This window comes from Mycobacterium sp. DBP42 (assembly GCF_005924235.1).
GTDB lineage: Bacteria > Actinomycetota > Actinomycetes > Mycobacteriales > Mycobacteriaceae > Mycobacterium > Mycobacterium syngnathidarum.
This window is the reverse complement of the sequence record NZ_VCMY01000019.1, coordinates 1-105,015: the sequence shown is the minus strand read 5'-3', so window position 1 is coordinate 105,015 and position 105,015 is coordinate 1. Positions and strand designations below refer to the sequence as shown.

The following is a 105,015-nucleotide window of genomic DNA, read 5'->3' as shown; positions in this document are numbered from 1 at the left end:
GGGCGGGAGGGGAGGCCCGGTGGATTGCGGCAAGCGCCTGCGCGCACTGAGTGAGCAGCCGTGCCCGGCCGGCATCGTCGAGCGTGCGCTGAATCCGCCGCACGATGGTCTGGCCCCCGATGAAGTCGCAGATCAGGAACGGATCCCCAAGGGCGGCAACGGAATCGTCGGCGACCAGCACGTGCGGGACCGGTGCCCCGGCCAGTGCTGCCGCCCGTTGCGCCTCGGCCTCCAGTTCCATCCCGGCATGCACCTCATCGGGTGCACCGGTGCGCAGGATCAGCGGGCGCCGAGCGGTGCCGGTGATCGCGTCGAAGGACCAGGTGGTGCGGCTGGCCCCGCCGGTCAGCTCGCGCAGGTTCTCCACGGCCACGCCGTCACCGAGCACTCCGGTGAGGACCTGGACCAACTTGGGGGCGAGAAGGGCGGGCTCGGTCACCGCTTGGCCTTGCCGAACCCGAACAACCGCTGCGCCACTCGCCGCATCTGGATCTCCTCGGCCCCCTCGGTGATCCGGTAGCGCCGGTGGTGGCGGTAGATGTGCTCGAAGGGCTCGTGACGGCTGTAGCCGATGCCGCCGTGTACCTGCATGGCCCGGTCGGCGGCCTCACACACCAGACGGTTGGCGCGGTAGTTGGCCATCGAGACCTTGTCGGACACCTCCATGTGGTGGTTCTGGTCCAGTTGAGTTGCCGCATAACGGACAAGCAGCCGGACCATCTGTGCCTCGGTCTGCAGTTCCACCAGCGGCCACTGCACGGCCTGGTTCACCGCCAGCGGCTTGCCGAACACCTTGCGCTCGTTGGCGTAGCCCACGGCGCGGTCGATACAGAACTGAGCGGCGCCCAAACTGCTGGCGGCCTGACGAATTCGGTTCTCGTGAAGGAAGGTCTGGCCGACCTCCAGGCCGCGGTCCACCTCGCCGAGCACCGCATCTGCGGCCACCCGCACATTGTTCAACTCGACCTCGCCGTGATCGGTGGGCATGTTGAACGTCCACCAGTAGAACGGGACGGTGAAGCCCTCCGAATCGGTGGGCACCAGAAACGCGGTGATCCCACGGGCCTGCCCTGGCTCACCCGAGGTCCGGGCAAAGATCAGATCATGCGTGGCCCGGTGTACCCCGGTGTTCCACCGCTTGCGGCCGTTGATGATCCAGCCGTCTCCGTCCGGCATCGCGGTGGTCTCCAGCCAGGTGGCATCCGAGCCGTGGTCGGGCTCGGTCAAGCCGAAGGCCATCGAGCGCTTGCCGGTCAGCATCGCCTCGACCCATTCGGACTTCTGGGCCTCGGTGCCGAACCGGTCCATCATGATCACCTGTGGAAAATTGCCGACGATCGAGGACTCGTCCTGCAGATCGTTGTGCAGGCCGAGGCCCTTGTGCGCCAGATGTTCCCGGATCACTGCCATGTCCAGGTTGCTGCCGTCGCGGCCGCCGAACCGGGCGGGCAGACCGTAGCGCAGCCAGCCGGCGGCATCAGCGCGCCGACGCATCTCGCCGAGCAGGTCTTCCCAGGCCCGGGCGGGTATGCCGCCGTTCTCCCAATCGGTGCGGGCATATTCGCGGCGCTGGTCGAAATACTGCATCTGCTCGCGCTCGAGCGGCTTGATATCGGTCTCGATGAACTCGTCCATGTCGGCGAGGACGGTTGAAAGATGTTCGGGTAAAGCAAAATCCACGATGATCTCTCTTTCTCGGGTCGAAAGCTCGGGTCAGAAGCCGTACAGGGTTCGTTTCCAGATGGTGGACAGGGTGGTGATGGCGTCGGCATCGTTGATCTCGATGCCGAGCCCGGACTGGCCTACGAAGACCGTGGTGAAGTTCTCGAACAACAACGCGATGGCCGCTCCGACATGTTCGGGTTGCAGTCCCTGAGCGTGGCCCTGTCCCTGGGCGTGGTGCACCGATGCGATGACGATGTCGATACCGAACCGCCGGAACTTGTTCTGCACGTCGGCGAATCGCTGCTGCGTGGCCGCCAGCTGGGCGACCGCGATCATGATGCCGATGTTCTGTTTGAAGATGTTCCAATAACCCGTGACCACCGTGGTGAAGAACTCGGTGTCGTCGGGGGAATCCGGCAGGTGCAGGTTCAGTCCGGACGGCTCGACCACATCGTGCAGGAAGGACTCCGCCAGCGCGGCCAGCAGATCTTCTTTGTCGCTGAAGTATCGGTAGAACACCGCCGGGCTCTTACCCGCGGCCGAGGTGATGTCGGCCAGGGTGGTGCCGTGAAAGCCGCGCTCGGCGAACAGTTTCCGTGCGGCCAGCTCAATGGCGGACCGGGTCTGACGGCCCTTGGTGCCCAGCTCGGCGGCGGTCATCGAGGTCTCAGCCCAGTATCCGGTCGCCGGCCCGAAGTAGTGCGCTGGGCAACTCATGGCCCACGGCGTCCTGGGCGATGCGGGCCGCGTCGACGGCCGCGGCCAATTCGACGTCGACGGCGATGTCGCTGTCGCGCAGCAGGTACACCAGGTCCTCGGTGGCGATGTTGCCGCTGGCACCGGGGGCGAACGGGCACCCCCCGAGCCCGCCGACCGACGCGTCCAGCCGGGTGACGCCGGCTTGCACGGCTGCGTAAGCACTGGCCAGTCCGGCCCCGCGGGTGTTGTGGAAGTGCGCGCCCAGTGGCAGGTCCGCGATCAGCGGCCGGACCTTCTCGATCAACGAGCTGACCCGTCGCGGGGTGGTGGTGCCGATGGTGTCGGCGATCGCTATCCGGTTCGCACCGAAACCAGCAGCCGCCGAGGCGATGTCGAGTACCCGCTGCGGATCGGTCGGGCCGTCGAACGGACAGTCCCACGCGGTGGCGATGATCACCTCGACCGAGGTGTCGCTGTCGTGCGCGATGGCCACGATGTCGGCGATCTGTGCGGTGGCCTCGGCCGACGTGCGGCCGACGTTGGCATGGGAATGCGCATCCGATGCGGACACCACGTACTCGATCGACCGCAGGCCCGCGGTTATCGCTCGTTTGGCACCGTTGGGGCTGGCCACCAGCGCGGAGAACTCCACGTCGGGAAACCTGTGCAGTTCTTCGGCGAGCTCGGCCGCGTCGGCCAGCGCCGGCACCTTCGAGGGTGAGACGAAAGCCGTCGCCTCCACCTCCCGCACTCCGGTGGCGACGATGGCTTCGAGGATAGCGACCTTGGCGGACAACGGAATCGGCGTCTCGATCTGGAGGCCGTCGCGTAGGCACACCTCGCGGATGTCGACCTTGTCGGGCAGGTTCATCTCACAGCACCCCCTCGGAGCGCAGGGTTTCCAGGTCTTGTGCACTGCGGCCGAGCAGGTCGCCGTACACCTCGTCGTTGTGCTGACCGGGCCGCGCCGATCCGGCGTTGCGGATGGTGCCGGGCGACTCGGAGAGCACCGGGACGACGCCGGGGCCCTTCACGGTCCGTCCGATCCGCTCATCGTAGTGGTCGGCGATCATGCCGCGGGCCTGCATTTGCCGATCCTGCACCACCTCGGCAACGGTGTTGATCGGCCCGCTGATCACTCCCGCCTCGGACAAGGTCTCGATGATCTCCTCGGGTTGCCGTTTCCCGGCCCATTCCCCGATGATCTTGTCCAGTTCGTCCTGATTGCGGCCGCGGGCAACGTGATTGGCGAATCGGTCGTCGGTCGCCAGCTCGGGGGTGCCCATCGCCGCACACAACCGGCGGAACACGGTGTCCTGGTTGGCCGCGATCACCACCCAGCTGCCGTTGGCGCTCTGGTAGATGTTGGACGGCGCAATGCCCTCCAACCGCGTGCCAGACGGTCCGCGCACCACCCCACCGATGTCGTAGTCGGGGATGGTGGATTCCTGTATCGCCAGACAACTTTCGGTCAGCGCGGTGTCGACGATCTGGCCCTCGCCGGTGACGGTCCGCCGATACAGCGCCGCCAAGGCGCCCTGGGCGGCGAACATGCCGGCCAGGCTGTCGCCGAGGGACAGGGCCAGCCGCGGTGGGGGACCGCCGGGGAAGCCGTTCATGTGGCGCAACCCGCTGGACGCCTCGGCCACCGAGGCGTAGCCGGCTTTGCCGGCGTCGGGCCCGGTCTGCCCGTAGCCGGATACCCGCACCAGGATGATGCCCTTGTTGCGTTCGCGCAGAACGTCGTAACCCAGGTTCCATTTCTCCAGGGTGCCGGGCCGGAAGTTCTCGACGATGATGTCGGATCGCTCCACCAGGTCCAGGAAGAGTTCGCGTCCTTTCTCGGTGCGAAGGTCCAGCGTGACGGCCTTCTTGTTGCGGGCATGCACGGTCCAGAAGAAGTGGTGCCCGTCGAGTTCGGCCTGGCCCCAGGTGCGCAGTGGATCCGGGGTGGCAGGCAGCTCGATCTTGATGACCTCGGCGCCCATGTCGCCGAGCAGGCGGCCGGCGAAGGGGCCGGAGATCAGGGTGCCGAGCTCGATCACCCTGATGCCGTCCAGCGCGCCCGCCGCTGTCACAGCGAAAACCCGTGCCGGTGCAGCCAATCCGTGCAGATCGAGACGGCCTGGCGCAGGGTGTCCCGCTGATCCGGGCCTGAGTAGTAGTGGTTGGCGCCGGGGATCTCGTGCATCTCTTTGTCCTCATGCCCGATGGCCTCGTAGAGGCGACGGGTGTGGCTCGGTGTGCAGGCGTCGTCGGCGAGGTTTCCGATCACCAGAGCGGGCACCGCGATATCCGGTCCGGCCTTGACCGCGTCACCGTTTGCATCGTCGTAGCTCCACTGCGACAACCAGCTGCGCAGGGTGCAGAACCGGGCCAGGCCGACCGGGCTCATGTTGACCACCTGAGGATCGCCGAGATAGCAGGTGCCCGGGGTGCGTTCATTGGGATCGACGGTCGGGTCCAGCCAGCGCGGGTCGGCCATGGTGCCGTGCACGACGAAGGCGAACTCGTCATCGGGACGTCCGGCGGCCTTGAGCTCGGCCAGCTTTTCTTTGACCCACTTGGTGATTCGTCGGTTGCGGGCGATCTGAGCCTGGTGGTAACGCTCGAGGAACTCGGGTGTGTACGGCGGCTGGTTGGGATTGTCCGGGTTGTAGAGGTCGAGCTCGGGATCCCGCTTGGAGGGATCGTTCTCATCCAGGATGGAGGCGTCCATCCATTCGGTCATGGTGCCGTGCCGGCTGATGTGTGCGGCCAGCAGCATGATTCCGTCGGCCGGGATCAACCCCAGTTTGGTCAGATCGGGCCCGTCCCCGGACGGGCTGGCCGTCACGGTCGGGTTTTGCGCCTGCTGTTGGTAGAACACCGACAGTGAACCGCCGCCGCTCCAACCGGCCAGCACCACCTTCTCGTAGCCCAGTCGGTTCTTGGCGTCCTTGATGCACTCGCCGAGATCCTCGACCACCTTCTCCATCAACAGGGCCGAGTCGGTGCCGCGGAACCGGCTGTTGCAGTAGATGACGTGGTGCCCGGCCCGGGCCAGGGCATTGATCATCGGCAGGTAGGCACCGCCGCCGATCGGGTGCATGAACACCAGCACGGTGTCGGACGGTTTCGCTTTTGGCCGCAGCAGGTAGCTCTCCAGCACCACGAGCTCGGCGACCCCGCCGTACACGTCGCGCACCGACGAGTTGTTCTGGTAGGCAACCAGATACGGGATGCGGTCGTACTCGTGCTTTACAGGTGCTTCAACTGTTGTCATTAGTGCTGCCCCAGGTCGTTGGCGAGGATTTCGGCGGACGGGATGAGACGACGACGGGTGTCGATGGCGATCACCGACCAGTCGACCCGGTCGTAGTCGTCGAACTTGCGGCGGGCGCGTTCGCGCGCCTTCTCGGGCGCCCCGTGGTGCACACCCTGCGGTGCATGGGAAACCAGGCCGGGCGGCATCGGGATGCCGTAAAGCGAGCCGCCGTGGAAGAACGCGATCTCGTCGTAGTCGACGTTGCGGTGATACCACGGGGTGCGTTCGGTGCCCGGCACGCTCTCGGCGGGCTTGGGCAGGAAGTTCATCACGTACACGCCGGTGGCCTGCATGAAGAGGTGCACCGTGGGTGGCAGGTGCACGCTTTCGGAGGTGATGACGGTGTAGTCCTCGATGTTGAAGGTGAACGGGAAGTTGTCGCCCCGCCAGCCTTCCACGTCGAGCGGATTGTGTTGGTAGAACAGCGAAGTCGGACCACCTTCATGGACCAACCGGACCTCGTACTCCTCCCGGCCGTCATCGTCGACGGGCTCCGGCTCGGGGATGGTCACCTGCGCCGGGTCGAACGGGAAGTGCCGCCCCAGGGTGCCGGCCGGCGGGACGCGGAAATCGTCGGTGGCTTGGATCATCAGGAAAGTGCTCGCTCCGTCCTCTCCACTGTCGGGCACCTGACGGAACGTGCAGGCTTTCGGGATGTAGACCCAGTCGCCCTCGCGGTAGCGCAGGGGACCGAATTCGGTTTCCAGCAGACCTGCCCCCTTGTGTACGAACAACAGCAGGTCGCCGTCGACGTAGCGGACGAAGAACGGCATTTCCTCACTGCGGCGGCTCAACAGCACCTGGCAGTCGGCGTTGGAGAACATCAGCAGCGGGCCGCCTTGTGCATCGGTGGCATCGCTGGGTTTGAGCTCACTGGACAACACGTCGGTGGGGCGCAGGGGACCAACGGTGCGGTAGGCGGTGGGGTCGTTGCGCCGGTACATGTTGGCGGTGCGGCCGACGAATCCGCCGCGACCGAGCTCGTCGTCCTTGAGGCCGTCGAGGTCGGCATGTACCCGTTTCGGGGTCTTGCCTTTTCGCAGGTGGACGAAGGATTCCATGCTCGACTCCTGAACGGTGTGGGGCGAAAACTGAAAGTGACTTTACTTTTTGTTACCACTGGTGACAAGGGGTGCACGGGACTGAATCACCGGGTTTTGGCCTCGGCGCGCCGGGGTAGCCCTGGAGCGGGCGCCCAGGCTCGCTGCTGCCCGTCGGTGTCAACGGAAAGGACTCTGATGCGAAAGGAATTGGAAGGCCGCAGGGTGGGAATCCTCGCCGCCGACGGTGTGGAGCGCATCGAACTCGAACAACCTCGCGCGGCCGTCGAGAACGCGGGTGGCCACGTCGAGTTGCTGTCGCTCAAGGCCGACGACATCCAGGCCCGCGATCACGATCTCGAACCCGCAGGAACCTTTTCCGTGGACCGCACGGTCGCCGAGGCGAAGGTCGATCAGTTCGACGCGCTGATTCTGCCCGGGGGGACGGTGAACCCGGACAAGTTGAGGCTCGACGAGACCGCGGTGGCGTTCGTCCGCGACTTCGTCCGATCGGGCAAGCCGGTGGCGGCGATATGTCACGGTCCGTGGACCCTGGTGGAGGCCGACGTGGTGCGCGGTCGCACGCTGACCAGCTATCCGAGCATCCGCACGGATCTCGGCAATGCCGGCGCCACCGTGGTGGACCGTGAGGTCTGCATCGACGGCAATCTGATCACCAGCCGGTCGCCACGGGATCTTCCGGCGTTCTGCGAGGCCATCACAGAGGTGCTGGCAAGCAGCCCGGCCCAAACCTGAGTGCCGGCCCTTTGGGCTGTCAGATCATCGAGGTCCGGGGGATCTTCATCCCCAGCGCCAGTGCACCGGCCAACTCGCGGCTGGTGTCGTAGTCGAACACCACATGGCCGGACAGGACGTCGACGTCGCGCTTGAAGCGTTGCAGGGGGCTGGACAGGAAATGGATGCTCGCGCCGCCGGCGCCCAGTAGGTCGGCGATGACGGCCTTCGACTCGCTGACGATGTGCGCCGCCGACAGCCGCGCCTGCGCGCGCACCGGTTTGTCGACCGGGTCGCCGGACGCCACGATCGCTTCGATCTCGCCGACGGTGTCGGCCAGCAGAGCCCGCAACGCGCGCACCCGTACCTGAGCCCCGGCCAGGTGGGCCTGAGCGATCGGCTTGTCCTTCTGTATGACGCCTTCGTAAGGCAGTACGCGTTCGCCCAGGCGCTGCGCGTAGATCTCGGTGACCCGCTCGGCACTGCCCAGTGCCGGCATCGCGGCCAACAGGGCCAGTGCGGGCACCATCGGCCAGCGGTAGGCGGAGCCGTCGTGCAGTCCGGCACCCGGAGCCGTCGTGCAGTCCGGCACCCGGAGCCGTTCCGGAATAGATGTCGAGCACCTTCACCAACCGGTGCTCGGGCACGAAGACGTCGGAGGCGATGGCGTCGTTGGACCCGGTGGCTCGCATGCCGTCGGTGTGCCACACATCGGCCACCGTCACGTCGCGGATCGGCAGCAGCGCCAGCGCCGGGTACAGCCCGTCGTCGGGGCCGCACAACGCCGCGACGATGATCCAGTTCCCGTGCATCACGCCGGTGGCCCAGGACCACCTGCCGGTCAGGCGAATGCCTCCGTCGACCGGTAGTCCCCGCCCGGTCGGCGCCAACGGAGCCGGAGCAAGGAACGGTCTGCTGGCGAACGCCTCCTCCTGGGCCTGCTCACCGAACAGCGACAGCATCCAGTTGTGCAGGGCCAGGAAGCCGATCGTCCAGGCGCTCGAGGTGCAGCCGTGGGCCATCCGGCGTACGGGGTCCAGGATCTGCGGGAAATCTGCCTGCCGACCGCCAAACCGCGCGGGTACCAACAGTTCGGTGAAACCGGAGTCGACAAGCTCGGCCACCGTCGCATCGGGAAGCCGGCGCAACTCCTCGGCCTCAGCGGCCCGCTCGGCCAGGCGGGCGACGAATTCGGCGGTGATGGAGCGGTCGGTGGTGAGGGGGGAGGTCATGTGTCGAAAGTTACCATACTTTTTAGTATGGTCAGGTTTCGGCCCGGTGCGAGGGCGTGTGCAGGCAATTTGGAATACCGGTTGGCGACGATCGGATAACCCTCCGGACACCGGTTGTGAACGGATAAGCATCGGTGTTCATCGAGCGCCGCCGGTGCGGTCCGGGGGAGGAACGCGTTTTTGCAGGTAGATCGCCTTCCGATGGGCACGAGATAAAGCCGAATTCACTTTTCTGAATCCGTAGATATGCAGTTCGTTGGCGCGCCGCGGGTTTTCCCTCGTCGTGGACGCGTGATTTACTCAAGGCGCAACAACTGAATTCTTCGGTCCGCTCATCAGAGGCACCGGCTCGGACGAGCGGGCGTGACAGTGCAACGACGACTCGGTCGTTGCCATGTCGCTTGGCGACGCTGATCGCCGACCGCGCAAATGGCGTAATGACCGGAAGACGGATGGATTCGCAGTATGACCTTCATTGACAAGATTCGTGGCCATTGGGCCCGCCGCATGACGGTGGCGGCCGTGGCAGCTCTGTTGCTGCCTGGCTTGATCGGCGTTGCCGGCGGATCGGCAACCGCTGGGGCCTTCTCCCGCCCGGGCCTGCCGGTTGAGTACCTGATGGTCCCGTCGCCGTCGATGGGCCGCGACATCAAGATTCAGTTCCAGAGCGGTGGGCCGGGTTCGCACGCGGTGTACCTGCTCGACGGCTTGCGCGCTCAGGACGACTTCAACGGCTGGGACATCAACACCAACGCGTTCGAGATGTTCCTCGACAGTGGCCTGTCGGTTGTCATGCCCGTCGGTGGCCAGTCGAGCTTCTACTCCGACTGGTACAACCAAGCCTGCGGTAAGGCCGGTTGCACCACGTACAAGTGGGAGACCTTCCTGACCAGCGAGCTGCCGCAGTGGCTGGCCGCCAACCGCGATGTCGCCGCGACCGGTAACGCCGCGATCGGCCTTTCGATGGCCGGCTCCGCCGCGCTGATTCTGGCGACGTACCACCCTGACCGGTTCATCTACGCCGGTTCGATGTCGGGCTTCCTGAACCCCTCCGAGGGCTGGTGGCCGTTCCTGATCAACATCTCCATGGGTGACGCGGGCGGCTACAAGGCCAACGACATGTGGGGCCCGACCGAGGACCCGAACAGCGCCTGGAAGCGCAACGACCCGATGGTGCAGATCCCCACGCTGGTGGCCAACAACACCCGCCTCTGGATCTACTGCGGCAACGGCCAGCCCAACGAGCTCGGCGGCGGCGATCTGCCCGCCACCTTCCTCGAAGGCCTGACCATCCGCACCAACCGGACGTTCCAGGACAACTACATCGCCGCAGGCGGTACCAACGGTGTGTTCAACTTCCCGGATTCCGGTACCCACAACTGGGCCTACTGGGGTCAGCAGTTGCAGGCCATGGTTCCGGACCTGCAGCGGGTGCTCGGCTAGCCAGCCCCGCGAACAGACACAGAACTGCCCCAAATCTTCGGATTTGGGGCAGTTTTGTATCTGGCGGGAGAAGGTATCTGGCGGGCGAAGTGTCAGAAGCCTCCGGCGACCCTCACCACCGCGCGTCCCGAGTAGCGGCCGGCCCGGACCTCGTCGAGCACCGCGACGACGTCCTTGGCGTCGACCTCGTGGGTGACCTCGTCGAGATGGTGAGGTTTGAGCTGACCGCCCAACTGCTGCCAAAGCTCGCGTCGCGGTCCGATGGGCATCTGTACCGAGTCGATTCCCAGCAGGGATACGCCGCGCAGGATGAACGGCATGACCGTGGTGTTCAGTGCCGTACCGCCGGTCAGCCCGCTGGCCGCCACCGCGCCGCCGTACTGCAGACTGCTCAGCACGTCGGCAAGTGTGGCGCCGCCGACACAGTCCACGGCCCCGGCCCACCGCGTCTTGCCCAGTGGCCGGGGTTTGGCCTCGGGATCGGCCGGGAGGCGGCCGATGACGTCGGATGCGCCCAGGGCACGGAGATGATCGGCCTGATCGGGCTTTCCGGTCGACGCCACCACCTGGTAGCCGGCAGCTGCCAGCAGGTCCACGCCGACCGACCCGACGCCGCCGGTCGCTCCGGTCACCACGACCGGACCGTCCTGGGGTGCGACGCCGTGCCGGGTAAGGGCCTGCACGCTCATCGCAGCGGTGAATCCGGCGGTGCCGATCGCTGCGCCTTCACGCGGTGTCAGCGGGCCCAGTGCCACCACTTGATCGGCCGGTAGCCGGGCGTACTCGGCGTAGCCGCCATGATGACCGGTGCCGATCTGATACCCGTGGGCCAGCACCAGATCGCCGGGCGAGAAGTCGGGGGACGCCGAGGTGACCACCTCGCCGGTGAGGTCGATACCCGGGACGATCGGATAGTCGCGCACCACACCGCCTTTGGGGGTCAGTGCGAGCGCGTCTTTGAAGTTGACGCTGCTGTACTGCACCCGGATGGTGACCTCGCCGTCCGGCAGGTCGGATGCCTGCAGCGTCTCGACCGCCGCCTCGATACGGTCGTCTTCCTGCCGCGCGACGAGCGCTTGGAATGTGTCCATGACGTCACCCTAGTTGGCCGAGCAGACGCAAAACTGCCCAAAACCAGGCGGTTTTGGGCAGTTTGCGGCTGCTCGGCGGAAGCGGAAGCGCTACTTCAGCTCGGCCGAGGACAGGCCCAGCAGGCGGCGGGCTACCACCAGCTGCTGGATTTGCTGCGTGCCCTCGAAGATGTCGAGGATCTTGGAGTCGCGGGCCCACTTCTCCAGCAGGGTCTGCTCGGAATAGCCCACGGTTCCGGCCATTTCGACGGCTTTGAGGGTGATGTCGCTGGCCACCCGGGCGGCCTTGGCCTTACCCATCGAGGCTTCCTTGGAGTTGGGGATGCTGTTGTCGGCCTGCCATGCGGAGCGGACGGTCAACAGGTACCCGGCCTCCCAGTCGGCCTCCATCCGCAGGAACTCCGCGGCGGGGGCACTCTGCGCGTGGGCCGGCTTGTCGTAGGAGATCTCGATGCCGGCGTCGGTGAGAATCGCGCGCAGATCCTCCAAGGCGGCGCGGGCGATGCCGACCGCCATGGCCGCCACGATCGGCCGGGTGTTGTCGAAGGTCTCCATGACCCCGGCAAAACCCTTCTCCACGTGGATCTCTGGATCGCCCAGCAAGTTGTCCTTGGGGATGCGGGCGTTCTCGAAGCGGATGACCGCGGTGTCGGAGGCCTTGATGCCGAGCTTGTGCTCCAGGCGCTCGACGGTCACCCCGGGATGCTCGCGCGGCACGATGAACGACTTGATCGCCGCGCGGCCGAGGGACTTGTCCAGGGTCGCCCACACCACGATGTGGGTGGCCCGCGAACCTGCCGTGACGAAGATCTTCTCGCCGTTGATCACGTACTCGTCGCCGTCGAGCACCGCGGTGGTGGTGACGGCCGCCGAGTCGGAGCCGAACCCGGGCTCGGTGATGGCCATCGCGGCCCACACGTCCTTGCCGAGGCGCTCGAGCTGCTCGGGTGTGGCCACCGAGGAGATGGCGGCGTTGCCCAGGCCCTGCCGCGGCACCGAGAGCAGCAGGGCGACATCGCCCCAGCTGATCTCCAGAGCGTTGAGCAGCGCAGACATGTTGGCGCCGTTGACGGTGACCTTCTCGCCCTTGGTGTTGGCGTCGTCACGGAACGCCTCGGCGCCGGCGAACGAGATGGTCTTGGCGCTCGAGATGCCTTCGAACAGCGTGGCCAGGGTGTCCAGCTCGACCGGATAGGCGTGCTCGGCGAGGTCGTACTTGCGCGAGATCGGGCGAAGCATCTCGGCGGCGCCCTGGTGGCCCTTCTCGATGACCGCCTGGAGCTTGCGGGGCATTTCCAGATTGATTGCCATGATTAGTCTTTCGGTTCAAATACGCGGAACGATGGCTGGACTAAATCACCACGACACCCTCGGCGACGCCGATGGCCCGCAGATCGCGGTACCAGCGCTCGACCGGATGTTCCTTGGTGTAACCGTGACCGCCCAGCAGCTGCACGCCGTCCAGACCGATCTGCATGCCCTTGTCGGTGCCGAGCTTGCGGGCCAATGCCGCCTCGCGCGCGAATGACAGGCCCTGCTCGGCGCGGGCGGCACCGCGCCAGGTGATCAGCCGCAGGCCGTCGAGCTCGATGGCGATGTTGGCCGTCATGAACGCCACCGACTGGCGGTGGGCGATCGGCTCGCCGAAGGCCTGGCGTTCCTTGATGTAGGGGATGACGTAGTCGAGCACCGCGTGCGAGGTGCCGACGGCCAGCGCGGCCCAGCCCAGCCGGGACAGCGCGATCGCCTCGCTGTAGTCCTGGTCGGTGGCACCGTCCTCACCCAGGAGGTTGCTCAGCGGCACGGCCACGTTGTCGAGTTCGACCTGGCCCAGTGCCGCGGCACGGATACCCATGCTCGGATCGGCCTTGACCGTGAGGCCCGGTGACGCGGCCTCGACGATGAACAATGCCGGCTTGCCGTTCAATTGTGCTGCCACGATGAAGATTTCGGCATCGGCGGCCGCCGGTACCAGAGACTTGACGCCGGACAGGCGGTAGCCGCTGGGGGTGCGCACCGCGGTCGTCTTGAGTGCGGTGGGGTCGAACAGGGCGTGCGGTTCGGCGATCGCGACGCAGGCTTGCGGCACGTTCTCGCCGGCGAACTCTTTGAGATAGGTGGCCTGCTGATCGGCGCTACCCCAGTGGGTCAGCGCCGCGGCGACACCGCCGGGTGCCAGGATCGGCAGGGCCAGGCCCATGTCGCCGTAGGCCAGGGCCTCGGCGACGAGCGCGTTGGTCACGGTGCTGCGGTGCTCGGCGATGCCGTCGAAGTCCTCGGGCACATTCACGGCGGTGATGCCCAGTTCGGCGGCCTTGGCGATCAGATCCGCGGGGTAGGTCGCTGCCTCGTCGGCGTCATGCGCGGCCGGACGCAGGATCTCCTCGGCGAACTCCCGGACCGTCTCGACGATCATCTGCTGGTCTTCGTCGGGCGTCAGGTCGAAGTAATCGGCGCCGCTGGCCTTGAGTCGGGTGGGCGCCTTACCCAGGCCCTGGATGCGCTGAAACTGGCGGGTGGCTGCACCGGCGGTCGAAAAGACCTGCTTCACACCGTATTTCAGGCTGCGGTTGAGCGGATCGCGCAGGCCGTATCGGTCCAGGAACTCCTGGCCGACGATGGGCGTGATCAGCGCCAACCCGATGTCGGTCGCTGTCCGCTTGTGCTTGTGCAGTCCGACCGCGCTTTGCCGGCCGGAGCTGGAGGGACGGGAGGGGGTGCCGTTCTTGGACGGCAGGGTGTTGGTCATGTCAGCTGCCTCTGTTGGTCGTGGCGACGCATCTGACCGTATCTTACTCCGGAGTAAGGTAGGGCATCTGTTACCAACTTCACACCGTCTGCGGTCCGGCTTCCGCGGCCGAGAGCTGGTCGTGCCGCGCGCGGTTCGAGTGCACCTCGTCCATGTGGGCCTCGGCCCAGGATTTGATTCCGATCATCAGACGGTGCAGGGAAAGGCCCAGTTCAGTCAGCTCGTAGGTGACCGTGACAGGAACGGTCGGCGTCACGGTCCGGGTGAGTAATCCATCGCGTTCGAGGGATCGCAGGGTCTGGGTGAGCATCTTCTGGCTTACCCCGGCCAGGCGGCGGGACAGCTCGGAGTAGCGCATCGGACGCGGTTGGCCCGCATCGCCGATTCCGGGCTGCGGGCCGTCGCCCCCGAGTGCGGCCAGGATCAGCGCGACCCACTTGTCGCTGATCCGGTCGAGCAGTTGGCGGCTGGGGCAGTTCGCCAGGAAGGCGTCGTATTCCAGCTTTGCTCGCGCCCGTTTCTGGGCCGCGGTCGTCGTCGGCATGTCGGGATCCGTTCGTCCGTGGTGAGTTACGCACCTTGAAGTGCCTACTTCCCATTAGAGAGCTACCACTCCATCGTGGAGTACGTAAGCATTCCGCCACAAGATGTTCAGGAGTGAATTTTCATGTCTGTCCCCACGTTTCGCGCCGCCGTCGTCCGCACGCCCAGCGGACCCGACTCGATCGAGATCGTCGACGTACCGGTGGCTGAGCCAGGCCCCGGCCAGGTCCGGGTGGCGATCGCGGCCGCGGCGGTCAATCCGGTCGACCTCGGTGTGGCCGCCGGTGTGTTCCACGATCTCGAACTGGTCGACCAGCCACATTGGACGGGGCTCGGCTGGGATTTTGCGGGCACAGTGGAGGCCACGGGCCCCGGCGTGGACCTCGTCGTGGGTTCCCGGGTCGCCGGGGTGGTCGACGGATTCGACCGCGACTACGGCACCTATGCCGAGCGTTTGCTCGTGCCCGCCGCCGATGTTGCTGTCGTGCCCGACGGGCTGGACTTGATCGCGGCAGCGACGGTGCCGCTCAACGGATTAGCCGCAGCACAGATCCTCGATCTTCTCGGCGACGCCCCCGCCGACGGGCGCCGGCTCCTGGTCACCGGCGCCGCCGGAGCGGTCGGGGGTTATCTCCTGGTGCTGGGCCAGGAGCGCGGCTGGCAGGTGACCGGTCTGGCCCGCGAACAGGACGAGGAGTTCGTCCGCGGGCTCGGAGCCGACTTCACGACCCACGCCGAATCGGGGTGGGACGCGGTCGCCGATGCCGGTGCGATGCAGCTGGCAGCGCTGGCGCTGGTCCGCGACGGCGGGCTGTTCGTCGGGGTGCAACCCAGCGCCCAGCCACCGAGTGAACGCGGCATCACCGTCGCCGCCGTGGTGGCCCACCCCGACGGTGTACGGCTGGCCGACCTTCTCGCCCGCACGGTGTCCGGGCAGTTGCCGGCCCGGGTGCATGCCGTGCTGCCGTTGGATCAGGTGGCCGATGCACACCGGGGGCTTGCCAAAGGCGGGATACGTGGCCGGTACGTGCTCCGCCCGTGAACTACGTGAACTACCGGCCGCCGAGCCGGGTCAGCACCGCGTCGTGCAGCAAGCCGTTGGTGGCCAGCGCGCTACCTCCATGCGCCCCTGGGGCGCCGTCGATGCTGGTGAACCTTCCGCCGGCCTCACGGATGAGGATGTCGAGGGGAGCGATGTCCCACAGCTTCACCTCGGGTTCGCAGGCGATGTCGACGGCCCCTTCGGCGACCATGCAGTACGACCAGAAATCACCGTAGGCGCGCACCCGCCAGACCGCGTCGGTGAGTTCGACGAACCGGCTGCGTCGGTCCTCCCACCCGGTCGTCAGGTCCGAGTACGACAGGCTGGCCGACTCGAGCTCGGCAACCCCCGACACCGAAAGTTTGCGAGTCGCACCCGCGAACGAGCCGAATGCCCCCTGGCCCAGCCCGGCCCACCAACGGCGCGCCAACGCCGGTGCGCTGACCACGCCGACGGTCGGGACGCCGTCTTCGAGCAACGCGATCAACGTGCACCACACCGGCACGCCGCGGACGAAGTTCTTGGTCCCGTCTATCGGATCGATCACCCATTGTCGGCCGGTCAATGTCGTTGTGCCACCGAACTCTTCACCGAACACCGTGTCGGCCGGGCGGGCCGCGGCCAGTGCGGCCCGCAACGATTCCTCGGCGCCGCGATCAGCGTCGGTGACCGGAGTCAGGTCTGGCTTGGTCTCGATGCGCAGATCCAGGGCGCCGAAGCGGTCCATGGTCAAGGAGTCGGCCTTGTCGGCCAACTCAAGGGCCAGCGTCAAGTCATCTGCGACGGTGCTCATGCCTGAAGTCCTACCATGGCCTGGTGTGGGAAATCGGCATGCTCCTGTTGATCGTGGGCGCACTCGTGGTGCTGGTGGCGCCGTGGATCATGCGGCGGCGGGGGATTCGGGGTGAACTGGCGCACGGCACGTTGCTCGTGACCGGGGTGAGCCCGCGGCCCGATGTCGAGGGCGAGCAGTACGTCACGATCACCGGCGTCATCACCGGACCCACCGTCACCGAACATGTCGTGTATCAGCGCATGGCCGTCGACGTGAACGAGTGGCCGACCATGGGCGCGCTCCTACCGGTCGTCTACTCGCCGGGAAACCCGGACAAGTGGGCCTTCGCGCCTGCGGAGCCGCCGCCGGCCTGATCAGAGGGTGCTGATCAGGTGTGGGCGATGCGAAGCAGTTCGGCCACGCTGGCCAGCTTCACCCGTGGCCGTCCCAACGGCTCACCGGCGGCGCGCTCATGCGCGTCGATCAGCTGCCAGTGTTCACCGGTGACGAGCTCGGGCTGGTGTTCCAGCAGCCATTCGGCGAGGGCGGTTGCGTAATCCGCACCGCGCTCATCGACGCCGCGCGCACGTAGGTCGTCGAGCAGGGTGTCCACGGTGTCCTGCGAGTCTTTCTTGTTGCTGCCGATCACACCGGACGGTCCCCGCTTGATCCAGCCCACGACATATTCGTTGCGGCTGCCGTCGATACGTCCCGCGGTATGCGGAATCGTGCCCGAGCGTTCGTCGAACGGCAGTCCTGGTGTCGCCACGCCCCGGTAGCCGACCGCACGCACCACCAGCTGGACGGGCAGTTCTTCGCGATCGCCGGTGTCCTTGGCCACCACCCGGCCGTCGGCGTCGCGGACGAGTTCGTTGCGGCCCAGCACAATCGACTCGACACGATCCTCGCCGTGCAATTCGATGGGGGAGGTGCAGAAGCGGAAAATAATGCGGCGCTTGGTTTCTCGCGGTTGCTGGTCGATGTACTTGCGCAACACCTTGATGTTCTGTTTGACGGTTTTGCCCGCCGCCTCCAGATCTTCGTCGGTGATGCCGTCGAAATCGGCGGGATCGAGGATGACGTCCACGTCACCCAGCGCCTCAAGATCGCCCAGCTCGCGCAATTCCAGTGTGGTGAACGTGGCCTGCAACGGTCCGCGACGCCCGATCACGACGACCTCTTCGACTCCGCGGGTGTCCAGCGAGGCCAGGGCGTGGTCGGCGATATCGGTGTTGGCGAGGGCCTGGGGGTCGCTGACCAGGATGCGGGCCACGTCCAGTGCGACGTTGCCATTGCCGACCACCACCGCGCGGCCACCCGCCAAATCGGGTGCCATGCCGTCGAAATGGGGATGGGCGTTGTACCAGCCGACGAAATCCACTGCGGCCACGCTGCCCGGCAACTCTTCGCCGGGAATGTGCAGGGCGCGGTCGGATTGCGCGCCGATGGCATAGACCACCGCGTCATAGCGTTCCGCCAACTCGGCAGGCGTGATGTGTTCGCCGACCTTGATGTTGCCGAAGAACCGGAACCGGGCGTCGGCCGCGGTCTTGTCGAACTGCGCGCTGATCGACTTGATCTTCGGATGGTCCGGCGCCACTCCCGAACGCACCAGCCCCCACGGGGTGGGCAGCATCTCGAGCATGTCGACGCGGACGTCGCGATCGGAGTCGGGCGAATCGGCGAACTTCAGCAACGATGCGGCAGCAAAGAATCCCGAGGGGCCGGAGCCGACGATCGCTACGTGATATGGGCGCATACCCTGCCTTCTTACGAGCGGAAAAGCCGTTACAGCCCGGCTCTTGGTGTGCTGGGCCGGGTACCAACCGACTCTAAACACAGATCGTCGGCGCTGCCGCGAGTCGGAGAGAACTGCCGCCGAAATGCCGCCGGGTACCCTGAATATCCGTGGATCCAGACCGTCAAGCCGCCGTAGCCTCACTCGACACCACCCTGACGACCGTGGAGCGGGTGCTCGACATCGATGGCCTGCGTCAGCGGATCGACATGCTCGAACAGCAGGCCTCCGATCCGAACCTCTGGGACGACCAGTCGCGGGCGCAGAAGGTCACCAGTGAGCTCTCGCACGCGCAGAACGAGCTGCGCCGGGTGCAGGAGCTGCGGCAGCGCGTCGACGACCTGCCGGTGCTGTTCGAACTCGCGTTTGAGGAAGCCGGGGCAGAGGCTGACGATGCGGTCGCCGAGGCCGATGCCGAGCTCGCCAACCTTCGCGAAGACATCGAGACCCTCGAGGTCCGCACCCTGCTCTCGGGTGAGTACGACGAGCGCGAAGCCGTGGTGACGATCCGCTCCGGTGCCGGCGGCGTCGACGCCGCGGACTGGGCCGAGATGCTGCTGCGGATGTACACCCGGTGGGCCGAGAAGCACGACTACCCGGTCGAGGTGTTCGACACCTCCTACGCCGAGGAGGCGGGGATCAAGAGCGCCACGTTCGCCGTGCACGCCCCCTTCGCCTACGGCACCCTCTCGGTGGAACAAGGCACCCACCGGTTGGTGCGCATCAGCCCGTTCGACAACCAGAGCCGCCGTCAGACGTCGTTCGCCGATGTCGAGGTGCTGCCGGTGGTGGAGACGACCGACCACATCGAGATCCCGGAAGGGGACCTGCGCGTGGACGTGTACCGCTCCAGCGGGCCCGGCGGGCAATCGGTGAACACCACCGACTCCGCGGTCCGGCTCACCCACATCCCGACCGGAATCGTGGTGACCTGTCAGAACGAGAAGTCCCAGCTGCAGAACAAGGTCGCGGCGATGCGGGTTCTGCAGGCCCGGCTGCTGGAACGCAAACGCCTGGAGGAGCGCGCCGAGATGGATGCGCTCAAGGGGGACGGCGGCAGCTCGTGGGGCAACCAGATGCGGTCCTATGTTTTGCACCCCTACCAGATGGTGAAAGACCTGCGCACGGAGTACGAGGTCGGCAATCCGGCCACGGTGCTGGACGGAGACATCGACGGATTCCTGGAAGCGGGTATCAGATGGCGCAACAGAAAAGATGAAGACGACTAACACGCTGATGGCCCTGTCACTCGCCGACCGCTGGCACGATTTTTGGCACGGCGAGATGGGCGTGTGGATCCTCACCACGGGCCTGCGGATCGCACTGCTGCTCATCGGCGGTCTGCTCGCGGCCCGCTTCATCAACTGGGCCGCGCAACGCGTGGTGCGCCGCATCGATGCGGAATATCAGGAAAGCGACGCACTGGTGCGCTCGGAGAGTGCCAAGCACCGGCAGGCGGTCGCCTCGGTGATCTCGTGGGTCTCGGTGGCGCTGTTGTTCGTCATCGTGCTCGTCGAGGTCACTGATGCGCTCGAGGTGCCGATCGCCTCCCTGGTCGCCCCGGCGGCGGTGCTCGGTGCCGCCGTGGGTTTCGGTGCGCAGCGCATCGTGCAGGACCTGTTGGCCGGCTTCTTCATCATCACCGAAAAGCAGTACGGCTTCGGGGATCTGGTCCGACTGACCATCGGTGCCAGCAACGAGGCCGAGGGCACGGTCGAGGACGTGACGTTGCGGGTCACCAAGCTGAGGTCTTCCGAAGGCGAGATGTACACGGTGCCCAACGGGCAGATCGTCAAGGCGCTGAACCTGTCGAAGGACTGGGCACGCGCGGTCGTCGACATCCCGGTGCCGGTGAGTGCTGACCTCAACCTCGTCAACGATGTACTCAACGAGGTCGCCGAGAAGGCGGCCGAAGATGGCGAGCTGTCGAAGCTGCTACTGGACAAGCCGCAGCTGATGGGCGTGGAGAGCATCGGCCTGGACACCGTGAACCTGCGGATGGTCGCACGCACTTTGCCGGGCAAACAGTTCGACGTGGGCAGGCGGCTGCGGGTACGGGTGGTGCGAGCGCTGCGTCGTGCCGGCGTGGTGACGTCGTCGGATGCCTCGGTCGCAGCGGCCGGAGACATCATTCACCCGACAGCGGTCGCCGAAACACAGGCCACGACGTCGAGCGGGGCACCGGCCGGCTCGGCACAGGAGCAGAAGAAGTGAAGCTGGACTTCACCCGGGTGACCGACGCCGCCGCCCGACTGTGGCGCAGCCGAGTGGGCCGGCTTCGTACCTCGACGGTGGTGTTGATCGCGGTGTTCATCGCGCTGGCGTGGGTGCAACAGGAGTACGCGCCCAAACACACCGCGCCGCAGATGCCTGACACCCAGGTCGTGCCGCCCGGGTTCGTACCCGATCCCGAGTACACCTGGGTGCCGCGCACCAAGGTGCAGCCTCCGCGGACCACGACACCGACCGAGACGCCGGAGACCACCGAAACCACAGTCCCGACCACCACGACGCCGACCGAGACTCCGGAGACCACCGGTACCGCCCCGCCGGGTGCGCCGACGAGTTCGACCACGCCGCCGCCTGGGGCGCCGAGTACGACGGTGTTTGATCCTGACGGTCCGGGGCTGCTGCCTCCCGTCACGTTGCCGGTGTCGCCCGGCCAGGCCCCGAGCCCCGCGCCCGAGCAGCCGCAACCCGGTCAGGAGTCGGTGGCGCCGACATTGCCGCGATAGCCTGACCTGCCGAATGCTTGCGCACCGCTACACTGGCGTGCCGTGATGATCACCCTCGACCACGTGACGAAGCACTACAAGTCTTCGGCGCGCCCAGCGCTCGACGACGTCTCGTTGAGAATCGACAAGGGTGAGTTCGTCTTCCTGATCGGCCCGTCGGGTTCGGGCAAGTCGACGTTCATGCGGCTGCTGTTGGCGGCCGAGACGCCCACGTCGGGCGACATCCGTGTGTCCAAGTTTCACGTCAACAAGCTGGCGGACCGCCACGTCCCGAACTTGCGCCAGGTCATCGGCTGCGTATTCCAGGACTTCCGGCTGCTGCAGCAGAAGACCGTGTTCGAGAACGTGGCGTTCGCCCTTGAGGTGATCGGCAAGCGCGGCGAGGTGATCAACCGGGTCGTCCCGGACGTTCTGGAGATGGTCGGCCTGTCCGGCAAGGCCAACCGGCTGCCGAGCGAGCTGTCCGGTGGCGAGCAGCAGCGCGTCGCCATCGCGCGGGCTTTCGTCAACCGGCCGTTGGTGCTGATCGCCGACGAGCCCACCGGAAACCTGGATCCCGAGACCAGCAAGGACATCATGGATCTGCTGGAACGGATCAACCGCACCGGAACCACGGTGCTGATGGCCACCCACGACCATCACATCGTCGACTCCATGCGCCAGCGGGTCGTCGAACTCGAACTCGGCCGGCTGATCCGTGATGAGCAGCGCGGCGTCTACGGAATGGATCGCTAAGTGCGCTTCGGCTTTCTTGTCAATGAAGTCCTGACCGGGCTTCGTCGTAACGTCACGATGACCGTGGCGATGATTCTCACCACAGCCATCTCGATCGGGTTGTTCGGTGGCGGTCTGCTGGTGGTGCGGTTGGCCGACCAGTCTCGCGACATCTACCTGGACCGTGTCGAGAGCCAGGTGTTCTTGACCGACGACATCTCGGCCAACGATCCCAGCTGCGACGGCGACGCGTGTAAGGCGCTGTACCGCATGATCGACGACCGCGACGACGTGCGCTCGCTGAGCTTCCTCAACCGAGAGCAGGCCTACGACGACGCGATCAAGAAGTTCCCGCAGTACAAGGATGTGGCGGGCAAGGACGCGTTCCCGGCGTCGTTCATCGTCAAGCTCAACGACCCTGAGCAACACGAGGCGTTCGACAAGGCGATGCAGGGCCAGCCCGGTGTGCTCAACGTGCTCAACCAGAAGGACCTGATCGACCGCTTGTTCGCGGTGCTCGACGGCCTCAGCAGCGTTGCTTTCGCGGTGGCGCTGGTGCAGGCGATCGGTGCGGTGCTGCTGATCGCGAACATGGTCCAGGTGGCCGCCTACACGCGCCGTACCGAGATCGGCATCATGCGTCTGGTCGGCGCGACCCGCTGGTATACCCAGTTGCCGTTCCTCGTGGAGGCGATGATCGCGGCGCTGATCGGTGTGGTGATCGCGATCGTCGGGCTGATCGTGGTGCGCGCGGTGTTCCTGGAGAAGGCGCTCGACCAGTTTTATCAGTCGAATTTGATTGCCCGGGTCGACTACGCTGACGTGCTCTACTTCAGCGCACCGTGGATGCTGTTCCTCGGCCTGGCGATGTCCGGCATCACCGCGTATGTGACGCTGCGGCTCTACATACGAAGGTAGTCGTGAACTAGTGGCGACCAAGAAGTCCAGCCCCGCCGGCAATAAGCAGATTGTGGCCAGCAATCGCAAGGCGCGGCACAACTACATGATTCTCGATACCTATGAGGCGGGTATCGCGCTGATGGGCACCGAGGTCAAGAGCCTGCGCGAAGGCCAGGCCTCACTGGCTGACGCGTTCGCCACCGTCGACGACGGCGAGATCTGGCTGCGCAACGTCCACATCGCCGAGTACCACCACGGCACGTGGACCAACCATGCGCCGCGGCGCAACCGCAAATTGCTGTTGCACCGCAAAGAAATCGACAACCTGATCGGCAAGGTTCGCGACGGAAACCTGACCCTGGTGCCGCTGTCGATGTACTTCTCCGACGGCAAGGTCAAGGTGGAACTGGCTCTGGCTCGGGGTAAGCAGGCCCACGACAAACGTCAGGATCTGGCCAAGCGGGATGCCGACCGGGAGATCATCCGCGAGCTGGGCCGCCGCGCCAAGGGCATGTAGCTCTCCGTTGCACCGCGTGCAACCGACGCACTACGTTCGGCCGGGTGAGCAGCTCTGCGCGCCCGGTCACCCGACTCGACAAAACCGACGTTCTCGACGGCCTGTTCGGTGAATGGGGTGTGCTCGACGGGCTCGTCGAGGGGCTGTCCGACGAGCAGTGGCACGCCCAGACTCCGTTGCCCGGTTGGACCGTGCGCGATGTGCTGGCGCACGTCATCGGAACCGAGGCCATGCTGCACGGGGCGACCGCCCCGGATGCCGATACCGACGTGTCGTCACCGGCGCATGTGCGCAACGACATCGGGGCACTGAACGAACTCTGGGTGCGGCAGTTGAGCACGGTCGGCACGGCCGAGCTGCTCGAGAAATTCCGGGAGGTCACCGCTGCCCGGCGCAACGAACTGGAGCAGGTCAGCGACACCGACTGGGAAGCCGTCACGGCCACCCCGGTCGGTCCGGACAGCTACGGCCGGTTCATGCGGGTACGAATCTTCGATTGCTGGATGCACGAGCACGACATCCGGGATGCGCTGCGGCGCCCGGCGCAGAATCCGGCCGGTGTTCCCGCGCGACTGGCGCTGGACGAGCTGCTGTCGAGCATGGGATTCGTGGTCGGCAAGCTCGGGGGAGCTCCCGACGGATCGCGGGTCCGCATCGAGCTGACCGGGCCACTACAACGCACCGTCAACGTCGCCGTCGACGGGCGCGGCCGTCTGGTCCAGAGCTTCGACACCGAGCCGACCGTGACGATCACCCTCGACGGGCTGTTGTTCACCCGGCTCGCCGGCGGTCGAACCACCCCGGACCGGCATGCCGCAGAGGTGAGCTACCGCGGCGAGGAGGCGGTCGGACGGCGCATCGTCGACCATCTGAACTTTGTGATCTGAACCGTGACCCGCCCCGGAATAATCACTTGGCGTTCGCCGTTGGTAGTCGCGTACCATTGATTGTCCTGCCGAAAGTCGGCAGGGGTGCGAGGGGCTGATCGGTTTCGACTTCGCGCATCGAATCAAGGGAAGCGTGCCGGTGCAGGCAAGAGACCACCGTAAGCGTCGTTGCAACCAATTAAGCGCCGATTCCAATCAGCGCGACTACGCACTCGCTGCCTAAGCGACTGCGTGTCTGTCAGACCGGGAGCGCCCTCGGCCCGGACCCTGGCATCAGCTAGAGGGACCCACCCACGGGTTCGGTCGCGGGACCCGTGGGGACATCAAACAGCGACTGGGATCGTCATCTCGGCTTGTTCGCGTGACTGAGAGATCCGAGTAGAGGCACAGCGAACTGCGCACGGAGAAGCCTCGAGGACATGCCGTAGGACCCGGGTTCAATTCCCGGCAGCTCCACCGAGAAGATGCAGGTCAGGGATATGATCCCTGGCCTGTTTTCTTTTGCCGTCACCACGTTGGCGCGGCGGGGCACCCGCATTCGACCAGGCGACGGTGGTGATCCACCTGGGATACGGGTTAGGTTGAGACATGTTTTCTCGCCGCATAGCTACCCCTCGCAAGGGCAGTGCGCGGTCAGGTGGTCGCTGGGTCGGGCTTGGCGCTGCTGCACTTCTCACCTCCGGTTTTCCGCTCGTCGCGGTGACCGCGCCGCCGGTGGCGGCCGCCGACGACTGCGCCGATGCGGAGGTCGTCTTCGCCCGCGGTACCGATGAGCCGCCCGGTATGGGCCGGGTCGGCGATGCCTTCGTCGACTCGCTGCGTAAGCAGACCGCCGGCCTGACCATCAACACCTACGCGGTCGACTACAAGGCCAGCAAGCTGCAGTTGCATGGTGGTGACGGTGCCAAGGACGCGATTTCCCACATCAAGTCCACGCTGTCCTCGTGCCCCGACACCCAGATCGTGCTCGGCGGCTATTCGCAGGGTGCGAGCGTGATCAACATCGTGGCCGGCAATCCGCTGGGTGGCATCAAGTGGGGCGATTCGCTCCCGTCCGAATACGCGGACAACGTCGCGGCGATCACCACCTTCGGCGACGTAGGCACCCGCACCAAGCAAACGATCTCAACCCAGAGCGCACTGTTCGGGTCAAAGGCGATCGACCTCTGTAACCCGATGGACCCGATCTGTCACGAAGGCCAGGGCAACGAATGGAGCGGACACACCGAGGGGTATGTCCCGGTGTACACCACCCAGGCGGCGGCTTTCGCCGCCGCCAAGCTGCTGGCCGGTTCCGGCCAATCGGTACCCGGGTACGGCCCGGCGCTGCCGGACTACGGCTATGGGCCGGGGTATGGACCGGGGTATGGACCGGACTCATCGATGTCCGGCCCGACGTCACCCGGCTACGCCCCGGCGCCGGGTTATGCGCCGGCGCCCGGGTATGACCCTGACACATCCCTGCACGGTCCGTCGCCGGCCTACGGCCCGGACACGCCCGGTTACGGGCAGCAGCCAGGTCCCTCGACTCCCGCGCCCACGGCGACGTCGCCGATCGGATGGGTCTGAGCGCTTTCAGACCGCTGCCTGCGATGGCAGCGAGATCGCGATCTCGGTACCGCGGGTGTCATGGACGTCCAACATGCCGCCGAGGGCCAATACCTTGGCCCGTATCGACGCGAAGCCGATGTGACCGGCTTCGACGCTCAGCGCGAGGCGCTCCGGTTCTATGCCCACGCCGTCGTCGGCGACGCACAGTGTGGCGCGCCCGTTCGACCGCCCCAGGGTGAACCTCAGGTTGTCGGCCTTGGCGTGTTTGATCGCGTTCGTCGAAAACTCGCGCGCCGCACTGTAGAGCAAATGATCGGCGTCGGTTCGCAGATCGTCGGGCCAGTCGTGGAAGTCGACGTGGACGGCAAGGCTGGTGCGTGCGGCGATGCTGTCGGCCAGAGACGTGACGGCGGCCCGCAGCCCGGCTCGTGCCAGCACCTCGGGGTGTAGTTCACGGACCACGTCGCGCAGCAGTCGGGAGCATTCGCCGAGCGCCACATCGACGCGGTCCATGGATTCGGTGGACCCTTCGCGCACCTCTTCCATCTCGCGTCGTGAGGCCAGGACATACTGCAGTGCTCCGTCGTGCAGCCGTTCGGACAGGGTTTGTCTCTCCCGCTTTTCGAGCGTGACGATTTCTTCGAGCAGGTGACTGCGTTCTTGGGCCAACCGCGCGATCGTTCGCTCTTTCGACTGCTGGATCCACGACAGCGCGACCGAACCCGCGGCCAACCCGAACAACAAGCCGGTGGTGGTGAGAATCGAGCCCCACGGTTCGTCGCCGTTGGCCGCCTGATTGACCCAGAGCACGACGACGTATGCGGCGACGGTAGGGACGGCGATGACCGAGCTCACGAAAGGATCGAGCTGGGCCGCCGCGATCAGCGGGATCAGGAACAGCCCGTAGTGCAGCACATCGGAGGTCCAGGTGTTCGGCGAGCTGAGCCCGGACTGCACTGAAAGTATCGACACCACAGCGACATCCGCGCACAGCATCAGCAGGGCAACCCAGCGCCTGGCCCCGATCCCGGCGTCGTTGGCGGGCCGCAGCGCCCAGAAACCCCAGCAGGCGATCGTTGCCAGGTAGCCGATCAAGAGCAGGCCGTAGACCAGGCGGTAACTTTCGGGCGGTTGCAGGAACAACGCGAAGAAGATGAACGCCACCAACAGAACCCGCAGCGCGAGTTGCAGCAGCAGCCCGCGAAAAGCTGCGCTCCGCGAGTGATACCCCAAAGCCGTTGCCGCCGCGCGCCTGACCATTCTCGACTCCCGCCAACCGCAAGGTTGGCAGGAGTATAGGGCGACTCGATCGCGTGCTGAGGCGGGTTGACGAGTTTTTCCGGCTTCTGGCGCCGGTGGAACTTCGCCTGCGATCATGGATGACGGTCCCTGCGTGCGACGAAACGGGGAGTTGATCGAATGTTCTCTGCGCAGCGCGAGTTTGCGGCGTACGGGCCGTCGCACTTGATCGTGCTCGCGGTGTTCGTGACGGGCGCGGTGCTTCTGGTGACGATCGGCCGTCGGCAGTCCGAGTCGCAGGCCCGCACCCTGAGCCGTGCCCTGGCGGTAGTCCTTGTCGCGGCTTTCGGTGTGGCACTGGCCTACAAGCTCGCCGACCCCACGATCGACACCTCGGTGCCGCTGCAGTTGTGTGACCTCGCCGAACTGGCGGCGGCGTATGCGCTGTGGTCACAACGGCATTGGGCCTTCGTCCTCACCTACTACTGGGGCCTCGTGCTGAGCTCGCAGGCATTGCTCACCCCGGATATCGGGACGCCGAAGGAGGGCGCTCCCGACTTTCCGCACCACCTCTTCGTCACGTTCTTCACCCTTCACGTTCTCGTCGTGTGGGCGGCCATCTATCTGACGTGGGGCAGAAGGATGCGGCCGCGCTGGCGCGACTATCGGTTCGCGGTGATCGCAACCTCGGGGTGGGTGGCATTCACCCTTGCCTTCAACACGGTCATGGGAACCAATTACGGCTACCTGAACCGCAAGCCTCCGACCGCGTCCGTGCTCGACATATTGGGTCCGTGGCCGGTGTATCTGCTGGCCGAGGTCGCGATCGTCCTCGTCGTGTGGGCGCTGATGACCTGGCCGTGGGAGCGGGCGCGGCAACGTGAGGCCACGGTTGCCGACAAGCTGTGAAATTGCTGTCAGTTGACGTGCCAAGTGATTGTTGACACCGACACTTTGACAGGCTAGGTATATTACGCGCGTTCGCGAATGTGTATCGCTCGCGACCTGTCCCACCCGGGCGACAGTGGCCTGATCGAAGGGGCGGGTTGTGCAGACCACAGCACCACATACGGGTATCGCCCGGGTGATCCGCACGCTGGCGGTGCCCATCTTGCTCGGCTGGATCGTGCTGACCGTCCTGACCAACGTGTTCGTTCCGTCGCTGGAAAAGGTCGGCGAGGAGAACACCGTCGGGTTGAGCGCACAAGACGCACCCGCGATGATCGCCATGCGCAAGATCGGCAGCGACTTCCAGGAATTCGATTCCGACAGCAACGCCATGGTGGTGCTCGAGGGTGAGCAGCCCCTGGGCGATGACGCTCACCATTACTACGACGGGATCGTCGACCAGCTCGAGGCCGACACCGCCCACGTGCAGCACGTGGCCGATTTCTGGGGCGACCCGCTGACGGCCTCGGGAGCGCAGAGCAACGACGGCAAGTCGGCCTACGTCCAGGTCTATCTGCGCGGCAACCAGGGCGAGACGTTGGCCAACGAATCGGTGGCCGCCGTCCGCGACATCATCAACCAGTCGTCGCCTCCGGCCGGCATCAAGGTGTATGTCACGGGCGGTGCGCCTCTGGTCTCCGATCAGCACCATGCCGGTGACAAGAGCGTTGCCCGGGTTACGGCCATCACGCTCGTCGTGATCGCGGTGATGCTGCTGATCGTCTACCGGTCGATCGCCACCATGATTCTGGTTCTGGTCACGGTGTTCGTGGAGCTCGGCGCGGCGCGCGGCATCGTGGCGTTCCTGGCCCACACCGGGGTGATCGGCTTGTCGACCTTTGCGGTCAACCTCCTGACGTTGATGGTCATCGCGGCCGGCACCGATTACGCGATTTTCGCGATCGGTCGTTATCAGGAGGCGCGTGGCGCCGGGGAAGATCGAGAAACCGCGTATTACACGATGTTCGGCGGCACCGCTCACGTGATCCTCGGGTCCGGGATGACGATCGCCGGCGCGATGCTGTGTCTGAGCTTCACCCGCTTGCCGTACTTCCAGACCATGGGGGTGCCCTGCGCGGTGGGCACATTCGTCGCGGTCATCGCTGCGCTGACGATGGGTCCGGCAGTAGTCGTGATCGGCAGCAGGTTCGGGCGTTTCGAGCCCAAGCGCAGCATCCGGTCGCGGGGCTGGCGCCGCGTCGGTATCGCGGTGGTGCGGTGGCCCGGGCCGATCCTGGCCGCCACGTTGGGCCTGGCGCTCATCGGCCTGCTCACCCTTCCGGGGTACAAGACCAATTACGACGCCCGCAAGTACCTACCCGCCGATCTGCCGGCGAATGTCGGATATGCCGCTGCCGAACGGCATTTCAGCGCCGCGCGGATGAACCCCGAACTGCTGATGATCGAGACCGACCGCGACCTGCGGAATCCCGCGGACTTCTTGGTCATCGACAAGATCGCCAAGGGGATCGTCAGGGTTCCCGGCGTGTCGCGGGTGCAGGCGATCACCCGGCCCAATGGCCGTCCGATCGAGCACACCAGTATCCCGTTCCTGCTCAGCAGGCAGGGCACGACCAACACGATGAACCGGAAGTATCAGCAGGACCGGATGGCCGACATGCTGGTGCAGGCAGACGAGATGCAGAAGACCATCGACACGATGGAGCGGATGTCGCGGCTGACCCAGCAGATGGCTGATATCACCCATTCGATGGTGGCCAAGACCAAGGTGATGACCCTTGACATCGCCGAAATGCGGGAAAACATCGGCAATTTCGATGATTGGCTGCGTCCGCTGCGCAATTACTTCTACTGGGAGCCGCACTGTGCCGACATCCCGGTGTGCTGGTCGTTGCGGTCGATCTTCGACACCCTCGACGGGATCGACGCCCTCACCGACGACGTGCAGGAGCTGGTACCCGAGCTGGAGCGGCTGGATTCGTTGATGCCGCAGTTGGTCGGGCTGATGCCCCAGCAGATCGAATCCATGAAGACCATGAAGACGATGATGCTGACGCAGCGGTCCACGCAGGCCGGTCAGCAGGATCAGATGGCCGCCATGCAGGAGAATTCGACGGCCATGGGCAAGGCCTTCGACGATGCCCGCAATGACGACACGTTCTACTTGCCGCCGGAAGCCTTTGACAACAAGGACTTCAAGCGTGGCATGAAGAACTTCATCTCGCCCGATGGAAAGTCGGTGCGGTTCATCATCAGCCACGAGGGGGACCCCGCGACGCCGGAAGGCGTCAGCCATGTGGACCCGATCAAGTTGGCGGCCAAAGAAGCGCTCAAGGGCACGCCGCTGGAAGGTTCCAAGATCTATCTGGCCGGTACTGCGGCGACGTACAAGGACATGAAGGACGGGTCGTTCTACGATCTGCTGATTGCCGGAATCGCGGCGGTATCGCTGATTTTCATCATCATGTTGCTCATTACGCGCAGCGTGGTGGCTGCGGCGGTGATCGTTGGCACGGTGCTCTTGTCCCTCGGCGCGTCGTTCGGATTGTCTGTGCTCGTCTGGCAGCACCTCCTCGGTCTGGAACTGCATTGGATGGTGCTGGCCATGTCGGTCATCTTGTTGCTGGCGGTCGGTTCCGACTACAACCTGCTGCTGGTGTCCCGGTTCAAGGAAGAACTGGCCGGTGGTTTGAAGACCGGCATCATCCGGGCGATGGCCGGAACCGGTTCGGTGGTGACGTCGGCGGGATTGGTCTTCGCTTTCACCATGGCGTCGTTCGCGTTCAGCGATCTCAAGGTGATGGCACAGGTGGGCACCACCATCGCGCTCGGTCTGCTGTTCGACACTCTTATCGTGCGGTCGTTCATGACCCCGGCGATCGCGGCGATGCTGGGCCGGTGGTTCTGGTGGCCGCAGGTCGTGCAGTCGGCGGCGTCCAAGCGGCGGCTGGCAGCGATCCGGCGCGAGCGCACATTCAACGCCGGGATATGAAGCTGCCCGTGTGGGAGCTGAAAACGCTCGCACACGGGCAGTTTCGTTTGACTACTTCTTGTTGCCCCCAGGCCGCGGAGGTGGCGGCGGCTTGGCTTTCGTGGTCGGCTCGAACTTGCCGCCCTTCTTCGGATCGAAGCTTCCTGCCACGGTGATCCCTCTCGTTCGGTTCGATCGTTCCACCGGCTCCCACCGTAGCCGCAACACGCCGCGCATGGTTGCGACACGGTCACGGGACGGTACCTATCAATGCATCGGTAGCCACATCGGCAACATTGATCACTAACGTCACATCAGCCAACTGTGACGTCATGTCGACGTCCCTGCATTGGGAAGGTGTGACATGTCGCGACGTCCTCGAGGTGCTTCGACGATGGCTGCGGCGGCCGCAATCGGGCTTGTCGTGGCCGTCGGGGTGGCGCCCGCGGCATCGGCCGAGCCCTGCGAAGGTGCCGCTGCGGCCGCGCAACCCCTGCCGCATCAGGCCTTTCAGATCCCCAAGCCGTCCCGGCTCGCGCCGCTCAACCGTCCGATCGGGCACAAGCCGGTCGGGGCCAACGACCAGGCGCCCTTGCCGAGACTCGGGCAGTTGCCGTTGGCCCTTCTCAAGGCGCTGATCCCCAACACCGGGCAGGTCAGGCAGAAGGCCGCCGTCGTGCCGGCGCCCAATCCCGGTGGTGCCCAGCCTGTCCCGAATGCGGCGCAGCCCGCTCCAGCCCCGGCAGCGGCGGCTCCCGCCCCGGCAGCGGCGGCTCCCGCCCCGGCGCCCGCAGCACAACCCGCGCCGGGCGCGCCTCCGGGCACGTCGATCGTCGGGTGGGTCACTGGTCCCGACAGCCCCAACCAGACGATCAAGCGGTTCGCCATCACCGGAACCGACCTCGGAATCATGTGGGACAACGGTGATCCGGTGAACCGCCAGGTGTTGATGGCCTTCGGCGACACCAATGGGTACTGCGGCATTCCCGGCAAGCAGTGGCGGTACAACGCGCTGTTCCGCAGCCAGGACGGTTCGCTGTCTCGCACCATCGCCGTGCCCGACGGCGTGGTGGCCAACAAGTACTCCGGTTCGCCCGTCTGGCGTCAAGGGATTTCGAAACAGATCATCAACAGCATCGGCCGGGCGCCGGAGGAGACCGGGATCATCCCGACCGCGGGAATCGCGGTCGGACGCAATCAGTATCTGAACTTCATGTCGATCCGGAACTGGGACAGCCCGGGTGCGTGGTCGACCAATTTCTCCGCGATCGCGATGTCACCGGACAACGGTGAGAACTGGGGTGTCTATCCGGGCACCATTCGTACGCCCGGTGGGGGCAACGAAAACTTCCAGATGGGGGCTTTTCTCAAGCCGGGCCCGGGCGATCCCTACATCTACACGTTCGGCACCCCGAACGGGCGTGGCGGTTCTGCCTACATCGCCCGGGTGTCGCCGGCCTTCATCCCCGACCTCACGAAATACGAGTACTTCAACGCCGACCGTAACGCCTGGGTGCCGGGCAACCCGGCCGCGGCGACACCGGTCATCCCCGGCCCGGTGAGCGAAATGTCGGCCCAGTACAACACGTATCTCAAGCAGTACCTGGTGCTGTACGGCAACGGGGCCAACGACGTCGTGATGCGCACCGCACCGGCACCGCAGGGCCCTTGGGGCCCCGAGCAGTTGATCGCGCCCTCGTCGCAGATCCCTGGCGGCATCTACGCGCCGTACCTACACCCGTGGTCGACGGGCAAGGAGCTGTACTACAACCTGTCGCTGTGGTCGGCCTACAACGTCATGTTGATGAAGACCGTGTTGCCTTGACCCGACCGTTGACGTGCCGCAGCGCAGCCACCGGAGCCAACATCGCCTCGAGGCCGTACTCGAACACCGCGTCGTAGTCGGTGGGCGACTGCAGGGCCGCGACGAGCGCCTGATCCGGCCAGTCGGCGGTCCACAAGGAGGGGTCCTCCTCGTCGTGCGCCGGCCCGCGCACGGCTGAGAACAACATCACCGCAGAGGCGGTCACGTGCACCTGCACGGCCCGGAGCACCAGCGCGGCGTGCGCCCCGGTCACCCCGGCCTTGGCAAGCTCGGCGGCAAGCTTCTGCTGGACCGGCAGGAACAGCGTCGGGGTGCGGTCCCGCTCATGGGCGATGGCCAGCAGGTGCTGGCGGCGGATCAGCAGACCGCGCTGGTTGCGGGCCAGCGAGGCAATCCGATCCACGGGAGCGTCGCCTTCCATCGGCAATCCGGCCATCTCAGCGATCAGACGGTCGACCAGGCTGTCGAAGAGCGCGTCACGGCCGCCGACGTGCCAGTAGATCGAGGTGACGGCCACGCCGATCCGCTCGGCGAGCGCGCGCATCGAGAAGGCCTCCACCCCATCGGATTCGATGAGGGTAGCTGCCGCGTCGAGGATGACGTCGGCGTCGATCGGCTTTGCCTTCGGACTCATCCGCGGGGTTCCGCCTCGCAGATGCGCTCAGGCTCGGGCAGGTCGAGGTAGCGCTCGAGATTGCGGTGCATGTTGATGATTCTGCGCTCCTCCGCGGAGAGCACCAGATGGGTGAACCCGGGCTGGTGCAAACCGCGCTGCAGGCCGGTCAGTACGGCGATGTCCTGGCTCATCACCACGCCGGGATGCGCGTCCTCGGCGCTCATCCGGACATCCGTCGGACTGACCCGCGGCGCTTGCGCGGGCATCCGGGTCATCAGTGTCATCACGAGTTGGCCGCGGTCGGGGTCAGGCCCGGGCAACGAGGTCATCACGGTCAGATGATCGGCGCTGGCCAACAGTGTCAGGTTGGGGAAGATGTTGTACTGGTGCAGGCACATCACCTGGTCGGTGCTGGCCCAGCCGATGTCTACGCCGCGTCCGGCGGCGAATTCCTTGATCTGCGTGGCGATCACGTCGGCCACGGTTTGCCCGGCGGTCTGCCGTTCACGCGGAAATGGCGTGTCTTCGGCGACACCCATCAGGGGGCCCTGGGTGTAGACGTAGGCGTCCCAGACCTCCTCGTCGCTCAGTGCGCCTGCCAGTCGCGGACTCGGAACTCCGTAGAGGGATTCGGATTTGCCCGTGTGTCCCCAGATCTGCTGGGGCGCGTACACGTCGTCCATGCACCGGTGCAGTTCGGGATGCAGGGTCTGGACATGGTAGGTCTCGCTGTAGCCGTCGGCGATGGTCTTCCAGTTGGCGCCGACGTCGATGGTCATCGTTGCGTAGCAACGGAAGTCGCCGAGCCCGCACCAGGCGATGTCGCCGGGGACCGCCTCCAGGTAGTCGGCCAGTGGAATGGACTCGGGGTCGAGGTTGACGAAGACCAACCGTTCCCAGGTGTCGACCTGTACCGGGGACAGCGGGAACTCCGACATGTGCACCGTCCCGAAACCCTTGCGGTTCGGGATCCGTTTGAGCGTGCCGGCCAGGTCCCAGGTCCATCCGTGATAGCCGCATTTCAGTTCTCGCAGCGACGAACCCGTGCCGCTGCACAGGGCGTTGCCCCGATGGCGGCAGGCATTCTGGAAGGCGCGTAGCTCGCCGTCTTCGCCGCGGACGATGAGAACCGAGTACGGGCCGCACCGGTATTCGAAGTAGTCGCCTGGCTCGGCAACGTGGTCGACGGTGCATGCCTGTTGCCACACCCGGGGCCACATCCGTTCGACTTCGAGGCGGGCGAACGAGGGGGAGATGTAGCGGTCGGCCGGCACCAGCGTCGGGCGCGCCGGCGGGTCGCCGATCGCATCCGCGCGTCGCGGACTGTCGGTGCAGGTGTGGGTTGAGCTGTGGGTCATGGGACACCTCCCGCTGAGAAGGAGAATCTCGGGACGTCGCAATGTAACGGTGTTACATTGCGACCGTAGCGGCCTGAACGCCTCAAGGGAGCAAAAACGTGTTCGATCTCAAAATCACCGGCGGCACCGTGGTCGACGGGACCGGCGCCGACCGGTTCACCGCCGACGTCGCGATCAAGGACGGTCAGATCGTCGAGGTGCACCGCCGGGGCCCGAATGACCCGGCGCTGGCCGGCGACGCAGCCGAAACCATCGATGCCACAGGCAAGATCGTCGCCCCGGGGTTCGTCGACATCCACACGCACTACGACGGCCAGGTCTCCTGGGACGCTGTGCTCGAACCGTCCAGCAATCACGGCGTCACCACCGTGGTGGCGGGAAACTGCGGAGTGGGCTTCGCGCCCGTCCGGCCCGGCCAGGAAGACTGGCTGATCAAGTTGATGGAGGGTGTCGAGGACATCCCTGGCACGGCGCTGACCGAGGGCATCACGTGGGGCTGGGAAACCTTCGGCGAATACCTCGACGTGATCGGAAAGCGCGAGTTGGCTGTCGACATGGGCACCCAGGTCGCCCACGGCGCCGTGCGGGCCTATGCGATGGGCGAACGCGGAGCCCGCAACGAACCGGCCACTGCCGATGACATCAAGGCCATGGCCGAGTTGGTGCAGGAGGCCATCGAGGCCGGTGCGCTCGGCTTTTCGTCTTCGCGGACGCTGGCGCACCGCGCCATGGACGGTGAGCCGGTGCCCGGCACGTTCGCCGCAGAGGACGAGCTGTTCGCCCTGGGCCGGGCCACCGCGGCCGGCGGCGCGGCGGTGTTCGAGCTGGCTCCACAGGGTGCAGCCGGCGAAGACATCGTTGCACCCAAGACGGAACTCGAATGGATGCGCAGGCTCGGCGAGGAGGTCGATTGTGCGCTGAGCTTCGCCCTGATCCAGGTCGACGCCGATCCCAATCTCTGGCGTGAACAGCTCGATCTGTCGGCTGCCGCGCATCAGGCCGGGAGTCGGTTGTTCCCGCAGGTGGCCGCGCGACCGTTCGGCATGCTGCTCGGTTTCCCCGGCCATCACGCCTTCACCCACCGCCCGACCTACCGGCGCCTGCAAGCCGAATGCACCCGCGAGGAACTCGCCGAGCGGCTCGCGGACCCCAAGGTGCGTGCGGCGATCCTGGCCGAGGAAGATCTGCCGATCGACCCGAACAAGTTGTTCGACGGGATGTTCATGTTGGCGCAGAATGCGGCAAACCGGCTGTACCACATCGGGGAACCGCCAGACTACGAGCCGACCGACGAGCGCACGGTCGCGGCGATCGCCCAGCAGCGCGGGGTGGACCCGTTGGCCGCGATGTACGACCTGATGCTCGAGTCCGATGCCGGTGCCATGCTGATGTACCCGATGTTCAACTATTCCGACGGCAACCACGACGCGATCCGCGAGATGCTCACCCATCCGGCCGGCGTGCTCGGCCTGTCCGACGGTGGCGCGCACTGCAGCATGATCTGTGACGCCTCCTATCCGACGTTCCTGCTGACGCACTGGGCCCGCGACCGCCACCGCGGCGACAAGCTGCCGTTGGAGTACGTGATCCGTAAGCAGTCGCACGACACCGCGCAGCTCTACGGCATGTCCGACCGCGGCGTGATCAGCGTGGGCAAGAAGGCGGACGTCAACGTCATCGACCTGGATGCGCTGACCCTGCACGCCCCGAGGATGGCGTATGACCTGCCCGCCGGCGGAAAGCGGTTGGTGCAAGGTGCAAGTGGCTACGACGCGACGATTGTCAGCGGCGCGGTGACCCGCCGTCACGGTGTCGACACCGGGGCTCGACCGGGCCGTCTGGTGCGCGGGACTCGTTGATCTGTAGGGTCTTTCGCCATGGCGGATTTCCGTTACGACCCGCGTCAGCGGCCCGCGCAGCCTCCGGCACCGGCCGCTGACGCGTTCACCATCCACTCTGCGGTTGTCGCTGAAGGGGTTTCGCTGGCGTTCGTCCGCGAGGGCGTCGGCGGCGTGCCACTTCTGCTGGTACACGGCTATCCCGAGACGAAGCGGATCTGGTGGCGCAACATCGAGGCCCTGGCGGCGGCCGGCTTCGAGGTCATCGTGCCCGACCTGCGCGGGATGGGGGACAGTTCGATCCCGTCCGACGATCAACACGACATCGTCACCTACTCGCGGGATCTGTATGCGCTGGTTCATGACGAGCTGGGCCACGACTCCTGCCTGATCGCGGCGAGCGACGTCGGGGCGGTGGTGAGTACCGACCTGATCCACCGGTTCCCCGGGTTCGTCACGGGTTTCTGTGTTTTCAACACCGTGCCGCCCATGGGGGTCGACTATTCGGGGATCGGCACCCGGCATCCGGGGTTCGTCGGCGGCGCGGCCGACCCGACCGGCGACTACCGCTGGATGCAGGGCGCCTTCCCCGACGAGCTCGCCGCGATGCTGCCCACGCCGGAGGCGCGTCGGCAGTGGGTGGCCGCGATGTACACCAATCGGCTGTGGGGCTCGGCCTATGCGTTCGCCCAGCCCGACGTGGATTTCATGACCGAGCCGTTCGCCGACGAAGCACGGCTACGGGCCGGCTGGGCGTCCTACCAACTCGCCTACGGCCGCGCCATGTCCGAGATCCCGCTGATGGATGCCGTGCAGGTGCCCACCCTGGTGCTCTACGGTCCCGACGACCATGTGGTCGGCGAGGATTTCGTTCCCCGCGCCGAGCGAGCGTTTCTCGATCGCATTGGGCCGCTGGTGATTCCGGGGGCCGGTCACTTCCTGCAATGGGAACGTGCGGACATCTTCAACCGGTTGCTACCTGCGGTGTTCGGTGATGTCATCGCTGCTCATCGACCGGTTGGGCCAGAATCGATCCACCCAGCCACCGTCTGACGAAGCCCCGTAACTCGTCGCGGCCGCGGGCGGGATCGTTGGGCGCGACGAAGAACGAGAGCATCATGCGGAGCGTGAATTCCACCAGCTCACGCAGGGCGCCCTCGTCGTATCCGTACTTCTCCCAGTCGACATCGAAGCGGGTGATCATCCGCATGCCGAACGCCTGACCTTGGTCAGAGGCGACGTTCACTGAGCTGGTTGCGGCCTGCGGCCCCGACAGCATGATGCGCAGATGCGGTACGCGGGCGACCTCTTCCAGCGTGAACATGACGCCTTCGGTCATCGCCTCGGCCGGGTCGGTGATGCCGCGCACGCTCTCGGCGAGCCGGTCGAGAAACCCGTCGACCGTGGCGATGGCCGCGGCGTGCATCAGCGATTCGGCGGTGGGGAAGTAGCGATAGACGGTCTGGCGGATGACGCCGAGCGATGCGGCCACGTCGGCGATGCTGATCCCGGTGCCGGTCTCGGCGATCAACTGCACCGCGGCGGCCACGATGCGTTCGGAGGCCTCTTCGTCGCTGCCGGGCGGTCGCCCGTCCCATCCGCGTCTACGCGCCATCGTCGGGATTCTCGGCCGGCAACATATCTGCAGGATATCGCCACCCGTCGTTGACGGGCCGCGGCCGCGTGTAGTAATCATACAACTGAGGCGTTATTTGTATGATTGCTCGGACAAGCGAGGTGGCACCGATGACGGATCTGATCGTGCGGAAGATGAGGTTCGCTTTCGCGGACCACCGCGTCCCGTTCCTGTGGAACGAGACCAACCCGGCGTTCTCGTCGATGGCCAACGCGGTGTCGTTCCTGGCCATCGCCTTCGAGAAGATGATCGGCCACATGATCACCGAGGCCATGCCGTTCATCACCGACCCCGAGGTGGCCGAGGAAGCCCAGGCCTTCGTGCGGCAGGAAGGCCAGCACGCGATGGCCCACCGTCAGCACGCCAAGGGCTTGATCAAGACCTATCCGGGTCTCAAGGAGACCCTCGACGAGGTGGTCAAGGCGTTCGACGATCTGACCGCCGAGACACCACTGAAGTACCGGTTGGCCTACACCGCCGATCTGGAGGCGACGTTCACCCCGGTGTTCAAATTGATGCTCGACCATGACGACACGCTGTTCGCGCCGGGGGACGACCGGGTGGCGTCACTGTTCCTGTGGCACTTCGTCGAAGAGGTCGAGCATCGCAGCTCGGCGCTGATCATCTACGACGCGGTGGCCGACGATCCGTGGTACCGGATGCGGGTCGCGCCGTCGATCTTCAAACACGTGTGGGCGGTGCTCAAGGTGGCCTGCGACGGCTTCAACAAGCACGTGCCACTGGAGGAACGCAAGATCGACGCGATGTCGATGTTCGGTATGCAGGCGCGGAAAAAGACCCTGCTGCAAAAGCTTCCGTTCACCAAGACTCCGTATGACGGACCGGTGGAGAACGCGTTCGCGCATCTGCCGGTACGCGAGATGCTGACCGCACTGGCCGGCGTCGTGCGCAGCCAGGTACCCGGCCACAATCCGGCCCACGAGAAACTGCCGGCATTGGCCGACGAGTGGTTCCGGCGCTACGAGGACGGTTACGAGGTCACGCAGTGGTACACCGCCGGTGAGGCGACCGAGAAGAAGGCGAGCGCGGCCAATGTCTGACCTGTGTACCCCGACGTTCTCGGGACTGGCGGAGCGCCTGGGCTTTTCCTGTGACACGGCCGGTGGGCTGGTCGAGTTCCGCAACCCGTTCGGGCTGGAGAACTGGACGCTTCCGGTGCTGGAAGCCACCGTGATCGTGGGTGCGGTGCTGGCCCTGGTGTATGCGATCGTGCGGCTGCGCCGGCACAACGACCCGACCAACCTGGTGCTGTGGTTCGGTGCCATCGCCTATCTGCTGATCATCGAACCGCCGCTGTATTTCCCCGGCGCGTTCGGGATCGCCGACCACGTCGACACGATGTTCGCGCACAACGTGTTCACCGTCGACTTCCTGTGGGGCCGGCTGCCGCTCTACATCGTCGCGATCTACCCGATGATGGCGACGGTCGCGTACGAGATCGTCCGGATCCTCGGTGTTTTCCGTCGCCGCGGTGTGTTGATCGGCGCCATCTGCGTCGGGTTCGTCCACCATGCGTTCTACGAGATCTTCGACCACCTCGGGCCCCAGCTGCGGTGGTGGGAGTGGACTCTGGACCACCCGATGAACCAGCCGTTCTTCGATTCGGTGCCTTTGCCCAGCGTGGTGGTGTTCGCTGCGCTGTGGCCGATGTCCCTGGCCTTCTGCGTGCAGCTCTTCGTCGGGCGCCACGTCCAGGACGGTAAGACCTTCACCGGGCTGCAGATCCTGGGCCGCACGATCGTCGTCGGCGTCTTGGCGTCCATCGGCACCGCGGTGCTGCCCCTGCCCGCCACCCTTGCCGCATCGATCTCGGGCAGTACGACGGTGGGCGGGGTGGTCTATGCCGCCGAACTCGTCGTGCTCACCGTGGTCGCGATCCCGGTGCTGTTCCGTCAATGGTCGAGCCTGCGCAAGGACAGCGACACGGCCACCGTGCGCTACTCGAACCCGCTGATCCTGCGTTATGCCGTGGTGTATCTGGCGGTCATGACGGTCCTGTGGTTGACGGCGCTGCCGGCCTACTTCGGCGCAGTCGACGGTTGGACCGCCTCCGGCGACCCGATCGGCAGCCTCGGCTACACCGTCATCTGCCTGGTGATCGCCGGTCTGTCGATCGCTGCGGCAGCTACCGTAAATCCCGCCGGCCTGCAACAACAGCCTGACGCGGTGCCGTCGGTCACGGCCGGCAACCCGGAATGAGCAGCGAACCCACAGGCGCGGCACGCAACTGACGCGCCGGAGGATGCGGCAGAATTGCGGAGGTGCCGACACCGCCGCAATACCCTGGCGACCCCGGCCGGCGAGGCAGGGGTCCCGTGCCGCCGCCCGACCCGGTCACCCGGCGGCTGCCCCGTTCACGACGGGGCGAGGCGCCGACCGAACAGATCCGGGCCCGCCCTCAGCCGCCTGAGGCCGCCACCGAGAAGATCATGCGTAGGCGTCCGCCGGTGGCTCCTCGGCCGGCGGGACCACCGCCACCGCCGCCACAACCGTCTGTTGCCGGTCGTGGCGAACCCGAATCGACGAAGCCGTCGTCTCGGTGGCGCAGCCCGCAGGGGATGATCCTGACCGCGGTCATCGTCGTCGCACTCGTGGTGATCGGGCTGACCGGTGCCGAACTGTACGCCCGGCACAAGGCGGGCTCGGTACTCGTCGCGGTGGCCGAGTGCGTGGTGGAGGACAACGCCTCGGTCTCTTTCGGTGTCAAACCGCCGTTCCTGTGGCAGCACATCAACGGTCACTACACCAACATCTCGGTGCAGACCGCGGGTAAGCAGGTGCAGGCCGCCAAGGGGATGACTGCCGATGTGGCGTTGTCCGACATCCGGTTGCAGGGCACCGAGGATTCCAAGGGCACCATCGGATCGTTGAGCGCCACCCTGAGTTGGACCTCGGCCGGTATCAAGGACACGGTGGCCGAGAATCTGCCGGGGGTCGGCGCACTGGTCTCCGACGTCAGCACGGACCCGGCGGCGGGCACCATCACGCTGCAGGCCGTGGGGAACACCAAGGTGACAGCGAAGCCGGTGGTGACCAACGGCAACCTCGATCTGCAGGTCACCGATGTCAGCGGTCCGTTCGAGAAGGACACTGTGCAGGCCGCTCTCGACGGCCTCACGACGAAGCTGAACGACGCCTACCCGCTGGGTATTCACGCCGACAGCGTCGCGGTGACCGATACCGGGGTGGTGGGCAAGTTCTCCAGCCAGAACGCGTCCATTCCCGGCGATGAAGCCGACGACGCCTGCTTCGCCAAGCTCTGATGCGTACCCGGATCACGGTGGCCACTGCACTGACGCTCGCGGCGCTGTGTGCACCTCTGGCCCGGGCCCAGGATCCCAGCCCGCTGCTCCCGCTGGTCGACACCGCTGCCCAACGCCTGCAGACAGCAGACCCGGTGGCGGCCAGCAAGTTCCGCACCGGTGGGACGATCGAAGACCCGCGCCGCGAGCAGCAGGTGATCGACGCGACCGCTGCCGAGGCCGTCGGCCGTCACCTCGACCCGGCCTACGTGGGCCGGGTGTTCCGGGATCAGATCGACGCGACCGTGGCCGTGGAGTACGGGCTGTTCTCGCAGTGGAAGCTGGATCCGGCCGCTGCTCCGGTGAGCGCCCCCGACCTGGCCGCGTCGAGAACCACCATCGACGGGCTCAACCACACGATGGTGAACGAGATCGCCAGCCAGTGGCCGACCCTGCACTCACCGTCGTGCCCGGCCGACCTGGCGAGCGCGGTCGATGGTGTGGCCGCGGCGCGACATCTGGATCCGCTGTATCGGCGGGCGCTGGAGCACGCCACTCGGTCCTATTGCCGCTGACCAGCCACCACATCCGGGTATTGACGTTTCTGTCGACATCAGGCGGGTATCCATGGCCGCAGGAGGTCAGGAAATGCCTACATGGAGTTGGATCGTCATCGTCTTCGTTGCCGTGATCATCGTGCTCGCGGTGGTCGTGGTCGCCGCGATGATGCGTCAGAAGCGCAGTGAACGACTCAAAGAACAGTTCGGGCCGGAGTACGAGCACGCGGTCGAATCGGCAGGCGGTCAACGTGCCGCGGAGCGGGAATTGCTTGCCCGCGAACGGAAACACAACAAGCTCAAGATCAATGAGTTGACGCCGGAATCCCGGGCGCGCTACGTCGAAGCGTGGGGCCAGACCCAAGCCGGATTCGTCGACGATCCGTCGAAGTCGGTCAGCGAAGCGGATCGCCTGGTGACCGAGGTCTTGCGGGAACGCGGATATCCGGTCGACGATTTCGAGCAACGCGCGGCCGACGTCTCGGTGGACCATCCCAAGGTGGTCGAGCATTACCGCGCCGCCCACATCCTGCGCCTTGCCCAGGATCAGGGCGAGATCGGTACCGAGGCGCAACGTGAGGCGATCGTGCACTATCGCGCGCTGTTCGAGCAGCTGGTCGGTGCGGTCCCCGGAACCCATCCGGCCACCGACACCCGGGCCGAACACGCCACTCCTGTCCAGCGTGAGGCGGGAAAGCACGAGCGAGAGGCGCGAGCATGACCTCTGGGGGGCCGACCAGTCGGCGGTTTCCCGGGCCGGTGAGGCGCGGACGCCGACCGATGACAACACCCTGTTGTTCGCCGACGAGCATCGGTCGGGACTGCACTCGCGCTGGAATGACGTTCAGGCCGCTTTCGTCGACGATCCGAAAGAGTCTGTGCAGAAAGCGGACAACTTGGTGGCCGAAGTCGTCGAGGAGCTCACCGCGAGTTTCGCCGACACCCGGTCTCGACTCGAGGCGCAATGGTCGCGAGGCGAGGACGCGTCGACCGAAGACCTACGCGTGGCTCTCACGCGCTACCGCGATTTCTTCCAGCGCCTGCTGTCGGTGTGAGCCTGACGTCTACAAGCTGTCGACGATGGCGTTCTTCAGCGCCTCGGAGCTGGTGCCGAACACCGCTTGAACACTGTTGCCCACTTCGATGACACCTGCGGCACCGAGGGCCTTCAGTCGGTCCTGGTCGACCTTGCTCGTGTCGGCGACCTCCATACGGAGCCGGGTGATGCAGGCGTCGACGTTGACGAGGTTCTCCCGTCCGCCGAACGCGGCGATGAGCTGCTCCACCTGCGTGTCGGGCCGCGCAGGTGCGGTGAGGGTGCCGGTGCCGCCGGCGGTGATGGCGGTCGTGGCCTCGGCGTCCTGGCCGAGGTTGGCTTGCTCCTCGGCCTCGAACTCGGCTTCGGGTTCACGTCCGGGTGTGCGCATGTTCCATCTCGTGATCGCGACGTAGAACAACACGAAGTAGATGACGGCGAACACCGCTCCCACCGCGATCAGGAGCCAGATGTTGTGCGCAGCGGGCGCACCGCCGTAGAGCAGCAGGTCGAGGAGGCCGGCCGAGAACGAGAATCCCAGGTGGATGTCGAGCAGGTAAGCGATCGCCAGGGACAGCCCCGTCAAGAGCGCATGGATGACATAGAGCGGGAACGCCACGAACATGAAGGCGAACTCCAGCGGTTCGGTGACACCGGTCAGGAATGCCGTCAGCGCGGCCGCCGAGAGGATTCCGAACGCAACCTTGCGTTGCTTCTTTTTGGCGGCGAGGATCATCGCCAGCGCCGCGGCAGGCAATCCGAACATCAGAATGGGGTAGAACCCCGAGGTGAGGATGCCCGCGGACGGGTCGCCTGCCGCGAACCGGGTGAGTTCGCCGGTGACCACGTTGCCGTCGGCGGTCTGATAGTCGCCGTAGATGAACCACACGTATGAGTTCGGGATGTGGTGCAGGCCCAGGGGAATCAGCATGCGGTTGGCGAACCCGTAGACGAATGCGCCCAGTGCGCCACTGCCGCCGATGAACCGGCCCAGCCCGGTCAGCCCGGCATCGAAGATCGGATAGAAGTAGCTCATCAGGAAGGCGATGAACAAACTCGCCAGCGACACCACGATCGGCACGAATCGGCGCCCTCCGAAAAAGCCGAGATAGGAGGGTAATTGGATGGTGTGGTACCGGTCGAACAACCACGCTGTCACCAGACCCACCACGATGCCGGCGAACACGCTGTAGTTGATCTGTGCCTGGTCGCCGGCCTTGTCCACCTCGCCGGCCAGCACGATGGGAGACATCGTCTTGAACACCGCGGACATCACCAGGTAGCCGACCACCGCGGCCAGGGCCGTCGAGCCGTCGGCCTTGCGGGCGAAGCCGATCGCGACGCCGACCGCGAAGAGCAGGGGCAGATTGGTGAACAGGGCGTCGCCGGCCGCGCTCATCGCCTGGAAGAACGGGCCGATGACGGGGGAGTCGATCCGGCCCAGCAGGTCGGGTTGGCCCAGCCGCAGCAGGATGCCCGCGGCGGGCAACACTGCGATGGGCAGCATGAGGCTCTTGCCGAGCCGTTGCAGTTGCGCGAAAGCGGGTATGTTCAGACCGGACTTTTCCTGTGTACCTTCAGTTTTCGTCGTACCGCTCATCGCCCACCGTCCTCCTGGCCACCCGGGGTGAACCGCCGTAAAGCTGTGCGGAAGCTTAGACGAGAACCTGTGAACTCGCGGCCGTCTTCCGGTCACACTCGTATTGTTGGGGAGACGAACGCCCCGCGCCGATAAGGAGCCAGCACAGTGAGCAGCACCCGAGTTCTCGCCCCCGTTGCCGGGCGCGCGGTGGCACTGCAGGATGTGCCGGATCCGGTGTTCTCGGCCGGCATGGTGGGGTACGGCGCCGCCGTGGACCCGCCGCGTGGCGTGATCGACGCGATCGCCCCGGTCAGCGGCAAGTTGTTGAAGCTGATGCCGCACGCGTACGTCATCTTGACGGCCGACGGCGTGGGCGTGCTGGTTCACCTCGGGTTGGATACCGTCGCGCTCAATGGTGACGGATTCACCACGCACGTCAGTCAGGGAGATCAGGTCGATGCCGGCCAGGTGGTGATCACCTACGATGTGTCGGCCGTCGAGGCCAAGGGGCTCAATCCGATTGTGCCGGTGGTGGTCATGGACGAGCGTGAGCCCGATAACGTTGCCGTAGCCGCCGCGGTTGTCTCCGGAGTCGACATCGATTCGGGCGCAGAGCTTTTCACGGCGAGCACTTGAATGGAAGTCGTTATCCTGCCCGACGCGGCCACCATCGGCGGCACGGCCGCCGACGCCGTCGCCGCGCTGCTCGACCGTAAACCCGATGCGGTCCTCGGTCTGGCCACCGGCTCGTCGCCGCTGGCGATCTACGATGAGCTGGCTGCGCGATGTGCCGCCGGGCGGATTTCCTTCCGGCAGGCCAGGGCGTTCACGCTCGACGAATACGTCGGCCTGCCCGCCGATCACCCTGAGCGCTACCGCAATGTGATCGACACCGTCTTCGTTTCCCGCGTCGATTTCGGCCCGGACACCGTGTTGGGTCCCGACGGCCTGGCGACCGACATTCCAGCGGCGTGTGCGGCATACGAGGACGCCATTCGGGCCGCCGGCGGTGTCGATCTGCAGATCGTCGGCATCGGCACCGACGGGCACATCGCGTTCAACGAGCCGGGGTCCTCACTGGCATCACGCACCCGCATCAAGACGCTGACGCGGCAGACCCGCCTCGACAACGCCAGGTTCTTCGGGGACGACCTCGACGCGGTGCCGACGCACTGCCTGACCCAGGGTTTGGCCACCATCATGGCGGCCCGGCACGTGATCCTGGTGGCACTCGGCCGCAGCAAGGCCGAAGCTGTGCACCACCTCGTGGAGGGTGCCGTGAGCGCCATGTGGCCTGCGACCATCCTGCAGCACCACCCTCATGTCACTGTGCTGCTCGACGACGCTGCGGCACAACGACTTCAACTCATCGACTACTACCGTGAGACTTACCGGTCAAAACCGGATTGGCAGGGCTTCTGAATGCTGCTGACCGCGGATTCGGTGTGCCCCGGCGCCGATCTGTTGCAGCCCGGGTGGATTGACGTGTCAGGCGGTCTGGTGCGGGCCATGGGCGCGGGCCCGCCGCCCCGGCCCGCTGATCGTGATCTCGGTCCGGTGACGGTAGTGCCGGGTTTCGTCGACACCCATACGCATGGTGGCGGCGGTGGAAGCTTCTCGGCCGCATCGGAGGCCGACACAGCGGCCGCGGTGGCGCTACACCGTGGGCACGGCACCACCAGCATGATCGCCTCCCTGGTCACCGCGAGCCCCGACGATCTGTTGCGTCAGGTCGGCGCACTTGCCGAGGCGGTTCGGGCCGGCCACCTCGACGGCATTCACCTCGAGGGCCCGTGGTTGTCGACCGTACGGTGCGGGGCACATCAACCTGCGCTCATGCGCGACCCGGATCCGGCAGAGATCGAGCGGTTGCTCACCGCCGCTGCGGGAACGATCCGGATGGTGACGATCGCACCCGAACGTCGTGGTGCGCCGGCCGCGATCCGTCAGTTGGTGGACGCCGGTGTGGTGGTTGCGGTCGGGCATACCGAGGCGACCTATGATCAGACCCGCGCCGCGATCGCGGCCGGGGCCACGGTGGGCACCCACCTGTTCAACGCCATGCGCCCGATCGACCGGCGTGAGCCGGGCCCGGCGATCGCGCTGCTCGAAGATCCCTCTGTCACTGTCGAACTCATCACCGACGGGGTCCATATCGATCCGGCCATCTACCGGCATGTCACGCGTTCGGTCGGCCCGGATCGCGTCTCGCTGATCACCGACGCGATGGCGGCCACCGGAATATCCGACGGGCGCTATCACCTGGGGCCGGTGCAGGTCGACGTGGTGGACGGAGTCGCGCTCGTCGGAGGCACCGACACCATCGCGGGGAGCACGGCGACCATGGACCGCGTGGTCCGGTTTGCTGTGGCCCATTGCGGTTTGCCCCGCGAGGAGGCGCTGCCGCTGGTCGTTCGTCAGGCCTCGCTCAACCCGGCGCGTGCGCTGGGTTTTCCCGGTGGCGGCCTGATCCCAGGTGCCGCAGCCGATCTCGTGGTGTTGGACGCGGATCTGGCGGTCACCGCTGTGATGCGCCGAGGTGTGTGGGAGCCGCGATCGGAGGCCTAGGCCGTCCTGCGCCGCCGGTGTCCGAGAAGTGTTTTCTGACGCAACAATTCGTGTCGCGGCGGCGAGAATCGACCGTTACCAATTCTTGCACCGGCGTACCGTCAACCGGGTAAGCCCACAGAGTATCCGGGGGTCGTTCTTGTCGGACTGGCCGTTCGTCGCACGGAACGTGGAACTGCACGAAGCCGCGCAAGCGCTGCGGGTCGGTTCCCGCGGGGTGGTTCTGGCCGGCCAGACCGGAGTGGGCAAGTCGGCGCTGGCCCGGGTGCTGGCAGAGGGCCTGGAGTCAGAGGGTTGCCCGGTGCGGTTCGTCCTCGGAACCGAGACCGCTCAGGCGGTGCCGCTCGGCGCGTTTCGGCATGCGCTCACCCTCGCCGATGCGCGTGACCCCACGGTGATGCTCGGCGCGGCGCATGAGATGTTGGCCGCCGATCCCGACGTGGTCATCGTGGTGGACGACGCGCAGCATCTCGATCCGTTGTCGGCGCTGTTGATCCAGCAATTGGCGGTGCACGGCTCACCGCGACTGATCGTCACCATCGGCAACGGCGCAGTCGCCTCCGATGCGGTGACGGCGCTGTGGAAAGAACAGCTGCTTTTACGGTTGGACCTCGAACCCTTCACCCGGGAGCAGACGGCCGAGTTGGCAGCCGCGGTGTTGAGCGGTGCGGTCGACGATCGCGCGGTCGCAGAACTGCACCGGTTCTCCTCGGGTAGTCCGCTCTACCTCCGCGGTGCGCTCAACGCGGCCCTGGGCGATGCCGTGTTGGTCTGCGATCAGGGGCGATGGCGGCTGCGCGGCCGGCTGCGGGCCAGTGCCGATCTGCATGCATTGATCGGGTCCAGGTTCGACACCCTGACGCCGGATGAGCTCGATGTCGTCGAGGTGGTCTCCACAGCGGAGGTCATCGACTGGGACGTGCTGGTGGCAGCCTGCGACCTCGACGCGATTGGCCGGGTCGAGCGCCGGGGCGCGATCCAGGTGCTCAACGATGCGGCCTGCACCCTCGTGCAGCCCGGCCATCCCATCATCGGGGAGGTGGCTCGCAGCCGATGCTCGAAAACCCGTTCCCGGCAGATCAATACGCAATTGGCCGTGCTGTTGGGAGAGCACCTGGCCTCGCCGAACAACGGCGGGCCGGCTGACGTGCGGGGGCGAATCCAGTTGGCTCGGTTCATGGCGGGAGGCGATGGTCCGGCGGATGCGGGCGTGATCGCCGATGCCGCGGCCAGTGCGGTCACGATGTCCAATCTGGCGCTGGGAGAGGAGCTCGCGCGATACGCCGTGAACCACGGGGCCGGGGCGCCTGCGGCGATCGTGCTGGCTGAGGCGATGAGCTGGCAGGGTCGTGGCGAGCAGGCCGAGGACCTGCTGGCCCGGACGGTGCCGCCGGAGGAGGACGAACCGACGCTCGCGCGCTGGGGTTGCCTGCGGGCCTCCAACCTGTTCTTCGGGTGTGCGCGTCCTGATGCCGCGCGTTCCGTACTTGCGATGGTCCGCAGGCAGCTGCACTGCCGCCAGACGGTGAGCCTGGTCGCGGCGATGGAGGCGGTGTTCGCGTTCTTCCTCGGCGAGACCGGAGAGGCGATCGCACTGAGCACCGAGATGCTCGGCACGGACCTGTCGTCGTCGAATGCGGCGACGGCGAAAGTGTGGGCCGCCCTGGCCTCCTCGAGCGCTTTGGCTTTGTCCGGACGCTGGGAGGAAGCCGCTGCCGTCGCGCAGACGGGCGAACGGGTTGCCGAGGATTGCGAGTCGGGTCCGCTGCGTTACTGGCTGGCCTTCGCACAGGTGTCGGCGGCCGCGGCAGCGGGAGAGCTGGCCCGGGCGCAGCGGGTGTGTGACCGCTATACCGTGCCGGCCGGGAGTTCCGCGCAGGCCGAGGCCGTCGTCACCGCGCTGAGTGGACGGGTGGCATTGGCCCGCGGCCACCTGTCATCGGCGTGTGAAGCGCTGCAGGCCGCGGTATGGGCGACACCTCCGGGACTCCCGCCCGGGTGGCTCATGGTGGTCGCGGCGTGGCTGGCCCAGGCCGAGGGGATGAGGGCGGACGGCCCCGCTGCGGGCGCCGCTCTGCGGCGCGCCGAGGCCGCCGCTGTCGGGTCCCTCGAGGTGTTCCGGTCAGAACTGGAGTTGGCGAGAGCCTGGACGGCGGCAGCCAACGGCGACACGAAGGCGGGGGTCGGCCACGCTGCGTGGGCGGCAGCCTCTGCCAAGGCGCACGGGATGGACGCGGTCGAGCTCACGGCCCTGCACACCGCGCTGCGGTTCGGGAAAACTTCAGGTCACGGCAGAATCCGGCAATTGACGCGATGCCTCGGGGGCCCGATGGCCGAGGCCATCGCCGCGCAGAGCATCGGTCTGGCCCGACATGATCCCGATGAACTCGTCGCGGCCACCGACCGGTTCGAGGCGATCGGGGCGCTGGCGTTGGCGGCCGATGCGGCCGCCCATGCGGCCCGCCAGTTTGCCCAGAGTGGTTGCCGTGGTGGCGAATTGGAGGCCGCCGCCCGGGCGCTGTGGTTGGCGGGTCGCAGTGGCGCGCGGACGCCGGCCTTGCGCTGCGCCGGCGATCCACTGCCGCTGACCGAGCGCGAGTGGGAGATCGCGAACCTCGTCGGGGTCGGGATGAGCAACCGCGCGATCGCCGACAAGCTGTGCCTGTCGGTGCGCACCGTCGACGGGCATCTCTACCGCATGTTCGCCAAACTCGACGTGGACGACCGTGATCATCTGGCCCGGCTGGCCCGCTTCGGCCCGGCGACTTGATCAGCCGAGGTGTGGTGGGTCCTCGCTGGAGCTGCGGGGACCCACGAAATCGAGCAGGCGCGGATCGGTAGAGGTGAACCGGTCGACCTCCTCGCCGCCGTCGCAGCGCAGTAACGCGATCGTGAGGCTGTCCGTGGTGCGGGTGAGCACGCGCCAGTGTGCGCCGGAATCCTCCCAGCGCTGCAAATCTGCCACCCGATCCACGCCCATGCCTCCTACCATGACATGTGATGGCCGAGAAACACCGCGTGCGGCTGGCCCGGGTGTACACCGAACCCGAATCCGGCGAGGGGCAGCGAGTCCTCGTCGACCGACTCTGGCCCAGGGGCGTGAAGAAGACCGACCCGCGGGTCGGGCAGTGGCTGCCCGCGGTTGCCCCGTCGACTGAGTTGCGGCACTGGTACGACCACAAGCCGGAACGCTACGACCAGTTCGCCGCGCGCTACACCCAGGAATTGCAGTCCGGGGAGGAGGCTGCGGCCCTCGATGAACTGCGGTCCTTGGTCGATGAGGGCCCGGTCACCCTGGTGACTGCCACTCGTGACGTCGAACTCAGCCACCTGACCGTCTTGGCCGCCCTGCTGACCTGAGTTCGTACGGCGGGAGGAAGGTAAACCTACCCTCACTCGCTACGGTAGGCTCGGCGCTCAAATGAGCGATATCGATACCGACGTGACCGAACTGCCCATACTCAAGCGTGAGCTGACCGACATCACCGATGCGGTCCGCGCCGTCGACGCTCCGCCCACCCCGATCCTGGCCGAGCCATACGACATCCGGGTGGCCGATGCCGGTGCTGACGCCGAGTTGGTGTCGGAGTGGATGAACCGCCCACATCTGGTGGAAGCCTGGGAGTACGACTGGGAGCCCGAGCGCTGGCGGCGCTACCTGCAGGCTCAGCTCGATGGTGAGTATTCACGGCCGTTCATCGCGAGCTTCCGCGGCAAGCCCGTCGCCTACATCGAGCTGTACCGGGCGGCCAAGGATTCCATCGCACCGCGCTACGCCGCCGAACCGCACGACATCGGCATGCACGCCGCGATCGCCGATCTGAGATTCGTCAACCGGGGCATGGGCCCGATCCTGCTGCCGCGCATCGTGGCCAACGTGTTCGAACTCGAACCGAACTGCCGGCGGATCATGTTCGATCCCGACCATCGCAACACCGGCGCCCGTCGGGTGTGTGAATGGGCGGGATGCGAATTCCTGGGCGAACACCAGATGTCCAACCGGAAGATGGCGCTCTACGCGCTGCCGCGCACACCCGGCGACGCCTTCGGCGCCGCCGGGTAACCGGTTCAGGCTCCGGCGAATTCGGCGTAGCCGTCGTAGTCGGGCTTCATGGCCGCGGCCACCAACTCCCACAGCACTTCGTCGGTGCCGCCACCGACGCGGGCCAGCTTCATGTCGCGCCACCACTTGCCCAGCGGCGTCTCGTCGACGAGGTAGCCGGAGCCGCCGAAGATGTGCATGCACTCCGATGCCACTTCTTCGCCCAGGCGCGCGGCGGTCACCTTGAAGGCCGCGGCGGCCCGGAGATCGAGCTTGCCCGCAGCGGCCGCCCCGGCCAGCGCATAGCGCAGCAGATCGACGCGGGCCTGCAGGTCGGCGATCCGCATCCGCAGCGCCTGGTGCTCATAGAGGGTGTGGCCGAACTGGCGGCGTTTCATCATGCGCGCCAACGTGATCCCGAGGATTCGTTGGGATCCGGAGGCCACCTGTCCGGCGATCGACATCCGCTCGTGGGCCAGGCCCCAGGAGATCGCCGCCAGCCCGGTGCCGGCGCGAGCGACGAGATGATCGGCGGGGACCCAGGTGTCGATGTGCACCGCGGCGGTGGCCAGGGGCCCGTTGCCGACCTTGCGGTAGGGCGTCTGGATCTCGACTTGGGAGGTCGGGACAGCGACGACGACGACGTTGCCGTGCCTGCTGTTCGGGTCGTGGTCGACGTTGCGGGCCACCACCATGATGTGATCGGCGATCGGCGACAGCGAAACGAACTTCTTGACGCCCTTGATCTCGAATCCGTCTCGGGCGGTGCGGACTTCGGTCTCCACGATCTGCAGGTCCGAACCGCCGGATTCCTCGGAGGCCGCGATGCACAGTACGGCGTCGCCGTGGACGGCCTGTTCGCAGATGGTGCGCAGATGGTCGGACTTGCCGAAGCGGCGCAACAGGGCGATCGCCGAATCGTGCAGGCTGACACCCACTCCGATGCCCGACGAGCCGGTCCGGCCCAGCGCGAAGGCCAGCTCTACCAGCTTGGCCACATCGGGTTGCTGCCCGTCGCCCCACTTCTCGCTGAACACCCCGTTGCGGCCGAGGTGCTCGATGAGCTGACGCGGAAAGCTCTCGGTCGCCTCGGCTTCGGCGGTCCATGCCTTGACCTGGTCGTCGAACACCCGATCCAGCAGGTCGCGGTACTCGTCGATCGTGGTGGTTGCCGGCGCCGGGGTAGGGGTGAGCGCGGTCATGATTTCGCTGTCTCCAATTGTTGTTTGACCTCCAGTCGGCGCAGCTTGCCCGACGAGGTGCGGGGGAGCGATCCCGGTGCCAAGAACACCACGTCGGCGGGCACGATGCCGCACTCGGATGCCACCTGCTGGATCACTTGGCTGCGGGCGTCGGCCTCGTCGGCGCCACGGAACTCGGCCGCGATCACCAGGCCGGCGCGGACCGACTTCTCGCCGGCACCCACGGCCACGACGGCGCCCTCACGAACACCCTTGACCTGAGCGGCAACCCGCTCGATCTCGGTCGGGAAGATGTTGCGACCGGCCACCGTGATCAGTTCCTTGGTGCGCCCGCAGACCACCAGCCCACCGTCGACGAAATAGCCGAGATCGCCGGTGGCGAACCAGTCGCCGGGCTCCAGAGGTGTCTGGCCCAGGTAGCCCGACATCATCGAGGTGCCGCGGATCTCCAACTCGCCCACCTCGCGGCCCACGATGCCCGCGTTGTCTTCGCTGGGCCGCAGGCGCACTTCCATCCCGGGGATGGCGTCGCCGAGCACCGCCAACTGCTGGCGGTTGGACCCAGCGTCGGTGGTGACGGTGATCTCGTCGAGAACCACACCGAGTCCCGGAACCGGAACGGTTACCGCGCACGATGATTCGGCCATGCCGTACGACGGTGAGAGCGCGCCGGGGTTGAAGCCGAACCGGGACAGCTCGGTGCCGAACCGGCTCGTGGCCTCGCAATCCACCGGCTCGCCTCCGTTGAGCGCGAACCGAACGGCCGACAGGTCCAGATCGGTGAGGCGTTTGGAGTACTTGCCGATCAGGCCGTAGGCCATGTTCGGGGCGGCGGTCAGGCTGGCGCGGCTCTCGGTGAGCCAGCGCACCCAGCTGAACGGTGAGGCGGCGAACGCCATGGTCGAGGCCTGCCACACCTCGATACCGCCGAGCGCTCCGGCCAGCAGGAAGGTCAGTCCCATGTCGTGGTACAGCGGCAGCCACGAGCATCCGATGTCACTGGGCGACAGGCTGATTCGCTCGCTGAGTCCACGCAGATTGGCCAGCACTGCGCCCGGCGTCAGCTGTGCGGTGCGGGGCGTGCCGGTTGAACCGGCGGTGCCTTGCAGTACGGCGAACTGGCCGGTTCCCAGCGGCAGGGTGGTGGAGCGTTGAGGGTGGGCGACGATGGCGTCGTCGTGGATCTTGAGGTCGGTCTGGACCGTGCGCAGCAGGTCCAGGTAGCCGCCGTTGCTGAACACCGTGCCGACGCCGATGCCGGAGAACCGGTTCACGGTGGATTGTGCCCAGGTATCGGCGTCCGCACCTCGGATCGGGCCGGGTAGAACGGACAGTGCCGCGCCGGCCAGCAGGGCGCCGAGGACCGTCGCGATGCTCTCCACGGTGGGCTCACCGACCACGCCCACCGCTGTCGAAGCGTCCTGGCCGATCTGCTCGGCGACGTTCTCGGCGCGCGCGTACACCTGCCCCCACGGATGGCGGGTCCAGGTGCCGGTCCCGGGGTCGTACACCACGAGGTCGGCGTCGGTGGTGGTCAGTGACGCCGACAGCGCCGTGGCCAGCACGCTCACTGGCTGCTCTGCGCGGCAGGTACTTTCGCCAGGATGGCCGCCTCGAGGTCGCCGACGGTGTCACAACTGAGCAGGTCTTCCTCGGACAGGGCGACACCGAGCTTGTCCTCGATCGCCACCATGCCGACTGCGAACGCCACCGAGTCCAGTCCGACGTCGTCGATGAGTCGTGACTCACTGGTCACCCGGCGGACATCGACGTTCATGTCGTCGCGAAGGATCTCGGTGAGGGCGGCACTGACCGCTTCGGGTGTAGTCGACTGCATGGGGTGGCACGGTACACGGCGGAGGAAAGATAGGCTAGCCTTACCCAGCCGGCTGTGAGGTCAGTAACTGAAGCGGGCCAGATCGGTACCGCCGTGCCGGTGCCCGGCCTCGACCACGGTTGCCGAAGGCACCAGCTCGGCGCTGACCACGCCGTGCTCCCGGGTGATCTCGTCGACGATTTCGAAGGACGCCGCGATGCGTTCAGGGGTGTCCACCACGATGGTGGTCACCGGGACGTGCCTGCCGAGCTGGAACAGCCTGTCCCCGTGTGGTTTTTGCCCGTCGCTGTAGCCCCAGACCCCGCGCAGCACGGTGGCACCGCCTGCCGCGCCGGTCTGCATCAGCCTGCGCACGATGGCCCGGTGAATGGGCACCCCGTCGTGCTGTGCGGTCTCGGAGGTGTGGACCATCAGCTTCTGCCACAGCGGGCGGCCCTGGCCGTCGGTGCCGGGCAGCTCGGCCGGCCGGGTCAGCAGTTGGCCGCCCAGCTTGCACAGCTGCGCCCGCTCGACGGTGAGCAGGGGGTTGTTCGCCAGCAATTCGGTGAGTTCCGCGCGGACGGCATTCAGCTGGGCTCCGGTCCCGAGCCCGACGATCATCAGCGGTACCTCGGTGTTTCGGCTGAAGAACGCGGCGCGGCGACGCTGGCCATGCGCGGTGCCGTCCACGCCGAGGAACACCGTCGTCGCGGCGAAGCCACGCCGGTGCAGCAGGTCGCACACCGCACGGTAGGCCGGGACGCCGCTCACCCGGTGGTGGCGGCCGACGTACACGGTGAGCTTGCAGACGTCGGTGACGGTTGGCTCCGGCGACTGGCGGCGGATCAGCTGGGCCCGCTCCAGGGTGATCAGGCCACGGGGAACCAGCTCGACAGTGTGTCGGGCCAGCGCGGAAATCTTGTCGGCCGCATCGACGGCCGCGATGGTGATCGGGGGGTCCTCCGACGCGGTCAGTGTCTCGTCGGTGCGCAGGTGATGGCGCGGGCCGAAGCTGGAGATCCCGCGCAGCATCACGCTGATCGCGATGTCGCTGCCGCCGTAGAGATCCAGGAGCGCATCGGCGACGAAACGTTGGTCGTGGCGCAGTCTCTCGGCGAAGTACGCGGTCAGCTTGAGGTAGTCGGTGGTAGTCACAGCCGGCTCCCGACCGTCATGCCCAGCCACGCCGCGATCAGCCCGAGCGCCACGCTGACGACGATGTTGCCCACCGCGGGCCAGATCCGGCGTTCCTCGCCGAGACGCTGGGTTTCCAGCATCCAGGTGGAGAACGTGGTGTACGAGCCGACGAACGCGGTGCCGGCCAGCAGCGCGGCGTGACGGTCCAGGGCCAGGCCGCCGAGGAAGCCCAGCAGAAACGCGCCGCTGAGGTTGACCGCCAGCGTGCCGAACGGGAAGCCACGGGTGTGGCGGGCGGACACCGCGCGGTCGAGGAGGAACCGGCAGACCGCCCCGATGCCGCCGAGCAGCATCACACCGGTCCACACCAGGGCGGTCATCGGCGCGCTCATCGGCGCACCGCGGCCCGTCGGACCAGCCCGGTCGCGATCGCGACCGCGACCACGCCTGCGGCGATGCTGGCCGCGGTGTAGCCGGCGGCCAGCGCCCAGTGACCGTGCTCGATCATGGTGATCGTCTCGACCTGCATTGTGGAGAAGGTGGTCAGCCCGCCGCACAACCCGGTACCCCACAGCGGACGGCGGTAATTGGAGACCGGCAGCCGTTCCAGCAGTCGCGTGGTGAAGTACCCCAGCAGGAAGGCGCCGACGACGTTCACGATGAACGTCGGCCAAGGCCATTGATGCGGATTGTGGGCCCCGAGCACCGCCAGACCGGCGCGCGCCAGCGTGCCGAGGGCGCCGCCGACGAATACTGCGGCCAATTCTCGGGGGTCATGGCCAAACATGAAGTAAAAGTATGGCGTCTGGCGGGCGAGTGCCGGGCACCGACATCCGATCGGGAGCACAATCGGATCCATGGCTGCCAATCCCCGCGCCGGGCAACCGGCTCAACCCGAGGATCTGATCGACATCGCCGAGGTGGTGACCGCTTACTACACCGGCCGGCCCGATCCCGATGACATTGCGCAGCAGGTGGTGTTCGGTACCTCCGGGCACCGGGGTTCCAGCCTGGACACCGCGTTCAACGAGGGCCACATCCTGGCCACCACGCAGGCCATCGTCGAATACCGCGCCGCGCAGGGCACCACCGGTCCGCTGTTCCTCGGCCGTGACACCCATGCCTTGTCCGAACCGGCCTGGACATCAGCGCTCGAGGTGCTGGCCGCCAATGATGTTGTGGCGATGATCGATTCAGCCGACCGCTACACCCCGACGCCCGCGGTGAGCCACGCCATCCTGACCTTCAACCAGGGCCGGGATGCGGACCTGGCCGACGGTATCGTCGTCACCCCGTCGCACAACCCGCCGCGCGACGGTGGTTTCAAGTACAACCCGCCCAACGGCGGCCCGGCCGACACCGACGCCACCGGGTGGATTGCCAAGCGCGCCAACGAGATTTTGCGTGACGGGTTCAGGGACGTGAAACGCATGCCGCTGTCCCGGGCGCTGCAGACGGCGCAGCGTCACGATTACCTCGACGCCTATGTCTGCGATCTGGCCAATGTGGTGGACCTGCACGCGATCCGGGCCGAGGGCATCCGCATCGGTGCCGATCCGCTCGGCGGGGCCAGCGTGGACTACTGGGGCGCGATCGCCGAGCGCTACAACCTGGATCTCACCGTGGTGAATCCGCTGGTGGATGCGACGTGGCGGTTCATGACGCTGGATACCGACGGCAAGATCCGGATGGACTGCAGCTCGCCGAATGCGATGGCCTCGCTGATTGCCAATCGCGACGAGTACCAGATCGCGACCGGCAACGACGCCGACTCGGACCGGCACGGCATCGTCACCCCGGACGGCGGGCTGATGAATCCCAATCACTATCTGGCCGTGGCCATCGACTACCTCTACACCCACCGGCCGAACTGGCCGGCGGCCACCGCGGTCGGCAAGACCGCGGTGAGCAGTTCGATCATCGACCGGGTGGTGGCCGGGCTGGATCGCAAGCTGGTCGAGGTGCCGGTCGGGTTCAAGTGGTTCGTCGACGGGCTGATCGGTGGCGGCATCGGTTTCGGTGGCGAGGAGAGCGCGGGGGCGTCGTTCCTGCGCACCGACGGATCGACCTGGACCACTGACAAGGACGGCATCATCCTGGCGCTGCTGGCCTCGGAGATCCTGGCGGTCACCGGGACGACGCCGTCGCAGCGGTATGCCGAACTGGCAGAACGCTACGGCTCGCCCACCTATGCGCGCATCGACGCCCCGGCCGATCGCGAGCAGAAATCCCGACTGGCCAAACTGTCGCCCGAGCAGGTCAGCGCCACCGAACTGGCCGGTGAGCCCATCACCGCCAAACTGACCTCCGCACCGGGCAACGGCGCCGCGTTGGGCGGGCTCAAGGTCACGACGGAGAACGCCTGGTTTGCCGCACGGCCGTCGGGCACCGAGGACGTCTACAAGATCTACGCCGAGTCTTTCCTCGGCGCCGATCATCTGGCGGAGGTGCAGGAGGCCGCCAAGGATGTGGTGAATACAGTCATCGGGTGACTGTCAAGACCACGCAGAGCCTGCCCCGCGAGGTCTGGCTGCTGGTTTGCGCGAACGTGGTGGTCGCACTCGGGTACGGCGTCGTAGCGCCGGTACTTCCGAATTACGCCCGCCATTTCGGGGTCAGTATCGCCGCGGCCACTTTCGTGATCACCGCTTTCGCGGCGATGCGTCTGGTGGGCGCGCCGCCCGCAGGGGGCCTGGTGCAACGGCTGGGGGAGCGGCGGGTCTACATCAGTGGGCTGCTGATCGTCGCGGTGTCCACCGGGGCCTGCGCGTTCGCCCAGACCTACATACAACTCTTGCTGTTCCGCTCGCTGGGCGGACTGGGCTCGGCGATGTTCACCGTGTCCTCACTGGGCCTGATGATCCGGATCTCGCCGCCGGACGCCCGCGGCCGCGTTGCCGGGCTGTTCGCCTCCGGATTTCTGGTCGGCTCGGTCGGCGGTCCGGTACTGGGCAGCTTGACCGCCGGCTTCGGACTGTCGGCACCGTTCTTGATCTACGGCGCGGCGCTGATGGTGGCGGCCGCGGTGGTGTTCGTCAGCCTGCGGCACTCGGAGTTGGCCGCCCCGGCCGTCGACGAGTTGCCCAAGGTGTCGATGCGGGCGGTGCTGCGGCATCGTGCCTATCGTGCGGCGCTGTTCTCCAACTTCGCCTCCGGTTGGTCCTCGGTCGGACTGCGCATCGCATTGGTACCGCTGTTCGTGGTCGACGTGCTGGGGCGCAGCGCGGGTGCGGCGGGCCTGGCGCTGGCGACATTTGCGATCGGCAACGTCTCGGCGGTGGTGCCCAGCGGCTACCTCTCCGACCGGGTCGGGCGGCGGATGTTGGTGATCGTGGGGCTGACGGTCTCGGCTGCGGCGACGGTGGCGGTCGGCTTCAGCAACTCGCTGCCGCTGTTTCTGGTGTGCGCCTATGTGACCGGTGCGGCGACGGGGATGTTCGTCTCGCCCCAGCAGGCCGCGGTGGCCGACGTCGTCGGCAACAAGGCGCGGGGCGGGACGGCGGTCGCCACCTTCCAGATGATGTCGGACCTGGGCGCGATCGTCGGGTCCTTCGCCGTGGGCCAGATCGCGCTGCACGTCAGCTTCGCGGTCGCGTTCGTCACCACGGGGGTCATCATGTTGGCCGCGGCGGTCGGGTGGGTCTTCGCCCCGGAGACCCGGCCGACGGCGTCAGACGAGCACACCCCGGCCCGTCCGCTCGGTCCGGACTCCGCAGATGAGCTGCCCTGACCAGCGATTTTGAACCAGGGGTAGCCGTGGTGTAACTTCGTGGGGCACGACAAACGGGGCTATGGCGCAGTTGGTAGCGCACCACACTGGCAGTGTGGGGGTCAGGGGTTCGAATCCCCTTAGCTCCACGTTTGAGAAACTCGCTCTGACCATAGGTTGGGGCGAGTTTTTTGTTTGCGGATCAGCCAATGCTGAGCAGATGCACAGCAAATCGGTGACGTAGCCGTCATTGTCCGGTAGCTTGCCCTGCATGCCCTTGGAGCTGGCCTCGTTCTTTCGGACAACTCTGCCGCTTGATCTCAGCGGGCTGGGCGCCCTCGATGATGGCCGCTACCACTCCCTTTGGCTGCCCGATCACCTCGTGAGTTTCTGGCCGGACTCGATCTGGACGGCCGAGTTCACCGACCTCGCGGAGCTGTCGCCGTCACCACACCGGTACCTGGACACTCTCAGTCTCGCCGGTGCCGTCGCGGCACGTACCACCCGCACTCGGCTTGCCACCAGCGTTCTCGACACCGTCCGACGCCACCCGGTGATGCTGGCCCAGTCGGCACTGACCCTCAGCCATATCTCGGACGGCCGGTTCATCCTGGGGCTGGGCGCCGGCGAGCGCGAGAACCTGGCGCCGTACGGCTTCGACCACCCGTGCGCGGTGAGTCGATTCGCCGAGGCACTCCGGCTGATCCGGCTGCTGTGGAACACCGACGGACCGATCGACTTCGCCGGGCAGTACTTCACGCTGGAGCACGCCCGGCTGGACACCGAGCTGCACCACACCGGCGCGCCACCCATCTGGATCGGGGCCAACGGCCCCCGCATGCTGCGGCTGGTGGGGGAATTCGGCGACGGTTGGTGGCCGACGGGCAGCGCCGGGCCGGAGAGCTATGCCAACCAGCTGGCCAGTATCCGGGAGGCGGCCGAACAGGCCGGGCGCGACCCGGAGGCGATCACGCCCGCGAAGATGGTGGTCTGCCTCATCGGTGAGCCCGACGAACTGAGCGTGATCGTGCATCTCCCGCTCGTGAAGTCGCTGGTGCTGCAACTGACGGCCGACGCGCTGCGAACCACCGGGCACCGCCATCCGATGGGGGAGCACTGGCGCGGCATCCAGGACATCGACCCGCGCGTGCTGACCCGCGACAGACTGCTCCGGCTCTTCGAACAGGTCGACCCGGCCGCGATCCTGTCCGTCGTTCCGCACGGGACGCCGAAGCAGGTCGCCACGCAGATCGCCGAATTCGCCGAGGCGGGTGCCCAAGTCGTCTCGGTGCTCGACTACAGCGGAATGGCCGGGCAGGCCTACGCCGCCGAGTCGGCACGCAAAGTTCGCGAGGTCGAAGACGAATTGCTGAAGCTCACGGGAAGCACACGATGACAACCTTGGACACCGACGTCCTCATCGCCGCCACGCAGAAATCGACCGGGCTCACCGACTTCGGCGACGAGACCCTGCCCGCCCGCGTGGCACTGGTCGTCGACAGGCTGAACAGCGCCCAACTCGATGAAACCGGCTCGCGGGCAGCTGCATTGACGATCGTCGGACTGCTCACGAGCCGGCTGCGGTTCATCGCAGACCATGCCCGCCTGCCGCTGCAGGCAGAACCAATCACAGCCCCGCTCTTCGCCACCGGCGAGCCTCGGTCGGGAACGACGCTGCTGCATGCCCTGCTCGCCGAGGACGAGGACTCCCGCGCGCTGCGCTTCTGGGAGGTGATGTACCCCTCGCCACCACCCGGCCCGGCCGGCGTCGACGACCCGCGCCGCGCGCAGGCCGATGCCGACTGGCGGGAAATCCTCGACCGCATCCCGCCGTGGATCGTCAGCCACCCATACAACGATCTGCTCGGTGCCGGGCTGCCCGAGTGTGAACGTACGTGGGCCTTCGACTTCCGTGCGACCAACCCGAGCGCCTGGTGGCGGGTCCCGCTCACGATCCAGAACTTCGGCCAAGACCATCGCGCGCAATACGCGCTGCACCGCATGATGCTGCAACACATACAACACTCGCGCCCGCCGAAACGCTGGGTGCTCAAGGGGTTTCACGGTCGACGCCTGCGCGCGCTCTTCGACACTTACCCCGACGCCCGCATCGTCTGGGTACACCGTGACCCGGTGCAGGTGCTCGCCTCCCAGATCGTGGCCTTCGGGCAGATCAACGAGAGCCTTGCCGGGGCACTGGATTGGACGCAGTACGCCAAGGACACCATCGAGGGGTCGCGGGCGAACTTCCACGCTTACCTCACCGACCCGCTGGTGGACGACCCGCGTATCCACCACGTCCGCTACCGCGACTTCGTCGCCGACCCGGTCGCCGCGATCGGGGGTTTCTACGACTTCGCCGGACTTTCGTTGACCGCCGTCGCCGAAAAGGCGATGCGCGACTACCTCGTCACCAACCGCAGCGACCGCTACGGCAAGTTCACCTACTCCACCGACGTCCTACCGGTCCCCGTACAGCAGCTGCACGACGAATTCGCCGGATACCGTGAGCGATTCGGCATCGACATCGAGACGAGGCACTGATGGCGTTCGGCGACACCGCGGACGACGCGGCGCTGCGTGCGGCGTGGCACGACTTCTGCGACCGGCTCAAGGCCGCCGGAGATCTGGCGTTCAAGGACACCTCACCGCCGAATGCGCTGCAGCGCGCCGACGCTCTCCGGTATCTCACCCAGAATCTCGGGCAGGCTTACGATCTCGCCCTGGAGACCAAGAACACCCGCTATCCGATGATCCATCCGTTCTGCGGACCGAGCCGCAAGCTCGGCGGCGACAACGCCGACTTCGTGTATCTGCAGGCCTGGATCGATGGCGCATCGACGTATCGCATCGAAGGTGACCGGGGTACCGCGCGTTTCATCAACTTCACCGTGCAGGGGCCGAGGCCGGACAAGGACGTTTACTACGGCGCCGATCACCCCAATCTGCATGAGCCGTTCGGGGATACCCCTGAGGCGAACATCACCGGTGATGAGCTTGCCACCGAGCCCGACGGCAGCTTCGTGCTCTACGTCGGAGGGGAACGGCGAGAACCGAATTGGCTTCCCACCACAGCGGGTTCACGCAAGCTCTTCATGCGGCAGGGCTTCGACTCCTGGGCGGAGCGCTCGGCGCAATTCAGCATCGAACGCATCGACATGGACGAGCCACGTCCCGTTCCGACCCCGCAGGACCTCATCGCGTCGATGCAGTGGGCCGGGGACTTCCTCACCGGGGCGATGACGGACTGGCCCGATCGTGAACTGCAGATCGGCTCGCTGTTCGGCGAGCCCGAGCCAAACGTCTTTCCCGGCGCGCGCTTCGCCGGCACGGCCGAGCAACGCGATGCGCGCCGCGGCCGGCTCATCGTCACCATGCCATGGCGCCTCGGGCCGGACGAAGCGCTGATCTTCGAGTTCGCCGACGATGGGGAGTTCTGGATGCTGACCAACATGGGGGCATTCTGGAACAGCATGGACTACCTGTACCGGCCGGTGAGCTACACCCCGAGCAGATCGGCCATCGACTCCGACGGCCGCGTACGAATGGTGCTGGCCCACAACGATCCCGGCGCGCACAACTGGATCGATACCCAACGTTTCAGTGCGGGCTATCTCACCATGCGGGTCATCGGCAGCCGACAGGTCCCCGATGTCAGCACCACCGTCGTGCCGTTGACCGAGCTGGACACCCTGCTGCCGGCCGAAACCCGGCGCGTCACGGCCGACGAACGCGCGACGCAACTGCACGCCCGCTTCGACGCCATCCGCCGCAGGTACAGGATCTGAGATGGACCCCAGACTCGAGACGCTCGCTGCGTCGGCCTTCGACAACGTCTACCACGTGGGCCACCTCGTACCCGATCTGGCGACAGCCATGGACTCTGTGTCGGCAGCCATGCAGATCACCTGGGCGCCACCGTTCGAGATGCGCAGCGGCTTCACCCGGCCCGACGGGTCCGCAGACGACCAGACCGTACGCATCGCGTTCTCCGTGTCCGGCCCGCCGTACCTGGAACTGATCGAGGTTGTCGCTGACAAAGATTCGATCTTCGCCGAACCGAAGCTCGGCGGTATGCACCACGTCGGCTACTACGCGGAGCGCTGGCGCGACGACGTCGCCCGGCTGCAGGCCGACGGTTGGGAGTTGGAGCGCACCGGTGCCGGGGTGGCGTTCCTGCGCGATCGGCGCAGCGGGCTGCGGGTCGAGGTGGTGAGCTTCAAGGGCCGCGACTTTCTGGCCCGGATACTCGACGGTGAGATGGCGCAGAACTATCCGCTGACCGAGCGCCCGTGACCGCCGTCGCGTACACCTCGTACGGAGCGCTGCGTGGCGACGCGCGCGGCGACGTCATCGTCTTCCGCGGTGTGCCGTACGCCGCGGTTCCGACGGGTGAACGTCGTTGGCGACCAACACAACCCGTACCCTGCTGGGACGGCGTACGGATGGCGACAGCGTTCGGCGCGATCGCCCCGCAGGACATCGCGCCCGAACGGTTGGCCAAGCGCGGCCTGACCATGAGCGAGGACTGTCTCACGCTCAACATCTGGACACCGGCGGTCGACGACAACCGGCGGCCCGTGCTGGTCTTCCTGCACGGCGGCGGGCAGGCACAGGGCCACGGTTCTGCACCGCTGCTCGACGGTGCGCGACTGGCCCGGCGCGGCGACATCGTGGTGGTGACAGTGAATTTCCGGCTCGGGGTGCTGGGCTCGCTCTATGCGCCGGACTGGCACGGGGCCGACTCCACCAACCTCACACTGCGCGACCAGCGGCACGCGCTGCGGTGGGTGCGCGAGCAGATCGGCGCTTTCGGCGGCGACCCCGACGCCGTCACGGTGGCGGGGCAGTCCTCGGGCGCGATCGCGATATCGGCCTTGCTCGCCGGCGGGTGCCGCCTCTTCGACCGCGCGATTCTGCAAAGTGGCGGTCTGGAACGCGTCCGCTCGACCGCAGCCGCCGCGGCCGTGGCTGAGAAAGTAATCTCATCCGTCGGCCGAGAACCGGACGTAGAGCAGATCCTTGCCGCGCAGCGTCGCATCGACACCGGATTCGTGCCGCCGCAGGGCCCGTTCCATCCCTGCATCGACGGCGACGTCATCGCCGAGCACCCGTTGGTGGTCGCGCGCACCCGCGCCATGCCGGCGACCCCCATCCTCGCCGGAACGACGCGCGACGAATGGCGGATCTTCGACGCGGCGCTGGATGAGGGCGTCTTCACTGAGCAGTACGTGCACCACAGGGCTCGGGCACTCGCCGGAGACCGTCACGACCCGGGCGCGGTGGTGGCTACCTACCGCGCCGACCAGCCCACGCTTCGCGATGTCGCCAGCGCGATGGTCACCGACTACCACTTCACCGCGCCTACCGAGCAGTTCGTCAGGGCCCACGCTGAGCGCGGCAACCCGGTGTTTTGCTACGAACTGCAGTGGCCGTCTCCGCGTGCCGGGTTCGGGGCTTGCCACGATTCGTGTCTGCCCTTGCTGTTCGGCACCCTGGACGCCGCGCCCGCCCTGGCCGGTGCCGACGAGGCGGCCCGCCAGATGTCGGATGCAGTCCAGCAACTGTGGCTGGAGTTCGTTCGTGGAGGAGTGCCATGGGAGCACTACGACGGGGTCGGCGGGCCCACGATGCTGCTGGGCCCCGAGACCCGAATCGTCCGCCGGCACCGCGCGGAGCAACTCGCGATCTGGGAAAATCGCTATCCTGCCTACGGGTAGGCGACTTTGATCGGACGCTCCGGGCCTGCGTGTTACTCCAAGTCAGACAAAACCTTTCGGGCCGCTTCGAGCTCGGCTTCCAGCGCGGCGACCTTGGCGGCCTGCTGGGAGCGCGCCTCTTCGATCACCTCATCGATCGGAGTGGAGAGGTCCTCGTGAAGTTCCTTGGCCGCACGAGAGACGGCAGCGGCCGCGACGGCGACGTTGCGAGCCAGGTAGGTGGTGCCCTGTTTGAGCTCGGCGTGCCACTCGCCGTCGGCAGTGCCGGTGACGGTGAGGGTGAGCTCGATGGTCTTGGCCTTCTTGCCGGGGGCTTTCTTGGCCGGCGCCTTCTTGGGCTTCTCGTCGGCAGAGGCTTCGGGGGTGGCAGTGGTGCTCTCAGGTGAGGTGGCCACATCGTCGGGGGCGTCGGAGTTGATGGTCAGCGTTTCTGGTGCCTGAGCGTCTACAGTCATCGTCACGGAAAACTCCTTTTGAACATCGCTTGCACTGAGCGGGCTGGCGGTCGGAGACATTAGAACACACGTTCGACGCCTGTGGTCAAGTCGACGCGCTGTGTCGGGCTTACGTCGTCGGGTGGTCGTCCGCGTGGAGGTGAGCGCCGATGAGGGTGGTGGGCAACCGGCGTAGCAGGTCGAGCGGATCGTCGAAAACGGCTTGCGCGCCGGCTTTTTCGAGTTCGCAGTCCGCGACTCCGCCACATCGCAGACCGATGAAGGGCACTCCGACGCGGGTGGCGGCTTCCCCGTCCCACACCGCGTCGCCGACGAAGACGGCCCGATCGGCAGCCACGCCGGCCCGCTTGAGCGCCACCTCGACGATCCCGGGGTCGGGCTTGGCCGTGTCGACGTCCTTCGATGATGTCGCTGCCGTGATGGCGTCGTCGCTGTCGAGAACCTTTCGGGTGATGGCGAGTTCGTCTTCCGGTGCGGAGCTGGCAAGCACCACCCGCGCCCCGTTCTCGGCGAGGTGGTGTAGCAGTTCGCGCGCGCCTGGCAGACGCACGATCAGGTCTGCGCCGTCCTTGTAGAGGTCGCTGTGACGGTCCTTGAGTCGTTGTTGCACAGCATCACTCGCGTCCCCTGACAGGTTGGCCACCAGGCTGCTGCCGTCCATCCCGATGCTGCGGTGTATGCGCCAGGAGGCGACGTCGATGTTCTCCTCGCGGAACGCACGCGCCCAGGCATGCACGTGCAGATAGTTCGTATCGACGAGTGTCCCGTCCACGTCGAACAGAACCGCGGTAGCTCTCGACATAGGCATGCGCCCGGTATACCCGCCTGCCTGCGGGTGAAACGGCCGAGGTCAGCTGCGGTAGCGCGCGAGTTGCTCGGTCAATTCCTGCGCATAGGCCAACTGACGGGTCAGTTTGACGCAGGCTTCTTGTGCGCGGGTGTGGCATTCGGCCAGATACTCGGCCGCCTCGGCGCGCTGGGCGGCGGAGGCCCCGGGGGAGTCGAGCGTGTCGAGAGCATCGAGCAGCTCGCGCATTTCGTCGAGGCTGAAGCCCGACGGTTTCATGCGGCGGATCGCCAGTAGCCGGTTGACGTCATCGGCGGTGTAGAGCCGGAAACCGCCGGCAGACCGTGCTGACGGGGTGACCAGCCCAACTTCGTCGTAGTGGCGGATCGTCTTGATGGACAGCTCGGTTCGGGCCGCGACCTCGCCGATCTGCAGATGATCCTGTTGGCTCAACGGTTCCCCCTGTGACGGTTCAGTGTGCCGCGGCCAGCTGACCGCTGAGCCGAGCATGACGCGCCGCGCTGTTCTCGTTCATCCCGACGATGCTGACGGTCTTGCCCTTGGCAGCGTATTTGGTGGTGATGGCGTCCAGGGTGGATACGGTCGACGCGTCCCACACGTGGGCGTCGCTCATGTCGATGATCACGTTGTCGGGGTCACCGGCGTAGTCGAACTGGTAGACCAGATCATTGCTGGAGGCGAAGAACAGCTCGCCGCGAACCGCGTACACGCGAGTGTCGTCGTCGGGGTGGTCGATGTCGACCACCTCGGTGAAGTGAGCAACGCGTCGCGCGAACAGCACCATGGCCGTCAACGTGCCGACAGCGACGCCATATGCCAGGTTGCTGGTCGCCACGGTGACCGCGACAGTGCCCAACATGACGGCGGTTTCGCTCTTGGGCATGCGCCGCAACGTTTTCGGGTTGATGCTGTGCCAGTCGAGGGTTCCGACGGACACCATGATCATCACGGCCACCAGTGCGGCCATGGGGATTTGGGCCACGATGTCGCCGAGGCCGACGACCAGTCCGAGCAGGAACAGGCCGGCCAGGAACGTCGAGATCCGGGTGCGGGCACCGCACGACTTCACGTTGATCATGGTCTGGCCGATCATGGCGCAGCCACCCATGCCGCCGAAGAATCCGGTCACGACGTTGGCCACCCCCTGGCCGAGTGCCTCACGGGACTTGTCGGAGTGGGTGTCGGTGATGTCGTCGACAAGCTTGGCCGTCATCAGCGATTCCAGCAGGCCCACGACCGCCATGGCCAGCGCGTACGGCGCGATCACTCCAAGGGTGTGCAGGGTGAACGGGACGTTGGGGATCAGCGGGGAAGGCAGGCTCGACGGCAGCTGCCCTTCATCCCCGACGTTGGGGATCGACCATCCGAATACGACCGTGGCAGCGGTGAGTACCACGATGGCCACCAGCGGAGCGGGGATCGCAGTGCTCAGTTTCGGCAACGCCACGATGACCGCGATGGCGACCGCGACCAGCGGGTAGACCAGCCACGGCACGCCGAGCAGGTGAGGCAGCTGGGCCAGGAAGATCAGGATCGCCAACGCGTTCACGAATCCGACCATCACGCTGCGCGGCACGAACCGCATCAGCTTGGCGACGCCGAGGCCGCCCAGGACCAACTGCAGCACACCCGCCAGGATGACCGTGGCGATCAGGTAGTCCAGGCCGTGGCTGCGTACCAGCGGGGCGATCACGAGTGCGACAGCTCCGGTCGCCGCGGAGATCATTGCCGGGCGCCCGCCGACGAGCGCGATCGTCACCGCCATCGTGAACGACGCGAACAGGCCGACCCGCGGATCCACGCCGGCGATAATCGAGAACGAGATCGCTTCAGGGATCAGGGCCAGCGCCACCACGAGACCGGCGAGCGCCTCGGTGCGTAGCCGGCGTGGCGAACGCAGCGCGGCAAGCACCGATTGCTGTTCGTGCGGTGTCGCCGCATCGGTCGACAGTTTCAACGCAACTCCGTTTCGGCGCCGTTCAGCGCGGCGAGGGCACATGTGGGCACAGTCGATACACGCGTCGTTGCGTGAAAAGTATTGCCAGAACATGGAATCGGTCGCCATCGCAGGCTGGCGAGTCGGGGCGTGCAGGCCGCCATGCTCGGCTTCGTTGGGCAACTCTACCCCGAGGGGAGGGTTGCGTTCCAAATCGACAAGCGCGGATGTGCGCGACGCCACAACCGCAGCGGTCAGTCCTCGAGTCCGTATTCGTCGAACCAGTAGGCGAGTTTGCCGCGGCGGCTCACCGCGCGCAGGCGGGCCTCGGCCGCGGTGCGCGTCTTGCTTGTCGTGACGATGAGCAGCTCGTCGCCGACGGCGAGGCGGGTGTCCGGCAGCGGAACGAAGGTGCGGCCGTTGCGGATGATCAGCGTGATGACCGCCGGATCGGGAAGCCGCAGTTCCAGGATCGTGACGTTGTGCAGCCGGGAATGGGGCTGAACGGTCGTGGTCAGCAGCTCGGCGTCGAGGACGTCCAGTGGGGCGGCTTCGACCTGGATCTCGCGGGTGACGTCGCGGGTGGCCAACCGCAGCGCGTTGGCGACGAACCGGATGCTGGGTGCCTGCACCAGGGTGAAGATGACCACGAGGACGAACACGATGTTGAGCAACCGGTAGCTGTCGGGCACCCCGGCGACGATCGGGAACGTGGCCAGAACGATCGGCACCGCACCGCGGAGCCCGGCCCAGGACAGAAAAAGCTGTTCGCGCAACGAGATCCGGAACCCGGTCAGCGACAGCACCACCGACACCGGCCGGGCGATCAACAGCAGCACCAGCCCGATGGCGATCGCCGGGATGATGTCACTGGCCAGGTCGTGTGGGTTCACCAGCAACCCGAGCAGGACGAACAGCCCGATCTGGGCCAGCCAGCCCACCCCCTCGGCAAAGGAGCGGGTGGCCGACTTGTGCGGCAGGCCGGAGTTCGCCAGTACCACTGCGGACAAGTACGCGGCGATGAAACCGCTCGCATGGGCACTACCGGCGGCGGCGAATGCGATGAAACCCAGCCCGAAGGTGGCTATGGGATACAGACCCGAGGCCGGCAGCGCGATGCGGCGTAGGGCAAATGCACCGGCGAACCCGACGGCCAGGCCCAGCAGGGCGCCGGTGACCAGCTCGTAGACCAGGTCGGTGATGGCGCCTCCGGGGTGGAACACGAACGGCACCACGCTGAACGTGAGCACGAGGATGACGGCAGGCGCGTCGTTGAAACCCGATTCCGCCTCCAGTAGGCCGGCCAGCCGACGGGGCAGCGGCAGGATCCTCAGTACCGAGAACACCGCGGCCGCGTCCGTGGAGGAGACGATGGCGCCGAGCAGAAGTGCAAGTTGCCAGTCCATGCCCAGCAGGAGGTGCGCACCGACGGCGGTGACGGCGGTGCTGACCACCACACCCAGGGTGGCCAGCGCCGAGGCAGGCGCCAGCACCCCGCGGATATCGGAGAACCGTGTGGTCAGACCGCCTTCCACCAGCACGATCGCCAGCGCCGCGGTGCACACGTTGCGGGCCAGTTCGACATTGTCGAAGTCCAGCCCGATCCCGTCGACCCCGAGCACCATGCCGACCAGCAGGAAGAACAACAGGCTGGGGAACCCGATCCGGCTCGCCACGCGGGTGCCGATGATGCTCGCCAGCAGCACGATGCCGCCGGTGAGCAAGGTCAGGTACAGCTGGTGCAGGCTCATCGGGAATCAGTTAATCAGGACGAAGGGCCGCGAGTGTGCGGTGCGAATAGGCGAAAATGACTGAGTGGCGGAACGGAATATGCGCGTAGTGGTTGCCGGTGCGGGCAATGTCGGTCGTTCCGTTGCGTCCGAGTTGCTTGACAACGGCCACAAGGTGTTGCTGATCGAGCGGCTGTACCGCCGATACGAGCCGAGCACGGTGCCGGGCGCCGACTGGTTGCTGGCGGACGCTTGCGAACTGTCCGCCATGGAGGAGGCCGGGATCGAAACCGGCGACGTGCTGATCGCAGCGACGGGTGACGACAAGTCCAACCTCGTGGTCGGGTTGCTGGCCAAGTCGGAGTTCGGAGTGCCGCGGGTGGTGGCGCGCATCAACGACATCCGCAACCAGTGGTTGTTCGGTCAGGAGTGGGGCATCGATGTCGCGGTGTCGACACCCGGTTCCTTGGTGGCCGGCATCGAGGGCGCCATCGACGTCGGGCACATGGTGCGTTTGATGACGCTACGTGGGGGTCGGGTGGAGCTGACCAAACTGACCTTGCCGGAAGACAACCCGGTGGTCGGTCAGCGGGTGGACCGGCTGGATCTTCCCGTGGACACGGCGCTTGTCACCGTCGTCCGGGGCAAAGAGGTGCGGTTTCCCAAGCCCGACGACGTGCTCGAAGCCGGCGACGAGTTGCTGTTCACCGCCAATCGCACCTCGGAGAATTCGCTGCTGGCCGCCATCCACGGCGGGGAGTTCTTGCGGGAAGTGGTTTCCGACGACCCGTGACGCGTGCCGATCTCGCGGAGGCGGCCGCTGGGTTGGGCGGCTTGTGGTGGGGGTTCGGTGATGGTGATGCCGCCCTGGTGGTGCGCCCGGTGGTGATAGGGGCAGACCAGCACCAGGTTGTCCAGGTCGGTGCGGCCGCCGTCTTCCCAATGCCCGATGTGGTGGGCGCGGGTGGCGCCGCAGCCGGGCACCACACAGCAGCGGTCTCGGTGCTCCAATGCCCGACGCAGCCGGCGGCTGATGGTGAGAGTGGCGGACCGACGCTGATGGGTTGGCCCTGGCGTTCAAGCCACACCTCACAGGTGGCATCGCACAACACGTATCGGCGTTGCTCATCGGTCAGCGGCGAAAGAAGACTCCTCCGAAGACATACCACCATCATCCCAAAGCGGTACGACAAGTTCCGGACCTCGCGCAACCCGGCGGCGGGGAAGCCCGTTGAACGAAGCTTTAGGCTCGTGCGCATGGAGGCCGAAGAAGCCGAGGGGACCGGAGCGCCGGAACGTCGGCTGGTGATCAGGGTCAACTCGAACGCCAAGATGTCGCGCGGCAAGGCCGCGGCGCATGCCGTGCATGCCGCGCTCAAGCTTTATGGCATCGAGTACGAGCACCCGGTCGTCGTGATCGGTGGCAAGCCCGACGAGATCCTGGCGCAGACAGTGCATGTCCGTGACGCCGGACGCACAGAGTTGGAGCCCGGTACGTTGACCGCGGGGGCGAGTTGGGAATACAAGCAGCGCGCCGAACCTGACGTGCCAGAGTAGGTCTATCTTGTTGCGGCCGTGCGTTCTTCCGCCAAGTGACGAAGTTCCCGCACACCTCAAGCGTCCCGAGCTGGGTGCCGAACGCGCGCGTCTCGGTCGCCGGCGTACGGGGGAACCCAGGCGGTAGGACGGGGAATCCACCGCGGCACGTTCCGCCGGAACTCGTGGTACTCGGTGCCGAAACGCCGGCGGAGGTGAGGTTCCTCGAAGACCGGGATGGCGATCAGGGTCAGGGTGTAGAACAGCACAAACCAGCCGAACAACCAGGGTGAGGCCATGGCGACGGCGGTGCCGAGCTGAATGCAGAACACTGCGGTCATCATCGGATTACGGACGTGCCGGTACGGGCCCTCCGCCACCAGGTTGACCGGAGATCCGATGGCCAGGGCGCCTCTGCCGATGCGGTCGAACAGGATCACCGTCCACACCAGGAACCACAGGCCGAACGCGATCAGTGCTGCGCTCGGGGTCTCATGCAAGGCGAATTGGTGAGTTTGTCGTACCAGCGCATCGCCCAGCGGGCATCGGCCAGAGCAGTATGGCGTTGGGCTTCACTCGGCGGTTTCACGCCGCATTGCCTTGACAGCGTTGTGAAATCAGGATCGGGCTGCAGCCCCTTCGATTCCACAGCGGCTTTCGCAAGTGCGATCACGTCCACAGGCCTGGTTTGCCATTGCGGTTCGAGGCCGTGACGACCCAGCATCCCGGCCAGGCACTCGGTGTCGAATCTCGGCACCACCCCTACTATCGTCGCGTCCGCCGTCCACTTTTCGACCAGCATCGCTGCCTCATCCGCACGATAGACACGCGGATAATGTCTGGGGCCGAGCCGAACTTGCGGGTGGCGTCTGTGAAATCCACTGATTTTCAAGCCGACAGGGTCTGCATGTGGCAGGTCCAGATCGTCGACGTCCACGCACAGCAACAGGCGCGTTGACACATCTCCCTCGCGACGGATGATGGCAATCTCCCATGGGCGCCGAAGCCTGTGCAGTCCCGTGGTTTCCGTGTCGAGAAACGCCAATGGGTGCTCTGCGTAGGACGATTCGGTCACCATGTCGAGAACGTCGAGGTCGACGCCAGGTAGTCGAGTTTGCGCCGGACCCCGGTGAGTTCACGGCCGATGCTGCGCAGCGCGGTGCGGTCCTGCGGGGAGAGGGCCGAGAGTTCGATGTGTTCGTCGCCGACGGAGGCGGAGCTGGCAGGGTCCCAGCGCGCCGCTCGCACCCGCCATCGGATGCTGGACCCGATGGCGTGGCATTTCGCCAGCACTCGGGCGTCATCGGGGTCGAGGTAGCGGGTGCCCGCGGCCGCGCCGATCCGCTCGGTGGTGAGCAGCGCGTCGGACCCACAACTGAGTGCGGCCCAGCGGGCGATCCGAACCACCGGGTCGACGGCGGCGTGCTTGATGTCGACGCGGGCATCGCCGGAAGTCAGGGCCCGTAGCCGGGACGGAATGTAGGCGCGCGCGTACGTGGCGTCCTGCAGCATCGCAGCCAGTGCCCGTGGCTGGGCCCGCGCGGCGATACCGGCCTGATCGCGTAGGTCGGGTCCGCCCCCGACGGGGAGCGCGTCAGCCAGCAGGCCGACCATCACCACGCCCCGATCGTTCGCCGGGTCCGCAGCCCACTTACCAATGCCGACCGCCCACTCCTGGGCCGTCCGGTTGAACCGCACGCGGGAGGCGACCGCGCCGTTGTCATCGGCCCGGAAACCGCAGCAGGCCAGCAGTTCGTGGACGTGCGCTGCCTGGGCCAGGGCCGACTCCGAGGTGACGTCGACGCCGCGTACGGCCAGGGTTTCCAGGTCGGATCCGGGCAGTGCGTCGCCACGGCCGACGCTGCCCGAGGCATACCAGTGGATGCCAGGCGCCACCAGGCGCGCCGCGGTCGACACCGCGGCGCGGACGACCGCCGACCATGCCTCCGCCAACGACGCGGCTCCGGTCCGGGTGTCGATCACCGTATGCACCGCGTCGTGGGCTGCCGCGGTCGCGGTCACCAGATCGCTCTCGCTGGCCGCCGACGCAATGCGCCGGTGAGCATCGTCCAATGCAGCCACAGCCATGTCGGCGATTGTGACAGCAGATGGCTTCGGTGAGGATTCGGCAACCCAATGCTTACCGCCGGCTACATGAACGAAACATGCGGGTGACAGCTCGGACACGCCGACACGCTTATCTATCAAGTGACAGTTAAGGAGCTGGCGGCATCGCCCCGAGCCTGAGAGAAACGCCTATGACCAGCAGCGCTACCGAGAGCCAGCACGACGTGGCCGACCGTTTTGGTGACCACGACGACCTGGCGGAGTTCGGCTATGACCAGCAGTTGCACCGTCGGCTCGGCAAGTTCGAATCATTCGCCGCCGGTTTCTCGTTCGTGTCCATTCTGACCACGATCTTCCAGCTGTTCGGTCTTGGGTTCGGCTTCGGCGGCCCCGCTTTCTTCTGGACCTGGCCCGCGGTGTTCCTCGGCCAATTCCTGGTGGCGCTCTGCTTCGCCGAATTGGCGGCGCGCTATCCGATCTCGGGGGCCATCTATCAATGGTCCCGCCGGATGGGCGGAGAGGTGGTCGGCTGGTTCGGCGGCTGGTTCATGATCTTGGCCCAGATCGTCACGGCCTCGGCCGCGGCGATCGCCCTGCAGGTGGTGCTGCCGTCGATCTGGTCCGGATTCCAGGTGATCGGGGACGATCCGGCGCTGACCTCGTCGAGTGGGGCGGCCAATGCGGTACTGCTCGGCACCGTCCTGCTGGTGCTCACCACCACGATCAATTGTCTTGGCGTCAAATGGATGTCACGGGTCAACAGCGCCGGCGTGATCTGTGAGATCGTCGGTGTCATCGCCGTCATCGGTGTGTTCTTCACCCACGCCCAGCGCGGTCCCCAGGTGGTGTTCGACACCGGCCACGCCGGTGGTCAACCCGGTTATGTCTGGGCTTGGATCATGTCAGGTCTGATGGCCGCCTACGTCATGGTCGGATTCGGTTCGGCCGGTGAGCTCGCCGAGGAGACCCGCAATCCGCGGCGCGTCGCGCCCCGCACCATCCGCCTGGCGCTCTCGGTCTCCGCACTCGGCGGCGGGCTGATGATCCTGGGTGCCCTGATGGCGGCCCCGAGCCTTACAGATGGACGCCTGGCCACCGAGGGCCTGCCGTACGTACTCGACACCGTCTTGTCCTCGCCGTGGGGCACGGTGCTGCTGGTCGACGTCTCGATCGCGATCACCATCTGCACCTTGGCAATCCAGACCGCCGCGTCCCGGCTGATGTTCTCGATGGCCCGCGACGGGCGGCTGCCGGCCTCGTCGGTCTTGTCTCGGGTCAACTCTCACACCGGAACCCCGATCTGGCCTTCGGTACTGATCGGCCTGCTGTGCATCGGAGTGCTTCTCGTCAACGTCGGCAACTCGGCCATCTTCGCCACCTTGGCCAGCGTCTGCATCATCCTGATCTATCTGGCCTACCTCCTGGTCACCGCGCCGCTGCTGTACCGCCGGCTCAAAGGCTGGCCCACTCAACGCAACCAGGTCGACGCCGAAGGCTTGCCGCTGTTCTCACTCGGCAAGTTCGGCATCGCGATCAACGTCCTGGCCGTCCTCTACGGTGCCGTGATGATCGTCAACCTCGGCTGGCCGCGGGCCGAGATCTTCAACCCCACAGGTGAATTGCCCATCCTGCAGTGGGCCGGACCGCTGAGCATCGCTGCCGCCGTCGTGCTCGGCGCACTGTGCTTCCCCCGCGGCAAGACCCATCCCAACCCCGTCACGATCGGAGCCTGAGCATGACCACCGCGACAACTGCCGGCGCCCGCGACCACGCCCGGGCCCAGGCCACCGCGTTCACCGACTCGATGCCGGTCGTACCTGCATCAGCTTGGCCGACCCCGCCGCAAGGCATTGCGCCCGAGCGGTTGACGTGGGCCGAGACGGTTCCCGGCGGCCGCTACACCAGCAAGGTACTGGCCCGCGGCACCCGGCTGCGCCTGCGGGATCTGGACGGCTCCGCGTGTGCCCACCTGTTGCTCTGGCGGGCCGACGCCTCCTGGGAGCGGCTCAATGTCGCCGACACGGTGAAAGTCCCCTGGCAGGCGTATCTCTCGACCGGGCACCCACTGCTCAGCGACCAGGGCCGGGTGCTGGCCACCCTGGTATCGGACACCTCGAGGCATCACGACGCCCTGTGTGGCACTACCACCCTGGCCGGAAACACCGCCAAATACGGTGCGGGCGAGCCGGAATCGTCGAGTCCCGCAGGCCGCGAACTGCTTGCGCTCGCCGCGTTGAAGAACGGACTGACCCGACGTGACGTGGCGCCGAGCCTGTCGTTCTTCCACGGCGTGCGGGTGGAAGCAGACGGCACGTTGGTCTCCACCGGATCGGCCGGTGCCGGCACCATCGTCGAACTGGTCACCCATCTGCCGCTGATCGTGGCGGTCGCCAATACCGCCCACCCACTCGACCCGGCACCACAGTTCGCCGTCGGCCCGCTCGAGGTCCTGGCCTGGTCGGCGCCCGGCGACCTGGCCGAGATCGGCGCCACGGTCAATGAGCGGGACCCCGAATACCAACGTGCCTACCTGAATTCCGAAGATGTCTGGAGTGCCCGATGACGACCATCACCGCTACCCACACCGTTGTCGATGAAATCGTCGCGCCCCGCGCCCCGTGGTCGAAGGTCGTACCTGCCGGGGACGTGCTCACCATCGTCGACCTGCACGGCAACCAGGCCGTGGACACCCTGTTCTACGGCGCGAACGACCACACCGTGCGCTACAGCGCCCCGGCCACGATCGCGGCGCAGGGCAACATCTTCCTGACCACCGGATCGGTGCTGCGCGACAGTGACGGTGCGCCGATGTTGACCATCGTCGACGACGAGGTCGGCAACCACGACACCCTCGGTGGGGCCTGCTCGCAGGAATCGAACACCTTGCGGTACGGACACCACACCAAACACCAGCACGCCTGCGTCGAGAACTTCATCGGCGAGGGCGCCCGCTGGGGGCTGACCAAAGCCGACATCGTCAGCAACATCAACTTCTTCATGAACGTGCCGGTGGATCCCGATGGCGCGCTGGGCATCGTCGACGGCCTGTCGGCTCCGGGCAAGACAGTGTCGCTGCGCGCCGAGATCGACACTCTGGTGCTGGTGTCGAACTGCCCGCAGATCAACAACCCCTGCAACGGTTTCGACCCCACGGCGGTGCGAATGATCGTGACCCGCCCATGACCAGCTTGGAGATCGTTCGGCCCGGCATGGCCACCACCGTGCAGGACTGGCCGGGACGGACCGGTTACTGGCAGATCGGGGTGCCCCCGTCTGGGCCGATGGACGACGTGTCCTTCCGGCTGGCCAACCTCGCGGTCGGCAATCCGGAGGGCGCGCCCGGGCTGGAGGCCACCATGGGTGGGCCGGCGCTGCGGTTCGACACCGACACCTGGGTGTGTGTCACCGGTGCGCCCGCGCCGGTGACCGTCGACGGTACACGAGTCCCGCAGTGGGTGCCGATCCTCGTGGAGGCCGGCCAGCTCCTGGATGTCGGGATGATCGAGGGGCCAGGGCTCCGGATGTACATCGCGATGGCGGGCGGGCTGCTGGCCGACGAATACCTGGACAGCGCATCGACATTCACCCTCGGCCGGTTCGGCGGACACGAGGGTCGGGCACTGGCCGTGGGGGACAAGCTGGAAACCCTGGACGCGGTGACCGGTGCACCACGACGGATCCTGTTCGAAGAACAGCCGGCCATCAGCAACCATTGGTGCATCGCGGTGACCGTGGGCCCGCACTCCGCGCCGGAGTTCTTCACCCGCAACGACATCGACACGCTTCTCAACCACGACTACGAGGTGCACTTCAACTCCGACCGCACCGGGGTCCGGTTGATCGGGCCGAAGCCGGAATGGGCCCGGCCCGATGGCGGGGAGGCCGGGCTGCACCCGTCGAACATCCACGACAATGCCTATTCCGTGGGTTCGCTCGACTTCACCGGGGACACCCCGATCCTGCTCGGCCCGGATGGACCGAGTCTCGGCGGTTTCGTCTGCCCGGTCACCGTCACCGCCGCCGACCGCTGGAAACTGGGGCAACTCGCCCCCGGCGCCACGGTCCGGTTCGTCCCGGTGAAGGCTTCGGCGGCACCCGCACCAGCGACCGTCGGCCCGGCGCGACGCGCCGCCATTGCGGCGGTGTTCTCCGCCGGCGGCGACGAGGACAACGGAATCATCGCCGGCACAACCTCATCGGACGGCACCACTGCCGTCACCTACCGCCGGATCGGCGACGACAACGTTCTGGTCGAGTACGGGGACATGAGACTGGACCTGGCGTTACGTGCCCGCGCGCATGCGCTGCACCACGCCTTGGAGCAGCACCGGCCGGACGGACTCATCGACCTCACGCCAGGGATCCGTTCGTTGCAGGTCAAGGTGGACCCGGCCCGTCTTCCGCAGTCGAAGCTGGTCCCGTTGCTCGCCGAGCTCGAGGCCTCGCTTCCTGCCGCCCAGGAGTTGGTGGTGCCCAGCCGCACCGTGCGGTTGCCACTGAGCTGGGATGACCCGTCGACGCGAGAGGCGATCGAGCGCTACATGCATGGCGTGCGCGCCGACGCGCCATGGTGCCCCTGGAACATCGAGTTCATCCGCAGAATGAACGGTCTGGACTCGGTCGAGGATGTGCACCGGATCGTCTATGACGCTGAGTATCTGGTGCTCGGTCTCGGCGATGTGTACCTGGGCGCCCCGGTCGCGACACCGCTGGATCCGCGGCATCGCCTCGTCACCACGAAATACAACCCGGCGCGCACCTGGACACCGGAGAACGCGGTCGGCATCGGCGGGGCATACCTGTGCATCTACGGGATGGAGGGGCCGGGCGGATATCAGTTCGTCGGCCGCACCACACAGATCTGGAACCACCGGCACCCGCTGGTCGCGCAGGGATTCGATCCTGAACATCCCTGGCTGCTCCGGTTTTTCGACCGCATCCGGTGGTATCCGGTGTCCGCCGAGGAACTGCTGGACCTGAGGGCCGACATGGCTGCCGGGCGAGGCCGGGTCGATATCGCGGACGGAACTTTCTCACTGGCTGAACACGAGCAGTTCCTGACCGCCAACGCCGACGACATCGCCGCGACCCGCACGGCGATGGAGGTGGCGCGCTCTGAGGAGCGTGAGCGTTGGTCGGCGGCAGGAGAATTCGCCCGAAAGGAGTCCGCGTGACGCGCATTGCCGAGATCTACCGCACGATCGCCGAAGCCGGTCGCGACGAGGTATTCATCCACCTGCGCCCACAGGAACAGGTCGAGGCCGATCACCGTGCGGCGGTGGCCGGCGACGGGCCGCTGGCCGGCCTGGTGCTCGCCGTCAAGGACAACGTCGACGTCGCCGGGATACCGACCACTGCGGCATGCCCAGAATTCAGTTATATTCCCGATGCCGACGCACCGGCGGTGTCCGCTCTCAAGGCCGCCGGTGCTGTCGTCATCGGGAAGACCAACCTCGACCAGTTCGCCACCGGACTGGTAGGGACCCGCAGTCCCTATGGCGCGGTGCGAGATTCCCGCCGTCCCGACTACATCTCGGGCGGCTCGAGTTCAGGGTCCGCGGTGGCTGTCGCGCTCGGCTTCGCCGATATCGCTATCGGTACCGACACCGCCGGGTCCGGCCGCGTGCCGGCCGGACTGCAGGGCATCGTCGGAATCAAGGCCACAGTCGGCCTCGTCTCCACCGAGGGTGTCGTTCCGGCATGTGCGAGCTATGACTGTGTGACGATCTTCGCCGCTGACCTGGCCACTGCCCAGTCGGCGATGGCCGTCATGAGTGCCGGCGCGCCACAACGGGAATGGCGTTCCGATGTTCGTCTCGCCGCGCCGGTGACGCCGAGAATCGCAGTACCGGACACATTGGCCGGGCTCGACACCCATTGGCAGGCCGCGTTCGACGCTGCCGTGCGCCAGGCAAAGGCCGTCGGATTCGACGTCGTACCGGTTCCGATGGATGACTTCTTCGCCGCGGCCGACCTGCTTTACAACGGTGCGTTGGTTTCCGAAAGGTGGGATGCGGTAGGGGAGTTCGTCAGCGCCGCAGGTACTGAGGCGAAGCTGGATCCGACCGTGGCGGCCATCATCACCGCGGCCGCGTCACATTCGGCGGCAGACCTGTTGCGTGACCGGCGGCGCGTCGAGGCGCTACGTACCAAAGCGCTCGCTCGGCTCGACGGCTGTCATGCGCTCATGGTGCCGACGGCTCCCGAGCATCCGCTCATCGAGGAGGTCGCGGCCGACCCGGTCGCGGTGAACTCCCGGATGGGCCGGTATACCAACTTCTGCAACCTCTTCGACATGTGCGCCATTGCCGTGCCCGCGGGGATTGTGTCCGACGGCGCGCAGTTCGGAATCACCCTGCTGGCACCGGGATTTCACGATGGCGTCATCGCCGATCTGGCGAGTCGCTTTCTCGACGTCCCGTCGGTCGGCACCTGGCCCGAGTCGGGTGGTGCGCCGGTGACCGAACTCGCGGTGTTCGGTGCACATCTGCGCGGTCAGCCGCTGGAGCATCAGCTCACCGGACGTGGTGCGCGATGGGCCGGTCCGATCACCACCGCGCCCCACTACCGGCTGTACGCCCTCGAGACGGTTCCGCCCAAGCCGGGCCTGACCCGCGTGGACGAGGGAGGGGCCCCGATTGTGGGCGAGCGCTGGCTGTTGTCCCCGGCCGCACTAGGCGAGTTCCTGGCCGAGCTACCCGCGCCGATGATGCTGGGAAAAGTGGAACTCGACGACGGCCGCTGGATCACCGGATTCGGTTGTGACCACACCGCGCCCGGACAAGGCCGCGACATCACCGAGTACCGGGGTTGGTTGGCCGCGATGGCATGAGTTGAGCATTCGTTGGAGTCAGCCTCCGGGCACGATCAACGACACCATGGTCTCCAATTGCCGGGCCATCTGCCGGTAACTCATCGCGCCGGTTTGTGCCTGCAGCAGTGCGCCCCAAAACACCGCCTCCAGGGTGGCGAGCACCTCCGGCCAGGCCCCGGCACCCAACGCAGTCGAAATCCGGCGGTTGACCTCGGCGGCGATCCGGGAGCGGACGTCCTCGACGACTGCGTCGTCGGTGCTCATCAGTGCCTGAGTGCAGGCTCGGGCCAGTCGCGGCTCATCGGCCATCAGCAGCGTGAGCGCGGTGAGCTGCTCGGTGACCCGGCTGGTCGTACTGGCCGCGGGATCGATGGCCAGGGGCAGCTGTATCACGCGGTCCAGGTACAGCTCGGCGAATACCACCTCGATGGACGGGAAATGCGCGTAGAGCGCTGCGGGCGCCATCTTGGCGCGCGCGGCCAGCGCCGGCACCGAGACGACGTTGTGCGCATCGAGAAGTTGCGTGGCCGCCCCGAAGACGCGGCGCTGCGTGCGCATGCGCTGAGCCTGGGCGTCGTGTAGGCGAGTGACCGTAGCCACCACTGGCCTGGACATGTGTCCAAAATAGTGGCGTAGGTCGCGATTGGCAATCGTCCAGTGAAATTGCCTGTATAAACCCGTTCTCTGCCGTGAAGTCGGTGCGGTTTGGCTGGCGGCGGGTGCGCAGGTGCGACGATCGAGTCGATAAACCGGACAGGTGTCCAGTACGATCTGGATAGATTTGAAAGGGGAGGCTCATGGCTTACGTGATCACGCAGAACTGCTGCAAGGACGCCAGCTGTGTTCCGGTGTGCCCGGTGGATTGCATCCGCCCGGCCGAGGGTGGGCTGGAATCGGCGTCGGCCGAGATGCTCTACATCGATCCGGAATCCTGCATCGACTGCGGAGCCTGCTTCGAGGAGTGCCCGGTCGGTGCGATCCACTACGAAGAGGACCTACCCGGCGACCTACAGCGGTTCAAGGAACTCAATGCGACCTATTTCGAGCGCCATCCGCTTGAGCCGGCGTCCATCCCGGCGGCCGCCTCCCGCGCGCGCGTCGAACCGGGATCCCTGCGGGTCGCGATCGTCGGATCCGGGCCGGCGGCGTGCTATGCCGCCGCCGAGCTCATCGATGTCGACGGGGTGGAGATCAACCTGTTCGAGCGGCTGCCGACGCCGTTCGGATTGATCCGGGCCGGGGTGGCGCCCGATCACCAGCACACCAAATCGGTCGTCGACATTTTCGAGAGGGCGTTCACCAATCCGCGGTTCGCCAGCCATTTCAACGTCGAGGTCGGCCGCACCATCAACCACGATGAGCTTTTGGCCCATCATCACGCGGTGATCTACGCGGTGGGTGCGGCCACCAGCCGGCGCCTGGGAATCGAGGGCGAAGACCTCACGGGGCACCACGCCGCAGCCGAGTTCGTCGGCTGGTACAACGGTCACCCCGACCACGCCGCGCATCAGTTCGACCTGTCCGGCGAGCGGGCGGTCATCGTCGGCAATGGCAATGTCGCCCTCGATGTGGCCCGGGTGCTGTTGATGGACCGCGCCACGCTGGCTGCCACCGATATCGCTCAGCACACCCTGGATGCGTTGGCCGACAGTGCAATCCGGGAGGTGGTGATCCTGGCCCGCCGCGATATCGGGCACGCCGCGTTCTCGGCGGGGGAGTTCCTGGCCCTCGGGCACCTCGACGGGGTCGACGTGGTCGTCGACCCTGCGGATCTTCCTGCCGATGACGAGCACGACGACGTCGAAACCTCGTTCAAGCTCGCCATCGCCCGTGAATACGCGCAGCGCAGCCCGACTCCCGGATACAAGCGCGTGGTGTTCCGCTTCGGCACTACCCCGGTCGCTTTCCACGGAACCGGCCGGGCCGAAGGGCTCGAGATCAGCAGCGACGTCCGCGGTACCGAAGTGATCGCGACGTCTCTGATCCTGCGGTCCATCGGCTATCGAGGCCTACCTGTCTCAGGGTTGCCCTACGACGAGGACACCGGGACCGTGCCCAACGACTCGGGCCGGGTCGTGCCCGGTACCTACGTGACCGGTTGGATCAAACGCGGACCGCGTGGGGTGATCGGCACGAACCGGTTGTGTGCCGAGCAGACAGTGGCCCAGTTGTGGGCGGATTTCGACGCCGGCCTGTTGGCTCGTGACGTCGACGGCCGGGAGTCGCTCGATGCGCTGTTGGCCAGTCGGGGAGCCGAGCCCGTCGGCTGGCCGGGGTGGCGTGCGATCGACGCCGCCGAGCGTGACCGCGGCGTGCAGGCGGCGCGGCCTCGGGTGAAGTTCGTGTCGATCGAGGAGATGCTCAGCGCGGGCCGGCGCGGCTGACTTCGGCTTCGAGGTCCGGCTCGGGATCCCGCGAGGTCTGGGTCGCCAGAATCGATCCGGCGAGGATCAGCGCCAGCCCGGCGACGTTGTACACGGTCAGCGGTTCACCGAGCACAACGACCCCGGCGGCCAGGGCAACGGCCGGGTTGACGTAGGTGAACACCAGCGCCCGCGCGCCCCCGACTTCGCGGATCAGCGCGAAGAACACCACGAAGGCCAGCGCGGTGCAGATCACGGCCAGTGCTGTGAGCGCGAGCAGTACGTTCCGCGAAGGCATCTGGTCCGGCCAGGTCAGCAACGCCGGTGCGGTGTAGATCAGCGCCGCCAGCGACAGACACGCAGCGGTCAGCGGAAGGGTGGGCACCTCACCCAGATAGCGGGCGGCGATCAGCGGTGCGATGGCGTAACAGGTTGCCACCAGCAGCACTTCGGCGATCGGCCAGCCATGCCCTCCAGTGAGCCCGGGCCCGGCCAGCACGGCCACGCCGGACAGGCCGATCCCCAGTCCGGTGATCCGCTTGGCGCTCAACCGTTCTCCACCGGTGAGCCGGTCGAGAACGGCGGCGATGATCGGGGCGGTGGCGATCAGCAGGCCGGTCAACGAGCTGCTCAGGCGCCGCTCGGCATCCGTGAGCAGGAACCACGCCGCGATGATCTCGAAGAACGCGAACGCCAGCACGGGCCGCCAGTGCCGCAACACCGGCGCCCACGCCGCGCGGGACATCACCAGCGGCAGCAGCACGGCTGCGCCGACCGCCGTGCGGGCCAGCACCAGCACGGGCACCGAGACGCCTTCGACGGCAATCTTGATCAGCAGGTACGGGATGCCCCAGATGATGCTCATGGCGCCCAGCAGCAGCCAGCCCCGCACACTCACCCGATCCAGACTACGGATCGCGCGACACCGGTGTCCCGAACCGCCTTATGGCGCGGTCAGATCGAGGGCGATGTCGACGAGCATGTCCTCCTGGCCACCGACCATGCCGCGGCGACCGGCCTCTTCGAGCAGCGTGCGTGCGTCGAGGCCGTAGAGCTCGGCTGCGGCCTCGGCGTGGCGCAGAAAGCTCGAGTACACCCCGGCGTATCCGAGGGTGAGCGTTTCGCGGTCCACCCGGACCGGCCGGTCCTGCAAGGGGCGCACGATGTCGTCGGCAGCGTCTTCCAGAGCATGCAGGTCGCAGCCGGGACTCCAGCCCAGTTTGTCGGCGGCCGCGACGAACACCTCAAGCGGTGCGTTGCCGGCTCCGGCGCCCATGCCCGTCAGCGACGCGTCCACCCGGTTGGCTCCGTGCTCGACCGCGACGATCGAATTGGCCACGCCCAGCGACAGATTGTGGTGGGCGTGAATGCCGATCTCGGTGGCGGGGGAGAGGACCTCGCGGAGCGCGTCGACCCGGTCGGCGACGTCACGCATGGTCATGGCGCCACCGGAGTCGACGACGTAAACACATGTGGCTCCGTAGCTTTCCATGAGTTCGGCCTGACCGGCGAGCTTCGCCGGCGTGGCCATGTGGCTCATCATCAGGAAGCCGACGGTGTCCATACCGAGATCCCGTGCGGCGGCGATGTGCTGGGCCGAGATGTCGGCTTCAGTGCAGTGGGTGGCCACGCGCACCACGGAGGCGCCGGCGCGGTGGGCGTCCTTGAGGTTGTGCACGCTGCCGATGCCGGGCAACAGCAGCGTCGCGACCCGCGCGTTGCGTACGACCGCGGCGACCGCTTCGATCCACTCCAGGTCGGTGTGCGCCCCGAATCCATAGATGCAGCTCGATCCTCCGAGACCGTCGCCGTGGGCGACCTCGATGGAATCGACGCCGGCGGCGTCAAGTGCCGCGGCGATGGTGGTCACCTGGTCGAGGCTGTATTGGTGACGCACTGCGTGCATGCCGTCACGCAGGGTGACGTCGCTGACGTACAAGTCGTGAATCATGATCGTGTGATGGCGCTTTCGGAGGCGGCGATGCGTTCGGCGGTTGCTTTGGCTGCCGAGGTCATGATGTCGAGATTGCCTGCATAGGCGGGCAGGTAATGCGCGGCGCCGGTGACTTCGAGCATCACGGTCACCCGGGTCCCGCTGAACTTTCCGGTCTCCGGGATGTACAGAGGCCGTGCGGCACTGAATGTCTCGAACTGGACCCGTTGTTTAAGCCGGTAACCGGGCACGTAGCTGCTGACCCTGTCGGCCATGGTCGCGACGGCGTTCTCGATGGCGTGCCGATCGGCGTCACCGTCGACGAGGCAGTACACCGTGTTGCGCATCAGGACCGGCGGGTCGGCCGGGTTGAGGATCATCACCGCCTTGCTCCGCCGTGCGCCGCCGACGATGTGCAGTGCCGCAGACGTGGTTTCGGTGAACTCGTCGATGTTGGCGCGAGTTCCGGGGCCCGCCGACCGCGACGAGATGGACGAGATGATCTCGGCGTAGGACACGATGCCTGATTGCGCGACGGCAGCCACGATCGGCACAGTGGCCTGCCCGCCGCAGGTCACCATGTTGAGGTTGGGCGCGTCGAGGTGCTCCTCGATGTTCACCACCGGCACGCAATAGGGGCCGACGGCGGCCGGGGTGAGATCGATCATCCGGACGCCGTGATCGCCCAGCCGGGCCCAGTTGTCGCGGTGAGCGGCTGCTGAGGTGGCGTCGAAAACCAGTTTGACGCCAGCGAATTCGGGCATGGCGAGCAGTCCGTCGACGCCGTCGGCTGTGGTGGGCACCCCGAGTCGGGTGGCGCGCGCCAGACCGTCGGACTGCGGGTCGATGCCGGCCATGGCGGCGACGGCCAGCGGCCCGTCGCCGCGCAGGATCTTGATCATCAGGTCCGTGCCGATGTTGCCCGAGCCGACGATCGCGACCGGATAGCGGCTCATCGACTGTTTCGGTTGTTGACCAGCCGACGGGCCGCCTCGATGAGATTCAGCGCGTGCAGCTCGAAAAGGGCCACCAGGTCCACGGAATCGCCGTCGATCTCCTTGGCGATGAAGAGCCCGTCGGCGCCGGCCAGCGCATAGGTGGCGAGTTGGTCGACGTCGGCGTCGCTGAGTTCGGGTGTCCAGTCCCGAATCGTGTCGGACATCTGACGGAACGCCTCCGCGCGCGCCTGGAGGAACATCGCCCTCGCGCGGGGTTCGACCGGACGTCGCTCAAGGGCCAGCATCAGGCCCAGCCGGATGAAGTCAGGGGAGTCCAGCAGCGCCTTCGCGACCTGCGTCCCCACGCTCACCGCGCGATCGTCGGTGGTCCCGTCGGTCGGCACCTGCCAGGCCGCCAGCCAGGTCCCGAAGCTGCGCTCGATCACCGCCGCGATCAGGTCGTCCTTGTCCTTGAAATGCCAGTAGATCGAGCTGGCGGGTAATCCGCACTTTTTGCTGACCAGCGCGATGCTGGTGCCTTCATAACCGCGCTCGGCGGCGATCTCGGTGGCGGCGTCGAGGATCCGTTCCCGCGACTGCTCGCCATCGAGGCGGCGACGGCGTGGCTTGGGCTGCTCATCAGCGGGCATCAGGGACTCCCGTTCATCTTCCTTCTTGACTCTGTAGTGATCGCTACATTACCGTATCGATCACTACAGGACAACCCTCGATGACGAGAGAGGCCCCCGTGACTGCAGACCTCTACGACGTGGCGGTGATCGGCTATGGGCCCACCGGCGCCACCGCGGCCAATCTGTTGGGCCGACAGGGATTGAAAGTGCTGGTCATCGAGCGTGATCCAGACGTGTACGGCAGGGCCCGGGCGATCAGTACCGATGAAGAGGTGCTGCGCATCTGGCAGTCGGTCGGCCTGGCGGACCGGCTGCAGCAGGACATGCTGCCCGACCGGCCCGCGGCGTTCGTCGACGCCGATGGCGTGCCTTTCATCGAGACGACCATCTTCGCGCGAGGTTCGGGCCACCCGCCGCAGCAGTTCATCTACCAGCCCGCGGTCGACCATGTACTGCGCGAGGGGGTGGAGCGCTTCGACACCGTCGAGGTGCTGCTCGAACACGAGTGTCTGCGCGCGCTGGCCCAATCGGACCACGTCGAGCTGATGCTTGCGGACCTTCGCACCGACACGTTCAAGAGGGTGCGGGCTTCCTACGTCATCGCCGCCGACGGCGGATCGTCCCCGACGCGTGGGCAATTCGGCATCGGGTACTCGGGCAACACCTACGCCGAACGATGGGTCGTCATCGACACCAAGGTGCTATCCGAGTGGGATGCCCACGACCGGCTCCGATTCCACTGCAACCCGGAGCGTCCCACCGTCGACTGCCCGACACCGCTGGGGCACCACCGCTGGGAGTACCCGGCCCGGGCCGGTGAGGACGAGCGGAAACTGGTCAGCGAGGCCGAGATCTGGATGGTGCTGGAGGATCAGGGCATCACTCGCGAGAATGTCGAGATCCTTCGGGCCGTGGTCTACAGCCACCATGTCCGGGTTGCCGACCGCTGGCGGGTGGGCCGCATCTTCCTGGCCGGCGACGCTGCGCACGCCATGCCGCCGTGGATCGGCCAGGGGATGTCGGCCGGCGTGCGCGATGCTGCCAACCTGTGCTGGAAGCTCGCCGCGGTGCTGGCCGGCCGGGCGCCCGATTCCCTGCTGGATTCCTATGAGGCAGAACGCAAACCACACGTCGTCGAAGTCACCCGCCGCGCCTGTCTCGTCGGCCGCGTGATCACCGAGCGCAACCGGGTGATTGCCGCTGTCCGCAACCACGCCCTCCGGGCGCTGACCAAGCTGCCCGGGGTGCTGCGCGGCGGTCAGAAGCTCTATTGGATCCCGGACGCGCGCTACGACGAGGGATTCTTCACCCGGCCCGGAAGTGACGCGGCCGGCTGGCAGATCCCACAACCGTGGGTCATCGACGACGCGGGCGCGACGGTCCGCTTGGACGACGTCTTGGCCGGGCGATGGACGGTGCTGCACACCGGAGTCGCCCCGGCGGGCGTTCAGTCCTGGACGGACCTCGGCGTGCCCGCGATCGCGCTGGGTGGCCCTCGGGACAAGTCTGGGCCCAGAGCGATCCGCGACGTCGACGGCACGCTCATCGCCTGGCTGTACCAAAAGAAGGCGGCAGCCGTGGTGCTGCGCCCCGACGGATTCATCTACGCCACAGCTAAATCAGGGCAGCGGCTCCCCGCACCGCCGGCCGGCTATGAGCTGGCGCCGACCAGAACTGGAGCTCACTCATGAACACGACCGCACTCACCGAACACACCGTGACAGTCGCGGGCGGGGCCATCTTCTACGCCGAGGCTGGCACCGGACCCGCGGTGGTGATGCTGCACGGTGGCGGTCCCGGTGCCTCGGGGGTGTCCAACTACGGCCGCAACATCGAGGCTCTCGCCGCGCATTTCCGGGTCATCGTGCCGGATATGCCCGGCTATGGGCGCTCGGCCAAGGGGATCGACAAGGCCGATCCGTTCGGGTTCCTCGCCGACATGACCCGTGGTCTGCTCGACGAACTGGGTGTCGAGACAGCGCATCTTATCGGCAACTCATACGGTGGCGCGGCAGCGTTGCGGTTGGCGCTGGACACCCCGCACCGCGTCGGCAAGCTGGTGCTCATGGGCCCCGGCGGTATCGGCACCACGCGCGCCTTGCCCACTGCGGGCCTCAACAACCTGCTGGCCTACTACACCGGTGACGGACCGAGCCGCGAGAAACTGGACACCTTCATCCGCAATTACCTGGTGTACGACGGCAGTTCGGTGCCCGAAGAGCTGATCGACTTGCGATACCGCGCGTCCATCGACCCCGAGGTGATCGCCGACCCACCGTTGACCCGGCCGTCGGGACCGAAGGCCTTGCGCACGCTGTGGCGCATGGACCTCACCCGCGACAGCCGGCTCAAGAACCTGCAGACCCCCACGCTGATCTTGTGGGGCCGCGACGACAAGGTGAACCGGCCGGCCGGCGGCCCGATGCTACTCAACACCATGCCGAACGCCGAACTGGTGATGACCTCGCGCACCGGCCACTGGATGCAGTGGGAACGCTCCGAGTTCTTCAACGACCTCGTCACCGAGTTCCTCGGCCAGAACTCGAAGCTTGCTCATGCCTAGCGTATTCGGCAATGTCCGCCTCGGCTACGTCGTCATCGACACCGAGAAGTTCGGTGATTGGCGGCGTTTCGGCCGCGACGGCGTCGGCCTGCACGTCGACGACGCTTTGCCCGATGTCCTGCGGTTCCGGCTCGACGACCACCAATGTCGCTTTCTGCTGCAGCGCGGACCGTCCGAGGACGTCACGGCGCTCGGGTGGCAGCTCGACGATCACGACACGTTCGACGACATAGTCGGACGTGTCGTGCGGCACGGTGTGCCGGTCAGCGAGGGCAGCGCAGAAGAGGCTGCCCTGCGAGGGGTCGAGAGGCTCGTGCGGTTCCCCGGTCCCAACGGGTTGACGCAGGAGATCATCACCCGCGCCCGTCCCGCCGTCACACCACTGCGGATGACCGTGCGCGGCGGATTCGTGACCGGCGACTGCGGAATCGGGCACGTGGCGATCACCACGAAGAAGCCGCAGCAGATGCGGGGCTACTACAACACCGTGTTCGATGCCCGGCTGTCCGATTTCATCGACGAGACCATCAGCGGCGTCAAGATCAAAATCCGGTTCCTGCGGGTCAATCAGCGCCACCACTCGGTGGCCATCGCCTCGGTGAACCGCCTGCCCGTCAACCCGATCCGCACCCGCGTCCAGCACCTCAACGTCCAGGTCGCCGACCTCGACGACATGACCACGTCCTACCAGCGGATCAAGGAACTCGGTTTCGACATGGCGTTGGGAGTCGGGCAGCACACCAACGACCGGGAACTGTCCTATTACGCGATGACCCCATCGGGGTTTGAATGGGAGGTGGGATGGAACCCGCTGGTCATCGACGAGACGACCTGGGAGCCCACCACCCACCAGGGCATCAGCATCTGGGGCCACACCCCGGAAGGACAGACGATCATCGACAAGCTCGCCCAGTTCAGGACCGGCGCCCGCTCCGTGCTGCGGCGCGAGGACAGCGTCGCAGCCCTGGCCGGTGCCGGCATCGCCGACAGCCAGGGAGGAAGATCATGAACCGAATCGATACTCATCACCATATGATTCCGCCGGCCTACCGAAAGGCGTTGCAGAAGGCGGGGATCGACGAGGCAGGCGGACGCGCCTTGCCGGATTGGAGCCCGGAGGCCTCGTTGCAGACCATGGCTGAACTCGACGTTGCCACCGCGGTGCTGTCGGTCTCGACCCCGGGCACCACCTTCCTGCCGAATGCGTCCGACGCCACGGCGCTGGCCATCGATCTCAACGACTATGCAGCCGACGTGTTCGCCTCGCAGTCCGATCGATTCGGCTTCTTCGCCACGCTTCCCATGCCGCACGTCGAAGCCGCGACAACAGAGGCCATCCGCGCGCTCGACACACTCGGTGCCGATGGAGTTGTACTGCTGGCCAACAACGGGGGGACATATCTCGGGCAACGGGGACAGGACGATTTGTGGGCTGCGCTCGAGGCCCGGTCCGCCGTGGTGTTCATCCATCCGGCCGAGTTGCCCGGGCCCGTGGTGCCCGGCGTGGTGCCGTTCGCCGCCGACTTCCTGCTCGACACCACTCGGGCGGCCTATCTGCTGGTACGCAACGGGATACGGCGCAAGTACCCGACCATCAAGTTCGTTCTCAGCCACGCTGGCGGGTTTGTTCCGTATGCCTCGCACCGCATGGCAGTGGCCATCATGGGGGACACCGGCCGTAGCCCGGCCGACACCCTCGACGACTTCGCGAGTTTCTACTTCGACACCGCGTTGTCATCGAGTGCCGCCGCGCTACCCACCCTGCTCGCGTTCGCCAAACCCGGTCACATCACGTTCGGTTCCGATTGGCCGTTCGCCCCGCTGCCCGCGAGCCGGCTGTTCGCCGCGGGCCTGGACACGTACGACGGGCTCGATGCCGCTGCCCGCCAGGCGATCAACCGCGACAACGCGCTGGCGTTGTTCCCGCGGCTCGGCGGTGCGCCGACGGCTACGGCGCAGTCACCGCTGGATCAGGTGCGGCATCAGGCCACCCGGGCGGTGATGCGCGGAGTCGCCCGCCTCATCAACACCAATTGAGCCGCGGCCCTCAGGCCCGGGTCAGCTCCGCATAGCGGCTGACGTGGTAGTCGGTCGAGCCGAACTCGTACTGCACCGCGGTGAGACGTTTGAAGTAGTGACCGATTGCCAGCTCCTCGGTCATGCCCATGCCGCCGTGCAATTGCACCGCGTTCTGTCCGACAAAGCGCGCGGCCCGTCCGATGGTGGCCTTGGCCGCTGAAACCGCCTTGGCGCGCTGCGCGGGTTCGGCATCGAGGTTCAGCACGGCCAGATAGACGGCGGCCGAAGCCTGTTCGACCTCCATGTGCATATCCACCATCCGGTGCTGCAACGCCTGGAAGCTACCGATGGGCAGGCCGAACTGCTGTCGCTGCTTGCAGTACTCGACCGTGTCGGCCAGCACCTTTCGCATTCCCCCCACGGCCTCGGCGCATACCGCCGCCGCCCCCTCGTCACGGGCCAGCTCCAGCGACGGCCAGGCCTGCCCCTCGATCCCCAACAACGCCCCGGCCGGCAACCGGACATCGGAGAATGTCAGGTCCGACGCCCTGCGGTCGTCCACCGTGCGGTACGGGTGCGCGGTGAATCCCGTTGTCAACGAGGCGATGTCGACCAGGAACAGGGAGATCCCGTCGGCGTCGGCGCGTTCCCCCGAGGTACGCGCTGTCACCAGCAGGTGGGTGGCCAGCGGTGCGTCGACGGCCATCACCTTGGAGCCGTCGAGCACCCATGCGTCGCCGTCTCGGCGCGCGGAGGTGGATACGTCGCGCCAGTTGTCCCCGGAGGTCGGCTCGGTGGCCGCCAAAGCGACGATGGCCGAACCCGCCACGATGTCCTCCAGCAGGGCAGCGGCTGCCGCGTCGCCGGACCGGTGCAGCAGTCCGCCTGCGACCACCACGGTGTCCACGAAGGGCTCGATCACCAGGGCGTGGCCCAGAGCCTCGGCGATGACCATGGTTTCGACCGGCCCGCCACCGATGCCACCGGCCTCCTCGGGCAGGGTGGCGCCCAAGATTCCCAGCTCCTCGGCGAAGCCCCGCCAGATCTCGGGTTGCCAGCCGGGGCCGGTCTTGGCCGCGGCACGGCTCGATGCCAGGTCGTAGCGGCTGGCCAGGAACTTGGTCAGCCCGTCGCGCAGCAGTTCCTGTTCGTTGGTCAGGTTGAAGTCCATCTAGAGCCCCAGTTCTGCCTTGGCGAGGATGTTTCGCTGAATTTCGTTGCTGCCGGCGTAGATCGAGCCGGCCCGATCATTGAAGTAGCGCAACGGTGCAACCGCCTGCCATGGTGCGCCGCTGTGATAGCCGTCGGCTGGCGGTTCGTAGTCGGCTACCGGACCGCCCGGGAAGGTGGCGTGCGGTTGGTAGGCGCGAGCGAGCGGGCCTGCGGCCTCCATCGAGAGTTCGGTGAGCGTCTGGCTCAGTTCCGTGCTCAAGACCTTGAGCATCGACGATGCGGTACCCGGATGGCCACCACCGGCCAGCGCGGACAACACCCGGTACTCCAGGATCTCCAGCACATCGGTGCGCAGCCGAGCATCGGCGAGCCTGCGGCTGAAGCCCGGATCGTCGATCAGGAGGCCGCCGTTCGGTCCTGGCATCCGGGTTGCGGCCGTGGCGATTTCCTCGCCCAAGACCTGCAGCGCCGGCGCGGTGGCACCGCCACCGCGCTCGAACTCCAGCAGATACTTGGCTACGGTCCAGCCGTCGTCGATCTTGCCGATCACGTTGGACTTCGGTACCCGGACCTCGTCGAAGAAGACCTGATTCTGCACCTCTTCACCGGAAGTCATGACCAGCGGGCGGATTTCGATACCGGGGGAGGTCATGTCGATCAGCACGAACGTGATGCCCTGCTGCTTCTTGGCGCCGCGGGTGGTGCGGACCAGCGCGAACATCCAGTTGGCTTCCTGGGCGTGGGTGGTCCAGATCTTGCTGCCGGTGCAGATAAGGTCGCCAGCCGCTTGATCCAAGACCGCGGCCATCGACAGCGCGGCCAGGTCGGAGCCGGCCTCGGGCTCGGAGTAGCCCTGGCAGAAGAACACCTCACCGGTCAGGATGCCGGGAAGGAAGTAGTCCTTCTGCGCCTGCGTACCGAATTTGATGATCGCGTGGGCCACCATGCGGATGCCCATCGGCGACAGCGACGGGGCGCCGGCCAATGTCGATTCGCGGCTGAAGATGTAGTGCTGGGTGAGGCTCCAGTCGCAGCCGCCGTGTTCCACCGGCCATGCCGGCGCGGCCCAGCCCCGCTCGTGGAGGATCTTCTGCCAGGCCATGCTGGCGTCGTGGTCGGCATACACGCTGGTCATCAGCTGGCCCGCGCGCCGAAGTTCGGGAGTCAGATTCTTGGCGAGGAAGTCGCGCACCTCGTCGCGGAATTCCTGGTCGCTCGTCGACCACTTCAGGTCCATGCCTGCCCCTTCTGCTGGTGTCGCTCCACAGAGTAAACCTAGTTAGTCAAGTGGCGTAGACCACCCCGGCATCTGCGCGGAGAACCGGCGGCGCCGCTTCGGCGCGGCGCGTTGCTGGACGCTGGTGGCACCCCTACGGGGCCGCGGGCGATAATCGGAGTCGTGGAGCGTCGCCAAAGCGGTCATGACCCCCAGTCCCCGATGGCACTACTGCAGAACCTTCCTGCGCTGGTGGTGCTGGAGCGGTTTCCGGTGCCGGTGTTGGCAATCGCCGAGGACGGAACGATCCTCTTCGCCAACACCGCCTTCGGTGAGATGGTCGGCCGCGGCACCGACGCGGTCAAGAACATGCGGTTTGCTGAGGTGTTCCACTCGCTACCGGCTGACGAGTCGGCGGTCTCGGTGATGCGCGCTCACGCCGGCCTGTTGGTCGACCTCGTCCACGACGACGGTTCGATTGTGCGGGCCCGGATGAGCAAGTCGGCGCTGCTGCGCGGCGACGATCCGGTGGCGCTGGCGACGTTCCAGGACCTCACCGAACGGTTGTGGGCCGAAGAACTCTAGGGCTATCCGGCGGCCTGCGCGCGCCGCAGTGATTCGCGGGCCAGGAACTCACGGAAGTAGTCCAGAGATTCCCTGCTGACGATCGAAGGAAGCAGCAGGTCCCACGTATGGGCTACCCGTTCACGCAAGTCGGTGCCCGTCGCGTTGGCGCGGGAGAGCGCCTCTGCGCCCAGCATCGACCCCAGGATCACCTCGGCGGCACCGGCGACGTCGAGGTTGTCCCGCAGGTCGCCTTCGTTCGCTGCTTGATTCAACTGCGCCCGCAGCTCATCGAGCCAACTCGTATATACGCGGGTGGCTGCCACGTTGATGCCGCTGAACGTGCGGAGCAACTGCATGCCGATCTGTGCCACCTTGTCCGAGCGGGCGAAATCGGCCACCACGAACAACCCGTGGATCGTGTTTTCCAAAGCCGGCGACGAGGATTCGGCGATCGTGCGGAAGGTGGCCAGCATCGCGCTGCCGCCGTCACTGATGATCGCCTCGGCCAGCGATTCTTTCGAGTCGAAGTGATAGTAGAGCGCGCCCTTGGTCATCTCGGCCCGCGCGATGATGTCGCCGAGCCCGGTCGCCGGATAGCCCTGCTCGCTGAAAAGGTCGACGGCGGCGGTGATGATCTTCTGCCGGGTCAGTTCGGATCGAGCCTGGCGTGCCATGTCAGCCTCGCTCGACGTTGGTGTCCGCGGCATTGCCGGCGGTGTGGGGCCGCAAGGGCACCACCTTCTTGACTCCTACCGCGGTGCGTCGCCGGATGAACTGTTTGAGGTAGCCGAGCCGTTCGGGCTCGACGAATCCAGGCAGCGCCAGTCGCCAGCTGTGCTCGAGATCGGTGAGGAATCGAGGGGGATCGTCGAGGTCGCTGGTCTGGCGCGCCCCGAGGTAGATCGACACCAACAACCGCGCGACCGTCTCCGGGTCCGAGTCCGCGGTGAAATCACCTTCACCGATGGCCCGTTTGGCGATGCCGGCGAAACCTTGCACCCATTCGTCGAGCACCCGTGGCCCCAGGCCGTCGGTCCGGCCGATGGATTCGACCAGATTCAGGCAGGCCCGGGCCATCGGGTCTCCGATGTCCTCGGCTGCAACCAGACACGAGAGGTCGATCAACGTCTCGGCTCCGGACAGGTTGCGGGCCAGCACTTCCTCGACCGATTTGTTGGCCCGTGCGGTGCGGTGCTCGACGATCGACACCGCCAGCGCGTGTTTGGACCGGAAATGGAAATACAACGCACCCTTCGTGACCGTGGCATCGGCGAGTATGTCGTCGAGGCTGACCAGGCTGTAGGGCGTGTGGGCGAACTGGCGCGCCGCCGCCTGCAGGATCTGGAGACGGGTCAGCTCTGCTCGCCGGTCGAGCTGCTCAGTCACCTCGGGGCCTTTCTGACTCTGATCGGCCGGCGGCCAGGTGTCTGATCTCGCCGTCGTCACCAGCAGACTCAAAGTCTTCGCCGTACGTGCATAACATTCTAAAGGTATGTATCGTGCTTAGCGTGATAACTCTTGGTTCGTCGCGGGTTGCCCGCCCGGCGGTGGCGCACGCCACGGCTGCGGGCACTGTGGCGAGCGCCACCATTTGGCTGTCGGCGGTAGCCAAGGGCTATCCTGGAAGCGTTGCCATGGCCTGCACCGGCAATCCCCCTCGAATCCCGGTGCGGGCCATGGCGACCTCAATTTCTCGTGCTTCCCAATATGATTCGATCTTGATGACGCCCCTCGCGGTCCTCTCGGAGTGTCCGTAGCCAATGTGGGATGACGAAGTCGACGTCGTTTGCTGTGGCCCCGGCTTCGGAGCGTTGGCGGCGGCCGTAGCGGCGGCAGACGTCGAGCTGGACGTGCGTATCGTTCGCCCCGGGAGTGCGAGCACTAGCTCGGTGGCGCCCGGTCTTGGGACACCATGGCTGGGTGCTGGGATCGACGATCCCGAGACCCGCGAATATCTCGATGCGTTGTCGGCGGACCTGCCGCCGGCCGACGATGCCGAATACGACACCGCCGTGACGGTTCGGCCGGTCAGCGACTGGACCCCGGTAACCGGGCGCGGGCGGATCGCGCCGTTCTACGGCGCCCGGCTGCAGGCCTGGGCGCAGCACTGCCTGACGTCTCCCTACGGCGTGCTCTACACCCGGCTGGCGGACCGGGGTACGACTTCGATGAAGACCCGCGCCGGCGAAGAGATCCAGGTCAAGGTGCTCGGGAGCGTGGATGTCGAGGGCGGCTCCGCCGTATCGGTGCTCGGTGACTGGCTCTCGGCGCGGATCGTCGACAAGCAGATCGACGTCGACACCGGCGCGCTGCAACGCCTCGTGTTCGAGGAGGGCGAGGTTCTCGGGGCGGTGATCGACACGGCCGATGGTCCGCTGGCACTGCGGGCCCGCCACGGCGTTGCGCTGTCGACCGATCCCCGTGGTGCCGGTGTGGGTGCGGCGTCCGATCAGCTCATCGAGCCCGGCAAGCCCCTACAGGTGGGTCTGGTCGGCTACAGCGCCAGCAGATTCGGTCGCGTCGAGCTCCTGGACCACCAGCCCGACACCGCACGGTCGGACTACTGCCGATCCGGAGCAGTGCACGACTCGCCACGTGAGTCCGGTCGGTCACGTGCGCGGCGCGGCTGAGAAATGCACGGGCACACGCCCTTTGGCCAGTAGCGCGGCCATCTCGTGTCCGAGGATCGGCTTGGACAGCAGGAAGCCCTGGGCGCGGTAGCATCCGTGCCGCAACAACGTCAAAGCGGCCCGTTCCGTCTCCACGCCTTCGGCCACGAGCTGTAGACCGAACGCACCCGCCAACGCGATCACTGCCCGCACGATCGGCAGGTCGCCCGGGTCTGACCCGAGTCCGGCGACAAAGCTGCGGTCGATCTTGAGGGTGTCCACCGGGAGTGACTTCAACAGCGACAGCGCACTGTACCCGGTGCCGAAGTCGTCGATCGCGACCTGCACGCCGACCTTGTGCAGTCCGGTCAGTGTCGAGCGGGTGGTTTCGATGTCCTGAACGACGATGCTCTCGGTGATCTCCAGGCATACCGATCCGCGGGGAAGGTGGAACTCCTTCATGATGCCGGCCACCGACGCCACGAATCCGTCGGTCACCAATTGCACCGGCGACACGTTGATCCGCAGCACGATGTTGCGGCCGACGCCGTTGGACCGCCACCGGGCGAACTCGGCGCACGCGGTCCGCAGCACCCAACGGCCCAACTCGCCTGCCAGGTTGATGGATTCGGCTACGCCGATGAACGAGTCAGGGGACAGCAGGCCCCGTGTCGGATGTTGCCAGCGCACCAGCGCCTCGGCCGCCAGCACCTCGCCGGTCCGCATGTCGATCTCGGGAAGGTAGTGCAGCACCAGCGCGCCGCTCTCGATCACACTCTGCAGGTGCAGCTCGATGTCGTTGCGGAAATCGATCTCCATGGCCATCGCATCGGAGAACACCGTGACCTGGTTGCCCCCGGAGTTCTTCGCCGTGAGTACCGCGTGGTCGGCCCGGTTGAGGAGATCAGATGTGGAGTCACGCCCCGGAATGCCTTGGGCCAGACCGATACTGACAGTGCGGGTGAGCATCTCGCCGTCGATGGTTACCCGTTCGCGCAGTACCGACTGGAGTCGGTAGGCCAGCGCCGTGGCCGCTTCGGCTGTCATCGCCGCCGCGGGCACCACGACGAACTCGTCACCGCCGAGCCGGGCGATGAGCTTGGGCGAGTCGTCTCCGCGTTGCAACCGGTCGGCCAGGATGCTGATGAAGGCATCGCCGGCGGTATGCCCCAGATAGTCGTTGATCGCCTTGAGCCGGTCCAGATCGAAGAACATCACCACAACCGGGCCGGGCTGCCCCGGTGCCAGCCGGGCCTGGAGGTGCGCCATCAGCGCCCTTCGGTTGTGCAGGCCGGTGAGGTGGTCGTGATCGGCCAGGTAGCGCAGCCGGTCCTCGGCTTCGATGCGGGCTTGCACCTGGGCGAACAATGAAGCAATCGCCTTGAGCGCGTTGAGCTCTGCGGGTAGCCACTCGCGATCGCCGAACTTGACGAACCCCAGGACACCGGTGGTGACGTCGCCGGACAGCAGCGGCACGCAGGCCATCGACGTACTCGCGATGTGCCGGCCCGCCTCGATCGTGCGCTGATAGTCGTCGGTGGACGGCTCCGGACGAAACACCGCCGGCTCCTTGAGGTGCTCGGCCATCGCGAACACCGGGTCGGCATCGGCGAAATGGATGACCGCGATCGGGTCGGTGTGAGCGTCGGGCGGGCGCGGCGGCCACTCGGCCACCAACCGTGTCGCGTGAGCCTCGTGGTCGTTGTGACGCAGGAAGCTCACGTCGACGTCGAAGAACGAGACCAGCTCGGCGAGGACCTGCTGGCTCACCGTGACCGAAGTCGCGGCGTCCACCGCCATCAGTTGGGTGGCAACCGATGTGACGAGCAGTTCGAGACTGCCTGGCACCAGATACCTCCGCCTATCCCTCAGCACGCGCCTCAGCCGTACTGCGTCGTCGAACCCGCCCGGGCTCGGCGCCTGCTGCGTACGGTCGGACGCGGCGCGTCGGACAACCTGAGCACCAGCGCTTGTGATTCGTCGCGCTCGGTGCTGGTCAACCTGCGAAAAGCGTACTGCAGGTCGCGCAGCGCGTCGGCGTGACCAGGTGAGAGCTCGTCGCGTTCTCGATCGTTGTGGGCGTAGAGGAACACCGGCGACACCGGTTGAACCGCCAGGCCGCGGCGCTGGGCATCGACCCAGACGGCCTCGACCGCAGATCCGGCGGCGGCGTAGTCCGTCAGCCGACGACCCCGGATTGAGACGACCGCCAGTGCCGAGCTCGACGTCACCCGCTCGTAGGTGTCGTCGCCGAGTGCCGTGCCGGTGTCCCAGCCGGCCAACTGCTCCATCACCTCGGGCCGGCGCAGGATGTCGAGGATCACCAGGTCCGCCGGGTCCAAGCCGAGCGTCGTCACGTCGAGACCGGTATCGGGGTCCGGATCGCCGGGCCAGCGCAGCTCCGACATCATCTCGCGGTGCAGGGCCGGTGTCAGATAGCGGATCCGGTCCGCCGCGGCGAGTAGGCGTGCGGCGGCTTCGATCTTGTCCCGATCATCGAGGATCGTGAGTTTGGCGCCCTCGTTGCGTGCGGCGGCCTGCAGCCCGTCGATCACCTCGCCGGCGATCGGCGCTGCCGTGCCCCGGAGTCGGTTGGTCTCCCGGGCCAGCATCGGTTCGTAGAGTTCGGCCAGCTCCGGTGCGCTACCGACGGAAAATTCCGCGCTCCCGTACAACGGTGTGCCTTCGTCGCCGCGGGACCACTGCACGTCTCCGGTGAGTCCGTGTGCGGCCGCGGCCACCCGCGCATTGAACGCCGCGGCGCCCAGCGCCACCGCGCTCCCGCGATACCCGACGTCCATTGTCGTGGTGTATTTCGTCGCCAGCCGGAGGCTGATCCGGTCGTCGGTCGCCTCGATGTGCCACGGCTGGACATTGCCACCCGAGGGTGCGCGCGTCGCCGCCTCGGCCAGGATGTCGGCCATCCCGGCCGGTTGGCGATACGCGTCAGGCGGGTGGGATACGGGCGCGGGTCTGAAGTCGAGGGGATCGTCGATGCGGTCCAGCGCGTCGGCGACATCGACACGAACCCGGCCCGAGGGCATCGGCTCGCCCAGACCGATGCGCCGTACGGCATTGGCCACGACGGTCGCCCCGAGAACCACCTCGGAAGCGAGTTGGGGCCACGTGCTCAGCGTCTTGCCGACCTCGACCAACGAAGCCGCCATGCGGGGGGAGAGTTGAGGTGCGTCCAGGATGCGCAGGACGTGCGGCACCTTGTCCTTGCTGCTGAGCCCGGCCAGGTCTTGTGCGGCGACGTCGCCGAGCAGACCGTGCAGGACGGGCCGCGCGGGTTCCAGGTCGAACCGCTCGACGTCGAGCAGGCCGCGGTCGCCCGTGGTCATCAGCACCGGTAATCGGCGGGCTCGGGCAGCTTCCCGGACAAGGACTTTCGCGTCCAGCGAGTCGCATTCCTCGACGACGACGTCGAGCCCGCGCAGGAAGGCGTCGATGGACTCGGGTGCGGCACCGTTGCGATCGATGTGGACCGTGATGTACGGGTCGATCTCGGCAATCCGCCGGGCGGCCACCACGGCTTTGTTCAACCCCAGGTCGAACACCGTGCCCGGGACCCGGTTGAGGTTCGCCAACTCGAGTTCGTCGAAATCGGTCAGGCGGATCTCGCCGCACAGGCCCTCGGTGGCGAGGTTGTGGGCGATGGCATGGCCGACACTCAGCCCGATCACACCGATCCTCAATCGCGACAGTTGTCGTTGTTCGTCGGCGGTGACGAGGTTGCGGTTGCGGTCCAGCCGTAGCCGATTGAAAGCGGCCGGCCCGAGGATGTGGACCAGGCTCCGACGCCACGAGTAGTACGCCCATCGCGTCGGCTCATCGAGCAATTCCGGGCCAACCGCCGGGACAAGAGTGCGCAATGCAGCCTGCTGCTCGCCGCATTCATCGACAATTGCGATCCGCGGGTCCCGGCGGAGCTGGTCGAGGGTGAATTCGTCGTCGATGAAGATTGCACGGTGTTGACCAGAGTCGTCGACTTCGCTCGATGCGCATTTCCCGACGGCTGCGTGGCTGTTTTCGTCGGTCATCGTCCCGCTGCGGTCCGGGTGTGGTCACCGAAGCCGGCGGTGGCCGGGTGCGGCCCGATTCGCTGGGCCTCGGCGAAGTAGCGCGACAGCTGTCCCGCATCGGCGTGTTTGGCGAATGTCCTGCTATCCCACCACATCATCTTCGTCTGGTATCGCGCGTCGGGATAGGGAGTCGCCGGAATCCTGGCGGCGAGCACCCCACCCGATGACAACCAGCGTTTGAGCACATAGGCCGCTGCGGTGGCCATGGCAAACTGAATGTCCAACAGCGTCATGGCATGCAGCGGCATACGCGCCAGCGTATCGGTGAGTGCGCGGCTCTGCTCCGGGTCGTCGCCCACCCACGCGGTTTTCATCTCGACCACACCGAACGGCAGCCGGTCGGCGATCATCTTGCGTACCGAGCCGAGCGCGGGTTGTCCGCTCCATTCGACTACGGCGTGGCTGTCCTCGACGCGCTGGTGGGGGCCCTTGGCCCGCAGACCACCGACGACGTCGCCCGCGCTATTGATCCCGACGCAGAAAAGCGCCGTATCTTCACCTGTCCGTAGTGTTTTCGGGTCCAGTGCACGTTCCACTCCGTGTTTGCGGTAGTTGGAGTGGGCGCCGCGGACGTACTCCTTCCACAGCCGGCGCTCCGCCGCCGGCCGTGCCACGACGATCGTGCACTCGCTGTCGGGGTCCCACCAGGTTGGGCTTTCGTCCAATGTCACGTTGCGGCGGGCTGCCGAATCGAGTTGGGGAGCGGTCATGTGGAATCCATTTCGTCGGTCAGCCGTGCCTTCCGACTCGGCCGGCTGATTTTGGTGTGCAGCACGGTTGTACGAATACGTGTGACGAGTATTGCGCCGCCTCGTGGTGGAATTCCAGCGAGCCGCGAAATCTTGTCCAGGCGCGGGGTGAATTCTTCCCGGGCACCCTCGATTTACTCACGGGTACGTGCAATTTTGGCAAATTCTGCTGACGCTATTCATGCCGTATATGTGCGTCTCGGGTGAGCATGGCAAAAATTGCCAATTGACGTCGCTGTCGAATGGGTGGTGTGAGGAGGGTGGGGAAACCTTTTGCTGCGGCGGCCCTCAGCCAGCCGTTCGGCGATAGCGCATCGGGGTGAATGGCGATCGACTTGGCGTTCGCCATGTCCTTTCGGGCCGGTGTTTCATTGGCGGGTAGTGCCTCGGCCCGCGCACCCAGGATGAGATTCTTGAGGGGATGACACAGGAGTATCCGAAAGCGACCACCCTGCCGGTCCAAGATGTCGGCAGGCTGCTGTTGCGGTGCGCGGACCGGCCCGGGTTGGTCGCGGCGATCAGCGGCTTCCTCACCGGCGCCGGGGCCAACATCATCTCGTTGGATCAGCACTCCACCGAACAGTCTGGCGGCACCTTCATGCAGCGCACGATTTTCCACCTACCTGGGCTGGCGGCGGTGCGCGACGAAATCGAGCGGGACTTCCGGCGGCAGGTGGCAGAGCCGTTCGAGATGGACTTCCGGCTGACGGAGGCGGCCAAGCCGAAACGGGTGGCGCTGATGGCTTCCCGCGAGGACCACTGCCTGCTGGATCTGTTGTGGCGCAACCGACGCGGTGAACTCGACATGTCGGTGGTGATGGTCATCTCCAACCATCCCGATCTTGCCGATCAAGTGCGCGCGTTCGGTGTGCCGTTCCTCTATGTGCCCGCGACCCGCGAGAACCGGCCCGAGGCCGAGCAACGCATCCTGGAGTTGTTGCGCGGCAACGTCGATCTTGTGGTGCTGGCCCGGTACATGCAGATCCTGACGCCCGAGTTCCTGGACGCTGTGGGATGCCCTCTGATCAACATTCACCATTCCTTTCTTCCGGCGTTCATCGGTGCCGCGCCGTACCGCAGGGCCAAGGAGCGCGGGGTCAAGTTGGTCGGCGCGACAGCGCATTACGTCACGGGCGACCTCGACGAGGGGCCCATCATCGAACAGGACGTGGTCCGGGTGGACCACCGTCACTCGGTCGGTGACCTGGTGCGATTGGGTGCGGACGTGGAGCGGCTGGTGTTGTCCCGTGCGGTGCTGTGGCACTGTGAGGACCGCGTAATCCGGTTCGGGAATCAGACCGTAGTCTTCTGACCACGGTTCGAGAGGAGTGAGCGTGAAAGTCTTCAATGGTCTTGACGAGTTCGTGGCGGCGAAGGGCAGCGAGCTGGGTCCCACCGAGTGGATGGAGATCACCCAGGAACGGGTGAACCTGTTCGCCGATGCCACCGACGACCATCAATGGATCCACGTTGATCCCGAAAAGGCGGCAGGCGGACCGTTCGGCGGGACCATCGCGCACGGGCTGCTCACTCTGTCGCTGCTGCCGCATTTCACTCATCAGCTGTATCGCGTCGACAACGTCAAGTTGGCGGTCAACTACGGATACAACAAGGTTCGGTTCATCACGCCGGTTCGCGTCGGTGCCAATCTTCGTGCGCGTGCGGCGGTCACCGATGTCGCGCAGCTCGACGGCGCGGTTCAGGCGACCATGACGGTGACCGTCGAGATCGAGGGTTCGGACAAGCCCGCGGCGGTCGCCGAGTCGATCGTCCGCTTCATCGGCTGATCAGGGCCCGTTCCCCTTCAGCTTTTCGCGTGAGCAGTCCCCGCAACGGGCTGCTCACGCGCATTCTGACAGTTGTCAGAATTCATTGACGGCCGTCAAAGCCCGCTGCTAGTGTTCTGCATCACAACGTGAAGGAGCACTGGGTTGCAGCGTTCACTGCCTCGGACCGCGATCATCGGCGCGGGTATCAGCGGGCTCACCGCCGGGAAGATGCTCAAGGATTACCGGGTGCCCTACACGACGTTCGAGACGTCGGACCGTATCGGCGGAAACTGGGCCTTCGGCAATCCAAACGGCCACAGCAGCGCGTACCGCTCCCTTCACATCGACACCAGCAAACATCGGTTGTCGTTCAAGGACTTTCCCATCCCGGAGCGGTTCCCGTCGTTCCCGCACCACTCCGACATCAAGTCCTATCTGGACTCGTACGCGAACGCGTTCGGGTTGTCGGAGAACATCGAGTTCAACAACGGTGTGGTGCATGCGGCCCGGATCGAAGGGGGCGGTTGGGAGATCGAGGATCAGGCCGGCGCGCGGCGCGTGTTCGATCTACTCGTCGTCGCCAACGGGCATCACTGGGATCCGCGATTGCCGGAGTTTCCCGGCACTTTCACCGGTGAAGAGATCCACTCGCACCATTACATCGACCCGAAGGAACCTCTTGAGCTGACCGGCAAGCGAATTCTGGTGGTCGGCATCGGGAACAGCGCGGCCGACATCACCGTGGAGTTGTCGTCCAAGTCGCTGCAGAACCAGGTCACGCTGTCCACGCGCTCCAGTGCCTGGATTGTGCCGAAATACATTGCGGGACAACCGGGGGACAAATACTTCCGCACCAATCCGTACCTGCCGTTGTCGTGGCAGCGCAAGATGGTCCAGCTGATCGGTCCGATACTGGGCACCGATCCGACGATGTACGGGCTCCCTGCGCCGAACCACAAGCTCTTCGAGGCGCATCCGACGCAGTCGGTGGAGTTGCCGCTGAGGTTGGGCTCCGGCGACGTCATTCCGAAGCCGAACGTGTCCCGGTTGGACGGTGCCACCGTGCATTTCGAGGACGGATCCAGCGACGATTTCGACGTGATCGTCTATGCGACGGGGTACAACATCACCTTCCCGTTCTTCGATCTGGACGTCGTCAGTGCGCCCGGCAACCACATCCGGCTCTACAAGCGGATGTTCAAGCCCGGGATGGATGATCTGGTGTTCATGGGATTCGCGCAGGCGATCCCGACGCTGTTCCCGTTCGTGGAGTGCCAGTCCCGGCTGTTGGCGGCGTATGCGGTCGGGCGCTACGCCCTGCCTGCGGTGGCGGAGATGGAGCGGGTGATCGATGCCGATCAGCAGCTGCACGCCGGGCATTGCACCGACCGGCCCCGACACACCCAGCAGGTGGACTACTTCTACTACGAGCACGACATCCGCACGCGCGAGTTGCCCGCAGGGGCGAAACGGGCAGCCGGCCGCGTCAGCGCGACCGCCGGAGTGACGGCATGACCTACACCGAGCTCGCGTTCTACTCGGCCGGAGACCGCTGCAGTGGATGGCATTTCCCCGCGGAAGGTGACGGATTCGCCGCGCCTGCGGGACGGCCGGTAGTGGTGATGGCACACGGGTTCGGCGGTACGAAGGACTCCGGTCTGCAGCCGTTCGCGGAACGGTTCAGCGCGGCCGGTCTGGACGTGGTGGCCTTTGACTACCGCGGCTTCGGAGCTTCCGACGGGCAACCGCGGCAGAGTGTTTCGGTCGAGCGCCAGATGGCGGATTACGGTGCGGCGGTTGCCGCGGCCCAACAATTGCCGGGGGTGGACCGTCGGCAGGTGGTGTTGTGGGGATCGTCGTTCTCGGGCAGCCATGTCCTGCGGGTGGCCGCTCAGTGCGCCGACGTGGCTGCGGTGATCGGGATGACGCCGCTGACCAGCGGGCTGGCTGCCAGTCGCGCGGCCGCGGCACACCGTGATGTGGCCTCGGCGCTGCGCTGGACATTGGCGGGTCTGAAGAGTCGCGTGGCGGTGGCGGCGGGTCGGGCACCGACGCTGATGCCGCTGGCGGCCAAGCCGGGAGAGCCTGGCGCGTTGGCTCTCGACGGCGCATACGACAGCTACAGTGCGATCGCCGGGCCGACGTGGCGCAACGAAGTGGATTCGGCGATCGGGATGGAGCTGGTGCAGATCCGCACGAGTGCCGCGGCCAAAGCGCTGAAATGTCCTGTGCTGATTCAGGTTGCCGACTTCGACCGGTTCGTGCCGGCCAATTCGGTGATGAAGACGGCGGTGCAGGCCCATGCTCAGGTCCACCACTATCCCTGCGATCACTTCGACGTGTGGCCGGGCCATGACTGGTTCGACACCGCTGTCGAGGATCAGGTGAAGTTCCTGGCCCGGACGTTGGGCACTGCTTGACTTAGGCTGGCGAGCAGACGCATATGTACCCGACACGCCGACGATTCGGGTACATATGTGTCTCAGTGTCAGTCTGGCTTTTGCCGCGTTGCGGTGGTTGGGTCTGGATCATCTGGTGTCTGGCTCGATTTGTGTCTGTCGCCCGTTGTGGGTTGGCATTTGAGCAGTAGTGCCGGCACCAGGTGT

At 66.4% G+C, this 105,015-nt stretch carries 99 protein-coding genes, 1 tRNA gene, 1 other RNA gene and 2 pseudogenes; 56 read left to right on the top strand and 47 right to left on the bottom strand.

Going from position 1 to position 105,015, the window contains the following annotated elements; genetic code table 11:
• The 7 genes from E0T84_RS18255 to E0T84_RS18225 all read right to left on the bottom strand — a co-directional run.
• A partial coding sequence (locus tag E0T84_RS18255; protein ID WP_171055073.1) for a phosphotransferase occupies window positions 1-439 on the bottom strand: 439 nt, incomplete at its 3' end.
• On the bottom strand, window positions 436-1,680 hold the full coding sequence (locus tag E0T84_RS18250) for an acyl-CoA dehydrogenase family protein (protein ID WP_138745131.1): 1,245 nt from the start codon (window positions 1,678-1,680) through the stop codon (window positions 436-438). The genes E0T84_RS18250 and E0T84_RS18255, both read right to left, overlap by 4 nt.
• A gap of 33 nt (window positions 1,681-1,713) precedes the next feature.
• A complete protein-coding gene (locus tag E0T84_RS18245) occupies window positions 1,714-2,325 on the bottom strand; it encodes a TetR/AcrR family transcriptional regulator (protein WP_070184633.1) in 612 nt (203 codons plus the stop codon).
• Between the two features lie 7 nt (window positions 2,326-2,332).
• On the bottom strand, window positions 2,333-3,235 hold the full coding sequence (locus E0T84_RS18240) for a hydroxymethylglutaryl-CoA lyase (RefSeq protein WP_138745130.1): 903 nt from the start codon (window positions 3,233-3,235) through the stop codon (window positions 2,333-2,335).
• A gap of 1 nt (window position 3,236) precedes the next feature.
• Window positions 3,237-4,442, bottom strand: a complete 1,206-nt coding sequence (locus E0T84_RS18235; protein ID WP_070184635.1) for a CaiB/BaiF CoA-transferase family protein — start codon at window positions 4,440-4,442, stop codon at window positions 3,237-3,239.
• A complete protein-coding gene (locus E0T84_RS18230) occupies window positions 4,439-5,629 on the bottom strand; it encodes a S9 family peptidase (protein WP_138745129.1) in 1,191 nt (396 codons plus the stop codon). Before E0T84_RS18230 ends, E0T84_RS18235 begins: the two co-directional genes overlap by 4 nt.
• Complete coding sequence (locus E0T84_RS18225) at window positions 5,629-6,732, bottom strand: homogentisate 1,2-dioxygenase (protein ID WP_075909368.1); 1,104 nt, start codon at window positions 6,730-6,732, stop codon at window positions 5,629-5,631. Before E0T84_RS18225 ends, E0T84_RS18230 begins: the two co-directional genes overlap by 1 nt.
• A 177-nt stretch (window positions 6,733-6,909) precedes the next feature.
• On the opposite strand from E0T84_RS18225, the gene E0T84_RS18220 reads away from it, so the two are divergent.
• Entirely contained in the window at window positions 6,910-7,467 is a 558-nt protein-coding gene (locus tag E0T84_RS18220; RefSeq protein WP_070184638.1) for a type 1 glutamine amidotransferase domain-containing protein, read from the top strand.
• A gap of 19 nt (window positions 7,468-7,486) precedes the next feature.
• Here the strand turns inward: E0T84_RS18220 and E0T84_RS18215 are convergent.
• A pseudogene (locus tag E0T84_RS18215) lies at window positions 7,487-8,678 on the bottom strand (acyl-CoA dehydrogenase family protein).
• A 465-nt stretch (window positions 8,679-9,143) separates the two neighbouring features.
• Here E0T84_RS18215 and E0T84_RS18210 point away from each other — a divergent pair.
• On the top strand, window positions 9,144-10,121 hold the full coding sequence (locus E0T84_RS18210; RefSeq protein WP_070184640.1) for an esterase family protein: 978 nt from the start codon (window positions 9,144-9,146) through the stop codon (window positions 10,119-10,121).
• A gap of 92 nt (window positions 10,122-10,213) precedes the next feature.
• Here the strand turns inward: E0T84_RS18210 and E0T84_RS18205 are convergent, their stop codons facing one another.
• From E0T84_RS18205 to E0T84_RS18190, 4 genes are all read right to left on the bottom strand, one after another.
• Window positions 10,214-11,212 (bottom strand): oxidoreductase, encoded by a 999-nt coding sequence (locus E0T84_RS18205; protein ID WP_138745128.1) that lies wholly within the window; start codon window positions 11,210-11,212, stop codon window positions 10,214-10,216.
• A 90-nt stretch (window positions 11,213-11,302) separates the two neighbouring features.
• On the bottom strand, window positions 11,303-12,523 hold the full coding sequence (locus tag E0T84_RS18200) for an acyl-CoA dehydrogenase family protein (RefSeq protein WP_070184642.1): 1,221 nt from the start codon (window positions 12,521-12,523) through the stop codon (window positions 11,303-11,305).
• 40 nt (window positions 12,524-12,563) lie between these two features.
• Entirely contained in the window at window positions 12,564-13,961 is a 1,398-nt protein-coding gene (locus E0T84_RS18195) for an acyl-CoA dehydrogenase family protein (RefSeq protein ID WP_070184643.1), read from the bottom strand.
• A gap of 79 nt (window positions 13,962-14,040) precedes the next feature.
• Entirely contained in the window at window positions 14,041-14,505 is a 465-nt protein-coding gene (locus tag E0T84_RS18190) for a helix-turn-helix domain-containing protein (RefSeq protein ID WP_070184644.1), read from the bottom strand.
• 123 nt (window positions 14,506-14,628) lie between these two features.
• On the opposite strand from E0T84_RS18190, the gene E0T84_RS18185 reads away from it, so the two are divergent.
• A complete protein-coding gene (locus E0T84_RS18185; RefSeq protein WP_138745127.1) occupies window positions 14,629-15,546 on the top strand; it encodes an NADP-dependent oxidoreductase in 918 nt (305 codons plus the stop codon).
• Window positions 15,547-15,556: 10 nt separating this feature from the next.
• On the opposite strand, the gene hisN is transcribed toward E0T84_RS18185, so the two are convergent.
• Window positions 15,557-16,339: a histidinol-phosphatase gene (hisN, locus tag E0T84_RS18180; protein ID WP_070184646.1), complete on the bottom strand. Its 783-nt coding sequence runs from the start codon at window positions 16,337-16,339 to the stop codon at window positions 15,557-15,559.
• A gap of 38 nt (window positions 16,340-16,377) precedes the next feature.
• On the opposite strand from hisN, the gene E0T84_RS18175 reads away from it, so the two are divergent.
• Entirely contained in the window at window positions 16,378-16,695 is a 318-nt protein-coding gene (locus E0T84_RS18175; RefSeq protein WP_371726057.1) for a hypothetical protein, read from the top strand.
• A gap of 14 nt (window positions 16,696-16,709) precedes the next feature.
• Here the strand turns inward: E0T84_RS18175 and E0T84_RS18170 are convergent, their stop codons facing one another.
• Window positions 16,710-18,080 (bottom strand): FAD-dependent oxidoreductase, encoded by a 1,371-nt coding sequence (locus E0T84_RS18170; protein ID WP_070944460.1) that lies wholly within the window; start codon window positions 18,078-18,080, stop codon window positions 16,710-16,712.
• A gap of 149 nt (window positions 18,081-18,229) precedes the next feature.
• On the opposite strand from E0T84_RS18170, the gene prfB reads away from it, so the two are divergent.
• The 9 genes from prfB to E0T84_RS18125 all read left to right on the top strand — a co-directional run bounded on the left by prfB (window position 18,230) and on the right by E0T84_RS18125 (window position 25,441).
• Entirely contained in the window at window positions 18,230-19,348 is a 1,119-nt protein-coding gene (prfB, locus tag E0T84_RS18165) for a peptide chain release factor 2 (protein ID WP_070184649.1), read from the top strand.
• Window positions 19,335-20,333: a mechanosensitive ion channel family protein gene (locus E0T84_RS18160; RefSeq protein ID WP_138745126.1), complete on the top strand. Its 999-nt coding sequence runs from the start codon at window positions 19,335-19,337 to the stop codon at window positions 20,331-20,333. The genes prfB and E0T84_RS18160 overlap by 14 nt, the downstream gene beginning before the upstream one ends.
• A complete protein-coding gene (locus E0T84_RS18155) occupies window positions 20,330-20,854 on the top strand; it encodes a hypothetical protein (protein ID WP_070944458.1) in 525 nt (174 codons plus the stop codon). Before E0T84_RS18160 ends, E0T84_RS18155 begins: the two co-directional genes overlap by 4 nt.
• Before the next feature lie 45 nt (window positions 20,855-20,899).
• Window positions 20,900-21,589: a cell division ATP-binding protein FtsE gene (gene ftsE / locus E0T84_RS18150; RefSeq protein WP_070184652.1), complete on the top strand. Its 690-nt coding sequence runs from the start codon at window positions 20,900-20,902 to the stop codon at window positions 21,587-21,589.
• On the top strand, window positions 21,590-22,486 hold the full coding sequence (gene ftsX, locus E0T84_RS18145) for a permease-like cell division protein FtsX (RefSeq protein WP_070184653.1): 897 nt from the start codon (window positions 21,590-21,592) through the stop codon (window positions 22,484-22,486).
• Between the two features lie 10 nt (window positions 22,487-22,496).
• Window positions 22,497-22,985, top strand: coding sequence for an SsrA-binding protein SmpB (gene smpB, locus E0T84_RS18140; RefSeq protein ID WP_070184654.1), 489 nt, complete (start codon window positions 22,497-22,499; stop codon window positions 22,983-22,985).
• Window positions 22,986-23,029: 44 nt separating this feature from the next.
• Entirely contained in the window at window positions 23,030-23,872 is an 843-nt protein-coding gene (locus E0T84_RS18135) for a maleylpyruvate isomerase family mycothiol-dependent enzyme (protein WP_070184655.1), read from the top strand.
• A 90-nt stretch (window positions 23,873-23,962) separates the two neighbouring features.
• Window positions 23,963-24,331, top strand: a transfer-messenger RNA (tmRNA) gene (ssrA, locus tag E0T84_RS18130).
• A 129-nt stretch (window positions 24,332-24,460) separates the two neighbouring features.
• On the top strand, window positions 24,461-25,441 hold the full coding sequence (locus E0T84_RS18125; protein WP_070184656.1) for a cutinase family protein: 981 nt from the start codon (window positions 24,461-24,463) through the stop codon (window positions 25,439-25,441).
• Window positions 25,442-25,447: 6 nt separating this feature from the next.
• On the opposite strand, the gene E0T84_RS18120 is transcribed toward E0T84_RS18125, so the two are convergent.
• On the bottom strand, window positions 25,448-26,683 hold the full coding sequence (locus E0T84_RS18120; protein ID WP_070944438.1) for a sensor histidine kinase: 1,236 nt from the start codon (window positions 26,681-26,683) through the stop codon (window positions 25,448-25,450).
• A 159-nt stretch (window positions 26,684-26,842) separates the two neighbouring features.
• On the opposite strand from E0T84_RS18120, the gene E0T84_RS18115 reads away from it, so the two are divergent.
• The 3 genes from E0T84_RS18115 (at window position 26,843) to E0T84_RS18105 (ending at window position 32,367) form a co-directional block, all read left to right on the top strand.
• Complete coding sequence (locus E0T84_RS18115; RefSeq protein ID WP_070184658.1) at window positions 26,843-27,571, top strand: TIGR02206 family membrane protein; 729 nt, start codon at window positions 26,843-26,845, stop codon at window positions 27,569-27,571.
• A 139-nt stretch (window positions 27,572-27,710) separates the two neighbouring features.
• Window positions 27,711-30,563, top strand: a complete 2,853-nt coding sequence (locus tag E0T84_RS18110) for an RND family transporter (protein ID WP_138745125.1) — start codon at window positions 27,711-27,713, stop codon at window positions 30,561-30,563.
• A gap of 373 nt (window positions 30,564-30,936) precedes the next feature.
• The gene (locus E0T84_RS18105) at window positions 30,937-32,367 is read left to right on the top strand and encodes a DUF4185 domain-containing protein (RefSeq protein ID WP_138745124.1); all 1,431 of its coding nucleotides are present in this window, start codon (window positions 30,937-30,939) and stop codon (window positions 32,365-32,367) included.
• On the opposite strand, the gene E0T84_RS18100 is transcribed toward E0T84_RS18105, so the two are convergent.
• Window positions 32,339-33,001, bottom strand: a complete 663-nt coding sequence (locus E0T84_RS18100) for a TetR/AcrR family transcriptional regulator (RefSeq protein WP_070184661.1) — start codon at window positions 32,999-33,001, stop codon at window positions 32,339-32,341. The two genes, E0T84_RS18105 and E0T84_RS18100, sit on opposite strands and share 29 nt — an antisense overlap.
• Window positions 32,998-34,341: an aromatic ring-hydroxylating dioxygenase subunit alpha gene (locus E0T84_RS18095; protein ID WP_070944435.1), complete on the bottom strand. Its 1,344-nt coding sequence runs from the start codon at window positions 34,339-34,341 to the stop codon at window positions 32,998-33,000. The genes E0T84_RS18100 and E0T84_RS18095 overlap by 4 nt, the downstream gene beginning before the upstream one ends.
• A gap of 98 nt (window positions 34,342-34,439) precedes the next feature.
• On the opposite strand from E0T84_RS18095, the gene E0T84_RS18090 reads away from it, so the two are divergent.
• Together E0T84_RS18090 and E0T84_RS18085 are read left to right on the top strand one after the other, a co-directional pair.
• Window positions 34,440-36,200 (top strand): amidohydrolase family protein, encoded by a 1,761-nt coding sequence (locus tag E0T84_RS18090; protein ID WP_070184663.1) that lies wholly within the window; start codon window positions 34,440-34,442, stop codon window positions 36,198-36,200.
• A gap of 18 nt (window positions 36,201-36,218) precedes the next feature.
• On the top strand, window positions 36,219-37,232 hold the full coding sequence (locus E0T84_RS18085; RefSeq protein ID WP_070184664.1) for an alpha/beta fold hydrolase: 1,014 nt from the start codon (window positions 36,219-36,221) through the stop codon (window positions 37,230-37,232).
• Here E0T84_RS18085 and E0T84_RS18080 read toward each other — a convergent pair.
• The gene (locus E0T84_RS18080; RefSeq protein WP_138745123.1) at window positions 37,177-37,794 is read right to left on the bottom strand and encodes a TetR/AcrR family transcriptional regulator; all 618 of its coding nucleotides are present in this window, start codon (window positions 37,792-37,794) and stop codon (window positions 37,177-37,179) included. The two genes, E0T84_RS18085 and E0T84_RS18080, sit on opposite strands and share 56 nt — an antisense overlap.
• 131 nt (window positions 37,795-37,925) lie before the next feature.
• Here E0T84_RS18080 and E0T84_RS18075 point away from each other — a divergent pair, with 131 nt between their 5' ends.
• The 6 genes from E0T84_RS18075 to E0T84_RS18050 all read left to right on the top strand — a co-directional run bounded on the left by E0T84_RS18075 (window position 37,926) and on the right by E0T84_RS18050 (window position 42,690).
• Window positions 37,926-38,876, top strand: coding sequence for a metal-dependent hydrolase (locus tag E0T84_RS18075; RefSeq protein ID WP_070184666.1), 951 nt, complete (start codon window positions 37,926-37,928; stop codon window positions 38,874-38,876).
• A complete protein-coding gene (locus tag E0T84_RS18070) occupies window positions 38,869-40,035 on the top strand; it encodes a hypothetical protein (protein WP_070184667.1) in 1,167 nt (388 codons plus the stop codon). The genes E0T84_RS18075 and E0T84_RS18070 overlap by 8 nt, the downstream gene beginning before the upstream one ends.
• Window positions 40,036-40,151: 116 nt before the next feature.
• Window positions 40,152-41,099, top strand: a complete 948-nt coding sequence (locus E0T84_RS18065; protein WP_371726051.1) for a DUF2993 domain-containing protein — start codon at window positions 40,152-40,154, stop codon at window positions 41,097-41,099.
• Window positions 41,099-41,653 (top strand): chorismate mutase, encoded by a 555-nt coding sequence (locus tag E0T84_RS18060; protein WP_070184669.1) that lies wholly within the window; start codon window positions 41,099-41,101, stop codon window positions 41,651-41,653. Before E0T84_RS18065 ends, E0T84_RS18060 begins: the two co-directional genes overlap by 1 nt.
• A 73-nt stretch (window positions 41,654-41,726) precedes the next feature.
• Window positions 41,727-42,356, top strand: coding sequence for a hypothetical protein (locus E0T84_RS18055; RefSeq protein ID WP_138745122.1), 630 nt, complete (start codon window positions 41,727-41,729; stop codon window positions 42,354-42,356).
• Window positions 42,319-42,690, top strand: coding sequence for a hypothetical protein (locus E0T84_RS18050; RefSeq protein WP_249383677.1), 372 nt, complete (start codon window positions 42,319-42,321; stop codon window positions 42,688-42,690). The genes E0T84_RS18055 and E0T84_RS18050 overlap by 38 nt, the downstream gene beginning before the upstream one ends.
• A gap of 9 nt (window positions 42,691-42,699) precedes the next feature.
• Here the strand turns inward: E0T84_RS18050 and E0T84_RS18045 are convergent, their stop codons facing one another.
• A complete protein-coding gene (locus E0T84_RS18045; RefSeq protein ID WP_070184671.1) occupies window positions 42,700-44,271 on the bottom strand; it encodes a PTS transporter subunit EIIC in 1,572 nt (523 codons plus the stop codon).
• Between the two features lie 147 nt (window positions 44,272-44,418).
• Between E0T84_RS18045 and E0T84_RS18040 the strand changes: the two genes are divergently transcribed.
• The 4 genes from E0T84_RS18040 to E0T84_RS18025 all read left to right on the top strand — a co-directional run bounded on the left by E0T84_RS18040 (window position 44,419) and on the right by E0T84_RS18025 (window position 49,591).
• Window positions 44,419-44,889 (top strand): PTS glucose transporter subunit IIA, encoded by a 471-nt coding sequence (locus E0T84_RS18040; RefSeq protein ID WP_070184672.1) that lies wholly within the window; start codon window positions 44,419-44,421, stop codon window positions 44,887-44,889.
• Entirely contained in the window at window positions 44,890-45,675 is a 786-nt protein-coding gene (gene nagB, locus E0T84_RS18035) for a glucosamine-6-phosphate deaminase (protein WP_070184673.1), read from the top strand.
• Complete coding sequence (gene nagA, locus E0T84_RS18030; protein ID WP_138745121.1) at window positions 45,676-46,821, top strand: N-acetylglucosamine-6-phosphate deacetylase; 1,146 nt, start codon at window positions 45,676-45,678, stop codon at window positions 46,819-46,821.
• Window positions 46,822-46,990: 169 nt separating this feature from the next.
• A complete protein-coding gene (locus tag E0T84_RS18025; protein WP_249383676.1) occupies window positions 46,991-49,591 on the top strand; it encodes a helix-turn-helix transcriptional regulator in 2,601 nt (866 codons plus the stop codon).
• Here the strand turns inward: E0T84_RS18025 and E0T84_RS18020 are convergent, their stop codons facing one another.
• On the bottom strand, window positions 49,592-49,801 hold the full coding sequence (locus E0T84_RS18020; RefSeq protein WP_138745119.1) for a hypothetical protein: 210 nt from the start codon (window positions 49,799-49,801) through the stop codon (window positions 49,592-49,594).
• Between the two features lie 20 nt (window positions 49,802-49,821).
• On the opposite strand from E0T84_RS18020, the gene E0T84_RS18015 reads away from it, so the two are divergent.
• Together E0T84_RS18015 and E0T84_RS18010 are read left to right on the top strand one after the other, a co-directional pair.
• Window positions 49,822-50,181 carry a DUF488 domain-containing protein gene (locus E0T84_RS18015; protein ID WP_138745118.1) on the top strand — a complete coding sequence of 120 codons (360 nt, stop codon included), beginning with the start codon at window positions 49,822-49,824 and terminating at the stop codon, window positions 50,179-50,181.
• Window positions 50,182-50,242: 61 nt separating this feature from the next.
• A complete protein-coding gene (locus E0T84_RS18010) occupies window positions 50,243-50,884 on the top strand; it encodes a GNAT family N-acetyltransferase (protein ID WP_138745117.1) in 642 nt (213 codons plus the stop codon).
• Window positions 50,885-50,889: 5 nt separating this feature from the next.
• Here E0T84_RS18010 and mbtN read toward each other — a convergent pair whose 3' ends face one another.
• From mbtN to crcB (E0T84_RS17980), 6 genes are read right to left on the bottom strand one after another with little or no spacing between them, the layout of a single operon-like run.
• Window positions 50,890-52,065, bottom strand: coding sequence for a mycobactin biosynthesis acyl-ACP dehydrogenase MbtN (gene mbtN, locus E0T84_RS18005; RefSeq protein ID WP_138745116.1), 1,176 nt, complete (start codon window positions 52,063-52,065; stop codon window positions 50,890-50,892).
• Window positions 52,062-53,627 carry a long-chain-fatty acid--ACP ligase MbtM gene (gene mbtM, locus E0T84_RS18000; RefSeq protein ID WP_249383678.1) on the bottom strand — a complete coding sequence of 522 codons (1,566 nt, stop codon included), beginning with the start codon at window positions 53,625-53,627 and terminating at the stop codon, window positions 52,062-52,064. Before mbtM ends, mbtN begins: the two co-directional genes overlap by 4 nt.
• A 5-nt stretch (window positions 53,628-53,632) precedes the next feature.
• The gene (locus E0T84_RS17995; RefSeq protein WP_070184681.1) at window positions 53,633-53,902 is read right to left on the bottom strand and encodes an acyl carrier protein; all 270 of its coding nucleotides are present in this window, start codon (window positions 53,900-53,902) and stop codon (window positions 53,633-53,635) included.
• Window positions 53,903-53,962: 60 nt separating this feature from the next.
• Window positions 53,963-55,036, bottom strand: coding sequence for a DUF190 domain-containing protein (locus tag E0T84_RS17990; protein ID WP_070184682.1), 1,074 nt, complete (start codon window positions 55,034-55,036; stop codon window positions 53,963-53,965).
• A complete protein-coding gene (crcB, locus tag E0T84_RS17985; protein WP_138745134.1) occupies window positions 55,033-55,398 on the bottom strand; it encodes a fluoride efflux transporter CrcB in 366 nt (121 codons plus the stop codon). The genes E0T84_RS17990 and crcB (E0T84_RS17985) overlap by 4 nt, the downstream gene beginning before the upstream one ends.
• Window positions 55,399-55,406: 8 nt before the next feature.
• The gene (gene crcB / locus E0T84_RS17980) at window positions 55,407-55,805 is read right to left on the bottom strand and encodes a fluoride efflux transporter CrcB (RefSeq protein WP_138745114.1); all 399 of its coding nucleotides are present in this window, start codon (window positions 55,803-55,805) and stop codon (window positions 55,407-55,409) included.
• Window positions 55,806-55,875: 70 nt separating this feature from the next.
• On the opposite strand from crcB (E0T84_RS17980), the gene pgm reads away from it, so the two are divergent.
• The 8 genes from pgm to E0T84_RS17940 all read left to right on the top strand — a co-directional run bounded on the left by pgm (window position 55,876) and on the right by E0T84_RS17940 (window position 64,447).
• Window positions 55,876-57,510: a phosphoglucomutase (alpha-D-glucose-1,6-bisphosphate-dependent) gene (pgm, locus tag E0T84_RS17975; RefSeq protein WP_070184683.1), complete on the top strand. Its 1,635-nt coding sequence runs from the start codon at window positions 55,876-55,878 to the stop codon at window positions 57,508-57,510.
• Window positions 57,507-58,748: an MFS transporter gene (locus E0T84_RS17970; protein WP_070184684.1), complete on the top strand. Its 1,242-nt coding sequence runs from the start codon at window positions 57,507-57,509 to the stop codon at window positions 58,746-58,748. Before pgm ends, E0T84_RS17970 begins: the two co-directional genes overlap by 4 nt.
• 55 nt (window positions 58,749-58,803) lie before the next feature.
• Window positions 58,804-58,876: transfer RNA gene (locus E0T84_RS17965), tRNA-Ala, on the top strand.
• A 122-nt stretch (window positions 58,877-58,998) separates the two neighbouring features.
• Entirely contained in the window at window positions 58,999-60,123 is a 1,125-nt protein-coding gene (locus E0T84_RS17960; protein ID WP_138745113.1) for an LLM class flavin-dependent oxidoreductase, read from the top strand.
• Window positions 60,120-61,271, top strand: coding sequence for a sulfotransferase (locus E0T84_RS17955; RefSeq protein ID WP_138745112.1), 1,152 nt, complete (start codon window positions 60,120-60,122; stop codon window positions 61,269-61,271). Before E0T84_RS17960 ends, E0T84_RS17955 begins: the two co-directional genes overlap by 4 nt.
• Complete coding sequence (locus tag E0T84_RS17950; protein ID WP_070184687.1) at window positions 61,271-62,515, top strand: DUF1214 domain-containing protein; 1,245 nt, start codon at window positions 61,271-61,273, stop codon at window positions 62,513-62,515. The genes E0T84_RS17955 and E0T84_RS17950 overlap by 1 nt, the downstream gene beginning before the upstream one ends.
• Before the next feature lies 1 nt (window position 62,516).
• Window positions 62,517-63,023, top strand: coding sequence for a VOC family protein (locus E0T84_RS17945; RefSeq protein WP_070184688.1), 507 nt, complete (start codon window positions 62,517-62,519; stop codon window positions 63,021-63,023).
• Window positions 63,020-64,447 (top strand): carboxylesterase/lipase family protein, encoded by a 1,428-nt coding sequence (locus E0T84_RS17940; protein WP_138745111.1) that lies wholly within the window; start codon window positions 63,020-63,022, stop codon window positions 64,445-64,447. The genes E0T84_RS17945 and E0T84_RS17940 overlap by 4 nt, the downstream gene beginning before the upstream one ends.
• A 32-nt stretch (window positions 64,448-64,479) precedes the next feature.
• Here E0T84_RS17940 and E0T84_RS17935 read toward each other — a convergent pair whose 3' ends face one another.
• The 5 genes from E0T84_RS17935 to E0T84_RS17915 all read right to left on the bottom strand — a co-directional run bounded on the left by E0T84_RS17935 (window position 64,480) and on the right by E0T84_RS17915 (window position 69,397).
• Window positions 64,480-64,902, bottom strand: coding sequence for a DUF6319 family protein (locus E0T84_RS17935; RefSeq protein ID WP_070944518.1), 423 nt, complete (start codon window positions 64,900-64,902; stop codon window positions 64,480-64,482).
• A gap of 109 nt (window positions 64,903-65,011) precedes the next feature.
• On the bottom strand, window positions 65,012-65,704 hold the full coding sequence (locus tag E0T84_RS17930; RefSeq protein WP_138745133.1) for an HAD family hydrolase: 693 nt from the start codon (window positions 65,702-65,704) through the stop codon (window positions 65,012-65,014).
• Window positions 65,705-65,752: 48 nt separating this feature from the next.
• Entirely contained in the window at window positions 65,753-66,199 is a 447-nt protein-coding gene (locus tag E0T84_RS17925; protein ID WP_138745110.1) for a MerR family transcriptional regulator, read from the bottom strand.
• Window positions 66,162-67,667, bottom strand: a complete 1,506-nt coding sequence (locus E0T84_RS17920; RefSeq protein ID WP_371726043.1) for a SulP family inorganic anion transporter — start codon at window positions 67,665-67,667, stop codon at window positions 66,162-66,164. The genes E0T84_RS17925 and E0T84_RS17920 overlap by 38 nt, the downstream gene beginning before the upstream one ends.
• 233 nt (window positions 67,668-67,900) lie before the next feature.
• Complete coding sequence (locus tag E0T84_RS17915) at window positions 67,901-69,397, bottom strand: potassium/proton antiporter (protein ID WP_070944420.1); 1,497 nt, start codon at window positions 69,395-69,397, stop codon at window positions 67,901-67,903.
• Between the two features lie 79 nt (window positions 69,398-69,476).
• On the opposite strand from E0T84_RS17915, the gene E0T84_RS17910 reads away from it, so the two are divergent.
• Window positions 69,477-70,169, top strand: a complete 693-nt coding sequence (locus E0T84_RS17910) for a TrkA family potassium uptake protein (protein WP_070184693.1) — start codon at window positions 69,477-69,479, stop codon at window positions 70,167-70,169.
• A gap of 46 nt (window positions 70,170-70,215) precedes the next feature.
• Here the strand turns inward: E0T84_RS17910 and E0T84_RS17905 are convergent.
• Window positions 70,216-70,512, bottom strand: a pseudogene (locus E0T84_RS17905) (HNH endonuclease); the annotation flags it as partial.
• 121 nt (window positions 70,513-70,633) lie between these two features.
• Between E0T84_RS17905 and E0T84_RS17900 the strand changes: the two are divergent.
• Entirely contained in the window at window positions 70,634-70,933 is a 300-nt protein-coding gene (locus tag E0T84_RS17900) for a hypothetical protein (protein ID WP_138745109.1), read from the top strand.
• Window positions 70,934-70,989: 56 nt separating this feature from the next.
• Here the strand turns inward: E0T84_RS17900 and E0T84_RS17895 are convergent, their stop codons facing one another.
• From E0T84_RS17895 to E0T84_RS17885, 3 genes are read right to left on the bottom strand one after another with little or no spacing between them, the layout of a single operon-like run.
• Window positions 70,990-71,412 (bottom strand): isoprenylcysteine carboxylmethyltransferase family protein, encoded by a 423-nt coding sequence (locus E0T84_RS17895; protein ID WP_249383674.1) that lies wholly within the window; start codon window positions 71,410-71,412, stop codon window positions 70,990-70,992.
• Window positions 71,385-71,990: a hypothetical protein gene (locus E0T84_RS17890; protein WP_138745107.1), complete on the bottom strand. Its 606-nt coding sequence runs from the start codon at window positions 71,988-71,990 to the stop codon at window positions 71,385-71,387. Before E0T84_RS17890 ends, E0T84_RS17895 begins: the two co-directional genes overlap by 28 nt.
• A complete protein-coding gene (locus E0T84_RS17885; protein WP_138745106.1) occupies window positions 71,984-73,000 on the bottom strand; it encodes a putative nucleotidyltransferase substrate binding domain-containing protein in 1,017 nt (338 codons plus the stop codon). The genes E0T84_RS17890 and E0T84_RS17885 overlap by 7 nt, the downstream gene beginning before the upstream one ends.
• A gap of 170 nt (window positions 73,001-73,170) precedes the next feature.
• Here E0T84_RS17885 and E0T84_RS17880 point away from each other — a divergent pair, with 170 nt between their 5' ends.
• The 5 genes from E0T84_RS17880 to atzF are packed head-to-tail and all read left to right on the top strand — an operon-like array spanning window position 73,171 to window position 79,811.
• Complete coding sequence (locus E0T84_RS17880; protein WP_138745105.1) at window positions 73,171-74,712, top strand: amino acid permease; 1,542 nt, start codon at window positions 73,171-73,173, stop codon at window positions 74,710-74,712.
• A 2-nt stretch (window positions 74,713-74,714) separates the two neighbouring features.
• Entirely contained in the window at window positions 74,715-75,542 is an 828-nt protein-coding gene (locus E0T84_RS17875; RefSeq protein WP_138745104.1) for an urea amidolyase associated protein UAAP1, read from the top strand.
• On the top strand, window positions 75,539-76,162 hold the full coding sequence (locus E0T84_RS17870; protein ID WP_138745103.1) for an urea amidolyase associated protein UAAP2: 624 nt from the start codon (window positions 75,539-75,541) through the stop codon (window positions 76,160-76,162). The genes E0T84_RS17875 and E0T84_RS17870 overlap by 4 nt, the downstream gene beginning before the upstream one ends.
• A complete protein-coding gene (locus E0T84_RS17865) occupies window positions 76,159-78,153 on the top strand; it encodes a 5-oxoprolinase/urea amidolyase family protein (protein WP_138745102.1) in 1,995 nt (664 codons plus the stop codon). Before E0T84_RS17870 ends, E0T84_RS17865 begins: the two co-directional genes overlap by 4 nt.
• Window positions 78,150-79,811 (top strand): allophanate hydrolase, encoded by a 1,662-nt coding sequence (gene atzF, locus E0T84_RS17860; protein WP_138745101.1) that lies wholly within the window; start codon window positions 78,150-78,152, stop codon window positions 79,809-79,811. Before E0T84_RS17865 ends, atzF begins: the two co-directional genes overlap by 4 nt.
• A gap of 18 nt (window positions 79,812-79,829) precedes the next feature.
• On the opposite strand, the gene E0T84_RS17855 is transcribed toward atzF, so the two are convergent.
• A complete protein-coding gene (locus E0T84_RS17855; protein WP_070184778.1) occupies window positions 79,830-80,408 on the bottom strand; it encodes a TetR family transcriptional regulator in 579 nt (192 codons plus the stop codon).
• Between the two features lie 182 nt (window positions 80,409-80,590).
• Here E0T84_RS17855 and E0T84_RS17850 point away from each other — a divergent pair, with 182 nt between their 5' ends.
• Window positions 80,591-82,177 (top strand): FAD-dependent oxidoreductase, encoded by a 1,587-nt coding sequence (locus E0T84_RS17850; protein WP_138745100.1) that lies wholly within the window; start codon window positions 80,591-80,593, stop codon window positions 82,175-82,177.
• Here E0T84_RS17850 and E0T84_RS17845 read toward each other — a convergent pair.
• The 4 genes from E0T84_RS17845 to E0T84_RS17830 are packed head-to-tail and all read right to left on the bottom strand — an operon-like array spanning window position 82,155 to window position 85,677.
• Window positions 82,155-83,054: a DMT family transporter gene (locus E0T84_RS17845; protein ID WP_070184776.1), complete on the bottom strand. Its 900-nt coding sequence runs from the start codon at window positions 83,052-83,054 to the stop codon at window positions 82,155-82,157. The two genes, E0T84_RS17850 and E0T84_RS17845, sit on opposite strands and share 23 nt — an antisense overlap.
• Window positions 83,055-83,099: 45 nt before the next feature.
• Complete coding sequence (gene dmpG / locus E0T84_RS17840; protein WP_138745099.1) at window positions 83,100-84,107, bottom strand: 4-hydroxy-2-oxovalerate aldolase; 1,008 nt, start codon at window positions 84,105-84,107, stop codon at window positions 83,100-83,102.
• A complete protein-coding gene (locus tag E0T84_RS17835; RefSeq protein WP_070184774.1) occupies window positions 84,104-85,045 on the bottom strand; it encodes an acetaldehyde dehydrogenase (acetylating) in 942 nt (313 codons plus the stop codon). The genes dmpG and E0T84_RS17835 overlap by 4 nt, the downstream gene beginning before the upstream one ends.
• Complete coding sequence (locus E0T84_RS17830) at window positions 85,042-85,677, bottom strand: TetR/AcrR family transcriptional regulator (RefSeq protein WP_070184773.1); 636 nt, start codon at window positions 85,675-85,677, stop codon at window positions 85,042-85,044. Before E0T84_RS17830 ends, E0T84_RS17835 begins: the two co-directional genes overlap by 4 nt.
• Window positions 85,678-85,757: 80 nt before the next feature.
• Here E0T84_RS17830 and E0T84_RS17825 point away from each other — a divergent pair, with 80 nt between their 5' ends.
• The 4 genes from E0T84_RS17825 to E0T84_RS17810 are packed head-to-tail and all read left to right on the top strand — an operon-like array spanning window position 85,758 to window position 90,259.
• Window positions 85,758-87,350 carry a bifunctional 3-(3-hydroxy-phenyl)propionate/3-hydroxycinnamic acid hydroxylase gene (locus E0T84_RS17825; protein ID WP_171055071.1) on the top strand — a complete coding sequence of 531 codons (1,593 nt, stop codon included), beginning with the start codon at window positions 85,758-85,760 and terminating at the stop codon, window positions 87,348-87,350.
• Window positions 87,347-88,222 carry an alpha/beta fold hydrolase gene (locus E0T84_RS17820; RefSeq protein WP_138745098.1) on the top strand — a complete coding sequence of 292 codons (876 nt, stop codon included), beginning with the start codon at window positions 87,347-87,349 and terminating at the stop codon, window positions 88,220-88,222. The genes E0T84_RS17825 and E0T84_RS17820 overlap by 4 nt, the downstream gene beginning before the upstream one ends.
• On the top strand, window positions 88,215-89,231 hold the full coding sequence (locus E0T84_RS17815) for a VOC family protein (protein ID WP_138745097.1): 1,017 nt from the start codon (window positions 88,215-88,217) through the stop codon (window positions 89,229-89,231). The genes E0T84_RS17820 and E0T84_RS17815 overlap by 8 nt, the downstream gene beginning before the upstream one ends.
• The gene (locus E0T84_RS17810; protein WP_138745096.1) at window positions 89,228-90,259 is read left to right on the top strand and encodes an amidohydrolase family protein; all 1,032 of its coding nucleotides are present in this window, start codon (window positions 89,228-89,230) and stop codon (window positions 90,257-90,259) included. Before E0T84_RS17815 ends, E0T84_RS17810 begins: the two co-directional genes overlap by 4 nt.
• Before the next feature lie 10 nt (window positions 90,260-90,269).
• Here the strand turns inward: E0T84_RS17810 and E0T84_RS17805 are convergent, their stop codons facing one another.
• Together E0T84_RS17805 and E0T84_RS17800 are read right to left on the bottom strand one after the other, a co-directional pair.
• On the bottom strand, window positions 90,270-91,412 hold the full coding sequence (locus E0T84_RS17805) for an acyl-CoA dehydrogenase family protein (RefSeq protein WP_138745095.1): 1,143 nt from the start codon (window positions 91,410-91,412) through the stop codon (window positions 90,270-90,272).
• Entirely contained in the window at window positions 91,413-92,651 is a 1,239-nt protein-coding gene (locus E0T84_RS17800; RefSeq protein WP_138745094.1) for an acyl-CoA dehydrogenase family protein, read from the bottom strand. It lies immediately after the preceding gene.
• 201 nt (window positions 92,652-92,852) lie between these two features.
• Between E0T84_RS17800 and E0T84_RS17795 the strand changes: the two genes are divergently transcribed.
• Window positions 92,853-93,215 carry a PAS domain S-box protein gene (locus E0T84_RS17795; protein ID WP_171055074.1) on the top strand — a complete coding sequence of 121 codons (363 nt, stop codon included), beginning with the start codon at window positions 92,853-92,855 and terminating at the stop codon, window positions 93,213-93,215.
• A gap of 2 nt (window positions 93,216-93,217) precedes the next feature.
• On the opposite strand, the gene E0T84_RS17790 is transcribed toward E0T84_RS17795, so the two are convergent.
• Both E0T84_RS17790 and E0T84_RS17785 read right to left on the bottom strand, forming a co-directional pair.
• Complete coding sequence (locus tag E0T84_RS17790; RefSeq protein ID WP_070184765.1) at window positions 93,218-93,871, bottom strand: ScbR family autoregulator-binding transcription factor; 654 nt, start codon at window positions 93,869-93,871, stop codon at window positions 93,218-93,220.
• Between the two features lies 1 nt (window position 93,872).
• Complete coding sequence (locus E0T84_RS17785) at window positions 93,873-94,583, bottom strand: TetR/AcrR family transcriptional regulator (protein WP_070184764.1); 711 nt, start codon at window positions 94,581-94,583, stop codon at window positions 93,873-93,875.
• A 503-nt stretch (window positions 94,584-95,086) separates the two neighbouring features.
• Between E0T84_RS17785 and E0T84_RS17780 the strand changes: the two genes are divergently transcribed.
• The gene (locus E0T84_RS17780; protein ID WP_234998148.1) at window positions 95,087-95,827 is read left to right on the top strand and encodes a hypothetical protein; all 741 of its coding nucleotides are present in this window, start codon (window positions 95,087-95,089) and stop codon (window positions 95,825-95,827) included.
• Here the strand turns inward: E0T84_RS17780 and E0T84_RS17775 are convergent.
• The 3 genes from E0T84_RS17775 to E0T84_RS17765 form a co-directional block, all read right to left on the bottom strand.
• Window positions 95,807-97,606: a putative bifunctional diguanylate cyclase/phosphodiesterase gene (locus E0T84_RS17775; RefSeq protein WP_371726055.1), complete on the bottom strand. Its 1,800-nt coding sequence runs from the start codon at window positions 97,604-97,606 to the stop codon at window positions 95,807-95,809. The genes E0T84_RS17780 and E0T84_RS17775 overlap by 21 nt on opposite strands.
• An 80-nt stretch (window positions 97,607-97,686) precedes the next feature.
• Complete coding sequence (locus tag E0T84_RS17770; RefSeq protein WP_138745092.1) at window positions 97,687-99,849, bottom strand: Rv1355c family protein; 2,163 nt, start codon at window positions 99,847-99,849, stop codon at window positions 97,687-97,689.
• A complete protein-coding gene (locus E0T84_RS17765; protein WP_138745091.1) occupies window positions 99,846-100,601 on the bottom strand; it encodes a hypothetical protein in 756 nt (251 codons plus the stop codon). Before E0T84_RS17765 ends, E0T84_RS17770 begins: the two co-directional genes overlap by 4 nt.
• 460 nt (window positions 100,602-101,061) lie before the next feature.
• Between E0T84_RS17765 and purU the strand changes: the two genes are divergently transcribed.
• The 4 genes from purU to E0T84_RS17745 all read left to right on the top strand — a co-directional run bounded on the left by purU (window position 101,062) and on the right by E0T84_RS17745 (window position 104,829).
• Window positions 101,062-101,952, top strand: a complete 891-nt coding sequence (gene purU, locus E0T84_RS17760; RefSeq protein WP_070184761.1) for a formyltetrahydrofolate deformylase — start codon at window positions 101,062-101,064, stop codon at window positions 101,950-101,952.
• A 22-nt stretch (window positions 101,953-101,974) separates the two neighbouring features.
• Window positions 101,975-102,427 carry a MaoC family dehydratase gene (locus E0T84_RS17755; RefSeq protein WP_070184760.1) on the top strand — a complete coding sequence of 151 codons (453 nt, stop codon included), beginning with the start codon at window positions 101,975-101,977 and terminating at the stop codon, window positions 102,425-102,427.
• A gap of 144 nt (window positions 102,428-102,571) precedes the next feature.
• Entirely contained in the window at window positions 102,572-103,924 is a 1,353-nt protein-coding gene (locus tag E0T84_RS17750; RefSeq protein ID WP_138745090.1) for an NAD(P)/FAD-dependent oxidoreductase, read from the top strand.
• The gene (locus E0T84_RS17745; RefSeq protein WP_138745089.1) at window positions 103,921-104,829 is read left to right on the top strand and encodes an alpha/beta hydrolase; all 909 of its coding nucleotides are present in this window, start codon (window positions 103,921-103,923) and stop codon (window positions 104,827-104,829) included. Before E0T84_RS17750 ends, E0T84_RS17745 begins: the two co-directional genes overlap by 4 nt.
• Window positions 104,830-105,015 lie beyond the last annotated feature (186 nt).

Coding starts and splice junctions, on each gene's coding strand:
- E0T84_RS18020 (WP_138745119.1), bottom strand. CDS start 49,801: ATGGGCGTGGATCGGGTGGCAGATTTGCAGCGCTGGGAGGATTCCGGC.
- E0T84_RS18100 (WP_070184661.1), bottom strand. CDS start 33,001: ATGAGTCCGAAGGCAAAGCCGATCGACGCCGACGTCATCCTCGACGCG.
- E0T84_RS17745 (WP_138745089.1), top strand. CDS start 103,921: ATGACCTACACCGAGCTCGCGTTCTACTCGGCCGGAGACCGCTGCAGT.
- E0T84_RS17885 (WP_138745106.1), bottom strand. CDS start 73,000: ATGGCTGTGGCTGCATTGGACGATGCTCACCGGCGCATTGCGTCGGCG.
- E0T84_RS17910 (WP_070184693.1), top strand. CDS start 69,477: ATGCGCGTAGTGGTTGCCGGTGCGGGCAATGTCGGTCGTTCCGTTGCG.
- E0T84_RS17935 (WP_070944518.1), bottom strand. CDS start 64,902: ATGACTGTAGACGCTCAGGCACCAGAAACGCTGACCATCAACTCCGAC.
- E0T84_RS18195 (WP_070184643.1), bottom strand. CDS start 13,961: ATGACCAACACCCTGCCGTCCAAGAACGGCACCCCCTCCCGTCCCTCC.
- dmpG (WP_138745099.1), bottom strand. CDS start 84,107: ATGATTCACGACTTGTACGTCAGCGACGTCACCCTGCGTGACGGCATG.
- E0T84_RS18010 (WP_138745117.1), top strand. CDS start 50,243: ATGAGCGATATCGATACCGACGTGACCGAACTGCCCATACTCAAGCGT.
- E0T84_RS18115 (WP_070184658.1), top strand. CDS start 26,843: ATGTTCTCTGCGCAGCGCGAGTTTGCGGCGTACGGGCCGTCGCACTTG.
- E0T84_RS18220 (WP_070184638.1), top strand. CDS start 6,910: ATGCGAAAGGAATTGGAAGGCCGCAGGGTGGGAATCCTCGCCGCCGAC.
- E0T84_RS17960 (WP_138745113.1), top strand. CDS start 58,999: ATGCCCTTGGAGCTGGCCTCGTTCTTTCGGACAACTCTGCCGCTTGAT.
- E0T84_RS18080 (WP_138745123.1), bottom strand. CDS start 37,794: ATGGCGCGTAGACGCGGATGGGACGGGCGACCGCCCGGCAGCGACGAA.
- E0T84_RS17900 (WP_138745109.1), top strand. CDS start 70,634: ATGGAGGCCGAAGAAGCCGAGGGGACCGGAGCGCCGGAACGTCGGCTG.
- E0T84_RS17870 (WP_138745103.1), top strand. CDS start 75,539: ATGACGACCATCACCGCTACCCACACCGTTGTCGATGAAATCGTCGCG.
- E0T84_RS18210 (WP_070184640.1), top strand. CDS start 9,144: ATGACCTTCATTGACAAGATTCGTGGCCATTGGGCCCGCCGCATGACG.
- E0T84_RS17835 (WP_070184774.1), bottom strand. CDS start 85,045: ATGAGCCGCTATCCGGTCGCGATCGTCGGCTCGGGCAACATCGGCACG.
- E0T84_RS17770 (WP_138745092.1), bottom strand. CDS start 99,849: ATGACCGACGAAAACAGCCACGCAGCCGTCGGGAAATGCGCATCGAGC.
- hisN (WP_070184646.1), bottom strand. CDS start 16,339: ATGAGCACCGTCGCAGATGACTTGACGCTGGCCCTTGAGTTGGCCGAC.
- E0T84_RS17950 (WP_070184687.1), top strand. CDS start 61,271: ATGGCGTTCGGCGACACCGCGGACGACGCGGCGCTGCGTGCGGCGTGG.
- E0T84_RS17875 (WP_138745104.1), top strand. CDS start 74,715: ATGACCACCGCGACAACTGCCGGCGCCCGCGACCACGCCCGGGCCCAG.
- E0T84_RS17825 (WP_171055071.1), top strand. CDS start 85,758: ATGACGAGAGAGGCCCCCGTGACTGCAGACCTCTACGACGTGGCGGTG.
- E0T84_RS18125 (WP_070184656.1), top strand. CDS start 24,461: ATGTTTTCTCGCCGCATAGCTACCCCTCGCAAGGGCAGTGCGCGGTCA.
- E0T84_RS18075 (WP_070184666.1), top strand. CDS start 37,926: ATGACGGATCTGATCGTGCGGAAGATGAGGTTCGCTTTCGCGGACCAC.
- E0T84_RS17810 (WP_138745096.1), top strand. CDS start 89,228: ATGAACCGAATCGATACTCATCACCATATGATTCCGCCGGCCTACCGA.
- E0T84_RS17800 (WP_138745094.1), bottom strand. CDS start 92,651: ATGGACCTGAAGTGGTCGACGAGCGACCAGGAATTCCGCGACGAGGTG.
- E0T84_RS17890 (WP_138745107.1), bottom strand. CDS start 71,990: ATGGTGACCGAATCGTCCTACGCAGAGCACCCATTGGCGTTTCTCGAC.
- mbtN (WP_138745116.1), bottom strand. CDS start 52,065: ATGACCGCGCTCACCCCTACCCCGGCGCCGGCAACCACCACGATCGAC.
- ftsE (WP_070184652.1), top strand. CDS start 20,900: ATGATCACCCTCGACCACGTGACGAAGCACTACAAGTCTTCGGCGCGC.
- E0T84_RS18120 (WP_070944438.1), bottom strand. CDS start 26,683: ATGGTCAGGCGCGCGGCGGCAACGGCTTTGGGGTATCACTCGCGGAGC.
- purU (WP_070184761.1), top strand. CDS start 101,062: ATGACACAGGAGTATCCGAAAGCGACCACCCTGCCGGTCCAAGATGTC.
- E0T84_RS17865 (WP_138745102.1), top strand. CDS start 76,159: ATGACCAGCTTGGAGATCGTTCGGCCCGGCATGGCCACCACCGTGCAG.
- E0T84_RS18205 (WP_138745128.1), bottom strand. CDS start 11,212: ATGGACACATTCCAAGCGCTCGTCGCGCGGCAGGAAGACGACCGTATC.
- nagA (WP_138745121.1), top strand. CDS start 45,676: ATGCTGCTGACCGCGGATTCGGTGTGCCCCGGCGCCGATCTGTTGCAG.
- E0T84_RS17795 (WP_171055074.1), top strand. CDS start 92,853: ATGGCACTACTGCAGAACCTTCCTGCGCTGGTGGTGCTGGAGCGGTTT.
- E0T84_RS17820 (WP_138745098.1), top strand. CDS start 87,347: ATGAACACGACCGCACTCACCGAACACACCGTGACAGTCGCGGGCGGG.
- E0T84_RS17805 (WP_138745095.1), bottom strand. CDS start 91,412: ATGGACTTCAACCTGACCAACGAACAGGAACTGCTGCGCGACGGGCTG.
- E0T84_RS17790 (WP_070184765.1), bottom strand. CDS start 93,871: ATGGCACGCCAGGCTCGATCCGAACTGACCCGGCAGAAGATCATCACC.
- E0T84_RS17850 (WP_138745100.1), top strand. CDS start 80,591: ATGGCTTACGTGATCACGCAGAACTGCTGCAAGGACGCCAGCTGTGTT.
- E0T84_RS18105 (WP_138745124.1), top strand. CDS start 30,937: ATGGCTGCGGCGGCCGCAATCGGGCTTGTCGTGGCCGTCGGGGTGGCG.
- nagB (WP_070184673.1), top strand. CDS start 44,890: ATGGAAGTCGTTATCCTGCCCGACGCGGCCACCATCGGCGGCACGGCC.
- E0T84_RS18070 (WP_070184667.1), top strand. CDS start 38,869: ATGTCTGACCTGTGTACCCCGACGTTCTCGGGACTGGCGGAGCGCCTG.
- E0T84_RS18085 (WP_070184664.1), top strand. CDS start 36,219: ATGGCGGATTTCCGTTACGACCCGCGTCAGCGGCCCGCGCAGCCTCCG.
- E0T84_RS17855 (WP_070184778.1), bottom strand. CDS start 80,408: ATGTCCAGGCCAGTGGTGGCTACGGTCACTCGCCTACACGACGCCCAG.
- E0T84_RS17765 (WP_138745091.1), bottom strand. CDS start 100,601: ATGACCGCTCCCCAACTCGATTCGGCAGCCCGCCGCAACGTGACATTG.
- E0T84_RS18230 (WP_138745129.1), bottom strand. CDS start 5,629: ATGACAACAGTTGAAGCACCTGTAAAGCACGAGTACGACCGCATCCCG.
- E0T84_RS18225 (WP_075909368.1), bottom strand. CDS start 6,732: ATGGAATCCTTCGTCCACCTGCGAAAAGGCAAGACCCCGAAACGGGTA.
- E0T84_RS17945 (WP_070184688.1), top strand. CDS start 62,517: ATGGACCCCAGACTCGAGACGCTCGCTGCGTCGGCCTTCGACAACGTC.
- E0T84_RS18045 (WP_070184671.1), bottom strand. CDS start 44,271: ATGAGCGGTACGACGAAAACTGAAGGTACACAGGAAAAGTCCGGTCTG.
- E0T84_RS18095 (WP_070944435.1), bottom strand. CDS start 34,341: ATGACCCACAGCTCAACCCACACCTGCACCGACAGTCCGCGACGCGCG.
- E0T84_RS18160 (WP_138745126.1), top strand. CDS start 19,335: ATGAAGACGACTAACACGCTGATGGCCCTGTCACTCGCCGACCGCTGG.
- E0T84_RS18055 (WP_138745122.1), top strand. CDS start 41,727: ATGCCTACATGGAGTTGGATCGTCATCGTCTTCGTTGCCGTGATCATC.
- E0T84_RS17815 (WP_138745097.1), top strand. CDS start 88,215: ATGCCTAGCGTATTCGGCAATGTCCGCCTCGGCTACGTCGTCATCGAC.
- E0T84_RS17925 (WP_138745110.1), bottom strand. CDS start 66,199: ATGCTCGGCTCAGCGGTCAGCTGGCCGCGGCACACTGAACCGTCACAG.
- E0T84_RS18200 (WP_070184642.1), bottom strand. CDS start 12,523: ATGGCAATCAATCTGGAAATGCCCCGCAAGCTCCAGGCGGTCATCGAG.
- E0T84_RS18060 (WP_070184669.1), top strand. CDS start 41,099: ATGCGTACCCGGATCACGGTGGCCACTGCACTGACGCTCGCGGCGCTG.
- E0T84_RS17880 (WP_138745105.1), top strand. CDS start 73,171: ATGACCAGCAGCGCTACCGAGAGCCAGCACGACGTGGCCGACCGTTTT.
- E0T84_RS17930 (WP_138745133.1), bottom strand. CDS start 65,704: ATGTCGAGAGCTACCGCGGTTCTGTTCGACGTGGACGGGACACTCGTC.
- E0T84_RS18175 (WP_371726057.1), top strand. CDS start 16,378: ATGCTCCTGTTGATCGTGGGCGCACTCGTGGTGCTGGTGGCGCCGTGG.
- E0T84_RS17955 (WP_138745112.1), top strand. CDS start 60,120: ATGACAACCTTGGACACCGACGTCCTCATCGCCGCCACGCAGAAATCG.
- crcB (WP_138745134.1), bottom strand. CDS start 55,398: ATGACCGCCCTGGTGTGGACCGGTGTGATGCTGCTCGGCGGCATCGGG.
- E0T84_RS17775 (WP_371726055.1), bottom strand. CDS start 97,606: ATGGCGGTGGACGCCGCGACTTCGGTCACGGTGAGCCAGCAGGTCCTC.
- E0T84_RS18015 (WP_138745118.1), top strand. CDS start 49,822: ATGGCCGAGAAACACCGCGTGCGGCTGGCCCGGGTGTACACCGAACCC.
- E0T84_RS18190 (WP_070184644.1), bottom strand. CDS start 14,505: ATGCCGACGACGACCGCGGCCCAGAAACGGGCGCGAGCAAAGCTGGAA.
- E0T84_RS18185 (WP_138745127.1), top strand. CDS start 14,629: ATGTCTGTCCCCACGTTTCGCGCCGCCGTCGTCCGCACGCCCAGCGGA.
- crcB (WP_138745114.1), bottom strand. CDS start 55,805: ATGTTTGGCCATGACCCCCGAGAATTGGCCGCAGTATTCGTCGGCGGC.
- E0T84_RS17830 (WP_070184773.1), bottom strand. CDS start 85,677: ATGCCCGCTGATGAGCAGCCCAAGCCACGCCGTCGCCGCCTCGATGGC.
- E0T84_RS17995 (WP_070184681.1), bottom strand. CDS start 53,902: ATGCAGTCGACTACACCCGAAGCGGTCAGTGCCGCCCTCACCGAGATC.
- E0T84_RS18170 (WP_070944460.1), bottom strand. CDS start 18,080: ATGCGCCCATATCACGTAGCGATCGTCGGCTCCGGCCCCTCGGGATTC.
- E0T84_RS17915 (WP_070944420.1), bottom strand. CDS start 69,397: ATGAGCCTGCACCAGCTGTACCTGACCTTGCTCACCGGCGGCATCGTG.
- E0T84_RS18240 (WP_138745130.1), bottom strand. CDS start 3,235: ATGAACCTGCCCGACAAGGTCGACATCCGCGAGGTGTGCCTACGCGAC.
- E0T84_RS18245 (WP_070184633.1), bottom strand. CDS start 2,325: ATGACCGCCGCCGAGCTGGGCACCAAGGGCCGTCAGACCCGGTCCGCC.
- pgm (WP_070184683.1), top strand. CDS start 55,876: ATGGCTGCCAATCCCCGCGCCGGGCAACCGGCTCAACCCGAGGATCTG.